Annotated in this window: 102 protein-coding genes and 2 pseudogenes; 41 read left to right on the plus strand and 63 right to left on the minus strand. The window is 60.7% G+C overall.

The window, feature by feature from the left end:
* The 3 genes from PMI11_RS16130 to PMI11_RS16140 all read right to left on the minus strand — a co-directional run.
* Positions 1 to 1,007 (minus strand): adenylate/guanylate cyclase domain-containing protein (locus PMI11_RS16130; RefSeq protein WP_007818913.1); only part of this gene is annotated, 1,007 nt, incomplete at its 3' end.
* A 136-nt stretch (positions 1,008 to 1,143) separates the two neighbouring features.
* A complete protein-coding gene (locus tag PMI11_RS16135) occupies positions 1,144 to 1,524 on the minus strand; it encodes a helix-turn-helix domain-containing protein (RefSeq protein ID WP_007818914.1) in 381 nt (126 codons plus the stop codon).
* A gap of 17 nt (positions 1,525 to 1,541) precedes the next feature.
* On the minus strand, positions 1,542 to 1,853 hold the full coding sequence (locus PMI11_RS16140) for a type II toxin-antitoxin system HigB family toxin (RefSeq protein ID WP_007818915.1): 312 nt from the start codon (positions 1,851 to 1,853) through the stop codon (positions 1,542 to 1,544).
* A gap of 436 nt (positions 1,854 to 2,289) precedes the next feature.
* Between PMI11_RS16140 and PMI11_RS16145 the strand changes: the two genes are divergently transcribed.
* Positions 2,290 to 2,673 carry a VOC family protein gene (locus tag PMI11_RS16145; protein ID WP_007818916.1) on the plus strand — a complete coding sequence of 128 codons (384 nt, stop codon included), beginning with the start codon at positions 2,290 to 2,292 and terminating at the stop codon, positions 2,671 to 2,673.
* Positions 2,674 to 2,772: 99 nt separating this feature from the next.
* Here the strand turns inward: PMI11_RS16145 and PMI11_RS16150 are convergent, their stop codons facing one another.
* Both PMI11_RS16150 and PMI11_RS16155 read right to left on the minus strand, forming a co-directional pair.
* Entirely contained in the window at positions 2,773 to 3,270 is a 498-nt protein-coding gene (locus PMI11_RS16150) for an SRPBCC family protein (protein ID WP_007818917.1), read from the minus strand.
* Complete coding sequence (locus PMI11_RS16155) at positions 3,260 to 3,613, minus strand: ArsR/SmtB family transcription factor (protein ID WP_007818918.1); 354 nt, start codon at positions 3,611 to 3,613, stop codon at positions 3,260 to 3,262. Before PMI11_RS16155 ends, PMI11_RS16150 begins: the two co-directional genes overlap by 11 nt.
* A 290-nt stretch (positions 3,614 to 3,903) precedes the next feature.
* On the opposite strand from PMI11_RS16155, the gene PMI11_RS16160 reads away from it, so the two are divergent.
* Positions 3,904 to 4,650 carry an SDR family oxidoreductase gene (locus PMI11_RS16160; RefSeq protein ID WP_007818919.1) on the plus strand — a complete coding sequence of 249 codons (747 nt, stop codon included), beginning with the start codon at positions 3,904 to 3,906 and terminating at the stop codon, positions 4,648 to 4,650.
* Between the two features lie 72 nt (positions 4,651 to 4,722).
* Here the strand turns inward: PMI11_RS16160 and PMI11_RS38390 are convergent, their stop codons facing one another.
* The gene (locus PMI11_RS38390) at positions 4,723 to 4,851 is read right to left on the minus strand and encodes a hypothetical protein (protein WP_280110102.1); all 129 of its coding nucleotides are present in this window, start codon (positions 4,849 to 4,851) and stop codon (positions 4,723 to 4,725) included.
* Here PMI11_RS38390 and PMI11_RS16165 point away from each other — a divergent pair.
* The 3 genes from PMI11_RS16165 to PMI11_RS16175 all read left to right on the plus strand — a co-directional run bounded on the left by PMI11_RS16165 (position 4,808) and on the right by PMI11_RS16175 (position 6,828).
* The gene (locus tag PMI11_RS16165; RefSeq protein ID WP_348257843.1) at positions 4,808 to 5,155 is read left to right on the plus strand and encodes a cupin domain-containing protein; all 348 of its coding nucleotides are present in this window, start codon (positions 4,808 to 4,810) and stop codon (positions 5,153 to 5,155) included. The two genes, PMI11_RS38390 and PMI11_RS16165, sit on opposite strands and share 44 nt — an antisense overlap.
* Positions 5,156 to 5,290: 135 nt before the next feature.
* Positions 5,291 to 6,043 (plus strand): SDR family oxidoreductase, encoded by a 753-nt coding sequence (locus PMI11_RS16170; RefSeq protein WP_007818921.1) that lies wholly within the window; start codon positions 5,291 to 5,293, stop codon positions 6,041 to 6,043.
* Positions 6,044 to 6,144: 101 nt separating this feature from the next.
* A complete protein-coding gene (locus tag PMI11_RS16175; protein WP_007818925.1) occupies positions 6,145 to 6,828 on the plus strand; it encodes an HAD family hydrolase in 684 nt (227 codons plus the stop codon).
* Positions 6,829 to 6,922: 94 nt separating this feature from the next.
* Here PMI11_RS16175 and PMI11_RS16180 read toward each other — a convergent pair whose 3' ends face one another.
* The 5 genes from PMI11_RS16180 to PMI11_RS16200 all read right to left on the minus strand — a co-directional run bounded on the left by PMI11_RS16180 (position 6,923) and on the right by PMI11_RS16200 (position 11,292).
* The gene (locus PMI11_RS16180; protein WP_007818927.1) at positions 6,923 to 8,152 is read right to left on the minus strand and encodes an MFS transporter; all 1,230 of its coding nucleotides are present in this window, start codon (positions 8,150 to 8,152) and stop codon (positions 6,923 to 6,925) included.
* Between the two features lie 123 nt (positions 8,153 to 8,275).
* On the minus strand, positions 8,276 to 9,331 hold the full coding sequence (locus tag PMI11_RS16185) for an NAD(P)-dependent alcohol dehydrogenase (RefSeq protein WP_007818929.1): 1,056 nt from the start codon (positions 9,329 to 9,331) through the stop codon (positions 8,276 to 8,278).
* Positions 9,332 to 9,451: 120 nt separating this feature from the next.
* Positions 9,452 to 10,177 (minus strand): alpha/beta hydrolase, encoded by a 726-nt coding sequence (locus PMI11_RS16190; protein ID WP_037071541.1) that lies wholly within the window; start codon positions 10,175 to 10,177, stop codon positions 9,452 to 9,454.
* A gap of 51 nt (positions 10,178 to 10,228) precedes the next feature.
* Positions 10,229 to 10,525 carry a putative quinol monooxygenase gene (locus PMI11_RS16195; RefSeq protein WP_007818933.1) on the minus strand — a complete coding sequence of 99 codons (297 nt, stop codon included), beginning with the start codon at positions 10,523 to 10,525 and terminating at the stop codon, positions 10,229 to 10,231.
* 92 nt (positions 10,526 to 10,617) lie between these two features.
* A complete protein-coding gene (locus PMI11_RS16200; RefSeq protein WP_007818936.1) occupies positions 10,618 to 11,292 on the minus strand; it encodes a type 1 glutamine amidotransferase domain-containing protein in 675 nt (224 codons plus the stop codon).
* An 868-nt stretch (positions 11,293 to 12,160) separates the two neighbouring features.
* On the opposite strand from PMI11_RS16200, the gene PMI11_RS16205 reads away from it, so the two are divergent.
* Positions 12,161 to 15,022 (plus strand): ATP-binding protein, encoded by a 2,862-nt coding sequence (locus PMI11_RS16205; protein WP_007818937.1) that lies wholly within the window; start codon positions 12,161 to 12,163, stop codon positions 15,020 to 15,022.
* A gap of 200 nt (positions 15,023 to 15,222) precedes the next feature.
* Here PMI11_RS16205 and PMI11_RS16210 read toward each other — a convergent pair whose 3' ends face one another.
* The gene (locus PMI11_RS16210) at positions 15,223 to 15,567 is read right to left on the minus strand and encodes a winged helix-turn-helix domain-containing protein (protein ID WP_007818939.1); all 345 of its coding nucleotides are present in this window, start codon (positions 15,565 to 15,567) and stop codon (positions 15,223 to 15,225) included.
* 106 nt (positions 15,568 to 15,673) lie between these two features.
* Between PMI11_RS16210 and PMI11_RS16215 the strand changes: the two genes are divergently transcribed.
* Positions 15,674 to 16,420 (plus strand): glucose 1-dehydrogenase, encoded by a 747-nt coding sequence (locus tag PMI11_RS16215; RefSeq protein WP_007818941.1) that lies wholly within the window; start codon positions 15,674 to 15,676, stop codon positions 16,418 to 16,420.
* 85 nt (positions 16,421 to 16,505) lie between these two features.
* Here the strand turns inward: PMI11_RS16215 and PMI11_RS16220 are convergent, their stop codons facing one another.
* Positions 16,506 to 17,006: a GNAT family N-acetyltransferase gene (locus PMI11_RS16220; protein ID WP_007818944.1), complete on the minus strand. Its 501-nt coding sequence runs from the start codon at positions 17,004 to 17,006 to the stop codon at positions 16,506 to 16,508.
* Between the two features lie 45 nt (positions 17,007 to 17,051).
* Between PMI11_RS16220 and PMI11_RS16225 the strand changes: the two genes are divergently transcribed.
* Entirely contained in the window at positions 17,052 to 17,999 is a 948-nt protein-coding gene (locus PMI11_RS16225) for an alpha/beta hydrolase family protein (RefSeq protein WP_244430584.1), read from the plus strand.
* Between the two features lie 62 nt (positions 18,000 to 18,061).
* Here PMI11_RS16225 and PMI11_RS16230 read toward each other — a convergent pair whose 3' ends face one another.
* Positions 18,062 to 18,616, minus strand: coding sequence for an NUDIX hydrolase (locus tag PMI11_RS16230; protein WP_007818948.1), 555 nt, complete (start codon positions 18,614 to 18,616; stop codon positions 18,062 to 18,064).
* 197 nt (positions 18,617 to 18,813) lie between these two features.
* Here PMI11_RS16230 and PMI11_RS16235 point away from each other — a divergent pair, with 197 nt between their 5' ends.
* Complete coding sequence (locus PMI11_RS16235; protein WP_007818950.1) at positions 18,814 to 19,596, plus strand: GNAT family N-acetyltransferase; 783 nt, start codon at positions 18,814 to 18,816, stop codon at positions 19,594 to 19,596.
* Positions 19,597 to 19,880: 284 nt separating this feature from the next.
* Here the strand turns inward: PMI11_RS16235 and PMI11_RS16240 are convergent, their stop codons facing one another.
* Positions 19,881 to 20,327 carry a DUF4168 domain-containing protein gene (locus tag PMI11_RS16240; protein WP_007818952.1) on the minus strand — a complete coding sequence of 149 codons (447 nt, stop codon included), beginning with the start codon at positions 20,325 to 20,327 and terminating at the stop codon, positions 19,881 to 19,883.
* Between the two features lie 199 nt (positions 20,328 to 20,526).
* Positions 20,527 to 21,675 carry a helix-turn-helix domain-containing protein gene (locus tag PMI11_RS16245; RefSeq protein ID WP_007818954.1) on the minus strand — a complete coding sequence of 383 codons (1,149 nt, stop codon included), beginning with the start codon at positions 21,673 to 21,675 and terminating at the stop codon, positions 20,527 to 20,529.
* A 664-nt stretch (positions 21,676 to 22,339) separates the two neighbouring features.
* Here PMI11_RS16245 and PMI11_RS16250 point away from each other — a divergent pair.
* Positions 22,340 to 22,540, plus strand: coding sequence for a hypothetical protein (locus PMI11_RS16250; RefSeq protein ID WP_037071528.1), 201 nt, complete (start codon positions 22,340 to 22,342; stop codon positions 22,538 to 22,540).
* 18 nt (positions 22,541 to 22,558) lie between these two features.
* Here the strand turns inward: PMI11_RS16250 and PMI11_RS36510 are convergent.
* Positions 22,559 to 22,687, minus strand: a pseudogene (locus PMI11_RS36510) (IS5/IS1182 family transposase); the annotation flags it as partial.
* A 43-nt stretch (positions 22,688 to 22,730) separates the two neighbouring features.
* Complete coding sequence (locus PMI11_RS16255) at positions 22,731 to 23,207, minus strand: Lrp/AsnC family transcriptional regulator (RefSeq protein ID WP_007818958.1); 477 nt, start codon at positions 23,205 to 23,207, stop codon at positions 22,731 to 22,733.
* Between the two features lie 103 nt (positions 23,208 to 23,310).
* On the opposite strand from PMI11_RS16255, the gene PMI11_RS16260 reads away from it, so the two are divergent.
* Entirely contained in the window at positions 23,311 to 23,844 is a 534-nt protein-coding gene (locus tag PMI11_RS16260) for an RBBP9/YdeN family alpha/beta hydrolase (protein ID WP_007818960.1), read from the plus strand.
* Between the two features lie 183 nt (positions 23,845 to 24,027).
* On the opposite strand, the gene PMI11_RS16265 is transcribed toward PMI11_RS16260, so the two are convergent.
* Positions 24,028 to 24,999 carry a quinone oxidoreductase family protein gene (locus PMI11_RS16265; RefSeq protein WP_007818961.1) on the minus strand — a complete coding sequence of 324 codons (972 nt, stop codon included), beginning with the start codon at positions 24,997 to 24,999 and terminating at the stop codon, positions 24,028 to 24,030.
* Positions 25,000 to 25,082: 83 nt separating this feature from the next.
* On the opposite strand from PMI11_RS16265, the gene PMI11_RS16270 reads away from it, so the two are divergent.
* Entirely contained in the window at positions 25,083 to 25,943 is an 861-nt protein-coding gene (locus PMI11_RS16270) for a LysR family transcriptional regulator (protein ID WP_007818962.1), read from the plus strand.
* A gap of 110 nt (positions 25,944 to 26,053) precedes the next feature.
* A complete protein-coding gene (locus PMI11_RS16275) occupies positions 26,054 to 26,590 on the plus strand; it encodes a DUF2721 domain-containing protein (protein WP_051034591.1) in 537 nt (178 codons plus the stop codon).
* A gap of 104 nt (positions 26,591 to 26,694) precedes the next feature.
* Here the strand turns inward: PMI11_RS16275 and PMI11_RS38095 are convergent, their stop codons facing one another.
* From PMI11_RS38095 to PMI11_RS16285, 3 genes are all read right to left on the minus strand, one after another.
* Positions 26,695 to 26,907 carry a hypothetical protein gene (locus PMI11_RS38095; protein ID WP_007818964.1) on the minus strand — a complete coding sequence of 71 codons (213 nt, stop codon included), beginning with the start codon at positions 26,905 to 26,907 and terminating at the stop codon, positions 26,695 to 26,697.
* Positions 26,904 to 27,707, minus strand: a complete 804-nt coding sequence (locus tag PMI11_RS16280) for a DUF2092 domain-containing protein (protein WP_007818965.1) — start codon at positions 27,705 to 27,707, stop codon at positions 26,904 to 26,906. The genes PMI11_RS38095 and PMI11_RS16280 overlap by 4 nt, the downstream gene beginning before the upstream one ends.
* A 348-nt stretch (positions 27,708 to 28,055) precedes the next feature.
* On the minus strand, positions 28,056 to 28,706 hold the full coding sequence (locus PMI11_RS16285) for a TetR/AcrR family transcriptional regulator (protein WP_007818966.1): 651 nt from the start codon (positions 28,704 to 28,706) through the stop codon (positions 28,056 to 28,058).
* 108 nt (positions 28,707 to 28,814) lie between these two features.
* Between PMI11_RS16285 and PMI11_RS16290 the strand changes: the two genes are divergently transcribed.
* Positions 28,815 to 29,564: an SDR family oxidoreductase gene (locus tag PMI11_RS16290; protein ID WP_037071530.1), complete on the plus strand. Its 750-nt coding sequence runs from the start codon at positions 28,815 to 28,817 to the stop codon at positions 29,562 to 29,564.
* A 32-nt stretch (positions 29,565 to 29,596) separates the two neighbouring features.
* On the opposite strand, the gene PMI11_RS36010 is transcribed toward PMI11_RS16290, so the two are convergent.
* Positions 29,597 to 29,905 carry an MliC family protein gene (locus tag PMI11_RS36010; protein WP_007818968.1) on the minus strand — a complete coding sequence of 103 codons (309 nt, stop codon included), beginning with the start codon at positions 29,903 to 29,905 and terminating at the stop codon, positions 29,597 to 29,599.
* A gap of 164 nt (positions 29,906 to 30,069) precedes the next feature.
* Between PMI11_RS36010 and PMI11_RS16300 the strand changes: the two genes are divergently transcribed.
* Complete coding sequence (locus PMI11_RS16300; RefSeq protein WP_157179643.1) at positions 30,070 to 30,648, plus strand: hypothetical protein; 579 nt, start codon at positions 30,070 to 30,072, stop codon at positions 30,646 to 30,648.
* Positions 30,649 to 31,008: 360 nt separating this feature from the next.
* Positions 31,009 to 31,209: a hypothetical protein gene (locus PMI11_RS16305; protein ID WP_007818970.1), complete on the plus strand. Its 201-nt coding sequence runs from the start codon at positions 31,009 to 31,011 to the stop codon at positions 31,207 to 31,209.
* Positions 31,210 to 31,283: 74 nt separating this feature from the next.
* Here PMI11_RS16305 and PMI11_RS16310 read toward each other — a convergent pair whose 3' ends face one another.
* The 7 genes from PMI11_RS16310 to napE all read right to left on the minus strand — a co-directional run bounded on the left by PMI11_RS16310 (position 31,284) and on the right by napE (position 37,003).
* On the minus strand, positions 31,284 to 32,225 hold the full coding sequence (locus tag PMI11_RS16310) for an alpha/beta fold hydrolase (protein WP_348257842.1): 942 nt from the start codon (positions 32,223 to 32,225) through the stop codon (positions 31,284 to 31,286).
* A gap of 136 nt (positions 32,226 to 32,361) precedes the next feature.
* Positions 32,362 to 33,066 (minus strand): cytochrome c3 family protein, encoded by a 705-nt coding sequence (locus PMI11_RS16315; protein WP_085990546.1) that lies wholly within the window; start codon positions 33,064 to 33,066, stop codon positions 32,362 to 32,364.
* Complete coding sequence (locus PMI11_RS16320; RefSeq protein WP_007818973.1) at positions 33,066 to 33,560, minus strand: nitrate reductase cytochrome c-type subunit; 495 nt, start codon at positions 33,558 to 33,560, stop codon at positions 33,066 to 33,068. The genes PMI11_RS16315 and PMI11_RS16320 overlap by 1 nt, the downstream gene beginning before the upstream one ends.
* Entirely contained in the window at positions 33,530 to 36,034 is a 2,505-nt protein-coding gene (gene napA, locus PMI11_RS16325) for a periplasmic nitrate reductase subunit alpha (RefSeq protein ID WP_007818974.1), read from the minus strand. Before napA ends, PMI11_RS16320 begins: the two co-directional genes overlap by 31 nt.
* On the minus strand, positions 36,009 to 36,290 hold the full coding sequence (locus tag PMI11_RS16330; RefSeq protein WP_007818976.1) for a chaperone NapD: 282 nt from the start codon (positions 36,288 to 36,290) through the stop codon (positions 36,009 to 36,011). The genes napA and PMI11_RS16330 overlap by 26 nt, the downstream gene beginning before the upstream one ends.
* Positions 36,283 to 36,783, minus strand: a complete 501-nt coding sequence (locus PMI11_RS16335; protein WP_007818978.1) for a ferredoxin-type protein NapF — start codon at positions 36,781 to 36,783, stop codon at positions 36,283 to 36,285. The genes PMI11_RS16330 and PMI11_RS16335 overlap by 8 nt, the downstream gene beginning before the upstream one ends.
* A gap of 10 nt (positions 36,784 to 36,793) precedes the next feature.
* Positions 36,794 to 37,003 (minus strand): periplasmic nitrate reductase, NapE protein, encoded by a 210-nt coding sequence (gene napE, locus PMI11_RS16340; RefSeq protein WP_007818980.1) that lies wholly within the window; start codon positions 37,001 to 37,003, stop codon positions 36,794 to 36,796.
* A gap of 393 nt (positions 37,004 to 37,396) precedes the next feature.
* Here napE and PMI11_RS16345 point away from each other — a divergent pair, with 393 nt between their 5' ends.
* Entirely contained in the window at positions 37,397 to 38,053 is a 657-nt protein-coding gene (locus tag PMI11_RS16345; protein ID WP_007818982.1) for a glutathione S-transferase family protein, read from the plus strand.
* Positions 38,054 to 38,102: 49 nt separating this feature from the next.
* On the opposite strand, the gene PMI11_RS16350 is transcribed toward PMI11_RS16345, so the two are convergent.
* Complete coding sequence (locus tag PMI11_RS16350) at positions 38,103 to 38,576, minus strand: hypothetical protein (RefSeq protein ID WP_007818989.1); 474 nt, start codon at positions 38,574 to 38,576, stop codon at positions 38,103 to 38,105.
* A 287-nt stretch (positions 38,577 to 38,863) separates the two neighbouring features.
* Between PMI11_RS16350 and PMI11_RS16355 the strand changes: the two genes are divergently transcribed.
* Together PMI11_RS16355 and gltS are read left to right on the plus strand one after the other, a co-directional pair.
* Positions 38,864 to 39,544: an LssY C-terminal domain-containing protein gene (locus PMI11_RS16355; RefSeq protein ID WP_157179644.1), complete on the plus strand. Its 681-nt coding sequence runs from the start codon at positions 38,864 to 38,866 to the stop codon at positions 39,542 to 39,544.
* Positions 39,545 to 39,680: 136 nt separating this feature from the next.
* Positions 39,681 to 40,886 carry a sodium/glutamate symporter gene (gene gltS / locus PMI11_RS16360; RefSeq protein WP_007818993.1) on the plus strand — a complete coding sequence of 402 codons (1,206 nt, stop codon included), beginning with the start codon at positions 39,681 to 39,683 and terminating at the stop codon, positions 40,884 to 40,886.
* Positions 40,887 to 40,998: 112 nt separating this feature from the next.
* On the opposite strand, the gene PMI11_RS16365 is transcribed toward gltS, so the two are convergent.
* On the minus strand, positions 40,999 to 41,769 hold the full coding sequence (locus tag PMI11_RS16365; RefSeq protein WP_007818994.1) for an alpha/beta fold hydrolase: 771 nt from the start codon (positions 41,767 to 41,769) through the stop codon (positions 40,999 to 41,001).
* A gap of 204 nt (positions 41,770 to 41,973) precedes the next feature.
* Between PMI11_RS16365 and PMI11_RS16370 the strand changes: the two genes are divergently transcribed.
* Positions 41,974 to 42,954: an AraC family transcriptional regulator gene (locus PMI11_RS16370; RefSeq protein ID WP_007818996.1), complete on the plus strand. Its 981-nt coding sequence runs from the start codon at positions 41,974 to 41,976 to the stop codon at positions 42,952 to 42,954.
* Here PMI11_RS16370 and PMI11_RS16375 read toward each other — a convergent pair.
* The 3 genes from PMI11_RS16375 to PMI11_RS16385 form a co-directional block, all read right to left on the minus strand.
* Positions 42,941 to 43,426 (minus strand): RidA family protein, encoded by a 486-nt coding sequence (locus PMI11_RS16375; protein ID WP_007818998.1) that lies wholly within the window; start codon positions 43,424 to 43,426, stop codon positions 42,941 to 42,943. The genes PMI11_RS16370 and PMI11_RS16375 overlap by 14 nt on opposite strands.
* Before the next feature lie 320 nt (positions 43,427 to 43,746).
* Positions 43,747 to 44,145, minus strand: coding sequence for a hypothetical protein (locus PMI11_RS16380; protein WP_244430585.1), 399 nt, complete (start codon positions 44,143 to 44,145; stop codon positions 43,747 to 43,749).
* Positions 44,146 to 44,167: 22 nt separating this feature from the next.
* Positions 44,168 to 46,609 (minus strand): arylsulfatase, encoded by a 2,442-nt coding sequence (locus PMI11_RS16385; protein ID WP_007819002.1) that lies wholly within the window; start codon positions 46,607 to 46,609, stop codon positions 44,168 to 44,170.
* A gap of 189 nt (positions 46,610 to 46,798) precedes the next feature.
* On the opposite strand from PMI11_RS16385, the pseudogene PMI11_RS36520 reads away from it, so the two are divergent.
* A pseudogene (locus tag PMI11_RS36520) lies at positions 46,799 to 47,015 on the plus strand (transposase); the annotation flags it as partial.
* A 55-nt stretch (positions 47,016 to 47,070) separates the two neighbouring features.
* On the opposite strand, the gene PMI11_RS38395 reads toward PMI11_RS36520, so the two are convergent.
* Both PMI11_RS38395 and PMI11_RS16390 read right to left on the minus strand, forming a co-directional pair.
* Complete coding sequence (locus PMI11_RS38395; RefSeq protein ID WP_280110101.1) at positions 47,071 to 47,202, minus strand: hypothetical protein; 132 nt, start codon at positions 47,200 to 47,202, stop codon at positions 47,071 to 47,073.
* Between the two features lie 75 nt (positions 47,203 to 47,277).
* Positions 47,278 to 47,649 (minus strand): VOC family protein, encoded by a 372-nt coding sequence (locus PMI11_RS16390; protein WP_007819004.1) that lies wholly within the window; start codon positions 47,647 to 47,649, stop codon positions 47,278 to 47,280.
* 68 nt (positions 47,650 to 47,717) lie between these two features.
* Here PMI11_RS16390 and PMI11_RS16395 point away from each other — a divergent pair, with 68 nt between their 5' ends.
* The 3 genes from PMI11_RS16395 (at position 47,718) to PMI11_RS16405 (ending at position 49,589) form a co-directional block, all read left to right on the plus strand.
* A complete protein-coding gene (locus PMI11_RS16395) occupies positions 47,718 to 48,164 on the plus strand; it encodes a MarR family winged helix-turn-helix transcriptional regulator (RefSeq protein ID WP_007819006.1) in 447 nt (148 codons plus the stop codon).
* Positions 48,165 to 48,213: 49 nt separating this feature from the next.
* Positions 48,214 to 48,705 carry a GNAT family N-acetyltransferase gene (locus PMI11_RS16400; protein WP_007819008.1) on the plus strand — a complete coding sequence of 164 codons (492 nt, stop codon included), beginning with the start codon at positions 48,214 to 48,216 and terminating at the stop codon, positions 48,703 to 48,705.
* A 149-nt stretch (positions 48,706 to 48,854) separates the two neighbouring features.
* Positions 48,855 to 49,589, plus strand: a complete 735-nt coding sequence (locus PMI11_RS16405; RefSeq protein WP_007819010.1) for a phosphotransferase enzyme family protein — start codon at positions 48,855 to 48,857, stop codon at positions 49,587 to 49,589.
* 157 nt (positions 49,590 to 49,746) lie between these two features.
* On the opposite strand, the gene PMI11_RS16410 is transcribed toward PMI11_RS16405, so the two are convergent.
* The gene (locus PMI11_RS16410; protein WP_007819012.1) at positions 49,747 to 50,640 is read right to left on the minus strand and encodes a LysR family transcriptional regulator; all 894 of its coding nucleotides are present in this window, start codon (positions 50,638 to 50,640) and stop codon (positions 49,747 to 49,749) included.
* 175 nt (positions 50,641 to 50,815) lie between these two features.
* Here PMI11_RS16410 and PMI11_RS16415 point away from each other — a divergent pair, with 175 nt between their 5' ends.
* Positions 50,816 to 51,469: a hydrolase gene (locus PMI11_RS16415; RefSeq protein ID WP_007819014.1), complete on the plus strand. Its 654-nt coding sequence runs from the start codon at positions 50,816 to 50,818 to the stop codon at positions 51,467 to 51,469.
* Between the two features lie 106 nt (positions 51,470 to 51,575).
* Here PMI11_RS16415 and PMI11_RS16420 read toward each other — a convergent pair whose 3' ends face one another.
* From PMI11_RS16420 to PMI11_RS16430, 4 genes are all read right to left on the minus strand, one after another.
* On the minus strand, positions 51,576 to 52,370 hold the full coding sequence (locus PMI11_RS16420; protein WP_007819015.1) for a transglutaminase domain-containing protein: 795 nt from the start codon (positions 52,368 to 52,370) through the stop codon (positions 51,576 to 51,578).
* Positions 52,371 to 52,540: 170 nt separating this feature from the next.
* Positions 52,541 to 52,945, minus strand: coding sequence for a PAS domain-containing protein (locus PMI11_RS16425; RefSeq protein ID WP_007819016.1), 405 nt, complete (start codon positions 52,943 to 52,945; stop codon positions 52,541 to 52,543).
* A complete protein-coding gene (locus PMI11_RS38100; protein ID WP_244430586.1) occupies positions 52,942 to 53,340 on the minus strand; it encodes a WYL domain-containing protein in 399 nt (132 codons plus the stop codon). The genes PMI11_RS16425 and PMI11_RS38100 overlap by 4 nt, the downstream gene beginning before the upstream one ends.
* A gap of 13 nt (positions 53,341 to 53,353) precedes the next feature.
* A complete protein-coding gene (locus tag PMI11_RS16430; RefSeq protein WP_007819017.1) occupies positions 53,354 to 54,163 on the minus strand; it encodes an AraC family transcriptional regulator in 810 nt (269 codons plus the stop codon).
* Between PMI11_RS16430 and PMI11_RS16435 the strand changes: the two genes are divergently transcribed.
* Positions 54,114 to 55,193 carry an NmrA family NAD(P)-binding protein gene (locus PMI11_RS16435; RefSeq protein WP_244430587.1) on the plus strand — a complete coding sequence of 360 codons (1,080 nt, stop codon included), beginning with the start codon at positions 54,114 to 54,116 and terminating at the stop codon, positions 55,191 to 55,193. The two genes, PMI11_RS16430 and PMI11_RS16435, sit on opposite strands and share 50 nt — an antisense overlap.
* Positions 55,194 to 55,329: 136 nt before the next feature.
* On the opposite strand, the gene PMI11_RS16440 is transcribed toward PMI11_RS16435, so the two are convergent.
* Entirely contained in the window at positions 55,330 to 55,977 is a 648-nt protein-coding gene (locus PMI11_RS16440) for a glutathione binding-like protein (RefSeq protein WP_007819019.1), read from the minus strand.
* Between the two features lie 51 nt (positions 55,978 to 56,028).
* On the opposite strand from PMI11_RS16440, the gene PMI11_RS16445 reads away from it, so the two are divergent.
* Together PMI11_RS16445 and PMI11_RS37885 are read left to right on the plus strand one after the other, a co-directional pair.
* Entirely contained in the window at positions 56,029 to 56,442 is a 414-nt protein-coding gene (locus PMI11_RS16445) for a winged helix-turn-helix transcriptional regulator (RefSeq protein WP_007819021.1), read from the plus strand.
* 272 nt (positions 56,443 to 56,714) lie between these two features.
* Positions 56,715 to 57,245, plus strand: a complete 531-nt coding sequence (locus PMI11_RS37885; RefSeq protein ID WP_007819023.1) for a hypothetical protein — start codon at positions 56,715 to 56,717, stop codon at positions 57,243 to 57,245.
* Between the two features lie 164 nt (positions 57,246 to 57,409).
* On the opposite strand, the gene PMI11_RS16455 is transcribed toward PMI11_RS37885, so the two are convergent.
* Positions 57,410 to 58,615 (minus strand): MFS transporter, encoded by a 1,206-nt coding sequence (locus PMI11_RS16455; RefSeq protein ID WP_007819025.1) that lies wholly within the window; start codon positions 58,613 to 58,615, stop codon positions 57,410 to 57,412.
* A 189-nt stretch (positions 58,616 to 58,804) separates the two neighbouring features.
* On the opposite strand from PMI11_RS16455, the gene PMI11_RS16460 reads away from it, so the two are divergent.
* On the plus strand, positions 58,805 to 59,191 hold the full coding sequence (locus PMI11_RS16460; RefSeq protein ID WP_007819028.1) for a hypothetical protein: 387 nt from the start codon (positions 58,805 to 58,807) through the stop codon (positions 59,189 to 59,191).
* Positions 59,192 to 59,335: 144 nt separating this feature from the next.
* Positions 59,336 to 59,527, plus strand: a complete 192-nt coding sequence (locus PMI11_RS16465; protein ID WP_007819030.1) for a DUF6494 family protein — start codon at positions 59,336 to 59,338, stop codon at positions 59,525 to 59,527.
* Between the two features lie 165 nt (positions 59,528 to 59,692).
* On the opposite strand, the gene PMI11_RS16470 is transcribed toward PMI11_RS16465, so the two are convergent.
* The gene (locus tag PMI11_RS16470) at positions 59,693 to 60,181 is read right to left on the minus strand and encodes a BA14K family protein (RefSeq protein ID WP_007819032.1); all 489 of its coding nucleotides are present in this window, start codon (positions 60,179 to 60,181) and stop codon (positions 59,693 to 59,695) included.
* On the opposite strand from PMI11_RS16470, the gene PMI11_RS16475 reads away from it, so the two are divergent.
* Together PMI11_RS16475 and PMI11_RS16480 are read left to right on the plus strand one after the other, a co-directional pair.
* A complete protein-coding gene (locus tag PMI11_RS16475; RefSeq protein WP_244430588.1) occupies positions 60,162 to 61,139 on the plus strand; it encodes an IMP cyclohydrolase in 978 nt (325 codons plus the stop codon). The two genes, PMI11_RS16470 and PMI11_RS16475, sit on opposite strands and share 20 nt — an antisense overlap.
* A 609-nt stretch (positions 61,140 to 61,748) precedes the next feature.
* Entirely contained in the window at positions 61,749 to 62,810 is a 1,062-nt protein-coding gene (locus PMI11_RS16480; protein WP_037071557.1) for a class I SAM-dependent methyltransferase, read from the plus strand.
* Between the two features lie 398 nt (positions 62,811 to 63,208).
* Here PMI11_RS16480 and PMI11_RS16485 read toward each other — a convergent pair whose 3' ends face one another.
* From PMI11_RS16485 to PMI11_RS16500, 4 genes are all read right to left on the minus strand, one after another.
* The gene (locus PMI11_RS16485; RefSeq protein WP_007819038.1) at positions 63,209 to 63,415 is read right to left on the minus strand and encodes a hypothetical protein; all 207 of its coding nucleotides are present in this window, start codon (positions 63,413 to 63,415) and stop codon (positions 63,209 to 63,211) included.
* A 39-nt stretch (positions 63,416 to 63,454) separates the two neighbouring features.
* Positions 63,455 to 63,703 carry a 30S ribosomal protein S21 gene (rpsU, locus tag PMI11_RS16490; RefSeq protein ID WP_007819039.1) on the minus strand — a complete coding sequence of 83 codons (249 nt, stop codon included), beginning with the start codon at positions 63,701 to 63,703 and terminating at the stop codon, positions 63,455 to 63,457.
* Positions 63,704 to 63,731: 28 nt separating this feature from the next.
* Positions 63,732 to 64,022 carry a hypothetical protein gene (locus PMI11_RS16495; RefSeq protein ID WP_007819040.1) on the minus strand — a complete coding sequence of 97 codons (291 nt, stop codon included), beginning with the start codon at positions 64,020 to 64,022 and terminating at the stop codon, positions 63,732 to 63,734.
* A gap of 128 nt (positions 64,023 to 64,150) precedes the next feature.
* A complete protein-coding gene (locus tag PMI11_RS16500) occupies positions 64,151 to 64,360 on the minus strand; it encodes a cold-shock protein (RefSeq protein ID WP_007819041.1) in 210 nt (69 codons plus the stop codon).
* 570 nt (positions 64,361 to 64,930) lie between these two features.
* On the opposite strand from PMI11_RS16500, the gene PMI11_RS16505 reads away from it, so the two are divergent.
* Entirely contained in the window at positions 64,931 to 65,416 is a 486-nt protein-coding gene (locus PMI11_RS16505) for a GNAT family N-acetyltransferase (protein ID WP_007819042.1), read from the plus strand.
* Positions 65,417 to 65,539: 123 nt separating this feature from the next.
* Positions 65,540 to 66,049, plus strand: a complete 510-nt coding sequence (locus PMI11_RS16510) for a GNAT family N-acetyltransferase (protein WP_007819043.1) — start codon at positions 65,540 to 65,542, stop codon at positions 66,047 to 66,049.
* A gap of 36 nt (positions 66,050 to 66,085) precedes the next feature.
* Here PMI11_RS16510 and PMI11_RS16515 read toward each other — a convergent pair whose 3' ends face one another.
* The gene (locus PMI11_RS16515) at positions 66,086 to 66,658 is read right to left on the minus strand and encodes a PH domain-containing protein (protein WP_037071532.1); all 573 of its coding nucleotides are present in this window, start codon (positions 66,656 to 66,658) and stop codon (positions 66,086 to 66,088) included.
* Between the two features lie 363 nt (positions 66,659 to 67,021).
* On the opposite strand from PMI11_RS16515, the gene PMI11_RS16520 reads away from it, so the two are divergent.
* Both PMI11_RS16520 and PMI11_RS16525 read left to right on the plus strand, forming a co-directional pair.
* The gene (locus tag PMI11_RS16520; protein ID WP_007819048.1) at positions 67,022 to 67,480 is read left to right on the plus strand and encodes a hypothetical protein; all 459 of its coding nucleotides are present in this window, start codon (positions 67,022 to 67,024) and stop codon (positions 67,478 to 67,480) included.
* 207 nt (positions 67,481 to 67,687) lie between these two features.
* Positions 67,688 to 68,062: a hypothetical protein gene (locus PMI11_RS16525; RefSeq protein WP_007819050.1), complete on the plus strand. Its 375-nt coding sequence runs from the start codon at positions 67,688 to 67,690 to the stop codon at positions 68,060 to 68,062.
* Between the two features lie 24 nt (positions 68,063 to 68,086).
* Here PMI11_RS16525 and PMI11_RS16530 read toward each other — a convergent pair whose 3' ends face one another.
* Together PMI11_RS16530 and PMI11_RS16535 are read right to left on the minus strand one after the other, a co-directional pair.
* Positions 68,087 to 68,626: a GrpB family protein gene (locus PMI11_RS16530; RefSeq protein WP_007819051.1), complete on the minus strand. Its 540-nt coding sequence runs from the start codon at positions 68,624 to 68,626 to the stop codon at positions 68,087 to 68,089.
* A 422-nt stretch (positions 68,627 to 69,048) separates the two neighbouring features.
* Positions 69,049 to 69,666 (minus strand): TetR/AcrR family transcriptional regulator, encoded by a 618-nt coding sequence (locus PMI11_RS16535; RefSeq protein WP_007819052.1) that lies wholly within the window; start codon positions 69,664 to 69,666, stop codon positions 69,049 to 69,051.
* Between the two features lie 62 nt (positions 69,667 to 69,728).
* Here PMI11_RS16535 and PMI11_RS16540 point away from each other — a divergent pair, with 62 nt between their 5' ends.
* Complete coding sequence (locus PMI11_RS16540) at positions 69,729 to 70,913, plus strand: serine hydrolase domain-containing protein (protein ID WP_007819053.1); 1,185 nt, start codon at positions 69,729 to 69,731, stop codon at positions 70,911 to 70,913.
* Between the two features lie 107 nt (positions 70,914 to 71,020).
* Here the strand turns inward: PMI11_RS16540 and PMI11_RS16545 are convergent, their stop codons facing one another.
* Positions 71,021 to 71,443: a cupin domain-containing protein gene (locus PMI11_RS16545; RefSeq protein WP_007819055.1), complete on the minus strand. Its 423-nt coding sequence runs from the start codon at positions 71,441 to 71,443 to the stop codon at positions 71,021 to 71,023.
* Between the two features lie 284 nt (positions 71,444 to 71,727).
* Between PMI11_RS16545 and PMI11_RS16550 the strand changes: the two genes are divergently transcribed.
* Positions 71,728 to 72,531: a phosphodiester glycosidase family protein gene (locus PMI11_RS16550; protein WP_007819057.1), complete on the plus strand. Its 804-nt coding sequence runs from the start codon at positions 71,728 to 71,730 to the stop codon at positions 72,529 to 72,531.
* A gap of 9 nt (positions 72,532 to 72,540) precedes the next feature.
* Here the strand turns inward: PMI11_RS16550 and PMI11_RS16555 are convergent, their stop codons facing one another.
* Entirely contained in the window at positions 72,541 to 73,089 is a 549-nt protein-coding gene (locus tag PMI11_RS16555) for an isochorismatase family protein (RefSeq protein ID WP_007819059.1), read from the minus strand.
* A 671-nt stretch (positions 73,090 to 73,760) separates the two neighbouring features.
* Between PMI11_RS16555 and PMI11_RS16560 the strand changes: the two genes are divergently transcribed.
* Positions 73,761 to 75,374 (plus strand): GMC oxidoreductase, encoded by a 1,614-nt coding sequence (locus tag PMI11_RS16560; RefSeq protein WP_007819063.1) that lies wholly within the window; start codon positions 73,761 to 73,763, stop codon positions 75,372 to 75,374.
* Between the two features lie 34 nt (positions 75,375 to 75,408).
* Here PMI11_RS16560 and PMI11_RS16565 read toward each other — a convergent pair whose 3' ends face one another.
* Positions 75,409 to 76,020, minus strand: coding sequence for a TetR/AcrR family transcriptional regulator (locus PMI11_RS16565; protein WP_007819065.1), 612 nt, complete (start codon positions 76,018 to 76,020; stop codon positions 75,409 to 75,411).
* Positions 76,021 to 76,138: 118 nt separating this feature from the next.
* On the opposite strand from PMI11_RS16565, the gene PMI11_RS16570 reads away from it, so the two are divergent.
* Both PMI11_RS16570 and PMI11_RS16575 read left to right on the plus strand, forming a co-directional pair.
* A complete protein-coding gene (locus PMI11_RS16570; RefSeq protein ID WP_007819074.1) occupies positions 76,139 to 76,519 on the plus strand; it encodes a DUF4267 domain-containing protein in 381 nt (126 codons plus the stop codon).
* A gap of 1 nt (position 76,520) precedes the next feature.
* Entirely contained in the window at positions 76,521 to 76,841 is a 321-nt protein-coding gene (locus tag PMI11_RS16575) for a DoxX family protein (RefSeq protein WP_007819075.1), read from the plus strand.
* A 51-nt stretch (positions 76,842 to 76,892) separates the two neighbouring features.
* On the opposite strand, the gene PMI11_RS16580 is transcribed toward PMI11_RS16575, so the two are convergent.
* From PMI11_RS16580 to PMI11_RS16615, 8 genes are all read right to left on the minus strand, one after another.
* Entirely contained in the window at positions 76,893 to 77,810 is a 918-nt protein-coding gene (locus PMI11_RS16580) for a DUF1003 domain-containing protein (RefSeq protein ID WP_007819077.1), read from the minus strand.
* A gap of 39 nt (positions 77,811 to 77,849) precedes the next feature.
* Positions 77,850 to 78,092 carry a hypothetical protein gene (locus tag PMI11_RS16585; protein WP_007819079.1) on the minus strand — a complete coding sequence of 81 codons (243 nt, stop codon included), beginning with the start codon at positions 78,090 to 78,092 and terminating at the stop codon, positions 77,850 to 77,852.
* Positions 78,085 to 78,882, minus strand: coding sequence for a sulfite exporter TauE/SafE family protein (locus tag PMI11_RS16590; RefSeq protein WP_037071534.1), 798 nt, complete (start codon positions 78,880 to 78,882; stop codon positions 78,085 to 78,087). Before PMI11_RS16590 ends, PMI11_RS16585 begins: the two co-directional genes overlap by 8 nt.
* Positions 78,864 to 79,295, minus strand: a complete 432-nt coding sequence (locus PMI11_RS16595; RefSeq protein ID WP_007819082.1) for a YeeE/YedE family protein — start codon at positions 79,293 to 79,295, stop codon at positions 78,864 to 78,866. The genes PMI11_RS16590 and PMI11_RS16595 overlap by 19 nt, the downstream gene beginning before the upstream one ends.
* Entirely contained in the window at positions 79,292 to 79,702 is a 411-nt protein-coding gene (locus tag PMI11_RS16600; protein ID WP_007819084.1) for a YeeE/YedE family protein, read from the minus strand. Before PMI11_RS16600 ends, PMI11_RS16595 begins: the two co-directional genes overlap by 4 nt.
* A complete protein-coding gene (gene bigR, locus PMI11_RS16605) occupies positions 79,699 to 80,046 on the minus strand; it encodes a sulfite-sensing transcriptional repressor BigR (RefSeq protein WP_085990544.1) in 348 nt (115 codons plus the stop codon). Before bigR ends, PMI11_RS16600 begins: the two co-directional genes overlap by 4 nt.
* A complete protein-coding gene (gene blh, locus PMI11_RS16610; protein WP_007819088.1) occupies positions 80,037 to 81,335 on the minus strand; it encodes a bifunctional sulfur transferase/dioxygenase Blh in 1,299 nt (432 codons plus the stop codon). Before blh ends, bigR begins: the two co-directional genes overlap by 10 nt.
* A gap of 487 nt (positions 81,336 to 81,822) precedes the next feature.
* Entirely contained in the window at positions 81,823 to 82,263 is a 441-nt protein-coding gene (locus PMI11_RS16615; protein ID WP_007819089.1) for a hypothetical protein, read from the minus strand.
* Positions 82,264 to 82,738: the final 475 nt, after the last annotated feature.

The following is an 82,738-nucleotide window of genomic DNA, read 5'->3' on the forward strand; positions in this document are numbered from 1 at the left end:
GGCAGGTGTCGCTCCGAGCCGCTGATATTATATTCCCGGGCCAGGAGGAAAAGCTTGTAGGCCTCGGGATCGGTCGGCCCCGTGCGCTCCAGCGCCTGGCGCTCCGAAGGCAAGAGGCGGAGCCTGAGTGCCTCGACGACGGATTTGGCAAGGTCCGCCTGCAGCACCAGCACATCCTTGATGTCCCGGTCGAAGCGCTCAGCCCAGACCGTCGTTTCATTCGCTCCGTCGATCAGCTGGGCGGAGAGGCGGATTCGTTCACCTGCCTTGCGCACGTTACCTTCGAGCACATAGGCCACATTGAGCTGCTGGGCGATTGCACGCGCGCTCTGAGCCTTGATGCTGAACGACGTCGCGCGGGAAACGACCGTCAGGGACGAGAGCTTGCTCAGGTCGATGATGATGTCCTCGGTAACGCCTGCGCTGAAATAATCCTGCTCCGGGTCACCGCCGATATTGGCGAAAGGCAGGACGCAGATGCCGATCCGCTCGCGGCTGGCGGAAGTCTGTGCCGGCGCCTCCCCCTGGATGGCAAAGGCACGGATGGGGCGCTCGATGTTCTTGAGCGAGATCGTCCCGAGGTCTTCAAGCGCGACATTCAATTTTCCCGCCACGTGTTCGCGCACCGTTTCGGAGAGCACAATACCGCCCGGCTGGGCGAGCGCCTGCAGCCGCGCTGCGATATTGACCCCCTCCCCGAAGAGATCGCCATCATCGACGATCACATCTCCCAGATTGAGCCCCATGCGAAAGCGAAGCGCCGGATCGGTTGCCGAAGCAACGCCTTGAAGCGCAATGGCGCACACTGCCGCATCGACTGCGCTCGCGAACTCGATGAGAGCACCGTCGCCCATCAGCTTGACGATGCGGCCATGGTAACGCGCTAATGCAGGATCAAATGCCGCAAACGTCGCCTTGACGCGGGAGAGCGTGCCAGCCTCATCGCGTCCCATCAGCTTGCTGTAGCCGGCGACATCGATACAGAGAACGGCAGCCAGTTTGCGCATACAACCGCACCTGTGAGTTGGGTGCTCGCGGCGAAAGCCCGGATTTCACCCTGTTCAATCCATCACATTCCGGCATTGGAGACAAGCGAGCGAAGGTGATGGACCTCGTTCACAGCCTGGATCGAAGAACCGTCCTTCAAGCAGCAACGTCGCCAATCAGTGAACCAGCGGGAATATTCCATTCCTTACTGAGCTTCCGAATCTGATCCAGATTGATTTCCCGTCTGCCGTTCAGAAGATCAGCCGCTCGCGCTTTGGAGCCGATGACTGCCACCAGGTCGGCGCGACTGTAATTGTTCGCAGCCATCACCGACTTGATCACCTCAACCGGGCTCGCAGTCGGGATTGGGTAGTGTCTGGCTTCATACTGTTCGATCAAAAGGACGAGCGCGTCAAAATGAGCAGCTTCATCGGAGCCTTCGTCGGGTTCGTCCTCGAAATACGGCCGGACTTCCTTCAACGCGGCATTATATTCGTCTTCACTCTGAAGCGTTCGAAAAGCTTTCAAATTCAACATATCGATCTCCTTTCGCGTCAGAGTTCTTTCACGTCGATCGCATCGTATTCGGCATGTGTCCCGACAAACAGGACGAAAATCCGTTTTGATCGAAACGCAACCAGCCCCACGATGCGATACTTGTTGCCGCCAACGTCGAAAATAACCTTGTTGCCTGCGACAATATCGGCCGAGTTGAAGGTCTTCTTCAACTCACTGAAATTGCTCCAATTCGCTTTGGACGCGGTGGCATACCATTCCGTCATCGCAGCTTCAGCAGTCTCTCTGGGCGCCCCTTTCGGCAAGGAATTCCAAAAATTGACCAAGGCGGACTTGGCGATAACATTCATTCTCACTCCTATCTAATGTGTTCCCAATCTGGAAACAAGTCCAAGATTCCCAATTTGGAAACTTTATCGCTACATCGCTCCCAACGACCACCAGCGCATCGCCGACGAAATGATGGTTTAAACCACAGATAATCGGAAATGGGATTGGCGGCACGACGCACCTGGTCGGGCACCTGCTCCATGATACCGGTTAATTGCCACCCCCGGCAGCGCCATGTGCGCTCACCAACCTGGTGGTATTTGCCACATAATTCGGGAGCTTCCTTGGTCCCCTGTAGAATGCAGGAAGATCGCCCGTGGTCCCACCGCACGAGTGCACTATTTCCAGAACGCCAGACCCTATCGCAAAGCAAACCTGAAAATAGCCAGGCAGCCGTTTCGTCAGCTCGCAGGCGCAAGCAATTCAGGAAGGCCGCTATCCGAAGGAGGAACTGATATGGCCACTGTCAGCGTTCGTTATATCGTCGACGACGTCGATGCGGCGATTGCGTTCTATACGCAGTCGCTCGGCTTCGCGCTCACCATGCATCCGGCTCCGAGCTTCGCCATGCTCACCAGAGGCGATCTTCGCCTGCTCGTGAACGGCACGACGGGGCCAGGCGGCGCCTCTCAGCCCATGCCGGATGGACGCCGGCCTGAGCCCGGCGGATGGAACCGCATCCAGATAGAGGTAGAAAATATCGAAGACGAGGTCGAACGCCTGCGGACATCAGGTGCCAGATTTCGCAACGACATCGTCACCGGATTTGGCGGCAAGCAGATCCTTGTAGACGACCCCTCGGGCAATGCCATCGAATTGTTCGAGCCGCCGAAAAAGTAGCTGCGCAGCGGCGGCCCTGAAATTTACAAGGCGTCGGTCGTCAGGCTGGACTGCACAGTCTCAGCCTTCGCCGCGCCGTCCGCGAGATCGGCGACGACGTCATGCCCCTCCCACCCCGAGGGCAACGAGAAGCTCGTCCAGTTGCTCGAACTGCTCGGGCAACCCGCCCTCCGCCCCGGAATTGGCGTCGAACGCTTCCTTCGAGGGATAGAGTTCGTGCAGGACCAGCAGTGTCTTGCCGTCTTTTTCCTCGAAGGTCACCGTGGTGATGGCAGCGTCGTCACTCTCCTCATTCGTCCAGACCAGGCGCGCGTTCGGTATCACTTCGAGATACTTGCCGAAGAATTCCATGGCGCTCGAGGCATCGTGGCCAAACGCAACACGGTAGCCACCTCCGACGCGAACATCCATGTCGCAGGAAAGCAGCGGCACTCCCATCGACTTCGGCGCCCACCACCGCATGAACAGCTCGGGCCTGGTCCACGCTTGAAACACGATATGTGCCGGGCCGTTGAAGGTTCTGGTAACGACGAGCTCACGCTCGGACGTCCGTTCCACCGTCGTGGGGTTCTTCATGGGGGTAGGCTTACTCTCCATCGTCCTTCTCCTTCCGTTTCAGTTCCTCGATAACCTTGTCCAGTTCGTCGAAGCGTGCGTCCCAGAGCTGACGGTACGCCTGGATCCATGCCGCCTCTTCCTCAAGTCGGCGCACACCGAGCTTGCAGGTGCGCACGCGCCCGACCTTCTCCGTGGTGACGAGCCCCGCCTGCTCCAAGACGCCGACGTGCTTCTTCATGCCCGTCAGCGTCATCTGGAACTTCTCGGCAAGGTCCGTGATCGACGCGTCCGCACGTCCGAGCTGCTCCAGAACGCCGCGTCGTGTGGCGTCCGAGAGCGCGGCAAACGAGGCATCGAGGCGGGCTTTCGAATACTGAACCATATGGTTCAGTGTATAGCGCAGGGATGAGCGGCATGCAAGGGGACCGGACGCTGCGTTAGCGATGTTGCTGGCAGAGCGCCTTTGCGTTTTGCCAATTATGGTTGCCCCTGATCGCATATGGGAACAATATACCCCCGCGATGCGAGATCGCCCCTCGGCCGAAGCCGACCGTGGCGACGACAGTCGATGTGTTTCACTTAATCCAAGCATGGAATTTCTCGCGGCTGTGTCGGCTTTCGCGATCGTAGCCTGGAACTCCGGCCCAAGAGGGTCGCGGGAGGAGAACCGTTATGAAAATCGTCCTTATCGGAGGCACCGGCCTCATCGGAACGAAGACTGCAGCGCGTCTGCGCGACAAGGGCCACGAGGTGCTGGCCGCATCCCCGAAAACCGGCGTCAACACCATTACCGGGGAAGGACTGGCGAGCGCGCTGGCCGGGGCGGAAGTGGTCGTCGATCTTGCAAACTCACCTTCCTGGGAAGACCAGGCGGTCCTGGACTTCTTCAAAACATCGGGCCGCAATCTGCTCGCCGCAGAACGCGACGCCGGCGTAAAACACCATATCGCGCTCTCCATCGTCGGATCGGAACGGCTGCCGGAGAACGGCTATTTCAGGGCCAAACTTGCCCAGGAGAGGCTCATCAAGGGATCGCCGATCCCGTACACGATCATTCATTCGACCCAGTTCATGGAGTTCTTGAAGGGCATCGCCGATGAAGCGACCGTCGGGACTGTCGCCCGGCTCTCTCCTGCAGCCTTCCAACCCATAGCGTCAGACGACGTTGCCGACATCGTGGCGGACGTTGCCCTTGCGAGGCCGGTCAACGGGATGATCGAAATTGCAGGTCCGGAGCGCTTTCCCATGAATGAGATCATCGGCCGTTATCTGAAGGCGATCAACGATCCTCGCACCGTCGAGGCCGATGTTCACGCGCGCTATTTCGGGTCTGAGCTGGATGATCGCTCGCTCGTGCCCGGCGAGGGTGCGCGGCTCGGCAAGATCGGCTTTGCGGACTGGTTTCGCCTGTCCCAATAGCCGAGGCGGCTTGAGCCCCTTGGCAACCGGGCAACGTGATCTTTCAATGGTTTGCAGGCTCGAAACGCATTTTCACACGGCAACGAAGAGGGTTACGACAATGAATTCTGCCCTATCCGCATTGCTGGTGTCAGCCAGCCTCTGTCTCTCCGGCACTTTGGCTGCTGCCGCCGAGGACACTGCAAAAGTAACATCGCTCATGAGCAAGGACCTTCCGGATTATCCGGGCAAGGAGGGGCTCATGATCTCGGTCGATTACGGGCCGGGAGGCTCCTCCCCGATTCACAAGCACGAGGCGGACGCCTTCGTCTACGTTCTGGAGGGCTCGATCGTGATGCAGGTCAAAGGAGAAAAGGAAGTGACCTTGTCTCCAGGCGATACGTTCTACGAGGGCCCTTCCGACATTCACCTGATCAGCCGTAACGCGAGCAAGACGAAACCGGCGAAGTTCATCGTCGTGCTGGTCAAGAAAAAGGGCGCTCCGGTGGTGATGCCGGTAAAATGACATCAGGCCCCAAGCGCCGATGATGAACCAGCGTGCTCGTCTCGAATTTTGCGGTGCCGGCCGAACCTGTGCCGGCATCGTCCCGGCTTTTGATCGTTGCGATTGAGGCTCGGGGCGAAAACACGGAGCGGATCGATGAAAGTAACGGTCATGGGAGCGAGCGGGCGCATCGGAACGCGCCTCGTTGAAAGCCTCAGGCAGGCAGGCGCCGAAGTCGTCCTTGCATCCCCCACTTTCGGGGTGAACAGCGTGACGAGGGAGGGCCTGAGAACCTCGCTCACGGGCGCGGACGCCGTCATCGACGTCACGAACGCGGCATCCTTCGGAGACAATTCCGCATTGGAGTTCTTCAGGACCTCCACCCGAAATCTGCTGGCCGCCTCCGCAGATGCGGGGGTCGGCCACTATCTCGCCCTGTCGATCGTCGGGACCCCTCGCCTCGTCGAGAGCGACTACTTCCGCGCAAAGATGGTGCAGGAGAACCTGATCAAGGCGGCCCGGCGGCCCTATACGCTTGTCCACTCGACGCAATTCTTCGAGTTCATCAGCGGCGTGATCGACATGGCGGCAGGCGATGACGGTATCCGGCTTCCCTCCGCCTCCGTGCGGCCCATAGCTGCCGACGACGTCGCTGACGTGCTCACCCGGCTGGCGTTGGAACCTCCGGTGAACGATACGGTGGAAATAGCAGGCCCGGAGCAGTTCCCCCTCGATGAAATCGCCCGCATGCTTGTCGCAGCCAACGAAGACATGCGCCCGGTGATCACCGACGAGACCGCGCGCTACTATGGCGTCGAACTGAACGACGACACATTGCTGCCGCTTCACCTCGCCCATGTTGGTCCTGTCAGGTTCGCAGACTGGCTGAACCGGTCCATGGCCAGTTAGGTGTCAATCCTGGCCCGAAGCTGACATCGCCGTCGTGTTTTCATGGCCGTCGTGGCAATACGGATGCGGCCAAGGAAGCCTCGCTCTTGTCAGGTCCATAGATGAAGCGCCTGCCCCGTATCCCCCAAGCCGTCCTGTTCGACATGGACGGGGTGATTTTCGACACCGAAGCTCTGTATCGCGACGCGACGATAGCGGCTGCGCGGCACGCCGGTTTTCAATTGCCTCAGTCGGTCTATCTTGAAACAATTGGTTTGCCGGCTCCTGCTGTTCGCGAACTTTTGTTGGCCCGGTTCGGAAAGGACGCTCCTCTGGAGGATTTCTGGAAGCATGCTTCGGAGCTGTTTGAACAGATGGCTCAAACGGATTTGCGAACGAAGCCGGGCTTGCCGGAAATTCTCTCTCTCCTCGAAACAGAACAGATACGTTCGGCTATTGTCACCTCTTCAAATCGGGTTCTGGTAGAGGCACACCTCTCTGTAGCCGGCCTGCAAGGTCGTTTTGAAACCATCGTTGCACATGGCGATTATATCGCGGGAAAACCGCATCCCGCCCCATATCTGCTGGCCGCCGAGCGATTAGGCTTGCCCATTGGTGATTGCGTTGCACTTGAAGACTCCCGCAACGGGGTTCTTTCTGCGTCAAGTGCGGGAGCTATGACCATCATGGTACCGGACCTCGTTCAGCCTGGTCGAGATATTTCCGGCCTGTGCGAATGCATAGCGACCGACCTTCACGCTGTACGGGAACTGATCTCGAACAGTTTGGTTGACCTCGTCGTCTAGGAGCCGGGCGGTCCCACACTTCGAAAACCGATTTCTGCTGCTCTCGACAGCCACGCTTCGATCTCCATCGATTCCTGAACTGTACGTTGCCGCCTCACGCAGCAGCGAGTTGAGGCGCGCGCGGCAGCGTGATTGCAAAGACGACTAGGCCAAGAAGCGTCAAGAGGAACCCGGCCCAGACCGCCGAGAGAAGACCGAATCCGGCCGCGATCGCCGCTCCGCCGGCCCAGGCGCCGATGGCGTTGGCGACGTTGAGGGCTGCCAGGTTCATGGCGCCCATCAAAGTTGGCGCTTCCGGCGCAAAGCTTGTCAATCTTACTTGGATCGTAGGGATAGCAATCATCATCGTAGTGCCGACACCGAAGAGGCCGATCATCAGCAGCGCGACATTTCCTCCTGATGATGCGAGGACCGCCAGTACGATGAGCGCACTGCCGAAGCCGACGACGAGCCCCCGCGAAGGATGGCTGTCGGCGATACGTCCGCCGATAAGGTTCCCTGCCGTCATGCCGATACCGAAGAGAGCCAGCGCCAGCGGGATCCATGCCCTGTCTATGACTGCGACATCGGTCACGAACGGTCCGATGAACGTGTAGACGGCGAAGATGCTCGCCACGCCCAAGGCGGCGACAAGCATCATGATCCAGACAGAGCCTCGGCGGAGCGAACTCAGTTCCTGTGCGATCGGCCCGCCGTCCAGCGCCTCGGTCCGCGGCACCCATGCCCAAAGGGCCAGAAGCGCCAACACACCCGTGCCGGCAACGGCGAAATAGGTGTTCCGCCAGCCGAGGTTCTGGCCGAGGAAGGTGGCGATCGGCGAACCGATAATTGTGGCAACGGTCAGTCCGGTCATCACGAGCGCAAAGGCCTTGCCGCCATGTCCGGGCCCCACGATATAGGAGGCGACGACGGCGCCGGCACCGAAATAAGCGCCTTGGGGCATACCGCTAATGAAACGGGCGAGCGCGAACATGCCGAGATTGGCGGCAAGCGCGGAAAGCACATTGCCGACGATGAAAAGGCCGAGCAATGCCAGAAGCAGGCTCTTCCGGTTAAGTCGGGCGGCAGCGAGCGTGACAAGAGGGGCACCGATCACCACCCCGAACGCATAGGCCGTGATCGCATTTGTTGCCACCGGTATGCTGATATCGAGGCTTTCGGCAAAGAGCTGCAGAACGCCCATGCTGGCGAATTCGGACGTCCCGATGCAGAAGCTCCCAAGCGCCAGCGCAAACAGCGTCAAACCGCGACGCCGGTGTTGCGCCGCATCCGTGCAATGGATTGCCACCGCCTTGCATTGCGGTTCGAAGGCCTTTTGGAACATGTTCAAACTCCTGTGCTGCACCGCTCGGCGGCTGCATTGATAAGTGCCAGCCTCGATCCGCGTCGTACACTCGCCAATTCACAGGTTCCGGCGCGACCGCGATGCCGTCGGGACTTGACGGCATCAGAACTTCACGACTGCCCGCCCGACAACTTTATTGTCCCGCTGGAGATCGAGATATTCGTTGATCTCATCGAAACTGATTGTCTTGATAGTGTGTTGGATCTTGCCTGCGGCGGCGAGCGCCATCACCTCGCTGAGGTCGGCGTTATTGCCCCAGAAAGACCCATGAAATGTCTGCTCGCCGGAGACTCGTGGGAACAACGGAATGTCGATGCGATCGGCGATGAAGCCGACATCTGCATAGTGGCCACTGATCGCCAACAAGGCGAAACCCAGTTGCATCATCTCCCGCGCGCCGGCGCAATCGATGATCGCATCGAGCTTGTCCTGCCCGGTGGCCTTCTTGAGCTCCTTGCCGATATCGCCGGTGGACCTGCCCTTGATATCGATGATGTGGTCGGCTCCATAGCTCTTTGCGATGGCCAGCTTGTCCGGATTGCGGGCGAATGCAACGACGGCCGCACCAGCGCCAAGCAGCTTGGCATATTGGACCGCATAGGCACCGAGGCCGCCGATGCCGAACACGCCGATCACCCGATCAGGTCCGAGGCCGCCGGCATCGCGGATCTTCTTGATGCCGCGATAGGGCGTCAATCCGGCATCGGTGAGTGGAGCAAGCTCTTCAAATTTCAAATGCTTCGCGACCTTGATCACATAGCGTGCCGGAACGGGAATATATTCCGCAAAGCCGCCATAGGTGCCGAAGCCGGGCCAACGCACGTTGGCGCAGATATGCGTGTTGCCGACCTGACAATGGCGACATACGCCATCGCCCCATCCGGGCGCGACCACGACATGATCACCTTCTTCGAGCCCCGCGGATTTTGAAACGACGCCGCCAATCTTCTCGATCGTGCCGGTGATCTCATGGCCCGGGATGACCGGCGGGGGAATATCGCCGTAGTTCTGGAAAAATCCGTCGACCAGAAGAACGTCGGAGCGGCACATCCCGCATGCCGCAACCTTGACCAGAACTTCGTCCGCGTTGATATCGGGAACCGCTATGTCTTCCAGGACGAGCGGCTTGTGATATTGGAGTATGCGCGCGGCTCTCATGGGTTTCTCCTCTCCTCGATAATCTTGGCTTCGTCGACGGCTGCCTCTGCAACCGCAATATTCTGCTCAATCCTTCCGGCACTCTTCGTAAGGGCGTTAAGACGGTATGGGCGCGTTGTCTCAGTTCGACGGCACGGCCGCGCTGGCGATAAAATCCACCACGTCCTGGGGATGCGAAAGCATAACGGCGTGGCTGGAGTTGATTTCAATGACCTTGGCGCCGGCACGCGCTGCCATAGAACGCTGCTGGCTGGGCGGGATCATGTGGTCGTTCTTTGTGACCATGAAGTAGGTGGGCTTGTCCTTCCACGCCGGCGCGGTGACTTTGGCCTCTACAGCACCGAGCCCCCAGGGAACCTGAGACTCGGCCATGAACCTGGTCTTGACGGGATCGACGTCGGCTGCGAAGGACGTCGGGAACTTCGCCGAGTCTACCAATAGGAACCCGTCGCTTGGCGGAAGCAGCGGCGCCTTGTCTTCGCCCGGCGTCGGCGCCGTGGCGATGTCGTAGACCGACTCGCCTGCTTCAGGTGCGAATGCCGCCAGGTAAACCAGGCTCTTGACCTTGGGCAGGCTGCCGGCCTCGGTAATAACGGCCCCGCCATAAGAATGGCCTACCAGGACGACCGGTTTGCTGGCTCGGGCGATGACCCGCCTGGTGGCGTCGACGTCACCCTGCAGGGTAATCGTCGGATTCTGGACGGCCAGTACCTCGTAGCCGTCGGCAGAAAGGACATCGTGGACCTCCTGCCACCCCGAGGCATCGACGAACGCGCCGTGCACCAGCACGATGGACACAGGCTTGTCGGCTGCGTGGCCGACGACGGCGGAAGCGGCGGTGATCATGACAGTGAGCAATCCCGTTATCGCGCTTTTCATCGCAGTCTCTCCCGTGGGTTAATCGACCTCGACCGGGTCGAGAGTGATCGGTGTTCGGTCGGCGAGATCGCCGATCCCTGCAGCATAGTCCTTGAAGTGCGCAGTATCGCGATGCGCGGCGACAGCCGCTTCGTCGACATAAAGTTCATCGAGCACGAAGCGGTCAGGATTGGCCTTGTCTCGCCAGATATCCCACCGCAGATTTCCGGACTCGGCCCGGCTGCGTACTCGCATTGCCGAGAGAAACGCTCCGAGTTCGGATGCCTTGCCAGGGCGCGCAGTCAGGATACCTACGATCTTCACGTGAGCGGACATGGTTCGTACCTATCTGAGGCGCGAGCCGCGCAATGTCGGCCCCTGCCTGCAAGAGGGCGGGTCGCGACGACATGCCCGGGTTGCTCAAAGACTTACGCCAGCTCGTTCAGAGCGGCGAGCAGCTGTTTTGCGAGCGGTCCCGCCGACGCGGGATTCTGGCCGGTGATGAGGCGGCCATCAACGACAACGTGAGGTTCCCAGTTGGACGCAGACGAGTACTCGGCGCCTTCCGCCCTCAACGCGTCCTCGAGTTCGTAGGGTACGTCGTCTCGTGCATAGTCATATTCCTCTTTCTTCGAGAAGGATGTGAGCCTCTTGCCACGCACGAACGGAGTGCCGTCACCGAGGTCCACGCCAAGCAATGAGCACGGGCCGTGACAAACAGCGCTCACGAGCTTGCCCGTGCTCCAGGCGCGCACGACAGCCTTCTGGACATCGGAATTGCGCTGGATGTCGACCATCGGCCCGAGGCCGCCGGGGATCAGGATGGCATCGTAATCCGCGGCGTCCACCTCAGATAACTTGCGGCTGTGATTGAGGCGACGAAAGGCCTTGCTCTCGATAAATCCCTTCTGAGCAGGGTCCTTCTCGTCGTAGGCGTCGTACGGCGTCCATCCCCCGGCGGGTGAGGCAAACTCGACTGCGATCCCGGCCTTGTCGAGCACATCGAAAGGATGAGCGACCTCGGCGAAAAAGAAGCCGGTCTTGCGATTTTGCGGGCCGATCACGGGTGCGTTGGTGACGATGAACAAGACGTGTTTTGTCATGGCTTTCCCCTTGAAAATGATTCAGTCGAGGATGCGGCTTGAAGGCGGCGTCCGCCGTCTCGATGGAGGTGGTCACCTCGCACCAATGCGACAGCATCACTGCCTGGCCGCTAACTAATTCCGTGGCCTGGCGCTTTTGCGCTTCGCTATCATTCGCCGCATGCTCGGCGATCCTGTACCGATCCACGCCTCATGCGACCGCAACCTCACCATCGCCGCCTGGTGCCACTAGACCCATAGCCGCTCCCTGAGGTGCTGAATTCCTTAAATGACTTCTTCAAATGCTCGGCCGCCTGGGCTGCCGCACGTTGTAAGCGGCCATCCGCCACCAGAGACGATCCATGCGTCGGGCACCTGGATCTTTACTCACGCAGCGAGTTTACATGGAATGCCGCGTGCCGCCGGTTAATCATGGTAAAATTTGGTAATGAACTCCGACGACGACCTTCTTACCAGCTTGTCCCACTCCAACAGGCGCCGGCGCGGCTGATATCTCGCCTGATGTCCCGGCCGAAAGCCTTGGGCCTTCGTCGCTAACTGAATCAGTTCTGCCCGAACCGGCGCGGGATTGCCTGGGGTGCTCGCAATACTGGCCGAGAACGATTATCATAGATTGATTATTCGCAATTTATTTATGATCGTCCGAGTGCGCCGGGTTTCGCGTTCGACAAGATTCATCTGAGTACCGCGCCGCGATCCGTTTGAGCGGCTCGCGGGTGTCCGCTGCTTTGTGCCAACATTCCAGCGGGCGCGCAGATAGCCTCATAAGCAGCCCCGTAATTGGACGCTGCCCTTTTCGCTTCGGTGGCTGGTCAGCAGACTGCTATCAAAGTTTGTTCGGTAAGAAGGAATCTTGAGGGAAAAGATTGTGACGAGCGACGTTGCCGAGCGGCTTTCCCGGTCCTTCTCCTTTGGGCCTTTCGTGCTCATTCCCGAGCGCCAGTTGCTCTTGCAAGGCGATGCCCCTGTTCGGATAGGAGGCCGCGCCCTGGACATCCTGACGACACTGGTCGAGCGCCCAGGGGAACTCGTGAACAAGCGCGAATTGATCACGCGCGTCTGGCCGGACGTCGTTGTCGATGATGGAAACCTTAAGGTCAACATGGCTGCCTTGAGGCGAGCCCTCGGCGATGGCGCTGGGACGGCGCAATATATAGCGACGGTTACCGGGCGGGGCTATCGGTTTATTGCGCCAGTCGAGGTCGTCAGATTGTTTGGCTTCGCGCCACCGTTAACGGCCGCGAGAATGCGCAGCCACAATTTACCGATCGCGACAACGACGGTCTTCGGGAGGGCCGATGCGATTGAAACCGTTCGACGCGAGTTGAATTCATCCCGGTTGGTGTCGGTTGTCGGTGCCGGTGGCATCGGAAAGACGACGGTTGCGCTGGCCGTCGCCGAGCAGACGATCGGGGTGTTTAGAGACGGTGTCTGGCTGATCGATCTGGCGCCGTTGAAGGATTCGTCGCTCGTGCCCTATGCCGTCGCGGCTGCAATCGGTCTGGCAACGCACTCTGCGAATATGCTCGCTGCATTAGGCAGCTATCTCCGCGATTGCGAGATGCTCCTCGTGTTCGATAACTGCGAGCACATCATTGAAGCGGCGGCCTTCTGTGCGGATCGGATCCTGGCCGAAGCGCCGGGCATCAGGATTCTCGCCACCAGCCGAGAGCCGCTCGGTGTGAGAGGCGAACGCGTCCGCAGGCTGTCGGGGTTGGACGCGCCACCCGCGTCGTCTGACCTGAAAGCTGCGGAAGCGCTCAGGTATCCCGCCATTCAACTCTTTGTAGATCGCGCAACGGACAGGCTTGAGTCGTTCCAGCTCAGCGACACCAACGCGCTGACGATCACGGAAATTTGCCGGCGGCTCGATGGTCTCGCTTTGGCGATTGAACTTGCGGCGACGCGGGTCGATTCCTTCGGCACGGACGGATTGCTCGCGCATCTGGACGGTCGATTTCGCTTGTTGAGTGGGCATCGCGTCAGCCCCGAGCGCCATCGAACGCTGACGGCAATGATCGACTGGAGCTACGATATTCTCTCGCAGAGCGAATGCGCAGTCATGCGCCGACTGTCGGTCTTTTCCGGTTCGTTCAGTCTCGAAGCAGCCTGCGCCGTCGCCGGTGACGGTCTCGAACGAGTGCGGGTAATCGATGCCGTGGCCAACCTGGTCGCAAAATCTCTGCTTTCAGTGGATGTCGTTGCCGACAAGCTTGCCTATCGCCTCTTGGAGACGACGCGCGGATACTGTCTCGAACGGCTGCAGCTGAGCGGCGAGGAAGAGGTAGTCCGCCGTCGGCACGCGGTGCATATTTGTGCGGTTCTGGAGCACGCAGCGAGCGAATGGACCCAAATGCCGGCCCCGGATTGGGCACATGCCTATGGAGGCGCGCTCGACGACCTGCGCTCGGCGCTGGACTGGACCGGAAGGGCTGCCGCGGATAGATCGCTGTGCATCCGGCTCTCTGTCGCGGGATGCCTGCTCTGGAACCACTTCTCTCTTACCGAAGAATGCCGCGTTCGCGTAGCGCGGGCGCTCGAGGAACTGGATGCAGCGGGACTTGTCGGAACGGCGGCCGAGATGCAGCTTCAGGTGTCGTTCGCAGGCGCGACGATGTTCATGCGTGGCGCCATACCCGAGGCAATGGACGCTATGCGACGGGCGTTGAAAATTGCCGTTCGGATCGGCGACGTCGACCATCAACTCCGTTGTCTGCGGATGATCGCTACATATCAGTTGTTCGGCGGCGAACACGATGCCGGGATAGGAACGCTTGAGACCTTCGTTTCAATCGCCGCCGCTGCGGACCCTTCCGCGTTGCCGGCGGGCGAAACGCACTTGGCCGTAGCCGACTTATTCATCGGCCGACTTGAAGACGCTCGGCAACGGATTGAGCGTTTTTACGGCAACTATTTGAAAGACTCCAACGATCCGCGGTTCGCACGTTTCCTGTACGACAGGAATGTCGACGTCGGGAATATCCTGTCGCACATCCAGTGGCTCACGGGTCTACCCGACACAGCCGCGCGTACTGCGGAGGTGACAATCGCGCTCGGGCGAAAGACCGGGCATGAGCTTTCGCTGAGTAATGCACTCGCATGGGCCAGCTTAACCTTCCTCATGAGCAGGCGTTACCAAGAATGCGGCCGCTTTGCCGCGATGCTCGACGAGCAAATCATACGGCATGGCATCGTCATCTGGCGGCCGGTTGCAATCTTCTGTCGCGGTGCAGTGGCATGCGCTCAGGACCACACGGCGGCCGAAGGACTGGGTCTGCTCGAGCAAGTTGTCGGGGAGTTTCGCGCCATAAGGCACCTGGCGCGGTTCCCCTTCTATCTCGGCGGTTTTGCGGACGCATTAGCCAAGTGCGGCCGCCTGGTGGATGCCGCCACCACTATCCAGGAAGCGCTCGATTGCGCCCATGCGCAGAACGAGCAGTGGTGCGTCCCCGAGCTTCTACGCATCCGGGCCTCAATTCTAATGGCCGAGGTCCGGCCTGATGAGGCGGAGACGCTCCTCATCGAGTCGATCGCGCTGGCCCAGGAAATCGGCGCGTTGTCGTGGCGATTGCGATCGGCCTGCGATCTCGCAAAGCTCTGGCGTGCCTCGTCGCGAACGCATGATGCACGCAAGATGTTGCAACCTACTTATAACGAATTCACCGAAGGGTTCGAAACGCCCGACCTTGCCGCCGCAGCCGACCTGCTCGCCTCACTCGGACACCTTTAGACATGGCAGGCGGTCTAAACCCCAATCTCGGCAATGTCCAAGCGCCGCAGATTGCCTGATCGAGCTCCGCACCGCAGCGCCTCGAGGTGTTTGGCAAAGTAGTAATCAGTGACGAAGGCCAGGAGGTGGACCTTGAGACTTTCGCAGGCGCGCACGTCACACCTTGACCGTCTGGCGACCGCCGCAACCTCCCGTCGCGCTCACCTTGCGTTCGTTTCCTCCGGAGGCCGCCCATAAGCACCGAGAATGGCCGCGATAAGACCGGGGAATCGTGCGTCCACTTCCTGGCAGCGCGAGTGGTTCCGCATCTCCACGCCATGACGCTCGCCGCGGATAAGGCCGGCCTCACGCAGCACTTTCATATGCTGCGACAGCGATGATTTGGGAATGACGCGCCCGCCCAGATTGGAAAGCGCGGTGCATGTGCCGCTGGAGCCGAGGCCCGCGATCTGCGCGAAGATCGCCACGCGCTCGCGATCGGAGAGCGCATACAGGATCGCCTCCGGCTTCAAGTCCTCCACGGCTGGGTGAAAAAGCGGTCTCATGAATTTTATATAGGGCTACTTGAAATCGAGATCAACAGTTCCGAATTTCTGAACTATGGAACAATGCCGTCAACCCCGGCGGCAATCCAGGTCGAAAGGAATTGATATGTCTAAGCTTGCTGGAAAAGTCGCCGTCGTGACGGGAGCCTCCAAGGGGATCGGCGCTGCGATTGCCAAGTCACTCGCCGCAGAGGGTGCAAAAGTGGTGGTGAACTACGCCTCGAGCAAGGCGGGTGCAGATGCCGTCGTCGAGGCGATCACTGCCGCCGGCGGCAAGGCAGTCGCGGTACAGGGCGATGTTTCGAAGGCGCAACAGGCGCAAGGGTTGATCGACGCCGCAGTCAGGGAATTCGGCCGTCTCGACGTGCTGGTCAATAATTCCGGCGTCTACGAATTCGGCGCGATCGAAGAGATCACCGAGGAACACTATCACCGCCAGTTCAACGTGAACGTGCTCGGCCTGCTGCTGACCACCCAGGCCGCGGTCAAGCACATTGGCGAGGGCGGCAGCGTCATCAACATCTCGTCCGTGGTAACGAGCCTCACTCCCCCTGCCTCGGCCGTCTATAGCGGCACCAAGGGAGCCGTGGACGCCATCACCGGCGTGCTCGCCAAGGAGCTTGGCCCGCGCAAGATCCGCGTCAACGCCATCCTCCCTGGCATTGTCGAGACCGAAGGCACGCACACCGCAGGCGTCATGGGATCGGATTTCGAGCACAACGCGGTCGCCCAGACCCCGCTCGGGCGCATCGGCCAGCCGAAGGACATCGGCACGATCGCGACCTTCCTCGCTTCTGACGATGCCGGTTGGCTGACTGGCGAACGACTGGTCGCCGCCGGCGGTTTCCGCTGATTGACGATTGATGCTGTGCGTGCTCTTCCATGGAGCACGCACCCTGCCCCGGTTGCCGGTGCATGCGATGGCTTGCGACGCGGGATCAGTCCGCAAACTCTTCCCAGACTTCGGCATAGGCCTTGAAGCCGATGCGCTTGTAGGTGGCTTTGGCCTTCGGATGATCCCAGGTATCCGTGTGGAGCCACACGCGCTCAGGCCGATGGCTCCATATCGCTCGCAGCGACCAATCCAAGAGATAGGGTCCGAGACGACGGCCCTGGACCTCGGGGATCAGGCCGAAGTGCTTTAGCTCTACATCCCTTTCGCCGACGCCCTCGAATTCGCACAGCCCAACCGATCGTCCGCCGTGCCGCAAAATGTAGAGCGCTGTGGAACCGTTGCCCAGGAACGCCAGAAGCCCTTCCCGCGTCATCCGCAGACGCTCGTCCCATTGCAGGGGCATGCCGACGGATCGATAGAGGCTGAGATAATCGTCCGCATCGGGACACTCCCTAGCGATGCCGGCGGCCGCAAGCGGAGACGACAGCGCAGGCCCAGGCGGAGGCGCAAGCTGTTCCATATATGTGACGAGAAGACGGACCATGGATGCGGGGACTCAACAACCGCCGATCGATAGCAGACCCGGCTCATGAAATCGACGTCTCACATGGCCTGCAGCAAAGAAGCTTCTGCTCCCGCAGACCGTCGGAAAACTCGAGCTTCAGCTTCTATCTTGCGAAATTCATTTGGAGTTTTCGAACGGCTTGTGGGAGTTTTGCGACACCGGAAATCGGGCGCGAATCCAATGGCGGCAGATCTCACCAAGTTTGAGAAATTCTTCATACCCTCCAGCGAGGCAGATGCCCGATTGGAAATTGTCGCAGCCAAGCCTCGGCACGAAGGACCGTATCCAACGATTGTTTTCAACCATGGTTCTACCGGACGAGGCCACAATAAGTCCCTCTACACGAGGACGGTGTCTCCGGCAGTCGTGGCAAACTATTTCGTCGAACGGGGCTGGATGATCCTGTTTCCGCAACGCCGGGGGAGAGGCAAATCAGGCGGACATTATGGCGAGGGACTTGCTCCCGATTGCTCCGGTTATTCCTGCAATATCGACATTGCGATTGCGGGCTTCGAGCGAGCCGTCGAGGATGTGGATGCTGTCGTGCGTCATCTGCGCGCGCGGTCCGATGTGGATCAGAGCCGGCTTGTCATCGCAGGAGTCTCCCGCGGCGGCATCCTGTCGATCGCCTATGCGGGCATGCGCCCGGCCACATTCCGCGGCGCCGTCAATTTCAACGGCGGCTGGCTCGGCAGAGGGTGCGCCAGTCATGAAATCGTCAACCCGGCCATCTTCGAACGTGGAGCGCCAGCCGGAATTTCGACGCTTTGGTTGCACGGCAGTCACGACCAGTATTATCGGATAGAGCACTGCCGGGGAAATTTCGAAAGGTTCCTGTCGGCGGGCGGACAGGGGAAATTCGTTGCCGCCGCCGCGGGCCATGCCTTAATGTTCAAGCCGGCGCTGTGGAAGAACCATCTCGATCATTACATCGATAGTGTTGCGAAGGGGACCAGTCCGCAAAGCCTCTGACTGGCGACCATCGCAAGACCCGTTCTCCGAGCTTACCATCTCGTACTACCGCGCCTCGACTATTATCCCAACCGCCCGGCAACCCGGAGCGCCAGGAGGATGGAGGACACGTGAAGAGCCTGCCCGATCAAGCCGGCTTGTAATCCATCCAGCACCTCCGCAATGGGAAGGGCATGAACGGTCAGGCCCTCCTCGCCGGCATCGAGGCGTTGCTGATATTTTTGCTCGGCGCCGGTTGCGAGATAGGTGTGAAGACGGTTCGTGTGGGAGGACGGGTTTGGATAAAGAGTGCTGATCAATTGCCAGTTTTGGGCAATGTAGCCGGTTTCCTCTTCCAGTTCGCGACGGGCTGCCTTTTCGCTATCCGCGTCCCGCTCATCAAGGCCACCTCCCGGTATTTCCAGGAAGAACTTGCCCGCCGCATGTCGATATTGGCGAACAAGCAAAAGGCGATCGTCCGGGGTGATCGCAACAATGTTGATCCAGTCGGGATAGGACATCACGTAATAGGGAGAAATCGTCACACCGCCTGGAGTCAGGCAGTCATCGGCTCGCAAATTCAGCCACCGATCCTGCAGGATCGTCCTGGATTCAACCACCTTCCAGCCATCGTCCATTCGAAAATTCTCCCGTTTCGAACTCTTGATTCCGAACACTAGTTCAATGCTCCGGTTTGGACCATGGCACCTCTGAACCCTATGCGCCCCGACGACCCTTTACGGATAAGCCTACGGCCCACGAAATTCACTTGACCGCCCGGACGGTCGTGCTGAATTCGGCAGTTATGTTTGAACCGGCCTCGGGAGCCAGCTGGATGTTCGATATGATGGATCGAGGGAATCTTGTTGCTGCATTGGGGCAACAAGCGCTCCGCAACGTCGTTCTCTTGAAATATCTGCTGATGTACCCCGAGCGAACCGTTGCATACGGGATTTCCCACGGCCAGGATAAAGCCTTCATCGTCATTCTGGACGCGAGCGCCAGCGCCTACGACCGGGAAATGTATCCTTCCTCCAAGCATGTCGTTCTCGTCAGCAGCGACAGCGAGGCTTTGACCCGGCGCCTGCTTGATTTCGTGCCGTGCGACGGGAGCGTCGTATTCAAACTTTCAAGCGAGGAAGATCGCGCCGCCGTCGCGACACGCTTTTCACTCAGGCAAACAGCCGCTTTCCATTCTTATACTGCTCACTCACCTTTCGAGCGCGACCCGGAAGCGACAATCGACCGCGCACCGACGGAAGCGCTGATGGCGCTCGCCGAAAGCCAGGGCCAGGAGCGGGTATGGATAGAGAAACTTCTGGCCACAGACAGGGCCTTCTTCTGTTCGATCAGCCGCGCCGATGCGCCCGTTTCCTTCTGCCTGGCCTTCCAAAACTTCGAGCATGTCTGGGAAGTGGGAAGCGTCCTGACATTAGAACAACATCGCGGCCACGGTTACGCCGCGCGAGTCGTCAGAACCGCCCATGCTGTACTTGCAGAACGGCAGCTCATGTCACGCTACCAGGTGCAGAGGGACAATATTGCCTCTATCTCACTCGCCAGGAAAATCGGCTTGAAACAGTTTCTCACCTTGCGGCACTACATGACCGTTTCCTGATTGATATAAGACGCGGCGCGCGTGAACATCCGCCCGGCAACCATATCGATCACGACCTGGATAGTCTGTAACCGCTGTTCTTAGGCCGCCAGGCAGGAATGTAGCTCCTCCCTTTGTTTGACGCGATGTAGGCCGCGGATCATGACAACCAAAGGCGCAAAGCGCGCCCCTCACCGGCGATCGGGGGAACCAGGCCAGGATGGCGCTGACCTTGACCCAGTGACCGAGCTGTACTCCTCAACCTAATCCTCTCCGATTTAAGGATTATGCAGAAGCGCGCAGCCCTATTGCTGCTGCTGCGCCGGCGGGGTGCCGATCTTTTCCAGAACCTTCTTGGCGAGAGCCGGGTCGCTCTGTGCGGCCGTCAGGATCGACGAGTATTCCTCGACAGAGATGTCGTTGGAGGCTTCGACGGTGTCGACCATCTGCTTCTTGGCTTCTTCCTGGAGCTTTTGCTTCGCAGCCTCGTCCTTCGTCGCGCCGATTTTGGCCGAATATTCCTTCCTGACCTTGTCGACCTGCAGATAGGCGACGGCAAAGGCCTCGATTTTCTGATCGCTGACGGGGGCGGCTGCACCATTGTCGCCGGCCTGCCCCTGCATCGGCGCCTGGCTCTGCGCCGGCGGCTGCTGTTGCGCCTGGGCCATGTCCACGGCGGATGCCGGGCTGAAAGCAAGCAGGCTGAAGACCGCAGCGGTCATCGTTGCGACGGGTGTGTAACGAGTGATCATAGTCATTCCTTTTCACGTGCATGATTTGATCGGCAGCAGGACCGCCTCGGTCGATCGCTCAGCCGCTGGAGGCTGGCGAGGTCGCAACGATGGACCGTCAAGAGGGCACGATGCGGCGGTGGCGGGGCAATTTGCTGACGATTGAGCGGCAGCTTTGTGTCAGGCATGGCTGAGGCAAAGCTGCCGCCATGAGACCGGATCAGCCTGCAAGCGTCAGCCAATCGCCGATTGTTGTCCCATGATGCCGCGTGGAGCGCTGAGCCGGGACGGCCGGGCGCTCAGTTGCCACGGTTCTTCGGATTTCACGTGGACTCAGTCCGAATTCGTGGCTGAAGGCGCGTGTAAAATTGGCGGCGACGGCGAAACCGGCGGCCTCCGCAATCTCGGAGATCGGCCTGTTGTCGGCCGGGTTGCTGAGATCCGCATAGGCCTGCAGCAGCCGCCGCTTGCGGATATAGTTCAGCACCCCGCCGCTTGCTTCGAACAGCTGGTAGAGCCGCGTGCGCGAGATGCCCAGGGCGCGGCAGATGGCGTCGGGCGTCAGATTGTCTGTTTGCAGGTTGAGGTGAATGTAGCGATGCGCCCGTTCCATCACTCCCATGCCGGTCTGCGTTTGTCCCGTATCCGACCTCATGGACGAGGCAGCACATGCAACGACCATATCGGCGATCGTTTGTATGATCCGCGGCACCTCCCCAGCGGTCAGACTGCCCAGCTTCGTTTCCAGGCCGGCGATATAGCTGACGAGCAATTCAGCCAGGCTACCGGACAGAAGCGTATTGTTGGCACCCTGGAGGATGCTTGCATCCACGGCCAGCAATTCATAGGGCAGGAAGACGAGCACGGTGACGCAATCGGTCATGCGCCCGCGATAGGGATAGCTGAGAGATCTGAAGAATACCTCGCCGGCACCGGTTTCCGTGACGTGACGGCTGACCTCGGTCCAGATCCGGCCGCTGCGAAGCAGGCCGACGTTCCAATGGTCTATCGGGCTCGAACGGAGCATGGATTGATCGCGGATATAGCTATGCGCCTGCGTGTGCTGCTGGACGATGAGCATGCTGCCGAGATGCCAGCCGATCTGTTCGGCAAGAAACCCGTCTTCGGGTGATTTTCCATCCGGCAGATGCACATCCACGAGCGGCGCCATATGCGCACGCCAGGCCTGGAACTGGTCTTTCGCCGGCAAATCCCCAGTCGAGAAACGCAGGGGCACCAGCGCAGGCGCAACATCCTGGCGTCGCTCCTTCTCCGTGGCTGGTTCGCGCGGCCAGCGTCGCCGCTCCAGGTGGGCCGGCCATGCCTGCCCCGCAGCGGGGTCATCTCCAGATCCAGAACCCGTAGCCATCCAATCCCTCCAGCGTGCCAACCGATCCGACCGGGCCGTTGAAATTGAGAGCGAACAATCGCTTTTGCGGCAAAATCGCCGCCGGAAACCGCCCTAGCCGGGAATCGGCGAGCAGACACCTCCATAAGTTGTTTATCATAATCCCTTTGGATCAGAAATGTACGGAACGATAATTTTCAGGACGCGCGGATAACGACAATTGCGTCCCATGGCTGTATTTAAATAAGCACGGTCAATTCCCACTGAGGACGGAATAGACCAGAATATTTCACCTGCCAGCGCCCCGTAGAAACGGAGAAATTCCAGGTGAAGCGGCAAGAACTCAAGAAAAAACATGAGAATACACGGGGACAGTCGTGAACTGTCCGGGAAATATTCGTGCGCACTCTGCATAGGCTTCGGCCTGTTGCAGAGACCCTTCGTCACACAACCCGCAGCCGCCAAAAAGAATACTTATAACCGGCTATGGAGGCTTCCTTGATCACTCAACTGGGGGAGGATTGAGGCGAACTTGGCAAGGCCAGGTGAGACGAAGTGAGGGGTTGCGCGCAAGCTCAGGCGCTTGAGTCTATGCGTATGAGCCTGATGCTGACGCGCAACCCCATTTTATCGAACCTGGAGAATTTTGATGCGAGTGGCCCTCATGGGGCAAACGGAGGCTAAGATGATCACGACGGAAGACCAGAACCACATCGAACTGAAACAGACTTCGAACTGCAGAAGGGACGTCGAAATCGCAATGATGGGAATGCTCACCAATCTGCAGAAACACGGATGGTCAGCAGCGGAACTGGCACTGGCGCTTGCCGATGCCTCCGAAGAGCTCGTGATGCTGATCGCGAGCAAGACGGTCAAATCCAATTAGGCTGTCCTGACGAATTCATCATGCAAGCCGGATCATCATGCTTGCAAGCTTGATGAGACCCACGAAGCTAACGGCGAGTTTGTCGTATCGCGTTGCGATACGACGCCGCTGTTTGAGCCTGGCAACGAAGCTCTCGTCGCGCCATCGCCCCAGCTTCCGCCACGGCACCTCTATCGCGATGACCGCGAAATCAGCCCTTCACGATGAGCTCCCGTCCGATAGGTTTGGAGGGCTCGCTGCGTAAAACGATCGCAGTGTTGACCGAGCCGTAGCGGGCAACGGCATCGACGATGCTTTCCAGCTCTGCCGGCGACGGCACGATGACTTTCAGGTGGAAGCAGTCTTCTCCCGTCAACCTGAGAACCTCAATGACTTCAGGCATTTCCGAAAACTGCTTCAAGCAGGTCTTGATATATTCATGCGTGGTCCGCAGGCGGATAATCGCCATCATTCCAAGCCCTATCGAAGCAGGATCGATGACAGCTTTATAGCCGCTGATGATGCCGCGTTCTTCAAGCCGCTTCAGGCGTTCCGACGCTGCCGGCTGCGAGAGGCCAACTCTTCTTCCAAGTTCGGAAACGCTGATGCGCCCGTCGCCCTGCAAGATTTCGATCATGGAAATGTCGGTTGGATCGAGTTCGGCGCGACTATCGAAATGTTTCACCATTGACTTTGAATCCATCGGTTTGCGGTGAACTTCTCCGATGAATGCCAATTTATCCTCGCTGAGTAAACGGTCATGTTGATGCCATAACCACGAGAGGCGAAGCATGACCGAATTCATTCATCTGCCGGGTATCGGCAATTCCGGCGAGTTCCATTGGCAAAGCCGCTGGGAGAGCGCCGATCCCTCCATCCGCCGTTTCGCCCCTGCAAGCTGGGACGAGCCAGATCTTTCCGACTGGATCGCGGCGCTGGAGCAAGCCGTGCGTGCCGCGCAAACGCCACCCGTTCTCGTGGCTCATAGCCTCGCCTGCCTGCTCGTCGCACATTGGCATGAGGTTTCCGATCTGCCGATCAAGGGGGCAATGCTGGTGGCCGTGCCGGATCCGGCATCTGCGGCTTTTCCCGTGCAGGCGGCAAGCTTCGCAGAGGTACCCCGGAAGCGCTTTCGATTTCCCTCTCTCATCGTGGCAAGCACCGATGATCCCTATGGTTCGTTGCCCTATGTCGAGACGCAGGCAGAGCAATGGGGAAGCGAATTAAAGGTGATCGGTGCGGCGGGCCACATCAACGGCCAAAGCGAACTCGGCGATTGGTCGGAAGGTCTGGCGCTCCTGAGAAACTTCGCAAGCCGCCTATAGCCCGCGTTGCCGGCAAAAAAGACCCCTCCCCAACCCCTCCCCACAGGTGGGAGGGGCTAACCCGGAGGCACCGCCTCGCACCTTCCGCGCCGTCGAATATGGGGAAGCGGCGCGGCAGGTTAAGCCCCCCACCTGTGGGGAGGGGTCTTCACCCTGCCCGCCGAGCACCGCGCCGCCAGTCGATCACGGTAGCAGCAGGATACTCCCGGCCGACCGCCCCGTCTCCATCTCCTCATGCGCTTTTGCCACGTCCGCCAGCCTGTATTCGCCGGCGATCTCGCAGACGATGCCCCGCTCCATGGCGGCGATCGCAGCCTCTGCGGCCTCGCGGTACCGGCCGATATCGGCGCACCAGGCCATGATGCTCGGATGCGAGAGCGACTTGCCGGGCCGAAGCTCTTCCACGGCAACGGGCGGGATGGGGCCGGCCGCCTGGCCGATGGTGATGGCGGTACCGAAGGGGCGCACGGCGCGGATGCTCTTCAACAGCATGTCGCCGCCAATACCGTCATAGGCGACATCGGCGCCGTTCCCGCCGGTCAGCCGCTTGACCTCGGCCACGATATCGGCCCCTCGCCCGACGATCAGGTGATCGGCGCCGTAGGAGGTCGCAAGCGCCGCCTTTTCGGGCGAGCCGACCGTGCCGATGACGGTGGCGCCGAGCGATTTCGCTGAGCGCACGAGAATGCTGCCGAGCCCGCCGGCGGCGGCATGGATCAGCACCGTACTGCCCTGCCCGACATTGGTGACCTTTTTCAGGAGCATATAGGCCGTCATGCCCTTGAGCAGCGAGCTTGCGGCCACTTTTGCCGAGACCGCATCGGGAAGCGCAATCACCCGCTCAGCCGCAATGATGCGGGTCGAGGCATAGGCGCCGGCCGGCGGGCCGGCATAGACGACACGATCCCCCGGTTTGAAGCCGGAGACATCGGCGCCGATCGCTTCGATTACGCCCGCGGCCTCCACGCCGATGACGGCGGGATAGGATGGCAGCGCGTAGATCCCCTTGCGGTGATAGATATCGAGGAAATTGGTGCCGACGGCCTGATGGCGGATCTTGATTTCGTCGGCGCCGGGGGACTCTGACGGCTGATCCTGCAGTCGGAACTGGGTGACGTCGCCGGGGGCATTCAGCAGGACGATCTGGTCGGGCATCGGTCGATTTCCTCGATGGAGCAACTTTGATGCGAGCAAATTAGCCGGTAGCCTCATGTGTGAAAATTCCCTATTGTCGCCCAATGATTGGGAAGGAATTCACACAATTAGACTGGGACGACCTGAGGCATTTCCTGGCGCTGGCCCAGGCGGGAACCTTTCTCGGCGCGGCAAGGCAGATCGGCGTCGAGCACGCGACGATCAGCCGGCGCGTCAGCGCCCTTGAGAAAGGCCTCGGCCGCAAGCTTATCGATCGCCGCGGGCGGCGCATCGTCCTGACCGCCGATGGCGAACAGGTTGCCGGACACGCCGCCCTTGCAGCCCAACAGATGGCTGTTATCGAGCAGCTCGGCCGGGCGAGCGCCACGGAGACGCGCGGCCACGTGCGCATCAGCGCCCCGCCAGCGCTCTCGAGCGTGCTTCTCGCAAAACCCGTCGCCGCCGTCAGGCGAGAATATCCTGGCATAGAGATCACGCTTGTGGGCGAAAAGCGCCTCGCCTCGCTGAACCGCCGGGAGGCGGATATCGCCGTGCGCATGTCACGACCCGAAGATGGCGATTATGCCATCACCAAGGTCGCGGAAATGGCCTTCCACCTCTATGCATCGAAGACCTATCTCGAAAGCGTGCCGGAGGCGCAATGGACCTTCATCGGCTATGACGAGGGCATGAACGCCTCGCCGCAGCAACTGCGCCTTTTCGAACTCGCCGCCGGCCGGCCGATCGCGATCCGCTCCTCCGTTCTGGAGTTTCAGGCAGCCGCCGCAAGGCTCGGCGGCGGCGTCGTGCTGTTGCCGGATTTCGCGGCGCAGGGCATCACAGGGCTGGAGCGTATCGAGGATGAAGATCCTCTGACGCGGGAGGTGTGGCTGGTGGTCCACGCCGAGATCAGGGACGTGCCCGCCATCAGGGTGGTGATGGAGGCTCTGAAGGGCGCCTTTTGAGTGTTGCGATGCCGATGGATTTGCCAGGGCACCCGGGTGATCCTCACAGCGCTCCACACGCGACCGAAAAAATGATAGTACCTTGGCTTGGAGGAGCCGAATGAAACGCGGTGATCGACATCCGCACCGCCCCAAACCTCTTCCGACTTAGGCAATCGCCAGCCTGGCAAATCATCGCATCAGCAGCGCATCAAGGCCCACAGAAGGACTTGCAAATGCTAGATTTTGTCCCTGACACGGAACGGTTGTCCAAAATCTTTTCGCAAGCGATCGCTCCTGCATTTTTCCTTGGCTCGGTTGCCGGCTTTGTTTCGTTGATGGCTTCGCGGTTGTCGGCTGTCATGGAACGTGCACGAAATCTGAACGCAATAGCCGACGATGACGCGCGCGCGCCCCTGAAAACGGATCTCGATCGCTTGAGGCGTCGTGCTCGCCTCTTGAACAGTGGCATCCTCGCGGCTCTGCGCGGGGGCCTCTGTGCCACTCTGCTTCTGGTAATATTGTTTGTGACCGAGTTCGTGGGTCTAAAATACGCTTATGGCGCTGGCCTGGTTTTCGTCATAGCTACATTCTTCCTTGGATTTGCGCTGTTCCGCTTTGCCCAGGAAGCGCGCATCGGTCTATCTGAGTTTGATGAGCACCAATAATCGATAGAGCCCCGGCTTGCCTCCACGCACCGGATGAGCATGCCAATGAGAGCTGCAACACCACCGGGCGTGCCTTGCGACGCGCTACACCGCTGCGCAAGGCGCTAACAGTAGTAGACTCCAGCCGCGCAGCGCCGCACCGAGCGCCGCGCCACTCCGGCTACGCTGACCGGTGTAGCCGGGCGCCCGATTCTCGCCTCGGCCGGCGAGATGAGGCCGTACGAACTCGGGGGTGAGAATTGCTCGGCCGCTTCCAATCCCAGAAATCCGACGCTGCAAACAAGCAGCGCAATTTTCAGTTTCCTCGATACGGTCATTGCGCGCCTCCTTTGGCAAGGTGATCAGGCAACTCATCGGTATCGGTAAGCGCCCTCACATCGACTTTCTTCGCACCGCCTTCGTTCTTGAAGCCGAAATCGTCTGCCGCAACTTCGCTGCCGGCCTTCCAGTCCCTGACCTGGACGCTGTACTGCGGCGCCTGATCGACCTCCTTGGAGGTGATAACATATCGACACGGATAGGGGCGATCGCCTTGCGCGATCCATATCTGCCAGTCGACGTCTTTGTTGCGAAACGCCAGATGGTCGCATTCGGCGCCACCGATTACTCCGCTGCCAAGATCCTTCACGTCGACCACGTCAGCCATCAGAGCGTCGTAGACAGTCGACGAGAGCAAATCGGCGCCGGGGACCGGTCTGCGGTACTTGTTCCGCAGCTCGTCGATGAGATTATCCAGCGTACCGGGCGCTTCGACCTCCGTGAAAAGGTTGGTATCCTTGCGAACCACCGTCAGCGTTTTTCCGTTGAAGATCATTTCGATGCTCGCGAACCCACCTTCCCGCGTCGCGCGAAGCTTGTCGGGCCGCTTGAGTGCGACGGTCCCGGTGCTGGCAAGCAGTAGCTTCTGATGGTCGGCGGTAACGAATTCGAGGTTCGTATCGTAGCCGAACGAGATGGACTGCTGCGCCGTCAAGTAATCAGACATCGCCTTGAGCAACTGCCTGGCGTCCGCTTCGTCGGCGCTCGCGCCGGTGGGTGTTGCGAGACCGACCATCAAGCCCACTGCTGCGGCACGCAGCGCAGCAACCGAGCCACGGGTCACATCCGTAGATTTCATCTTGGGAACCCTCCATTCCTCCTTGCTGTGCCCGCCTCACACCCTGACGCAAAGGTCGCGGGGGCACACAAGGCAACAGCGTAACAAGTGTAAATGCGGTGGGCTCTGATGACACGTAAATAACAGTATTTTACAACGTGGTTTAGCGCAGTCCTTTACGGCGAGGTCTGCCAGGTTGCCTATGCCCAATCGAATCCGGCAGAGCCAAGCCGCATCAGACCTCTAGGGGCGGAAGGCCGGCATCCGTACCGGGCGCAGCGTCAACGCTCATCTCCACTCTTGGGGTCTCGGGAACGTCGGAACTAGCATCCGCTTCTGGCGGTTTGCCGGCGACGACTGTGCTCGCCTCTATCCAGCGTCTTTTCCGCTACCCCGCTCCGCTGCGAGGAGATAGGAGCGAAACATGACCGTGACCTGCCTTTCGGCTTCGATACCGTCGGCCGGGCTCAACACCTTGTGGCAGAAGGCCGGCACCGTTCCGTAGAGCGCGGCGGTCAATGTGTGGGCGACCAGGCCCGGATCGGCGAGATGGCCGTCGCTCGCGGCGGAAAGTGCTGCCGCGATTGCCTGTGCATTTCGCCTGACTGCAGCCTCGATCAGCGCACGAGCATCGAGTTCCATGGCGATGCGGTAAAGAGCGGGAGAGATTTCTGCCTGCGCCATCTTCGCGTGAAGATAGGCCTTCACCACCGCCTCGGCTATAGTTTCCAGCGCAGCGCCCCGGACCTTGTCGCATGCTTCCTCGATGACATCGGCCAGGATTGCGAGATGCTGCTCCATCACCGCAAAGAGCAAGGCCTGCTTGTTCGGGAAATACTGGTAGAGCGTCCCGACCGAAACGCCTGCCCGGCGCGCCACCCGCGTGGTCGTCAGGCGCAGCAGCCCGTCGCTCGACAAAACCTGAACAGTTGCCTCGAAAATCGCGTCCACGGTGGCGACGGATCGGCCCTGACGCGGTGATCTCCGGGGGGTTAGCGGTGGCAGAGAGCCGTTTCCCATAAGCGAATCCAAGATCTGAGCGATGCTTCATATATAATTTCCGGCCCCGCAACTCCAGCAATCATGCATGTCAAGTCGGGGTCGTTCAGAGACGAATTGGAGACGAATGTGGGTAAATTGGACGGAAAGATCGCTGTCATCACCGGCGGCAACTCCGGAATGGGGCTGGCGACAGCCAGGCTCTTCGCACGCGAAGGCGCAAAGGTCGTCATTACCGGCCGCGATCAGGCGACGCTCGAAGCTGCGGCGCAAAGCATCGGAAACGGCGTCGACGCCATCCGCAGCGATATTTCCAGGATGGCGGACATCGAAGCGCTTCACGACCATGTCGGAAGAAAACATGGCCGCGTCGATATCGTCTTTGCGAATGCCGGCGGCGCGCGGCCTGGCATGTTCGAACATATGTCGGAAGAAGAATTCGATTTCACGGTCGCCAACACCTTCAAGGGGACCTACTTCACCGTGCAGAAGCTCTTGCCGCTCATGCGTTCCGGCGGCTCTATAATCCTCAATACCTCGACCCTGACGACACAGGGCCGTCCCTATGTCAGCGTCTATTCGGCCGGCAAAGCGGCCATTCGCTCGCTGGCGCGTTCGCTCACTGCGGAACTGACCGACAGAGGAATTCGCGTGAATGCCATGGCTCCCGGCTACATCGATACCGATCAGGCACGCAAATCGGGCGTGAGCGAGGAGATGATCGAGCAGACGAAGGCGCAGGTGCACGCACAGATTCCGATGCACCGCAGCGGCACGGTCGACGAGATCGCGAAAGCCGTCCTGTTTCTCGCTTCCGATGACTCCGCCTACATCACCGGCAGCGAATTATGTGTCGATGGTGGCTGGGCCCAGATCTGACAGCCGGTGCCGGCGCTCTTTGCGAGCGCCGGTTACTGCACATGGCAGCTTGTCGACCGGCCCGGCGCTTCCAGTTGCGCATCGTTGCCCTTGATCCAGAACAGCACGCTCCCATCGGTGTAACGCGCGCCCGAACCGGACAGGCCCTGCGGCAGGCGGAAGCTTTGCCCGTCCGTGGTGAGCAGCACCTCGTTGCTCGCAGTCAGAAAACTTGCAGTGACACCCTTGCCGTCGTCGCAGCGATAGATCACGCCCGTCTTGTCCTCCGCGAATGCCGGAGTGAGGCTCATCAAGAACACCGCACCTGCCAATGCCGGCATACCATTCTTCGTTCTGCTCATGCCCGTCTCCCTCGGTTGGAACGTGTGTGACGCTACCAGCAGATGACGGCCGTGGCTTTGCCGTCCGTTCCAGCAAGCCCTGCCGACCCAATGGCGCATTGCCACCTCATTGCAGATTTCATACGCTGAGCGGATGTTTTAGTCGCGGGTTCACGTTAAGGCATGTGTCGATCAATGTTTTACAGGCAGCGTTTGACATTAAGAGAAAGCGTTTGAGCGTGCGACCCTATACCCTGATCTCGTGGTCCGTCGTTTCCTTCCTTATGATTGTCATTCTGGCCTCGCTGCCCAAGACCATCGGACGTCAATGGACCTCGCTATTGCCGTCAGAATACAAGATCAATCAGCGGCAGGCCTACGGTTCGAAGCAACTGCCGAATGGTGCCGGAACGTGCGGAGCAGTGATCTATCAATTGTCTCGGGCGCAAACCCAGGACATCCGACGCAATGGCGTCGCAGCACTTCCGGCTGGTTTGCAGGGGCCTGATGGATTGAAGTATGGGGATTGGGCAAATACGCCAGTGCCCGAAGACATTTTCGAGCGATATGTCTTGAATACCGCCCATCCTCCGGTTGGACTGAATTGCAGCCATGGCTCCTGGGAAAAGGAGTGGCGCGCCAGCGCGCAGAAGGCGGGCAACTACTATTCGACCAATGGCAAGGCCCTGATCCTGTTGCAGGCCTCGGAATTGCAAGACAATCCGGACTATCTGGCAGCGGTGGGATATTTCTATAATCCCTAGAGCCATCGCCTGGCATGCGAGCTGAACTGGCATCCTGTGGCGATATCGATGCACCGCCGGAAGGCCTCCGCATCGCGACAGGCTCGTCGCCGTCAAAGCTCCGATGCCGCGCTATCAGGCCCTGCGACCTGGCCCGGAGGCCGGGATCGACGGTTATTCTGCGTGAGCGATGACGAAAAATCACATCGGCTGTCGAATTCCCGCCTGCCCGCGCGTCATCAAGGCAGACAGGCCAAGGAGAACAGCCATGACGATGACCGCCTTTGAACGGTTTCGACCCTTACCTTGTTTTTGCCACCACCTTGACATGTGTTCTTTACAAATAACGCCTACCATAGGTTCGGATATGGAGGACAGGCGATGAATGAGATGACCGCATCGGATATGCTGAGGGACCCGCTGATCCGTCAGATACTGCGCGCCGACAGGATCAGCCTTGCCTCTTTCGCCACCCTGCTCGATGCTGCCAGCCGGCAGCAGGCCCGCCGTGGCGGCGAAAGCGTTCCTCCCCAGCCTGTGGCTCAGGAGGCCTGGGGCAGCGAGGCTCTTTCCTCCCCTTGACATCCCCATGCCCGATCAGGGCAGACAGTTTGGGCTCGCCTTAGCCAGGCGGCTCTTTTTTGCGCCCCTCTGAGCTAGGCCACCGCAATTATCGGCTGGCCACCCTCCCCGGTTTCGGCCGGTGCTAGGACCGGAATGACTTTGCCTGAAAGCTCGCCCGGCGTCTTCTTCACAAGATCGCCCAGCATCGTAAGCGCCAGATCCGGCGCAACGTGGTGCGGCATGTGGCCGACGCCATCAAGCAGTTCGACGGTGAGGGCCGGATGCCTCTCATGGAGCCAGTCAAGATGCCAGCCGGGCTCAATGATCCGGTCTTCGCGCCCGAAGAGAACGGAGACCGGCAGATCGGCCGGCAGGCTTTCGGGCGGCTGCATGTCGCCGTTGAAGGCCCAGAGTTCCTCGGCCATGGTGGCGATCGACGCGGCATTGACCACATGCATGGCCGGCAGGGTGAGAAGCTCTGCCGTCACGGGATTGGGATAGGACGAGGCGCGCAGGCCGCGCCCGAGGAAATAGGACGACCAGCGGGCAATCACATGCTGGCGGATGACGGGGCCGACGAATGGCGCAACGGCGCTGCGCAGCACGATGAACGGCTTGAACGGAACGGGCCGGCAGCAGGGCGAGATGAGAAACAGCCCCTTCAGGAGATCCGGCCGGCGGACGGCCAGACGCAATGCTGGCGCACAACCGATCGAATGGGCGGCCAGCACGACCTTGTCCAGCTCCAGCGCCCCGAAGAAGCGCTCCAGCCAGAAGGACTGGCCACGCGGGCCGCGCTCACCGGCAGGCAGTGCCTGGCTGAACCCGTAACCCGGCCTGTCGGGCGCGATGATGTGGAGCCCGCTGCCTGCAAACGGCATCATCACCTCCTCGGCGATACTGCCGCAGCCGTGCAGCATCACGACGGGATCTCCACCCGCGCTTCCGCTCTCGAGCATGTGGATCTGCTCGCGGCCGGTTTCGATGATTTTGCCAGGCTGCGGGGAAACGGCCTGCGGAGGGAGAGGCTGCACGTGCATCATGATCGCCCAAACGCGAAGATGCGGAAAACGTTCCCCTCGCGCTCCGAAAATCGGTCCGCTTTCAGACGGTTAGGGCAGCGGACCGCGCATGCCCTGCCCTCAGGAATTCCGGCGAATGCGCCAGCCGTCAGTCCGGGACGGCCGACACACCGGTCGTGCCGAGATATGCCGCGAGCATGGCCCGGTCATGCCATCCAAGATCGGCCGTCTTGCCCATCAGCTCCGCCGGCACCTTCCAGCCCGGATCGACGCCTTCCATATTGGGAAGCTCATGGGCGATGCCCTTGTGGCAATCGATGCAGGTCGCCTTGCCCGGCAGCAGGTATCGCGTGTGGATCTCGGCGGCGCGCACGGTCTGTTTCGTCAGGTCCATGGCGCCCATCGAGTGGCAGTTACGGCATTCCAGGCTGTCATTGGCCTTCAGCCGCGCCCATTCGTGCTGGGCGAGTTCCAGCCGCTTGTCGAGGAATTTCTCGCGCGTATTGATCGTCCCGAATATCTTGCCCCAGACTTCCTTCGACGCCTGCATCTTGCGGGCGATCTTGTCTGTCCATTTGTGCGGTACATGGCAGTCCGGGCATGTGGCGCGAACGCCCGAGCGGTTGGAGAAGTGAACCGTGCGGCTCAGCTCCTCGTAAACGTTCGTTTTCATTTCATGGCAGCCGGTGCAGAAGGCCTCGGTATTGGTCACCTCGAGCGCGGTGTTGAACGCGCCCCAGAACATGACGCCGCCGACGAAGCCGCCAAGCGTCAGGAAACCCAGGCTAAGTGTAACGGCCGGCGTGCTCAGCAAGCGCCAGCACCAGAGAATTATCGCCTTTATCCAGCCGATCATTGCTCGCTTCCCGCAGGCTTGAAGCCCAGCTCGCTCATATCCTTGAAGGTGTTCGGCACCAGAGGCTTCGCATCCGCCTGCGGCACGTGGCAGGCGGTGCAGAAATATCGCCGCGGCGAAACGTCGGCCAGCATCTGCCCCTCGCGGGTCATGAAGTGCGTCACGCTGATCATCGGCGCACCGGAGCCTTCCGTCAGCTCGCGCCGATGGCAGGAAAGACAGCGATTGGCATTCACCGTCAGCTGGTAGCCCTCGATCGAATGCGGAATGATCGGAGGCTGATCCGGATAATTCCGCATCTTTCTCATGTCATCGACGACCCATTTGGGAACCGGCTTCGCCTCCTTGCTCTCCATCGGGTTGTCGTTGCCCGACAACGAGGGCACCATCTGCGCCAGGGTGACGGTGCCGGTGAGCATCAGAAGGGCGACGGCCGCGATCGCCCAGACGCGCCTTGATATTAGGCGACGGGAAGAATCTTGACTGCGCATTTTTTGAAATCCGCTTGCTTGGAGATGGGGTCGGTGGCGTCGAGCGTGACCTTGTTGATCAACTGGCTGGCGTCGAACCACGGGACGAAGATCACGCCATGCGGCATTCGATTGCGCCCGCGAATTTCCACGCGGCTGATGATCTCGCCGCGCCGCGACTGGATGCGCACCTCCGCACCCTGGTTGATGCCCATTTTCCTGGCGTCGTCGCCGTTCATGAAACAGCGCGCGCCGGGAAACGCCCTGTAAAGTTCGGGAACACGCATCGTCATCGAGCCCGAATGCCAGTGTTCGAGAACACGGCCCGTCACGAGCCAGAAATTGAACTCGTCATCAGGCGACTCGGCGGGCGGCTCGTAAGGCACAGCCAGGATGACCGCGCGGCCGTCCTTCTGCCCGTAGAATTTCAGCCCCTCACCCGGCTTGACGTAGGGGTCGTAGCCTTCGCGGTAGCGCCAGCGCGTCTCCTTGCCGTCGACGACGGGCCAGCGCATGCCGCGAACCTGATGATACATGTCGTAGGGCGCGAGATCGTGTCCATGCCCGCGGCCGAACTCCGCATATTCCTCAAACAGCCCCTTCTGGATGTAAAAGCCAAAGGCCTTGGCCTCCCGGTTTTCGTATTCGGGCGACACTTCCGACAGGGGAAATTCGTCCACCTTTCCGTTCTGGTAGAGCACCTGGTAGAGCGTCTTCCCCTTGTAATCAGGGTTCTTGTCGAGGATCTCGGCGGGCCAGACCTCGTCGGTGGTGAAGCGCTTGGAGAATTCCACCAGCTGCCAGAGGTCGGAGCGAGCCTCGCCGGGCGCGTTGACCAGCTGGTGCCAGACATGCGTGCGCCGTTCGGCATTGCCGTAGGCGCCCTCCTTCTCCACCCACATTGCCGCCGGCAGCACCAGATCGGCGCTCATGGCAGTGACGGTCGGATAGGCGTCCGAGACGACGATGAAATTGTCCGGGTTGCGATATCCCTTGTAGGTCTCGTTGCTGGTATTCGGGGCGGCCTGGACGTTGTTGTTGACCTGCACCCAGTAGAAATTCAGCTTCCCGTCATGCAGCATGCGGTCCTGCTCGACGGCGTGATAACCGGGCTTCTCCGGAATCAGCCCGTCCGGCACCTTCCATATTTCCTCGGCATGCTTGCGATGCTCCGGATTGGTGACGACCATGTCGGCCGGCAGCCGGTGGGCGAAAGTGCCGACCTCGCGGGCCGTACCGCAGGCGGACGGCTGTCCCGTCAGCGAAAACGGACTGTTCCCCGGCTCGGAAATCTTGCCCGTCAGCAGATGCAGGTTATAGACCATCTGGTTGGCCCACACGCCGCGCACATGCTGGTTGAAGCCCATGGTCCACAGCGACATGACCTTGGTCTTGGGATCGGCGTAGAGTTCCGCAAGCTGTTCCAGGAAGGCGCTGTCGACGCCCGAAAGTTCGACCGCCTTCTCGAGCGTATATTCGGAGACCATCTCCTTGAAGGCCTCGAAGTCGATCGGCTCCATCTTGGCGGCGTCGGCCACGCCCTTGGCCTTCAATTCGAGCGGGTTGTCGGGACGCAGGCCGTAGCCGATGTCGGTCGTGCCCTTCATGAACTTCGTATGCTTGTCGACGAAGTCCTGGTTGACGCGGCCGGTCTTGATGATGTGGTTGGCGATGTAATTCAGGATCGCGAGGTCCGAACCCGGCTTGAAGATCAGCGGTATGTCGGCAAGGTCCATGCTGCGATGCGTGAAGGTAGAGAGCACCGCGACCTTCACATGCTCATGCCCGAGCCGCCTGTCGGCGACGCGCGTCCAGAGGATCGGATGCATCTCGGCCATGTTCGAACCCCAGAGCACGAAAGCGTCCGCGTTCTCGAAATCGTCATAGCATCCCATCGGCTCGTCCATGCCGAAGGTGCGCATGAAGGCCACCGCCGCCGAAGCCATGCAGTGGCGCGCATTGGGATCGAGATTGTTGGAGCGGAAGCCCGCCCGCATCAGCTTGGTCGCGGCGTAGCCTTCGAAGATGGTCCACTGGCCGGAGCCGAACATGCCGAGCGCCGTCGGCCCCTTTTCCTTCAGCACGCGCTTGGCCTGCGCCGCCATCACGTCGAAGGCCTCCTCCCAGGTGACGGGTTCGAACTCGCCGTCCTTGGCGTAAACGCCGTCCCGCTTGCGCAGGAGCGGGCTCGTCAGCCTGTCCTTGCCGTACATGATCTTGGAGAGGAAGTAGCCCTTGACGCAGTTGAGGCCGCGATTGACCTCGGCCTCCATGTCGCCATGGGTCGCGACGACCTGGTTCTCCTTCACGCCCACCATGACGCCGCAGCCGGTGCCGCAGAAGCGGCAAGGCGCTTTCGACCATTTGATCTCCAGTGCCGCCACTCCGCCAGGCACCGACTGTGCCGAGGCGGGCGCGGCAAGGCCTGCGGTCGCAGCGGCGATTGCCGCCGCCTGCGCCTTCAGGAGATCACGCCGCGTGAGTTCGGTCGTCATCGATCGTCTCCTCTATTTCCAATGCCTGTTCGAAAACCATGTGGGCGGCGAGCACGCCGTCCATCCCCGAGATGCCGATGAGCGTTTCCCCGAGCACGCCGGAATGCGGCCCCTCGATCACGACGACGATCTTGCCCGGTCCCATCGCGTGAACCTCGACCCCTTCGATCACAGCGAGACGCGCCGCGACATCTTCGGTCAGTTCCGGGCGCGTGATGACGACGGCACTGGAGACGTGATGCCGGCTGTTAGACATGAGCAGCCTCCGGATGATGGGGCTTCATCGTGATTGCATCGGCCGGGCAGACCGAAATGCAGGCGCCGCATCCCGTACATGCCGCCGCATCGAGTTCGGGAACGAACGGTCCGCCGAGCCGCGGCCGAAACCGGATCGCGCCGGCCGGACAACAATCGCGGCAGGCCTGACAGTCGACGTAATTATTGGCCAGGCACCCGTCGCCAATTGCCGCATAATGGGCAAAGCCGCCTGCGGCACCGGCCGGAAAGACGCTCTCGGGACATCGCTCCGCGCACTTGCCGCAAAAGGTGCATTCTCCCTGCCGAAAATCCACGGCCGGAATGCCCGAACGGATCGAAATGATCTTCGTGGGACAGGAATCGACGCAGGCGCCGCAGCCCGAACAGTTTTGAACGGATGTCTCACTCGCTCCGGGAGGCAAGATCCTATCCAGATCCTCCGGGGACCTGCCGGTCAGAAAGCCACGTCGGGTGCGCGTTGCGAGAACCATGAACCGATCCTCACTCTACCGAGGCCGAAGGCGCGGGCTTGATCTCATGAGGTCCCGGCGGCCCATTGACGATCTGGTACATCCAGACCAGGAAGCCGTAGCCGCCGACGACCCCGACAGCGACAACGGGCCAGATCCCGAAAGCGAGCACGGCGAAGGTCAACAGCTCCCGCCGGCGCTTCTTCCTGAACTCTCCGCCAGTATCCGTGATTTGAGCCACAACGCCTCCCCAGAGTTGCCGACGCTACTGGTATAACCCCTTAAGCGTGTCCAGCCAATCTCCATCTGTTATCGCGACTTGCGCCAGCGCTTCGCGATCGGGAAATCGGCTATGCGAGAGCGGTGTATCGCACGCCTGCCCGGCAGTCCTTGACAGAGATCAAAGCAGTCAGTCGACGGATTGAATCCACCGCGCGGCCGACCCGGCCTTGCCGGACCAACGCACCCTGCCAGGCCTCGTTCTTTGTGACCGGCACGCTATCGTTCCAAGGGTGAGCGATGGCGCACGGCCGGGCTACGCTTGGCCCGCGCGCGGGGATTATATCCATCATCCCGCTGTCGGATTCCCGTCCGCCCGCTCGTCTTCTGGAGAGGCAGGTCAAGGAGAACAGCCATGACGATTACCATTACCGCCTTTGAACGCTCGCCCGATCGCGGCAAGGGTCTGGCGCGTGACATGCGCGTTCGCTGGGCGCTCGAAGAAGTCGGGCAGCCCTACGAAGTTCGCCTTGTCTCGTTCAAGGCGATGAAGCAGGCGGCCCATCTTGCCCTTCAGCCTTTCGGGCAGATTCCGACCTATGAGGAAGGCGATCTCGCCCTCTTCGAATCCGGCGCTATCGTCCTTCATATCGCCAAGCATCATGCCGGCCTGCTGCCGAAGGATGAAAATGGCCGCGCCCGCGCCATCGCCTGGATCTTCGCCGCCGTCTCCACGATGGAACCCGTCATCGTCGACCGCGAAACCGCTAGATATCTGGAGGGCAAGGAGAGCTGGTACGAAGAGCGTCTGGCCTACGTCAACGACCGCATCCGCAAGCGGCTCGGCGAACTCTCCGCCCGGCTTGGCGACGCCGACTGGCTGGACGGAAACTTCACCGCCGGCGACCTGCAGATGATCTCGGTGCTGCTGAGGCTGGAGGGGTCGACCCTGCTGGATGAATATCCAAACCTCTGCGCCTATATCACACGCGGGCAGTCGCGGCCGGCATATAAGCGCGCCTTCGAGGCGCAGAAGGCGGTATTCCTGGCTGTATCGGCTGGCGGGCAATAGTCCTGATAGGGTCGATGGGCGGCGAAGCCGTTGCAGAGCGCGGCGAAATCTACAGGAAAAATCGCCCCTCGGCTTCGTAGCCTTCCGGTTTTGGATCGGGAATAGCATGAAGCTTTTCCTTCATGTCAGCCCGAAGATAGGTGTCGAATACATAGTGTTTGCCATTTCCCTGAAGATGCTTCCCGGTTTTCCGTTCAAGCCAGGCGCTTGCGGTCGCGCCTACAAATTTCGGGTAATGGACTTTCTCGGCTAAGGGCCTGCTGTGACCGAACCGCTCGCGTGCGTTTCCTGAGCATTCGGCTTGAGGGTGTTTCGAGTGGTCGTAGTTCCACCAAACCGAAACACGCAGCTCGCCGAAGCTGATGCTTTCCCAGAGTACCACGGACGGATGTCCGGCAATACCGGCAAACAGGTGACCATCCTCGTCGCTTGGACCATCATCGGGCGGGGCAGCAAGGGATATCCTGCCCTGCTTAATTGCCTCGTTCATCCCTAAGACCAGCAATTTCCGGTAGCTTTCCATGAGCCCCTCGCCTGATTATCTGGCAATACCTTGTTCATAGACTCGGTTGAGGTGGTGGCAAACGAACGACCGACCTGGGAGCACAAAGCCGTCCTAAAAAATCCGGGCTTCTATGTTCGCTTCGGGCCGAAAGCTAGCGAAAGCCTTGACCGCTTTGCGCCACAAGCGGTCGGTGGCAGTTGCTGCCGAAGCCAACTGCAAAATATGAATGTCGCCGCCGCATGTTCGGCGTATGATCCTCCCTGGCAATCGGGGGATTTCCAATGCTTCATCGCACGAAAATCCGCATGGCGACGAGCACCGTGGCTGCCCTGCTGTTCACATATTTGCTGCTTGCCTATTTCGTCATTCCCGAAATATGGATTTTTCACGATGCCGACCGCGTTGCCAAGGTTGGCAACATGGTCACGACCACCGAGCAGGGTATTCCCGGCGACCCCATCAATGTCGGTCTTGTCGGTTCGAAGGAAGAGGTCATCCGGGCGTTCGCGGCTGCCGGATGGGATCCTGCCGATAAGATTACCTTGCGCACATCGATCGATATCGGACTGAGCGTGGTGCTTGATCGGCCTGATCTCGATGCGCCGGTCAGCCCACTGCTTTTTGAGGGCAGAAAACAGGATCTGGCTTTCGAAAAGCCCGTGGGCAAAAGCGCCGACGAACGCAACCATGTTCGTTTTTGGCTGACCGAACAAACCGGCCCAAATGATCGCCCGCACTGGTTGGGCTCGGCAAGTTTTGATCGGGGCGTCGGCTTCAGCCACGATACCGGTCAAATCACGCATCATATCGGCCCTGATGTCGACGCAGAGCGAGACCTTGTCATCAGCGATCTTCTCAAGGCCGGGCAACTTTTGTCGAGCTATGAGATCAATGGCATCGGACCGACCAAAGACGGCCGCAACGGAGGCGGCGATCCCTATTTCACCGACGGAAAGGCTCTCGTCGGCGTCCTTCGAAACCAGTAGCAGGCCGGAGAAGCCAAGTGTGAGATGGTGTCTGGGGAGCAGCGAGGGGGCGAAACAATATTTTCACTGGTTCAGTCAAAGCGCGTGTGTCAGTGTTTTGCAACCGGCAAGGCGCGTCTGGCGGTGAAGGTGGCACATGTCGACAATACAGGTCCCGGGACTGCTGTCGTTCACCATAGCGATCCTCGTGTTCTTCGCTGGCGCGAACCTCAATCGGCTCATCCCCGCCCTCACCCGCTGGAGCATCCCGGAGGCGGTCACGGGCGGGCTCCTGGCAGCACTCGTGACGCTCGTCGCCTATGAGTTCTTCGACATCGAGATCAGCTTCGAGCTTGCTGCACGTGACATGCTGCTGCTTTACTTTTTCACCGGCGTTGGCCTGAATGCGCGGCTCTCCGATCTTCTTGCCGGAGGCAAGCCGTTTCTCATCCTGCTGGGCGTCACGCTTGCGTTTCTCGTGATCCAGAACCTCATTTCCATGGGGGCCAGCGAAGTGCTCGGTCTTCCACAAGGCATGGCAATCCTTCTCGGTTCGACCTCGCTGATCGGCGGACACGGCACGACGATTGCCTGGGCTCCGATTGTGTCGAGCCGTTTCGGTCTCACAAACGCTCTCGAAATCGGCATTGCCAGCGCAACGCTCGGCCTGGTCATCGCCAGCCTCATCGGGGGGCCAATCGCACAGTATCTGATCACCCGGAATGGCCTGAGCGGCCCCAGGGACGAGGAGTTGACAATCGGCGTGTCACGGGATGCCGTTGCCGGCCACGAAGACGATGTCAGTTACATCAGCCTGTTACGCACATTGCTGGTGACAAATGTTGCAATCATCATCGGCTACGCCCTGCACGAGATTATCCTTGAAGCCGGGATCAATCTTCCGCTCTTCGTCGTCTGTCTGCTGACCGCCATCGTGATGACGAACAGCATTCCGATCCTGGCGCCGCGTTTGCCATGGCCGACGCATACCCGCGGTCTGGCGCTTATCTCCGATCTCTCGCTGAACATATTCCTGGCGATGTCCTTGATGAGCATGCAGTTGTGGGGCCTGAGCGGACTGGGTCTTTCGCTCGCGATCGTGCTGGCGGTGCAGACGTTTGCGGCCATCGTCTACATCATCCTGGTCGTGTTCCCGGCCATGGGGCGCAACTATAATGCGGCGGTCATCTCCGCCGGCTTTTGCGGGATTTCGCTCGGCGCTACCCCGACGGCAATAGCCAACATGACGGCAGTCACCAAAATCCACGGAGCAGCGACCGTTGCATTCATCATCCTGCCGCTCGTCTCCGCATTCTTCATCGATCTGGCAAACGCAGCAGTGCTTGGGTTCCTTGTTCGGTGATTGGTCCTGTGCCCTCTGTCCCGTGATCCCATACGCGCCGTGTCCCGCTTGCCTGCGCGTGCTTTCAGCGGGGAGAGGTACTCCCGGCGCGGTGGCGCCGGGAGCAGTATCGTCAGTTCGTGAGCGCGGCCTTTTCAATGACCGCGGCGACCTCGTCCGCATGGACGACGAGGGAGGCATGGCTGCCGGCCACCTCTGTGGTCCTGGCCTTGATCCTGGCCGCGAACAGTTTCTGGGCCTCCGGTGCGATCACCTTGTCCTTCGTGCTGATCACATAGAACGTCGGCTTGTCGTGCCACGCCGCAATATCGACCGGAGTCTCGAAGGCTGTGTGGTTCAGCGGAAGCTGCGAGTTTGCCAGGGATTCGGCGATCTTCAGCGGAAGGTCGGCCGCAACGGCCGAGGGAAACACCTTGGGATCGATATAGAGGTTACCCTTGTCGTCGGGATGAATTGCGTTGCCGCCTTCGGTTGCCGGGCCGTTCTTGGCCAGGATCGCCACAGATTCTCCAACGTCAGGCGCGAAGGCGGAGACGTAGACGAGCGCGGAGACCTTGGGATCGTCACCGGCTTGCGTGATGACCATGCCGCCCCAGGAGTGGCCAACGAGAACGGTCCTGCCATCCTGCTTCGCCAGTGCCTGCTTGGTGGCATCGACATCCGCAGCCAGCGACGTGAGCGGATTTTCGACCAGCGTTACGTTGTAGCCCTTCTTCGTGAGAATGTCGGCAACGGGCTTCCAGCTTGTCTGGTCGACGAAAGCGCCATGGACGAGCACGATATTGTGCGCCGCCCCCTCGGGTAGATCAGCCGATCGGGCGGGTGCGGCAAACGCTGCCCCGGCGACGAGAACGGTGGTGGCTAAGACTAGTATATTTCGCATTGCTTGCTCCTGTTGGGATGCCGGCAACCCCGACCCAAAGGCCAGGCGCTTGAGTAAATTCGCGCTTCCTGTTGCGGCAGTTTGCATTGCTTGCTGGGTCACCTGTCGGCTCGCCGTGACACGAAATAATACGAAGGGTTCTCGGACGTTAGGCCCCAATCGTCCGGATATTGTGTCTGATCGTCCGGAGGACTAACATCGGGCATGGACATCCTCGCCGAAGTGCTCGATCGCGTTCGCCTTGGCGGAACCCTGCTCTTTCACTTCGAGCTCGGTCATCCCTGGAACCTGGCCCTGCCGGAGCGCCCCTACGCCCTGTTCCATTATCTCAGTCGTGGCTCAGCCACCCTCGCCCTCGAACATGGCCAAGAGCTCCGCATGGCGGAGGGCGATCTCGTCGTCATCACACGCGGCGAGCCCCATTTGATTTACTCGGATAGCGGGACGAAGCCGTTCCTGGTTACCGACCTCGATCGACCCTCACATCTTGGCGTCATGCGTCACGGAGGCAGCGCGCAGCCGCTCTCGACGATGATCTGTGGCAATTTCATTCTCTCGTGGCCCGCGCGTGGTAGCGTGATGGAACTGCTTCCGCCCGTACTTCTCCTGAAGCCGACGATGGACGGTCAGTGGCTCGAGGCAATTCTGCGACGCATGGTGAGCGAGTCGGCGCTTGAACGTCCCGGCCAACGCGTCGCGCTCTCGCGAATGACAGAGGTGCTCTTCGTCGAGGTGTTGCGAAGCTGGATCAAATCTCTCCGGCCAGGAGAAGGCGGATGGCTTGGGGCGATGGCCGACCCCTATATTGGACGAGCGCTTGAGCTGATCCACGAACGACCGGATCTGCCCTGGACACTTCGCGACCTCGCACACCGCGTGGGGCTCGGCCGCTCGGTGTTTTCGGCTCGCTTCACCAAGCTCGTCGGCCAGTCCATGCAGCGCTATCTGATCGCACGCCGGATGTCGGAGGCTGCGTTTCTACTGGAAACAAGCGATGAGGGAATTGCCCGGATCGCAAGCCGCGTTGGCTACGAAACCGCCGCGGCGTTCTCGAAGGTGTTCCATCGGCACCACGGCCTGTCACCCGGCCGTTATCGAGCAGCTAGACGCACTGACGGCCGCCCAAGGCCGTCGCTGACCGATCTTGACCAAGCTGACGTCCAAGCCGTCGCTAAGGCCGTATAAGAACCTCAGCTTCAATCTCGACGGGAAGATCAAATGGCAGGCCTGCCACGCCTATCGCGGAGCGGGCGTGGGATCCGCGTTCGCCGCCGTAAACCTCTGCGATAATGTCACTGAAGCCATTGATAACGAGTGGATATGAGTTGAAGGAGGAATCTGTATTCACCATGCCAAAGACACGAAGCCAGCTGTCCACCCGGTCCAGATCGCCCAACGCAACTTTCAGGCTGGCTAACATTGCCAGTGCGGTCAGGCGAGCAGCATGGTAGCCCTCTTCCAGCGACAGATCTTTCCCGACCTTTCCGAGCGGTCGAGCAATCGACCCGTCTGAATTGAGCGGCCCGTGTCCGGAAATATAAACCCTTGACCCTGAAATGCGGACCCAGGGAAAGGAGAGTTTCACGCCAGGCGGAAGCAGGATCGGCGCTGGAAGTTCTAGCCCCAACCGTTGTAGCTGGCTTTCGATATGCGACATTGGTGATCGACTCCTGTTATTGCTGAGGTTCTAACGAGACGCGGCCAGTGGCGCCGCACCCGCTAATGCTAGACAAGTTAGACGCTGTCGCCCGACAGGTGCAGCGCACTCGGCTGCCATAGTCGAGGAAATACAGGGTCCCCGCCGCCGCAACGAAAAGAGGTCGGCTCGAACCCAGCAATCCCCGATCAGGTGTAGCGATAACTTCATCTAGTGAGAGGCCGCTATGGGCCGAAAGCGACCGTTGGTCGCATTTGCCGCAGAATTCCGGATATCTGCGAGAGACGCGCCAATTGCTGACGTCGCGCCGGACGATATCGCTAACGGTCCGAAATGCGGGTGGGCGCCAAGCAGCATACCGCACACCAGACACCCAGCGCGAGGTGGGCCGCGACGACAGGCCACAAAGCGATGCCGGCGATGCCGTGGCGAAGCCACCCAAGAATGAATATTGCGACCACGGCGAAGTTGTAGATCAGCATCGCTGTCACCAATCCCTTGGCAGCGCCTGCCATATCATCTCGCGCAAGCCAGCAAGCGACGGCCAGGCTCAGGACTGCCGCTCCGGCGACACGGGCGACCGTCATACCGGCAGGTGTGTCTGGTTCGGCCCCAAGGAGCACTTCGATCAAGAGCGCGGGGGCCAGCAGCAATGCCACCCCCGTGATCGCTTCGACCACACCCGTTATCGATAGCAGCAGCCTGGCATTTGTACTCATCGTTCCAAACATGCCGCCCCCACTACTGCCCGAGCTTGAAGGTCAGCTTGTCGATCTTGCCGGAGAACTTGAAAGGAGCTTCGTAGCGATATTCGACCATGGCGACCCCTGTGCGGGTGTCCTGTCCGACATCGAAGCTCTCGTCCTCAGGAAAGGTAACCGGGATCGTATGGTCCAGCGTGTTCGTCGCCACGTCCTTGCCGTCCACCGACAGGACGCCGCTACCGCCCTTGCCGAGGCCCGGACCATCGGACTTGAACGCGAAGACGATTTGATGCTTGCCCGGTTCCAGTTCCGGCCCCTCCCACATCGTGCGCTTCAGGTCGAGAAGGTTGTAGAGAAACACGACCTTGCCGCGCCCGACGCCGAAGTCGCCTTTGCTGAGGAACAGGCCGTAGCCGCCGAACCGTCCGCCCTCGGTGACGATCATGCCGTCCGCGCCGCCTTCGGGTATCTCGACCTCAGCCGTGATCGTATAGGACTTGTTTAGAATGCTTGGCGCGGCACTGGGCGGCACACCGCTCAGTTCCCCCGAATAGGCAAACTCGGTTCGCCCGGCCGTCAGGTTGGGGCGTGGCGTGTTCCAACGGGAAAGCGTCGAATTGTCGAGCGGCAGCACGTCGTACTTCTTCGCCTCGGAATAGAAGAGGTCCTGCATCTGCTTGAGCTTGTCGGGCATCTTGGCGGCCAGGTCGCTGAACTGGGTCGGGTCATCGTTGACGTTGTAGAGTTCCCAGTTATAGCCGGTGATGACGTCGGGCGGCGTGGCGGTGCTCAGCTCCCACGGCCGGGTTGCCGGCGTCGTCGCTGCCACCCAGCCGTTGTCGTAGATGGCGCGATTGCCGAGCATCTCGAAATATTGCGTCGTATGCCGGGTGGGGACATCGGCATTTGCCTTGTCCCATGTGTAGGCCATGCTCACCCCTTCGACCGGCTTCTGAGCGATGCCGTTGATCGTCTCGGGTGCCGGGATGCCGGTGGCTTCGAGGATGGTCGGCACGATGTCGATCACGTGCGAGAACTGGCGGCGGATGCCGCCCACATCAGTGATGTGGCCGGGCCAGGACATCGCCACCCCTTGCGACGTGCCGCCGAAATGCGACGGCACCTGCTTCACCCACTTGAACGGCGTGTCCATCGCCCAGGCCCAGGCCGCGGCGAAGTGCGGGAATGTCCGTTCCGATCCCCAGAACGGATACCAGAGCAACTGGTCCTTCACCGGCACCGGGATGCCGTTGAAGGTGGTGAACTCGTTCGGCGTGCCGTTGAGCATGCCTTCGGCACTCGCGCCATTGTCGCCGCCGATGTAAATGATCAGCGTGTTGTCAAGTTCGCCGAGATCGTCGACCGCCTGAATGACCCGGCCGATCTCATTGTCGGCATAGGCAAGGTAAGCGCCGTAGACATCCGCCTGCTTGATGAAGAGCTTTTTCTCTTCCAGGCTCAGGGTATCCCATTGCGGCAGCTCCTTGGGCCACGGCGTCAAGTGAGCGTTCTCGGGCATGATGCCCAGCCGTTTCTGGTTGGCGAAGATCGTCTCGCGCAGCTTGTTCCAGCCGTCGTCGAAGAGATGCATGTCGCTGATCTTCTTGATCCATTCCGGCGTCGGATGATGCGGCGCGTGCGTAGCACCCGGTACGTAGTAGACGAGCCAGGGCTTGCCGGGTGCGATCTCCTTCAATTGCTTCATGTACTGGATGGCTTCGTCGGCCATCGCGGTTTCCATATTCCAGCTTGGATTGCCCTCGAAGGGGTAGATCGCCGTCGTGTTGCGATAAAGGTTCGGTTGCCATTGGCTGGCATCGCCACCGACGAAGCCATAGAAATAGTCAAAGCCCATGCCGTTCGGCCATTGGTTGAACGGCCCTGCCTGGCTCGACTGATAGGAGGGTGTGTTGTGGTTCTTGCCGAACCACGATGTCGCGTAGCCATTCTCCTTGAGGATTGTGCCGATGGTGCCTTTCTCGATCGGTATGATCGAGTCATAACCCGGAAATCCGGTGGCGATCTCGCCCACCACTCCGGCGCCGACCGAATGATGGTTTCGTCCCGTGATCAAAGCTGCCCGTGTCGGAGAACAGAGCGAGGTCGAGTGGAAATTGGTAAAGCGCAGCCCCTGGTTCGCGATGCGATCCATCGCGGGCGTGGGAATGACGCCACCGAAGGTACTCGGCGCGCCAAATCCCTGGTCATCGGTCATGATCAGCAGCACGTTCGGCGCACCCTTTGGCGGCACGATGCGCGGAGCCCACCAGGGCTGAGACTCCGAGGCCTTCTCCTTGATCACACCGCCGAAATTCGGTGTGGGCGGCGGAAGCTGTTTGCCGTCGAGGGTAATCGTGGCCCCCGGCGCGCCGATCGCGGTTTGCGCGAATGCAACTGGGCAGCCAAATCCGGTCAATGCCGTAAAACCCAGCGCGGCAAGGATGCTACGAGAGATGTGCAAAACACTATGGCGACGCATGGAATCCCTCCTCTTGGCTAAGCGGAGCAGCGTCTACCAAGAAGTAGAGAACCAATATTCGCTCGTGAGAGCACAGAGGTCTGAACCCGGATCGTTCTGGCCAGAATGAACAGGAGCAATAGTTGGCAGCGCTTCCCTCCCAAGACGCATGCAACCGTAGACAAGAATACATGATAGCACGACGGCCTGTGCCGCCCAATCGCTTTCCTCTTGACCCGTGGCTAGGTCGCCGATCGCACGGCTGGCGAGCTGCTTCTCGCCGTTCCTCTACCGTGACCGAAACGCCATCGAGCGCATGTTCGCACAGTTCAAAGACTTCCGCCGCATAGCCACACGGTAGGATCGATCTGCGACGAACGTCCTTGCAGCCGTCTGCCTCGCCGCCACTGTCACCTGCTGGTCATGAGTCAGCGCATGAATTCACGGCAAACAGCCAGACGAGAGTAGCATTTCCTTCGTTCTCACTTGGCAGCGCCAAGCAGGTAGCCCCCGTCCCAGTGATAGATCTGCTTGTCGTCGACCGTGACCTTGACGACTGCCTGGAATCCGGCAAGCGTTCCGCTGCCGGCATAGAAGGCGCAGGTTCCTTGCATCGGGCTGGCGGTGTCGTAGGTGAGCCATGCCGCTCTGCGGGCCCATTCAACATCGCTCGACGGACGCCGTTTCGGTTACTTTGTCGAGAGCGTATGCGCAGTTATCGTATAGCCGAATGGATCGACGAAGGCGAAATAGCGTCCGAACGGGCCGTCCTTCGGCGGGAAAGCTATCCGCACGTCGCGCTCGCGCAGATGAGCGTGCAATTCGTCTGCGTCGTCGCAGCCAAACCAGATCGCGATGCCAACCCCCAGCTTCTGCGTGTCGTCAAAGTTCTCGATCGGCGTGCGGACGGCGAATGGGATGGGGTGCGTTTCGAAAACAACCGCGCCCGGAGGGGCTTTTGCCGCGGGCGTAAGCCCGACAATGTCCCGATAGAAGGTCCGTGCGGCGTCCAGATCCTTCGTCTGTATCCCGATGAAATCCGGTCCAATGAGGCGAGGCATGGGCAATCTTTCCTTTTTCTACCTGACGCAGTATCGTCAGGGCCCTGATATAATATAAGGGTACTGATATGTCCAGCCTGATTGATCCGCCTGTTGATGACACCTACCGCTCGCTCGGATATGCGCTGAAGCGGGCGCAGCAGGCGCTGCGGGGCCATCTCGACACCGAGCTTAGAAACATTGGATTGACGACCCCGCAATATTCGGTCCTGGCGGGGCTCGAGGTCAGCGCGGGCTTGTCAAGTGCGGAGCTTGCGCGGCGGGCCTTCGTAACACCGCAGACGATGCAGTCCATCATCGCGACACTCGAACGGGACGGTCTCATCAAGCGAATGGCACACCCGGTACATGGGCGGGTCCTCACCACCGAGCTTACGCCGGATGGGCGCTCAGCACTTCGTGCGGCCCACGAGATTGTCGCCAACGCCGAAGGCCTGGTCCGAAACGCCGTTGCGCCCGATGATCCCGAGATCATATATTCAGCCTTGCTGCGCATAGCAGAGGCCATGCCGTGAGCTTCTCCGAGGGCTTTGCGCAAGCGAACCGACAGATAAAGGGGCCTTCATGTCTCGGCAGATCAAGACCAACAAGCGCGACGACGCCTTTGCGGTGCGGCGCACGGTCTTTATGGACGAGCAGGGCTATGAGAATGAGTTCGACGGCATCGACGACAACCCTGCCTGCGTGCACGTGACGCTCTATATCGATGGCGAGCTGGCGGGGTGCTCACGCTTGTTCCCCGAGCCACTGGAGCGCGCACTTTCGCCCGAGAGCCCGCAGTCACCCACATGCGCGTTCGACGAGGGCGTGACGTCAGGGGAAACCTACCTGCTGGGCCGTGTAGCCGTAATGCCGGCGTTTCGCCGCCGGGGTTTGGCGAGTGTGATCATCGCCGCGAGCGACGAGGCCGCGCGCGAGGCCGGCGCCAAACTGGTGAAGCTGCATGCCCAGGAATACGCGCACGATCTGTATGCCAAGCAGGGCTATATGCAGATCAGCGATGTCGATTACGAGGACGAGGGCCAGCCGCACCTTTGGATGGCTAAGCGGCTGTGATCGCGGATAGTTCCCTCAGCAGCAGATAAGACACTACGTGTCCCCCACCCCTCCGCGTCCACCGGAGGGTAACGCCGAAGACATCGTGGCGTCGCAAACTTTCCCTATTTCTTCCGTCAATTTAAGCATGGCCGCCAAGGACACCGCCAATGGGATGGGAAGCGCTCGGGCAATGGGGTGAAGATGCGGTTCGCATCGAACCGCTCACTGGTGGGGTTGCCAACGACGTGTGGCGTGTCCGCGTCCGCGGGCAGATTGCAGTCGGCCGTCTCGGCTCCCGGACCGACGCCGATCTCGCATGGGAAACCGAACTGTTCCGACACCTCGACCGTGAAGGCATGACCGTTCCAGTGCCGATCCCGACGGTTGACGGCCGGCTGTTCGTGGATGGTCTGGTGGTGATGAAATACATGGAGGGCGGACCGCCCGAGACGGAGTCCGACTGGCGTCGCGTCGCCGACACGCTTCGCGAGCTGCATCGGCTGACGCAGGGGTGGCCGCAGCGTCCGGGCTGGCGGTCGTCGACTGATCTCCTGCATGCCGAAACCGGAACGAGGATCAACCTTTCCGCGATGCCGCCTGAGAGCGTTATTCGATGTCGGGCAGCGTGGGCGCGACTAATCGGGCGTCGGACATGCGTCGTCCACGGCAACCCGAACAACCCTGGCAACATCCGCATGACCGCAGATCGGGTCGCCTTGATCGACTGGGACGAGTCACATGTCGACGTCCCCGACCTCGACCTGGTACTGCCCGACAACGCTGCCGATCTCGACGACGGCGCGCATGACATCGCCGCGCAAGCGTCAGCCGCATGGGAAGCCGCCGTCTGCTGGCAGGACGAGTACGCAGTCAGGCGGCTTGCCGAAGTTCGAGCAGTCTGAGCAGTTTCGACGCATCGACGGGCCGTAAGCGCGCTTCGAGGCGCAGAAGGCGGTGTTCCTGGCCGTATCGGCAGGCGAAAGCCCGCTTTGCGCCAAAAGCGCTCACCCCTACCCTGACATAAAATGAGACAAGCCCGAACCTCGCGCCATCAGTGCCTCAGCGACCGAGGCCCAAAGGCGCCGGAGCCTCTTCGAAACACGCGATCAGCATGTCCGTGAGGACACGTATCTTCCTTGCGGGATGCTGCCCCGCCGGGCGGACAAGATATATGCCCGCCGGAGGTGGCGGATAGCGTGTCATAACCGGAACCAGCGCGCCGGAAGCCAGATGTTCATGGGTAACGCCATCGGGGATCCAGGCTATGCCGAGCCCGGCCAATGCGGCGGCGGCAAGAGCGAGCGCGTTGTCGGCCTTGAAGCGTCCCCGCGGATGAACCGTGATGACCTCGTCTCCATCAGTGAATTGCCAGGCTTCCGTTCCCTGCATGAGGGCCTCATGGCCGGCGAGTTCCTCCGGCGTCTCGGGGGCGCCATGCGTTCTGATATAATCAGGGCTTGCGACCAGCTTCCCGTAGAGCGGACCGATGCGTCTTGCGACCAGGTTGGAGTCCTGCAGATAGCCAATCCGGATCGCGCAATCGAAGCCCTCCGCGATGAGATCGACAAAGCGATCGCTGTAGGACGTGTGGATGTGCAGCTGCGGGTGGCGTTGGGCCATGTCCGCGAGCACGTGCGCGAAGTGGCTGGGGCCGAAAGAAAGCGGCACGGCAATTCGCAAGCGGCCGCGAAGGTCACCGGAAGGCAGGATCGTTTCCCTGGCCGCGTCGATCTCGGCACAGACCCTGGCTGCATGGTCCCGAAACGTGATCCCCTCTTCCGTGAGAGCCGCGCCGCGTGTCGTCCGTGCAAGAAGCTGGACGCCGAGTTCCGCTTCAAGCCGGATGAGCCGGCGACTGACCATCGATTTGGAGATGCCGAGCCGCCGCGCGGCGGGCGAAACTCCTCCGGCATCGGCAACTTCCACGAATGTCCTGAGATCTTCGATTTCCACGTTGGCGTTCCCCATTCCGCGACACAGCTTCACACAAAAGCAGGCTACCGTATCGCAAATAGGAATGACAGTGTCCGTCTCGCAGGCGGCGCCGCTGTCAGCGCATGTCTGCCTTCGTTTCGAGAAATAAATTTAAACCGAACTCACACACAAAACGGCAGCAGAGGATCCCTTCATGACCTTTCGTAATGGCCTTGCCTCGCTTCTTCGCCCTGATGATTCCGTACTCGTTCTGATCGACCACCAGCCCTACCAGCTCGCGAACCTGAACAGCCACGATCCGCAGATGGTGGTCAACAATTCGACGGCTCTGGCAAAGGCCGCCAAGGCTTTCGGCGTGCCGACCATCCTGACCAGCGTGATCGCGGCCCGGGGCGGTCTCATCTTCCCGCAGATCACTGACGTGTTCCCCGACCAGGAGGTGATCGACCGGACGTTCATCAACACCTGGGAGGACAAGAAGGTTGTGGATGCGGTCAAGGCGACAGGCCGCAAGCAACTGATCATCGCTGGTCTATGGACCGAGATCTGCGTCGCGATGCCGGTGATCCAGGCCCTCGGCGAAGGCTGGGATGTGACTGTCATCACCGATGCCTCGGGCGGCACGTCGATCGAGGCCCACGCGGTCGCCATCCAGCGCATGATCGCGGCCGGCGCGAACATGATGACCTGGCTGGCGCTGGCCGCCGAATGGCAGCGCGACTGGGCCCGCCTCGAAACTGCGGGCAAGATAACGGAAGTGCTCGTGCAGCACGCGGCCGGCAGTGGCATCGCCTATCTGTGGGAGCAGCAGCTGCTCAACACGCCAGTGCCTGCTAACGCAGGCTGATTTGAGCGGGGATGACGAGAACCTTGGACGCTTGCCTCGGCTCGTCATCCCCACTAGCTGGACGCGAAGGTTCGATGTCTCTTTTGGGCCGAGCCACGCAATCAGCCTAGACCAGCCAGTCCGGTCTGCGCGCCACCAGCGGCTGATCCGGGCGGGCGGCGAGATCATCCAGCCATGCCAGCGCATCGGGTGGCAGCTGCCGGCTTGCCTGCGGCGCCTCGCGCCAGCGATCCCATTCGGAGGTCTCGCGATTGTTCAAGACGTGGTGGTCACGCAGGACGTTGACCTTCAGGAACCAGAGGCCGGTTGTGCTTCCATGCCCGAAGCTCTCGGGCTCGGCCTCTCCGCGGCGGCACTTCAGCCAGGCCTCCCCAGCCATGAGAAAAGCGTAGCGGGGCATGTCGGCGGCGTCGAACTCGATGTGGTTTCGGCGTCTCAGCATCGCGTCTATCTGCGCGTCGCCGAGCCGCCACTCGCCCGTCCCACTATCCCGATATTCGCAGATCCAGTGATCCTCCCATCCTGTCGAAAAATAGGATGCGAAGCCGCATCGCACACGGGCAGGAACGCCTTTGCTGCGGAGAAACGCACAGAGCATGAGCGCGAAATCCCGGCATGTTCCGATGGATCGCCTGTCGGCCGGCCGCGCCTCGGCAAGAGGACGGTCGTCCAGCTGCATGATGTCGGCGAGCCGCTCGGCGACGGGCAAGGTCTGCCGCGCCCCCGGCCCGAGCTTCGACTGGTCGAGGCCGTATTCCCCGAGCCAGCTGGAATGCACCAGGAGGCCCTGGGCAATGCCGGCGAGATGCCCGACCTCATCAGGGAAAGTTGCGATGGCTTTGGCCTGTTGGCCGGGGTCGGACATCGGCGTGTGCGCTGTCCATCGGTCAAGGCTGGTCATGCTGGCGCTCCCGTTGGTGGATATGATCGCCAGCCAAATCCATCATCGGGCCGCCGGCAAGGTCGGGAAACGGGCAATTCGACCACATTGCCGCATGAAATGATCTGCGTCGTCTCCGATCCGTGACAAAGACGCAAGATCGGTCGAGTGCGGATGAATGGCAAAGCCGCCTAATGCGCCGCCGATCCCTCATCCTCGCGCTCGGCCACCGGCACGACGATGCCGGAATAGAGCACGGGTGATCCGCTCTGATCGCGAAAGGCCCGGCCGAAGGCCGCGACCAGCCGATAGCGCCCATCCCTGCCCTGGACGCGATAGGTGTTCTGCTGCGCGATATCGGCAACGATTACCTCAGAGATCTTCTTTGCCAGATCCGGCCGGTCATCGGGGTGGACGCGCGCAAGATAGTCTTCCAGCGGCAGGCCATGCACCGTGGCTTCAGGGTCGAGGCCGAAAAGCCCGGCAAGCGCGCTGTCTGCGAAGACGAGGTTCCTGACGATATCCCAAGTATAGATCCCAGCATCGCAGGCTGCCTCTTCGAAAGTCTCGAACAAATGAACGACTTCGCCAGTCATTTCCTGCATATCCCCGCGACTGCTTTAGTAGAAACTAAAGGTTTGCCGGACAACTTCAAGGTAGGGTTGACCGCAATACGATGCAGGCCGCCGGCGCATTCAGGCCGGCGACCTTGAGATGATGCCCGTGCCGCCGAGGCTGCACGGATCGTGACTGCTGGATGAATGTTTCGACCGCGCTGATACTCAGCGCGCCATTTCGCTGAAAGGCAAACATCATCTTCGAAAGGTACGTGCCTTCGACGAAACTGCGTGCCCTCCACAATCTCCGGCTTGCTGATCCGGTCCATGCGAAAGTGGCGGAAATCCGCGCGGGCGGCATCCCAGGCGACGAGATACCAAAGTGGTGGCAGGATGAGCATGGCCTGCGGTTCGACCTCGCGCAGTGTTTCCATGTGGGGGCGCCGGTCACGCTGCGAAGTAGCGCGTCGGTGTCGTCCCGAGCGCCTTCTTGAACATCACGATGAAGGCGGTGACGGACTCGTAGCCCAGGTCGCTCGACACCCTCTGGACCGTCGCGCCGCCGGCGAGTTCGCGCAGCGCGATGACCAGGTGCAGCTGCCGCCGCCACCGCCCGAAGGTCAGCCCCGTTTCCTGAACCATCAGCCGCTTCAGGGATCGCTCGCTCATCGCAACGTGGTCTGCCCATTCCGCCAGGGTGCGGCGGTCGCCCGGCTCCGCCGTCAGGGCTGCGGCGATCATGGCGATCTTGGGGTGGCTGGACACCGGCAGTTCCAGCCCCTCTTTCGGCATCAGCGCCAGTTCGTCCAGCAAGACCCGCACGAGCCGGCCGACATGATCATCGGGCGCATAGCCGCCCGGCACATCCGCCAGGCGCAGGATCATCTCGCGCAGCATCGGCGATACGGACAGCGTGCAGCATTCCTGCGGCAGCGCCGCAGCACCCGGTTCGATGAACAGGTAGGACAGGCGGGCATTGGACGTGACCTGGTTGCTGTGCGGCACGCCGCCGGGAATCCAGACCCCGCAGTCCGGCGGGACGATCCACAGGCCGTTTGCGGCCGTGCAGGTCACCGCCCCGTGCAAGGCAAGGATGAGCTGTCCCTGCCGGTGCTGGTGCTGCGGCACCTCGGCTTCGTAGTCGCTGAAGTCGACATGCAGGGCGACCGCCGGGCGACCCAACCGGTCGGGGTCGGGATCGAAGTCCGTGCTGCAGGGGCGCAGCGTCCTGGCGGATTGGCCTGATTTGGAGATCATATGGCATTATCTCCAAATTCGCCTGCACTGCAATCCGCTACAAGCGGACATCAACAACCCGATGGAGACTATCATGCGAATTGCTGTCGTCGGCGCAACCGGCAGGATCGGCGCCCAACTCACCCGAAACCTGCTGAGCGCGGGGCATCAGGTAAAGGCCCTGTCGAGAGGCGGCCCAGCCCTCGACGCCCTGGTCGAAATCGGAGCGGAGCCGTTCCTCGGAAGCTTCGACACGGGCGCCGGAGCGCTCGACACGTTCTTTCAGGATGCCGATGCCGCGTTCCTGATGGTCAAGACCGACTGGAACAACCTGCAAGGCCACTATCCCGCGGTTGCCCAGCGCTTCGTCGATGCGCTCAGCAATTCCCCGGTCAAACTGGCTGTGAGCCTGTCGGCCATGGGATCGGACGTGAAAGGCAAGACCGGCCATTTTGAATGTTTCTACCATCTGGACCAGAAGCTGAACGAACTTACCAATATCGACCTGGTCCATCTGCGCGCCGCCTGGTTCATGGATGATGTGCTGGCGTGGACGGCGCCGGTCGCCAGATATGGTCGCATTGCCTGGTCCTGTAAGCCCGATCTGAAAATGCCCTGGGTGGCGACGGATGACATCGCATTGCTTGCGGCCAGGGAGCTGATCAATCCGACGGGCAGGCACCGGGTGATCCGCGAGGTCGGCTCGGAAGATATCTCGATGAATGAATTGGCCGCGATCATCGGTAAGGAGATCGGCCGGCCGGTGGAGTACCGGTACATCGAAAGAACGCGCAAGGATGTGGAAGCCGAATTCCTGAAGCGCTTCGGGACATCGGAGAGATGGCACGATGACACCCTGACCGCCGACGCCTTGAACAATGGCCTGGTGCGGTTCCAGGGTGAGCGTGAGGTTCGCCCGTCGCTGCCCACCACGATGGAAACGTTTATCAGAGAGGTTTGGAAGCCGCGTTACCTGGAGTCGGTTGCGGCCGAAAACGAACCCGAGACATTTCACATGTGGAGCGCAAAGGAACAGTTGGATTTCCACTGAAAGCTGAGAACCTCCCTCCCGGAGAAGGAGAAGCTCGGCATCGGCCCATCCGTAACTTTTCCCCGGCCAGGCGGCCCGCCTGTCGAGCGACGCGCGGCCGGGGAACGTATGCGGTCAGTTTACGCTGGCCGCCTCATCAGCCCAGCCCCTCCTCGGCAAACGCCCGGATCACGGAAGGCCGCGCCCGCATGTGCTCGAAGGACCGGCCGAGCGCCTCCGGCAGTTCGACGCCGCTCCTGGGGGCGACCATCAGCACCCAGAACAGGTAGCAATCGGCAATCGTCATCTCGTCGCTGACAAGGAATGTCTTGTCGCCCATCTGCTCGGCAAGGATTGCGAAGGCCTGCGCGAGCTTTTCGCGGGCACGCTCCTTCTCCGGCTCCGGGAAATCCTTGAAGAACGGCTGGTAGCGGGAATGGATCTCCGATGACATGAAGGCCAGCGCTTCGAGCACTCGCCATCGAAGCAGACGATCCCCAGGCAGCAGCTTGCCGCTCGCCTCGGCAATATAGTTGAGGATGACCTGGTTCTCGGTCAGGATCGCTCCGTCTTCCAGCTCGAGGGTGGGAATATAGCCCTTCGGATTGATCGACAGGAAATCGCGGCCATCCTGCATCTTCCTGTCATGGTTGATGCTGATGAGCCGGTAGGAAAGCCCGGCCTCGATAAGCGCGATATGATCGGCAAGGCTGCAGGCGCCCGGATAATAGATGAGGTTCATGGTGGTCTCCGCATGGTGACCCGTCTCGATGGAGACAAGGTCTGGATTGTTGACCACAGCCATTTATGTGACCTAAAAATGCCCGTCAAAAGCATATCTTTGGGAGCAGGTCAGATGGATGTGACTGCCAGGCCGACAGCCGCCGACTGCAGGGGCGTCAGCGAAATTCTGAGCCGGGTCGGCGACAAGTGGACCATCCAGGTCGTCGTCGTACTTCGCCGGGATGCCCAGAGGTTCAATGGGCTGAAGCGTCAGGTGAGCGGCATTTCGCAGCAGATGCTGACGCGCACACTGAAGACGCTCGAACGCGACGGCATGATCGCGAGAACCGTTCGCCCCAGCACCCCGCCGCAGGTGGAATACACGCTGACGCCACTCGGGCACTCCCTGTCGGAAACCGTGCGCCATCTCGCCGACTGGGCGGCTGAAAACAGGCAAAACATCGAGGACAACCGTCTGCGCTACGACACCGGTCGGGAGGAGGAAGTCCAGAGAGATGCGAGCCTAGGCCGCCCACCGCGCCACTGACGAGATCATGGCAATTTCGGCCAGCGCACCATCTTCATACGCGCTGGCCAGACAGAAAGCCGGGAATTATAGCTTCACGCCGCCGGCGGTCAGCAAACAGCTCACTGCACTAGAAGCGCGGCTCGGGACGTACTCCTCGCGAGAAGTTCGCGTGCCCTCGCCGTGACGCCCGCAGGACAGGACTATTACGAAGGGAGGAAGGTGTTGATGCGCAAGCGCCGCCTTGTTTTCTTCGGCATCCAAGCTAGTGTGAAGACAGGGGGAACAGTCGCGTGCGATTCTTTGCCGCTTTGATGATTGCTGGCGTATTCAGTCAGGGGGAAGCGGCTGCATGCCCTCTCAATGATATGTTGAAGCTCTGCGTGATGAACGGCGACAGCGTGGCCGCTCTGCACAGAGGTGTTGAGCGAGGCGATTGGACAGTCGAAGCGATTTCCGATAGCCCTGCTTCTGAGCCACGAACCGGCAGCGAACAATACACCATGCCGAGCGGACTACCGTTCCACGTTTTCTATGCGGACTTTAAAGGCCTCTTTTCCGCAGTTTGCGAACTCAATTTTCCCTTGGCCCTTGGCACGAAAGGCAAGGAAGGCCTGAGTTGTTCGAATGCTCAAAGTGCAGCCTTCGAAACTGCGCTCACTGAGGCATCTTTGGGCACAGTAACGAAAGAAAGCCGAGAATCCGGTACTGCTTATCTGATTGAGGGACCGGCCAAGTGGATGAAGGTGGTAGTCGCAAGTGGCAGCGGGCCGCAAGATGCATTGAATGCATGGGTTGAAACTTCTGTCCTGAAGAAGCAATAGAGTCACGACCCCATTAATCGACATCATGAAATGGGAAACCGCTTCGAGCCCGAAAGCGGACGGCGGTCACTACGGTGCCACTACGCCGCTACCGGGACCGCCCCCTTCATCGATCTCCTCGCTGCGATTTGCGCCGAGGAGCCGGAATTGAAGGTCGGCGACGGCTAAGATGCGCCGGCGACCGCCTCGCTCATCGGGCGGCGGCTCCTCAGCAGAAGCAGGACGAAGATAGCGCTGCAGGAGCAGACCAGACACAGGATCAACACAGCCCTGCTCCCGAGATTGGTCATCAGGGAAATCAACAGGGGTGGAGAGATGGCGGAGATCCAGTTCAATGGCAGGGCGATCCGCGAGAGTGCCTTTGCAAACTCACCCTTGTCATAGAAAACGAGCGGAATGGTCGACCTTGCGACGGCAAGCGCCCCGCTGCCCATTCCATAGAGCACAAGGAAAACGCCAATGGCCGCCGGCGAGCCCTGAGCGATCGAAAGGATGACCAGCGATACGCACAGAATTGCCGACGAAGCGACACCCATCGTCACGCCGTCCCACCGTTTTTCGCCGATGATATTAAGCCCCCGGGCACAGATCTGCACGATGCCGAGCGCAGAGCCATAGCCAAGCGCCTGCGCGGGGCTCAGTCCCTCGGCCTTCAGGAGTTCGATCAGAATCGAGCTGAAGCCGAACGTGATGAACGCATTGAGCGCGATGGCAGCGACGATGAGATAGAATGTCCTGTCATAAGATCCTGCCGAACCCTGAGATCTCGTCGCCTTGATATCAGCTGCGGCTTTGCTCCGGCGCGGCAGGCCGAAAATGTAGAGCGGCAGGCAGACCATGATCATGACTGCGGCATAGATTTCGCACGTGCCGCGCCATCCGATCTCCGCCGACAGGAACGACGTGAGAGGCCAGAAAACCGTGCCGGACAAGCCGGAAACCAGCGCCATGCTCGCAATCGCCCGCGCGGCATTCCGGCCCGCGATCTCGTTGAGCAGGATATGTGCCGGCGTGGTGAGGCTGGCGCTGCCGGCAGCGCCGAGAACCAGCCAGCCGAGGAAATAGGTGATGGGCGAATGCGACAATGACACGAGCGCCAGGCCGAAGGCTGACATGATCGTTCCGCCGATCATGACCGGACGCGCGCCGACGCTTGTAAAAAGGCGCGAGAGGAAAGGAGCGCAGGCACCCATCGTGACATAGAAAACGGTGGTCCCGGCAAAGACCGTCGACATATCGACATTGAGATCCGCCGCCATGTCCCGGCTGACGACCGCCGGGAAACTGACCGCGCCCCACCCTATCAGCTGGGCGATCGACAGCACGATCAAGGGCAGCAGCATCTTCGTCTCCGATCCGGACTCGGTCATACATCATTCCTGATTTGCAATTGCAAATCACTAGCAACTGAACTGCTTCAGTTTTATGACAGCGGTTCCCTCGTGCGGTGATCGGTATCGGTTCTGGGAGGTTTGTTCTGCGCCGCCAGGATCAAAATTGCCGGTTGCAGAAACAGAAGAGGACCATATGATCGGGTCAACTATTGGGGGCAAATTGCAATGAATCGCAGATATTTAAAACCTTTTGCACTGTTGGGATTTCTGGTCATCGTAGCAGGACCGGCGGCTTCCGCCGGCGCCGCAGATCGCGGAACGAAAGAGATCAGCGGCTCACAATTCGATTATTCGGTCACTGCCCGCGGTTCCAATGACCGACGGATCGAAGTCACCCATCGCGGGGAAAAATATGATGGCCCGCTGGCGAAGATGTCGTTTCGGGACCGGCACCTGCAGGTGTTCGAAATGGTCGCGAGATTGATCAAGAACAGCTGCCAGAACGGCGTTTCTGCACTCGGGGATATATATCTGAGCAAAGATCCTGAACAGGACCAGGATCCCGAGGCCGCGCATCCCCAATACTTCATCTGGGATTATACCTGTAAATAGACATTTCCGATTTGTTTGGCTGGAAAGCCGGAGGGTCGCCTGAGGCGGCTCCCGGCTCGGATTGATTATTGCACCGCACCTCCCCCAGCTTTCCTGATCGCTCGCCTTCGCTTACAATCCCTTCCGGACATAGAGGATTCCATCATGAGCGAAGACGCCTTCAACATGTCGATCCGCAAGTTCCTGAAAGAAGTCGGCGTGACCTCACAGCGCAAGATCGAGGAGACGGTGCGTGACGGGCAGATCGGCGGCAAAAAGCTGAAGGTCCGCATGACGCTGACGGCGGAAGGCACTGCCCTCAACCACGTCGTGGACGGCGAAATCGAACTTCCCTAAATCGTGTCGCGATCTCCAGGATTCGCTTGCCACGCTTTAGGTCTTTGTTTTCCGCATGTCGTTATCGCAAAACCGCTGCACACTTTTGCGCGACATGCTTTAGGCAGGCGAACGACGCGATCAAGGCAAGGCGATGAGTGTGACGCCGGCCACTCTGCGCGCCCATCAATAGTAAGGCGAGACGCACGCCTGTCGTGGACCGTGATAGGGCTGGAACGTATCGTCGTAAGCCCTGTAGGACCGGTAACGCGCATAGCACCAGCGCACATGTCCATTGCCGCCATAATAGGTCCGGGGATAATAATAGCGTCGCGCGTAATATCGCGTCGAGCCGTAGTAGTACGGACCGTCATAGGTCGAGCCGTAGTAGCCCGGATCATAATAGCCGGAGCCATAATATCTGGGCTGCGCCAGCAGTCCGCCGATGATCACGCCCGTGGCCAGGCCCCCGAGCGCCCAGCCCCAGCCGTTGCCGCCACCATGGTGGTGATAGTATCCGCCGTGATAGCCGCCATAGTAGCCGCCACGGTAGCGCACCGGCTGCGCCTGCAGTGCCTCGACATCAGGGGTGGCAATGGTGGGAAACGCCTCGGCCGGCAGGGCGCTCGTCAGCGCCGTCGCCAGCGACAGGGCAATGATTGCGAGCCTCTTCATTGGCTTCACCTCCGTCTACATCGCCGCGCATAATTATAACGCGGAAAGGACGGCGTGGCACTTAATTTCCAAGCCGGCGATGGTGTTCCGGGAGGGGCTGGCTTTAAAGCGTGCGACGATCTTTCAGATGCGCTTGCCAAGCTTCAGGCTTTTGTTTTCGCATGTCGCTATCGCAAAACCACTGCACACTTTTGCTCAATTCGGTAGCAACTGCCACCAGTCTGGAAAGGCTGCTTCGCGCCGACTGCGGGCATTGAGATCACGGCCGTCGCGCGTACTATGGCTAGCGTTCATATTGGTTCGGAGAGTCATAGAAATGTATGTTGGTCGCATTGTTGGGGTAGGTCGGGATCGAAAAGGGGACTTGGTCGCGGCGTATCGGGTTTCGAGCAGATCGTTTCCCAACAGAAATGCGGAAAAGCTCGGCGATACCATACGGATTGTCGCACAGGCCGGAAGTACAGATGCAACATCTGACAGTCCTTACATCGCCTACGAATGCCTCATTTGGAATTCTCGTTTTGCCGTTGTTGGGAACGGCACCCAGACACGCCCGATTTACGAGCGTTTAAAGGCGGGCAACACCCCACGAGATGCGATCGTGAGCGTTCTCGTCGGTCTGGACCGCGAGTTCGATCAACACGATACGCCTCGAATTTGTGGTCTGGTAGACTTGGACGAAAACAGGCTTTGGCTTGGCAGCGTAACCGCCGACAGCTTATCGGTCATGCCGGTCGAAGTTCAGCCTGGCCAGCTCGCGTATATTGCGACCTATGAGTTTGCTCTTCCTCGGGCTGATCAAATCGATCAGTTTTTCGATGCTGGTAATGCAAATGCGGTCTGCCACCATATCACCCATGTATCGGTCTTCTCTGAGTTTGAGAAGCCTGTTTGCGCTGCTTCCTGGATCGGGTCAGCATCAGGACAAGAGGCTGCAACGTTCAACTGTCTCAGTTGATCGCACGTAGCGGGATCACCGCAAAGGGCTGAAAGCGGTCGTCGGTGGCAATTGCTACCCAATACCGCACTTTTGCGCGGCATGCTGTAGGTTTTACGCATGCTGTCGTCGCCCTTTCTCCCGCGGCGGTCGACCTGTCTTGCGCCGGTTGCCGCAACCCTCCAACCTGTGACCGCTGGCCCGATCCGATCGTCTCCAAGCTCATCACCCCGCCCTCACCCGGATGGAAACCCCTCCCCAACCCCTCTCCACAAGGGGGAGGGACTCCTCTTGGCACCCACCTCGCCCACATCAAAACGTCGAAGATGTGGAACGCGGGCACGGCAAATTAAGCCCCTCCCCCTTGTGGGGGTCCGAAGGACGGGTCGAGACGCGTGGCTCGACCCCGACTGTTTGGGGCGGGGTCTTTGCCCCGGTCTGGCCCCCGTCACCCGCCCCCGTCACCCAAATGCAGCATTGACTGCCCCGCGCCTCGGCCTAGAATCCCCACAAGGTCGATCCATCGGGCTGGGGTTAACGCATCTTGAGGAGGGTGCCATGCCTAATACTGATCTGCCGAAAGCTGGAAAATCAAAACAGGCCAAGCCAAAAGCCGATATGCCGAACGGCATGCAGCAACCTGACATGCAGAAAGTCGACGCCCTCGTCGGTCGCCTCGTGGGCGATCTCGGGGCTGGTGTGTCAGGCGTTCTCGTCGTGCTCGGCGATCATCTTGGCCTGTTCAAGGCGATGATGGATGGGCGGCCGCGCTCCTCGATGGAGCTTGCGGAAACGACCAGCCTCACGGAGCGCAATGTGCGCGAATGGCTGGCCGCCATGGCGGCCTCCGATTACATCACCTGGCACGAAGCCTCCAACAAGTTTGCCATGACGCCCGAACAGGCGCTGGTCTTTGCCAATGAGGAGAGCCCCGCCTTCTTCGGCGGCGCCTTCGAGATCGTGCAATCCATGTGGATGGACGAGCCGAAGGTGGAAGAAGCCTTCAAAACGGGGCGCGGTCTCGGCTGGCATGAACACAGCACCTGCCTCTTCCGCGGCACCGAGCGTTTCTTCCGGCCCGGCTACAACAGCCATCTGGTGACGGAGTGGATTCCGGCGCTGAAGGGCATGAAGGAAAAGCTGGAACGCGGGGCGGAAGTCGCCGATGTCGGCTGCGGCCACGGTGCCTCGACGATCCTGATGGCCCAGGCCTTCCCGAAATCGCATTTCCACGGCTTCGATTATCACGGTCCGTCGATCGAACGGGCAAAGCGCGCCGCAAAGGAAGCGGGCGTGGCCGACCGGGTGACCTTCAGCAAGGCATCGGCCAAGGATTTTCCGGCCGGCGACTATGATCTGGTGGCCATGTTCGACTGCCTGCACGACATGGGCGACCCAGTCGGCGCCGGCCGCCATATCCGCGAGACGATGAAAAAGGACGGCACCTGGATGATCGTCGAACCCTTCGCCCATGACGGGCTGAAGGACAATCTCAACCCCGTCGGCCGCGTCTATTACGGCGCCTCGACGATGATCTGCACACCAGCCTCCATGGCCCAGGAAGTCGGCCTCGGGCTTGGCGCACAGGCGGGCGAGATGAAGCTGCGCAAGGTGGCGCTGGATGCGGGATATCACCACTTCCGCCGCTCGAGCGAGACGCCGTTCAATATGATCTTCGAGGTGCGGAATTGAACGGATTTGGGTGAGGTGCGGAGATGCAGCTGATTGGTGCATCAAAACCCTCCCCATGAACGGGCGGTCCATGTGGCACCCCCCTCTGTCCTGCCGGACATCTCCCCCACAAGGGGGAGATTGGCTGGGCGCACCGGCTTGTCCAAGCAATCAACGTTGCAACTCGGCGTGACGACAGAGTGACTCGAAGGTCACGCCACTTGTCGATCTCCCTCCTTGTGGGGGAGATGTCCGGCAGGACAGAGGGGGGTGGCCGCACGGCACAACGCAAAAGTGGCAGCGCTTAGACCGGCTCATAGCGCCAAGCCAACAGCCAAACACAAAAAGCGGCGCCCAAAGAGCACCGCTTCAAAATCATCAACCTACCAAAGCCATAGCAAGGCGAGGCTCGAAAGCCTCTACCCTTTCTTCGGCGCCCTGGTCTTCTTCGCCGGCGCCTCAGGCGCCGGCTGGGCGAGCCTCAGCGCGCGCAGCTTTTCCGTTTTCTTCTGCCGGGCGGCAGCTTCGCTTTCAAGGATGTCCCTGGCGGCAGACGTCGTCTGCTCGGCCTTCGCCTGCGGCGAAAGCTTTTCGGGCTTGAAGAACGTGTCCTTCGTCTCGGTCATGTTTCCTCCTTCTCGATGGATTCGGAAACCGGGAAAACGTCAGCGTCCGCCGCGGGCGGGCATCACCTTCTTCTTCGGTGCCGGCAGCAGGCCTTCGCGCTGCGCCTGCTTGCGGGCGAGCTTGCGGGCGCGGCGGATCGCTTCACCCTTTTCGCGGGCGCGCTTTTCCGACGGCTTTTCATAGGCGCTGCGTTCCTTCATTTCGCGGAACACACCTTCGCGCTGCAGCTTCTTCTTGAGCACGCGGAGGGCCTGATCGACATTGTTGTCTCGGACGAGTACCTGCAAGATTTCTCCTTAATCAGCTTTGCTGCTGTTATTTCCTGATGCGGATCGAATTCGAATTGATCCAGCTCGATTTAGAACTTTCGGAAGCCGCCCGCACTTCGGTAGGTAAAGGCGACGAGGGCGATGCGCCGACGTCTATATCATCCTGGCGAATGCTGCGCTCGAAATTCTCGTTCTGGAACCGGACGCGATAATGAACGAAGCCCTGCGCGGCCGGCAGGACGGATAGAATATTGCCCGAGCCCGAGGGCTGGACGCTGCCGAGAACGCCATGCTTGAGCATGATGGTGTCACCCGGCCGGTAACGACGGCTTACCATATCGTTCTCCACATGAAATCAAAATAAAAGGCCGGGACTGCTCCCGACCTTCCCCGGCCAGTTTCTGGCCTCAGTCATCGTCTTTGCGCGCCAGTACATCCGTGGTCGCGCAAAGTCGTGACAATGTCTTAGGCAGCGCGGAGGTTGTCGGCAGAGCTCTTGCCCGAGCGACGGTCCTGCACGATGTCATAGGTGACCTTCTGTCCATCTGCGAGCGAGCGCAGGCCTGCGCGTTCAACTGCAGAAATATGGACGAAAACGTCGGTGCCGCCGTTATCCGGCTGGATAAAACCGAAACCCTTGGTGGCGTTGAACCACTTGACTGTACCTGTATTCATAACGATCTCCTTTCAAAGCAACCGTTGAAGTTCCCCGCGATACCCTGCGGGATTGGGTCGATTATTTGGAAGGAAATCTGACGAGAGCGCATAGGCTCTTCAACGACGTCACAAGCAATGGTCGATGAGCGTAATATACGGTCAATTTTAAATTTGGCAACCGACATACGCGGAAAAACTTCGAATCGCCTGCAAGTTCCTGCTGTAAGCGGCTGATTTGCGGTCCAAATATTTATTCGCACAAGCGAGTGGTGCAGGCCCCGCGGAACGCCCGGAGGTTGGCGGTGTACCGTATGGCACCCCCCTCTGCCCTGCCGGGCATCTCCCCCACAAGTGGGGAGATTCGCTGGGGCACCGGTTTCCCCAAAGAATGAACGTTGCAAACTGCGCGACGTCAAAGATGTGCGAAGGTCACGCCTCTGGCCAATCTCCACCCTTGTGGGGGAGATGTCCGGCAGGACAGAGGGGGGTGCCCCACGGCGCAACCATAAAGGCAAGCCCCACTGAGCTCCGCTCTGGACGACGACACCGATCGGATGCAGTCTGACGACAGTGACAAGGGGGCGTGTCATGTCCGGGGACATCATCATCCGCGAGCTTTTTGGCATGGATGAAATCGCGACGATCTTTCCGCTCAACAGCCAGGTCGGCCACTTGAGCGAGGCCGTCTTCCGCGAGCGTATGTCGGCGATGATCGCGCAGGGCAATTACCGCTGCATCGCAGCCTATATGGGCGAGCGCATGGTGGGCATTTCCGGCTTCTGGACCGGCACGCAGCTCTGGTGCGGCAAATATATGGAAGTGGACAATCTGTCTGTCGACGAGGAACTGCGCAGCCGCGGCATCGGTGCGGCGTTGATGGCCTGGATGGAGGCGGAAGCCGAGCGCACGGAGTGCGCCGTTATCCGCATCGCCATGATCCTCGGCCGCGAGCGCACGCATCAGTTCTATCAGAGAAACGGATATTTCGATGACGGGCTGCTGATGGTGAAGGCGCTGAGCCGGGGCGCAGCCGAGTTTCCGGAATATGTGCCCGGCCCACCCATCGCCGGATAGCTGGCGTCTGGCAGCCGGAGGCGTCATCCCTTCGTGGAAGATATGGCCTTGGAACCGACCGCGATGTAGGAAGGATCTCGGCGTACCCTGAGCGCCTCGACCCAAAGCCCACTGGAATCACATATGGCGACGAAGCCGGTTGAACATGCAGTAAAGATCCGCCCCGCCACATCAGGCGACATGGACATTCTCGGCGGCTTCGGCGCCCTGCTCGTCGCGCTGCATCACGAACTGGACGCCAGACGCTTCATCGAAGCGGCCAAAAGCACCCCGCTGCGATACGGGCAGTTCCTCAAAAGCCAGCTCGCGCAACCCGAGGTCATCGTGATCGTCGCCGAAGAGGACGGCGCGCTGCTCGGCTATGCCTATGCGGCATCGGAAGGCTTCGACTACATGTCCCTGCGCGGGCCGGCGGGCGTCATCCACGATCTCTTCGTCGATCCCTCTCGGCGGCGCGAAGGTGTCGGCCGGATGCTCCTGGAAGCGGCGATGGCCGGCTTGAAATCCCTCGGCGCCGAACGTTTCGTACTCTCCACCGCCTACCGCAACGAGACCGCCCGCAGCCTGTTCGCCGCCATGGGATTCCGCCCGACGATGGTCGAGATGACGCGCGAAGCGAATGAGGACGGCTAAAGAGGCAGCCGACAAGCTGTTTCAACTGGTTTACCACTACGATGCGAAGGTTCGCCCGGCCGCAGCCGCCCCAAGCCGCAGCTTCTCTATCTCCGCAGCGGCCTCGCCGACGTTCTGTACGCCCAGAAATGCCAGCTTTACGACCTTGTCGTCATCGACAGTTTCCCGGCGGAATGTGATCGATCCCATTCCGTCAGGTCCCTGCGTGAGCTCCACAGCATTGATGGCCGAGGGAGCGATGGTCGTCACCTGTTTGCGCCTGAGGTCCTTGACGATCAGCAGCCTGCGATCAGTGACCGCATAAACCGTGCGACACGTCGCCAGTATCGCGCGAATTCCACGTAGGACGGCCAAAAGACCAAATACGAAGAACACGAGGCCGAAAAACACACCCGTAGGACCCTTGGGTACATCCGACAGCATGTAATCGTTAAGAGAGGGGAATAAAATTCCCGACCCAATGCCGGCAGTCAACAGTCCCACCCAGAATTGCCCCTGCTCGCGGGCTGCAGTTGCCCACATGTTGGGCCGCCCTTTCCAAAGGACGATCTCTCCTGGGCGAAGCTCTTTCCTGAGCGCGCCATCTGCATCCCAAAATCTGGAAGCCATTTTGCCTGTGCCCTGCTCCTAGCGGCCGAGAGCTTCAATTCCGCGCTTCCTTAAAAGCCCGCTTCAGCAGAGGTCCGGAGTGGCAACAAATCCATTCGCGACATCCCTCTTGCGTGTAGCTATTGGTTATCCGACTCTGGCATAGAGTCAATTCTGAATTGAAGAATAGTGCCTGCCCGAACGCCCCGAAATTCGCAGCAGCAAAACAGGACAAGCAGCTGTTACCGCGACGTATAGCCTTGCACCACAGACCCTTCAGAAAGATCGGACGGGCGGCCTTCTCCGCCATCGACCCGCCATTTTCTGCAATCATGCCTAGAAGCGGCCGGGGTGGATGATGCGCTCTTTCAAATGGGGATTTCGATGAAGTCATGTCGTGTCGTGGCCGCAGTCTTTGCGTCGCTTTTTCTGGGGCTGACGGCCTCAGAGGCTGCCGCCTGCAGTTGCGGGAAGATGTCCGAAAAGCAGCAATATTCCGGTGCCGACCTCGTGGTCCGAGGGCGCATGAAGCTTGTGACCTACGGCGTCCCGCTGCCGGCTCCTCCGGGCGATACGCCGCCGCTACGGATCACACGCGGCGATTTCGAGATCGACAAGGTGTTGAAGGGCAAGTTCAAAGACAAGACCCTGTCCATCTATACGGGCACCGGCATGGGCGATTGCGGCCGGCTCGACGCTTTCCTGGGTGCCGCCGTCTATTACGATGACGATAAATTCGCCGTCTGGGAATTTGGCCTGTCGAAAGCCGAACAGGGCGGGCAGACCGTCTATTTCACGAGCATCTGCGACTACATGAAAGCCCCGACCCCGCGGCAGGAATAGGCCTTCGGCGCCTTCACCGGTATCCGGCTACCGGCCTGCGGCATCCGGACCCCTCGCCTATATGCGCCATTGCGAATAAAATTGTGCAATGGCGCTGTCCTGTCTTGCCCTTGCCTCCGGTTGGCGATTTCTGGGAACTTCCGGCTGCATGGAGAATTCACAGAATGACGCACCCTTCGCCCCTTCCTCACATGGCAGGAGTGAACCATGGCAAAGGCAACTGAGTTCAAGACCATCAGGGCGCTCGCGATTGCGCTGAGCGCGGCCCTGCTTTTCAGCGGCGCCGCCAAATGGCCGGCCTTGCCGAACTCGGGCTTTTTGATCGGCCGGGGTGCCGCACCCGAAGATGTCGATAACGGAACGGCGATCTTCGCCGCCGGGCAGGATGACCGCAGCTATGGAAAGCCGATCGATATCGAAATCCCGCAATACGGCTATTTCCGGCAGGAAGACAAATACGTCATCATCCTGCAGGCCGAGAAATATGATGGGAAAAGCATCATCGGCGCCGAGACATTCGACGGCGAAAAGGTGGTCGGCCTGATCGACGAGTTCGAACTGCTGGGCGTTCACGCCCGGTAACGTCCTGCATCCCGCAACCTGCCGCTAAGCATCCGGCTGCGCCGGCGCCCAACCGGTCTCGGCCGCCCAGCGGTCCGCCCGGCGTATCACCGCCCAGAGATGATCGGACTTGCCTTCCGTGTAGGCCCGCCGATCGTCGCCATGGGCAGCGGCAAGCCTGTGCTTGAGCGCGATATAGGCCGGATGTTCCGCCTCGTGAGCGCGCATGTAGTCGCGAAACAGCAGCGCCCATTGCTCATGCCAGTTGCCGGAGCGCCTGATATGGATATGCGTGCGCTCCTGATCGGGACCTTCGCGGAAATAGCGTTTGGCGAGATCCGGATTGTCCCGCCGCCACACATAGCCGATTGCGTTGAGCGGCTTTACGAGCTGTTCGAAGGGCTCGAAACCGGCGACCGAAATCTGCATATCGATGATGGGCTTGGCAGCCATGCCTGCTATTGCAGTGGAGCCGATATGATCGATCCGCAACGCGGTGTTTCCAAGCACCCGGCGAATATCTGAGGCTTTCGACCAAAATTTTTCCGCCCAGAGCGGCGACCAATCGGCAATCTCGATCGTCATGGCTGATGTCTCGCCTGTTGCGGAAGGGGATGTCGGCTGAGGCTTTTGAGCGCCTGCGAACGGATTGGCGCAGCATAGGCAGTTTCGGCTTTTGTGCAATGACAGGTGAGCTACGACGGCCGGAGCAGTGGCGCATAAAAAAAGAGGCTCGTCGGGAGAGACGGCCTCGAAATTTGCGTCAAGTCGGCCCAGCTCCACAAGGCCGTCTCCACCCTAGCCGGTAGCCGGACAATCGCCACCCCCAATCGGGTGATGTTTTGGCGGGTTTATGACAATTTTTGAGAAAACTGAGAGATTTCAAAGGTGTATTCCGTAACGTGAGGCTCGCCTGGGTGGAGTTCCCCTACCGCTTACCTAGGGTAAGCTGCGGTCGACGACAGCGGAAAGGCGGCACCACCACGCGTCATGCCCCTCCTCCACCATCACACCCGCCAGCGCTCCAGCTGCGCAATCGCCATGCCGGCAATATCCCGCAAGGTTGCCGTATCCGCGCCATCCCGCGCCTGCACCGCCATGCCCTGGATGATCGCGCCGAGGAAGCGGGCGAGCGCGGTCACATCGGCATCCGGGCGCAATTGCCCGGCACTGATGGCGCGCCTCAAACGCTCCACGAAGCGGCCGACATTGGCCTCGCGCAGCTGGCTCATATGGGCGGCGACATCGATATTCTCGACGGCGGCCGTCAGCACCGCAGTCGAGATCATGCAGCCCGGCGGATAGCCGGGTCGGGTGAAATTGACGGCCGTGTCCTCGAGCAGCGTGCGGAAGGCATCGACCACGTCTTCGGCTTCCTGCCAGCCGCCTTCGCCGACATTGTGCAGATACCAGCCCACCGCATCGCGGTAGAGCTCAGCCTTGGAGCCGAAGGCGGCATAGAGGCTTTGCGGCGTGATGCCCATGGCCTCCGTCAGATCCGAAATCGAGGCGCCCTCATAGCCGCGCTGCCAGAAGAGGATTGCCGCCCTGCCCAGCACCTCGGCGCGGTCGAAAGCCGGTGGACGGCCGCGGCGACGCTTTTCCTCATTTATCACAGTGGTCACTCTTGAAATCCTTCGGCGCTCCGTTATTCTGGAGTGGTCATTGTGATAATAGGAGGATCGTGATGTCTATTCCAGAGCAAAGATCGGGGCCGGAAAAAACATCGAGGCCAGAAAAAGCATCGCCGGCGCTTGACCGGGCGATCGACAGCGCCATCGCCGAGCGGCGCATCGTCGGCGCCGTCGTGACCGTGCTGAAGGACGGCGAGATGGTCTATCGCCGCGCCGCCGGCCTTGCCGATCGCGAAGCGGGCCGGCCGATGGAAGCCTCGCTGGTCTTCCGGCTCGCCTCGCTCACCAAACCGGTCGTCACCGCTGCCGCCATGCATTTCGTCGAGACTGGCGCGATCAGGCTCTCCGATCCCGTCACCGCCACCCTGCCGGATTTCCGCCCGGCGCTTGCCGATGGCAGCCGGCCAGTCATCACGCTGGAACATCTGCTGACCCACACATCCGGCCTCGGCTACGGCTTCATCGAGGGGCCGGAGGGCGCCTATCGCCGGCTCGGCATTTCCGATGGGCTCGACCTCGTGGATTTCGACCTGTACGAGAATATCCGCCGGCTGGGTGAAGCCCCGCTCGCCTTTGCGCCCGGCAGCGCCTGGCGCTATTCGCTCGGCATCGATGTGATCGGCGCGGTTCTGGAGCGCGTGGCGGGTGCGCCGCTGCAGGAGATCGTCGCAAAGCATGTCACCGGCCCGCTCGGCATGGCCGACACCGGCTTTCTGGCCCGCGCGCCGGAACGTCTGGTCAAACCCTATCTGGACGGCACGCCTGAGCCGGAGGCCATGCGCGATGGCAGCACCACGGGCAACGCCATCTTCTCGCCGTCACGCGCGCTTTCCCCTTCCGCCTATCCCTCCGGTGGTGCGGGCATGATCGGCACGGCAGACGACATGCTGCGCTTCTTCGAGGCGATGCGCACCGATGGCGGCGGCATCCTGAAACCGGAGACACTTGCCGACATGCGGCGCGACCGCATCGGCGCATCCGCCCAGTCCGACGGCCCCGGCTGGGGTTTCGGCCTCGGCTGGGCAGTGCTCGCAGATCCGGCCGCCGATGCCTCGCCGCAGGCGCCGGGCACGCTGCAATGGGGCGGCGCCTATGGCCACAACTGGTTCATCGACCCCGCCAACGGGCTGACCGTGCTGACGCTGACCAACACGGCGCTGGAGGGCATGTGGGGCCAGTTCAAGACCGATATCCGCAAGGCAGCCTATGCGGATTTCGTGGGAACGCTCGCGGCATGACGGACTGCGGTGGCCATCCTCGCTGGAGGACGCTCTGACTTTTGAACCGACGCATCAGGCTTTGCGAAAATCGATTCCGATTTTCGGGCCGATGCTGTGGCCGCCGCCTACCCCGCTGCCGGCACCAGCCCGTAACGGCTCATGATCGCCTTCACCTTCTCCAGATCGGGCGGCCCGCCGGCGGCCATGACATCGGCAACTTCACGGAAATAGGCCGGGCCGAGCACACCGGGGGTCAGCACGTTCAAGACGGTTGCCGGCTCTTCGCTGTCATTGCGGAAGGAATGCACCACGCCGCGGCGAATGAAGGCCGACCCGCCCGGCCCGATCATATGATCGGCGCCGTCGATGCGAAAGGTGAGCGTGCCCGAGAGACCATAGACCACCTCATCCCAGCTCTCATGATAATGCGGCGCCGGTACTTTGGCCTGCGGCGCGACCGTCATGCGGAAGAGATCGAGGCTGCCTGCCGTATCATCCTTGCTGTGCAGGAATTCCAGCGCCAAACCGCCGATCCTGATCGTCTCCATGAGCGCTTCCTTTGCGGTTATGTCACTGGCTGGTGGGCAGCATATACCGCGAGTGCGGCTGGTCAAATGGGACTTGGGCCTTCCGAACAATCAGCTTTGGTTTGGCGAAAAGGCAGATCGGATAGAAGCGGCAACTACGCATCCGGCTGCGCTCCGGCCACGGCAACAGATCGATCAGGGCTGGCATGCGGCAAGCTTCGCAGGCAGACGTTAATTTGATCCTCGCTCTCGCCTTCTTTCCCCGTCATCGGCTACGAGTCACGGGTTACGAGTCGGGAGATGCCATGCTTCGCACCATGTTCGCCTTTGCCCTGCTTCTTGCCGGCGCGCTTGCCGCCAAGGCTCAGGCTCCCGATGCAGATGGCACGCCGGCGCCGGCAGACCCTTGCACGCGCCGGAACTTCGAGGGTACCGCCTACATCGTCTGCGGCGTCGATCCCGCAAATGCGGATCTGCGCCTGTTCTGGAAGGATGCCGGCGGCAAACCCTATCGCCGCTTTTCGGGTGTTGCAGATGCCGTCACCAGGCAAGGACATCGGCTCCTCTTTGCCATGAATGCCGGCATGTACCGCGAGGATTTCACGCCGATGGGGCTTTATGTCGAGGATGGTAGGGAGCTGATACCGGTCAACAGGGAGGCGCCGCCCAAGGTTTCCGGCCCGGTGCCGAATTTCTTCAAGCAGTCGAACGGCATCTTCTATCTCGATGAGACCGGCGCCCACATCATTCCCACCGCGGATTTCCTGAAGCAGCAGCCGAAAACGCGCCTCGCCACGCAATCCGGCCCGATGCTCGTCATCGCGGGCAAGATCAATCCGATCTTCATACCAGGCTCGAGCGACCGTACGCGCCGCAACGGCGTCGGGCTCTCAGCCGACGGCACGCTCCGCTTCGTCATCAGCGAGGGCGACGTGAATTTCCACGATTTCGCAAGCTTCTTCCGCGACGAACTCAAATGCCCCGACGCGCTCTTCCTCGACGGCGGAAACGGCACCGGCCTCTACAATCCGGCACTCGGCCGCAACGACACATCCTGGCACGGCGGCTACGGGCCGATCCTCGGGCTGGTGGGCGGAAAGCAGGATTAGGCGTCGAACTCAGGCCGGCTGCATGGCCAGCAGCTGCCGTGTGTCGATGATCTCGGCGAAATCGGATTTGAGATGCGCCATCGTCACGTCGAAGATCTGGCGGGCCGAGAGATCGGCATCCGGCAGGTCGAAGCCGAGCACGGCGTCGCTGACGACACTCATCTTGAAGCCGAGGTCCGAGCCGGCGCGAACGGTGGTATTGACGCAGAAACCGGCGACCGCGCCCACCACCACCAGATCGGTGATGCCGACCTCGTGCAGATAGCCTTCGAGCTCGGTGGAGGCAAAGGCCGACGACGTGGATTTGATGAAGACCGGTTCGTTCTCCCGCGCCTTCGCGCACGGCATCGGCTGATATCCCGGCGCATCTTCATGCAGCGCCGAGCTCTCGTCAGCCTCGCGATGGCGGATATGGATGACCGGCCTGCGGGCGGCGCGGAAGGCGGCGGCAAGGGCCGCGATCTTCTCTCCCGCCTCGCCGTTCACACGCTCGCGCCCGGCATTAAGCCGCTCCTGCATGACCATCTGCATATCGATGATGAGGAGTGCACTTGTCATGGTTCCCTGGTCCTTTTCCGCGCTTAAAGGGCTCTGGGAAAGCTCTAGCATCTGCCGCTGGCCAAGTCGCTTGCAAAACAGGGGATTGGGCTCGACAGGTCATCACTTCTGCGCCAGTGAGTTGCCATACGGGCTGGAGCCTCGCCCTTTGCCCGGCACCATTCTTGGGCTTGAGGGGGAACGGTGGGTGGCAGCCTTGTGCCCGAGGACTTAGCTGCGAGTGCGACTGACTGCGTGCCGTGGGGCACCCCCCTCTGTCCTGCCGGACATCTCCCCCACAGGTGGGGAGATCGGCAAGTGGCCTGGCCTTCGCACATCTTTGACGTCGCGCAGTTTGCAACGCTGATTGTTTGGGGAAACCGGCGCCTCCAGCCAATCTCCCCCCTTGTGGGGGAGATGTCCGACAGGACAGAGGGGGGTGCCACACGGCACACCATAAGATCAACGCTCCACGGAGACGATCTCCAACCGCCATGATCCAGCACACGCGCCGTCACTCGCTGCATCGTCCGCCCAATTATGCCGCTCGCGCCAGAGGCAGCGTATAACCTGCAAGTGCGAAAAACTTCCAGGCAGCACCCCAACAACCAAAAGCTGAACCCTCCAAAAATACATTACACCACACCGCAAAATGCCGCTATGATCCCGCCATCATAGCCAGGGGTGGTGAAATGATTTCGTCGCTTCAAAACCTGCTCGCGGGGCGCGTCGACGTCTGCGTCGTCGGTTCCGGACCTGTCGGTCTGGCGCTGGGCATCGCGCTTGCCCGGTCGGGGCTTTCGGTCGCGCTTCTGGAATCCGGCGGCAAGGCGATCTCGGAAAAGACCAACCGGCTGGCGGCGGCGGCCTCCATCAGCACCAGCCACCATGCCGAAGCGAGCCTGACGATCCGCCGCGCGGTCGGCGGCACTTCGAAAGCCTGGGGCGGCCGGTGCGTGGAGTTCGACGACAGTGACTTCGATGGCCGGCCGGCGCGCGGCGATGCCCGCTGGCCGATCGAGCACAGCGCCCTCAGGGCCTATTATGACGATGCCCGCACCTTTCTCGGCGCCGAGCTGCCAGATGTCGGCAAGCCCGGCGTCGAGATGCCTGATATGGACGGCGATTTCGAACCCTCGATCGAGAGCTGGGCCCGCGAGCCGGATATGGCCAAGGCGCATGGTGCGCTGATCGAAAGCCTGCCGAACCTGCACCTCGTCACCCAGGCAACCGTGATCGGCCTCGATCTAGATCGCGAAGGCGCCCGTACGAAACGGCTCATGGTGTGGCATCGCGGCAAGCTGCATTCGCTGGGCGCCACGATCTTCGTGCTGGCCTGCGGCGGGCGCGAAAATGCGCGGCTGCTGCTCGCAGCACAGGAGATCGCGCCGCGACTCTTCGGCGGCGTCGATGGCCCGCTCGGGCGCTATTACATGGGGCATCTGGCCGGCGAGCTCGCCCGCATCCGCTTCACCGACCGCAGCTTCATGGAAAAGATGTTCTTCCGGCGCAACGGCACCGGCGCCTGGTTCCGCTCACGGCTGATACCGAGTATCGCCCTGCAGAACGAGCGCGATCTTCTAAACAGCGTCTTCTGGCTGCGCAGCCCGCCGCTGGAAGAGGTCTATGCGGCGCCGGGTGCGCGCGCGACGCTGAACCTGTTCAAAGCGCTCACCGGCAGGCGCAAGATGCGCCGGATGTCCTTCAAGGCAAGGGTTTCCGACACCGCCTCGCTCTCCGACATGGTCGCAAACCCGGTGCAGAGCTTCAACGCCGCCCTGCAGCTGACGACGTCAGCGCTCAAATCCGAACGGCAGCCGAATTTCTTCGTCAAGAACGGCGAGCATCTCTATTGGCTCGCCTATCACGGCGAACAGCGGCCGGTCGCTTCCAACCGCGTGCGGCTGAGCTCCGAGGTCGATGAAACCGGCCTGAAGCGACTGGCCGTCAGTTTCGACTTCGACGAGGAGGATCTCGCCTCGCTGATCCGGTGCCACCATGCCCTGGCGGAATGGATCGGCAAACGGCGGATCGGCACCTTCGAATGGCTCCACCCCGAAGACGGCCTGCAAACCGCCGTCCGCCGCCAGGCGCTCGACGGCTACCACCAGATCGGGCTGACCAGAATGGGCGCCTCGCCCCGCTCGAGCGTGGTGGACGGCAACTGCCGCTGCCACGACCTCGCAAACCTCTATGTCGCCGGCAGCTCGGTCTTTCCGGTGTCCGGCCAGGCCAACCCGACATTGCCGGCCGTGGCACTGGCGCTGAGGCTGGCGGATCATCTGAAGGGGGAGTTGCGGGGGTAGTTCAAGCTTCCTCCGCCCTGTCCGGCACCAGCAGTCATTCGCCCTGATGAAGTGGACCACGGCTCGGCGGGTTGCCTCCCGCATCCACGACCGCCCGGACGACGAGCGCGATACGTTCGTCACGCATGCCGGGCCGGATGCGGCCCGACCGTTCGAGCTCGGCAAGCCCGTGCAGGGCCGCCCAGAAGGTTTCGGTGACGATCTCGGCATCGGCGCAGAACGGAGATACCGCTGCTGCCAGCACCTCAAAACCGGCCCGAAGTTCCGCTCGCGTGTCGGCTTGCGCGAACCGCAATTGGGTCGGGAGGATAAACATGGCCTCGTAGAGCGACGGGCGGCTATGCGCGAAGGCGAAATAGGCCATGGCGACATCCATGAGGGCATCTCGTCGGCTGTTCGCCCCGTCCACTGCTATCAGAAGAACGGCCGCGAGCTCCCTGAAGCCCTCGACTGCGACTGCCGCGACGATCGCGTCCCTGTTCTCGAAATGTGAATAGAGGACCGGCTGGCTGTATTCGATCTCCTTGGCCAGACGGCGGATGGTAACGGCATCCCATCCCTCGCTCTCCGCAATTGCACGGGCCGCCGCAACGATACGTTCTTCACGATCGGCGCGTTCCCGGCTTTTTCGCTCTGCGATACCCATTTCCAACCTCCATGCCCTGCCCGCTGACATCAGGATCATATCACGGCTTGAATATCTAGCAACGCTAGGATAAATCTAGCGACGCTAGATTATTTCAAACCGCTAGAAGGATGGCGTGATGGATTGGCTTCTGAATGGGATCGGACTGCTTGTGGCCCTCGCAATTATCGCGATCGGCACCGGCTATATTGCGACCCCAACGACCATGGTGCGCAGTTTCGGCCTGCCGCTTCCTGGAAATGACCCCGATATCCCCTCATGGCTTCGCCTCAAGGGCGTTCGCGACATCGTGGCGGGATTGCTCGTGCTTGCCTTCATGCTGTGGGGTGTCCAACGCGAGATCGGCATCGTCCTGCTGATCGAAGCAATGATCCCTGTCGGCGACATGCTGGTCATTCTCGCGGCGAAAGGCTCCACGAAAAGCGCCTTCGGCATTCATGGCCTCACGGCCGCGATCATGGTCCTGGCTGCTATTCCCATGATCACAGGGGCGCACTGAGATGGTTCACATCCTTTCACTCTGGTTCCTGTGTGTCGCATTCTCAGGCGCGGGCATCGTCAATGCGATCGGCACATCGGGCACGCGAAGCGATTTCGCCCGGTGGGGCTATCCGCGCTGGTGGGGTATTGTGACGGGCGGACTTGAAATATCGAGCGCCGCCCTGATTGCGCTTCCCGCCAGCCGCATTCCCGGCCTGGCGCTCGGGGCGGTCGTCATCGCAGCCGCGATCTTCACTGTTCAGCGCCACCGCGACTATCAGCACCTTCCGCCGCTGAGTGTCTTCGTGACCCTGATCGCTCTTGCGACGATTTCATACTGAGTGCGGTAAGCCGGAAGGAAAATGGAGCTGCGCCGGAGTCGCGTGGACCGGCTATTCCCCCTTTTCCTCAGTCTCGTCCGCCGCAGGCTTGGTGCTGAAGAGGCTCTTGAGCGCGTTGGTCTTGGATTTTTGCGCCTTGCTGAGCTTCAGCGCCCGATTGGCGGCCTTGGCCTGTTCCAGCATCATTTCGATCTGGATCTGCTGGATCTCCGTCAGCCGTTCCCACTGCCGGTTCAGGAGGTGATCGACCTTTTCATGCAGGTGGCGGATTTCCAGCTCGGCCTTGAGATTGACCTTGTAGTCGTTAAGCGCCCGCAACCGGTCCTTCGCTTCCTGGCGGCGCTGGCTCATCATGATGATCGGCGCCTGCAGGGCGGCAATGGTCGAAAGGATGAGGTTCAGCAGGATGAAGGGATAGACGTCGAAGGCAGCCTTCTCGCCAAGCACCAGGTTGATCCCCATCCAGACGGCGAGGAAGAAGCAGAAGGAGATGATGAAGGTCCAGCTTCCGCCGAAGGTCGCGACGACATCGGCGACACGATCGCCGAGCGAACGGTGTTCCTCGTAATCCTCTTCGATGTTTTCGGCGAGCGTGTCGTGGGTCTTCAGGCTCTCGACAACCTCGTCCTCGAGGTTGGAGAGCTCGCCGCGTTCGTCCCGCAGCAATTCGGCAATGTACTGGCCGCGATAGTCATCGACCAGCTTGCGGCTGATATAATCGTCCGAGCGGATGCCGGGGTGTTTCTGCCGCACGAAATCGGCGAGCGCGGGACGCAGATCGTCAAAATGGAAGGCGTCCTTCTTCTTCAGTGTGTGGCCTGTGATCGCGTCCACCAGCTTGACGGACTTTGCCTTGGCCTGCGCCAGGCTCTTGGAATAGTCGTCCATCTCGACGGTGGCCGCCTCCCCATGCCCGGCATCGAAGTCGACGATTTCGCCCGTCAAATCCAGGGGCTTCTCTTCTGCCATCTGCTCATCCTCGCTGCCGATTTTTCGCCCGTCTAGCCATCAATTCCAACAGGATTGTGACATGGATTTCGCCGGAAAATGAGAGGCCTGATGGGTGCGGCGGAATGCCGCCTCGCGCCGCAAGAGGGTATGCACCGCCTCAAGGGCGTCCGCGAGATCGCGGCCGGTTTGCTCGTGCTTGTCATGCTGTGGGGTACGCAGCGTGAGACCGGCCTCGTCCGGCTTGTTGCGGCAATAATATCCGTCGGCGCCCTTAGCCATGATCAGTGCGCGCTCAGTCAATCATCAACGCTCCCCAGTTCCGATACAGAATGTAACTCGCGACCACGAATACGAGCGCTGCGAACAGGCGGTTGAGGATGTTCTTATAGGCGCTGAGCCGTACGGCGAGCAGCATGCCAAGCACGCCTCCGACGATGCCGCCGCCGATGAACTCGGCGGCGAGCCACCAGTCCACCAGGCCTGAACTGGCATAGTTCAGTGCAGTCGTCAGTCCGAACGCACCGACGGCGAAGAGCGAGGTGCCGATCGCGTTGATCATCGGCATCCCCGTTGCCAGCATCAGGCCGGGAACGATCAGGAAGCCACCGCCGATGCCGAAGAACCCGGAGGCAGCGCCGACGGCAAGTGCCACGGCCGATGTTGCGAGGCACATCCGCAGGTCGACGGGACGGCACTCGACCGCCAACGCCTTCCTGGGCTTAAGCATCAGGGCCCCGACGACCACCATCAGGACGCCGAACAGGAAGATCAGTCGGTCCCCGTCCATCGCCTTGCCGAGGCTGGAGCCGGCAAGCGCGCCGATGACGCCAAGCGCGGAGAAGACGGCTGCACACCGCCACCAGACGTGCCCCCTGATGGCGTGGCTTGCGAAGTTTGCAAAGGCGTTCACGGAGACCGCAAGCGCACCCGTGCCGATCGCGATATGCGGCTGGGTCACGCCAACGACGTAGAGGAGCAGTGGAGTGGCCAGAATGGAGCCGCCGCCGCCGAGCAGGCCGAGCATGAAGCCCACGATTCCGCCGGAGCCGACCGCCGCGAGGATCGAAGTGCTCACGTCCGTCTGCTCCACACCCTGTCATGCAAGGTCATCCCGACCAGCATGGCGATGACGAATAAAAAAGTTTGAGAAAGGCCCACCGACAGTGACGCGATCGCAGGGCCAGGACAGAAGCCACCGATCCCCCAGCCCAAACCGAACAAGGCCGAGCCGATGACCAGCGGGGTGTCAATCCGCCGGCTCGTCGGCACATGGAAGCTGTCGTCGAAGGCTGGATGCCGCATCCGCTTCATCACCTGCACGCCGATGAAGGCGACGACGACGGCGCCGCCCAGAACAAAGGCAAGGCTCGGATCCCACGCGCCGAAGACGTCGAGGAAGCCCTGCACGCGAGCCGGGTTAAGCATGCCGGAGAGGGACAGGCCGAAACCGAAGACGATGCCAGAGGCGAGAGCGGCCCCGAACTGGGAGATTTTCCGGGTCATAGTCCTGCACCTCGCAGGATTGTGACGGCGGCGATGCCGGCCGCCAGGAATGTGGCGACCGCCGCAATGGAACGCGGCGACAGGCGGGCGAGCCCGAGCACGCCGTGCCCGCTGGTGCAGCCCGATCCCATGCGCGAGCCGAAGCCGACGAGCAGCCCGGCGAGGATGATCAGCGGCCAGCCGGCGGTGATCTGCACGGTTGGCCAGCCGCCCATCACGAGCAGGTAGGCGACTGGCCCGAGCAGCAGCCCGAGGACGAAGGCAAGATTGTTGGTCAGGCCGACGCCTTGGATGAGACGCCCGACGATACCGCTGATCCCGGCGATCCGGCCATTGAGAAGCAGAAGCATGACAGCCGATGCGCCGATCAGTATGCCGCCGAGCAGAGATGGGAGATACACGCTCATTCGCCTTGCCCCGCGCAGAAGATGTCATAGAGGGCAGCAACCAGTTGCGCGGCCTTCTCTTCCGTCAGGCGGTAGAAGATCTGCTTGCCGTCCCGCCGTGTTTCGACGATACCCGAGCCGCGCAACACCGTCAGATGCTGCGATAGGTGCGGCTGGTGGACATCGAGCTTTTCTTCAAGTTCGCCGACGGAAGCCTCGCCCTCCACGAGCGTGCAGACGATCATGAGGCGCGCCGGATGGGACAGGGTTTTCAAGAGGTTTGCGACCTCTCCAGCCCGGTTGGCCATCTCGGCGGGGGAGAGCCTCGCCTTCATCATTGCGTTGAGATCGCTGGTCATTCCCACGCAGCTCCTTGAAGGACATTGAGCGGAAACTTGAGGTAACGCTTGCCGTTAGCTTCCGGCTCCGGCAGGCGACCGCCGCGAATGTTTACCTGCAGGGCATGAAGAATGAGCTTCGGCATCGGCAGCGTCTGGTCACGCTTCGTCCGCAACGCCACGAACTCTTCCTCGCTCACACCGGCAAGATGCGGGTTGGACTTCTTCTGATCAGCCACCGTGCTTTCCCAGCGAGGTGCCCGACCGTCAGGCTGGTAGTCGTGACCCGTGAAGATCCGCGTCTCGTCCGGGAGCGCGAGGATCTCCTGAATCGACCTCCACAAGACCCGTGGATCGCCGCCGGGGAAGTCGGCGCGCGCCGTGCCGCTGTCGGGCATGAAGAGCGTATCGTGCACGAAGGCAGCGTCGCCGATCACGTAGGTGATGGAGGCGAGCGTGTGTCCAGGTGAGAACAGTACCTTCGCATCGATCGAGCCGACCTTGAACGTCTCACGATGGGCGAACAGCCGGTCCCATTGGGAGCCGTCGGTGGCAAGCTCGGGCCAGTTGTAGATACCCTTCCACAGCTTCTGTACGTCCACGACGCGCTCGCCGATCGCAGTCGGCGCGCCCGTCTTTTCCTTCAGATACTGAGCCGCCGAAAAGTGATCGGCATGAGGATGGGTGTCGAGGATCCACTCGACGGTCAACCCGTTGTCGCTGATGTAGTCGAGGATCGCATCGGCATTGATGGTCGCCGTCGCCCCTGCCTTCTCGTCGAAGTCGAGCACGGGGTCGATGATGGCGCATTTGCCGGTCGCGGGATCAGACACCACGTACTGGACGCTCCAGGTGCGCTTGTCGAAAAAGCCCTTCACCTGCGGCCGGCGCGCGGCATGCTGCTTGAGCCAGCTTGCGGTCATGCTGGTATCGAGGCCGCGGCTGCGTCCGAATTCGATGACCTGGTCGGCAGACATGCGACCATCGAGAACCTCCCCGATCAAGTAGAGGTTCAGCGAGCGTGTCCCGGTCTTGCAGTGTGCTAACACGGGACCTTCCGATTCGTTGACTGCGCGCTGGAACGCACGTACGTCCGCCTCGGTGATCGTGCTGGCCGCGACCGGGATGAAGGCATAGGACAGGTCGCGGTGCTTCGCTTCCTGACGTTCGGCTTGCGTTCCCGGCTGGAAGGTATCTTCCTTGTCCGGTCGGTTATTGATGAGTGTCTTGAATCCCCTGTCGCGCAATGACTGGATGTCTTCGACACTAGGCTGCGGCGAGACCGACAGTTTCTCGGATATTGCGGTGATGGGCATGACTGGCTCCGTATCATATATCATTATACATTATAATATATTATATAATGAAATGAGTTCAAGATCGGGGCCGAAACTTTAGATTGGTATGTGTTCGCCGCACGGAAAAACAATCAAGGCTACGATGGCTAATCGGATCGGCACGCGGCAGATCGATCGACGCCAGCATTGTCAGGTATAACAGGAGCTGACCTACCGATGATGATGGCTTTCAAGTGGATTCGTGTTCGCTGAAAGGCTGCGCGGATCTCTATAGGGAGCTGTTGGTCCCGAGGATTGACGGTTCGCGGTAAGTCGTATGCCGCAAAACGGACCACCGCCTCACGAACGACCGCGATGTCCGCATGCGGGACACCGTTAGCTAGCCCCATGTATGGGATTGGGGGCCGATAGTGGAACGGGCCCCTTCCTGGAGGCAGCGCTGAAAGCCGACCTTGTATTCAGTGTAGTGGGCCGACTGCAGGGACGACGAAAGGAGCGACGGCCCTTACTTCATCGTGATGGCAAAGCCGCTGAGATCGGCGTTGACTTGCAGGCCTACCTGCTTGCCTGAGAGCTCGAGTTGGGCGCCCTTGTCATTGGTCATGACGATCATCTGGGCCCCTTTGCCGACCGCGCCGCCACCGCCCGCCGCACCGTAGACCCCCGTCACATCCCGGGCGCGGCGAATGTTGCGAACGGCACCATGGAAATAGGTCTTAGAAGCCCCGAAAGCGAGGCCGCCCGAGATGCCGCCGACGGAGATGGGATAGCTGCGACCATGGAAGGTCAGCGTGCCCTCGCCTCCAGAACCACCCACGAAGAAGGCAGCCTTGTAGATTGAGAAGCTGATCGTACCGCTGTCGGCATGCGCGGAGCCGGCAAAGCTGATTCCTGCTGCAGCGATAACCGCAGCCGCGACCGAACGAAATCTGGACGAAATCTTCATGATGCGAGTCTCCTCAAAATCGAGGCTTACCCAGCCAGGTAAGCGTCATGCCAAAGTCACTGCTGAAACAGTCTCGCCCGTCATTAGTTCCAAGCGCGCGAGAAGGCAGCCACAAAACGAGGCGGATGGCAAACATAATCTCGGTGGCAGGGCCGGTGGCAGCCAATGCCCGGCTGTCTCAGGATTGACTGGACGAACGAGCCACGAAAGCGAGGGGATGCGCAAAGGTACAAACATTTAACAACCGGGAGAGTTCGACGGCGATCTCCAAGGCAGGTTCCTCGCGCGACACGGGGTGCCCAGCCCCGACCAAGGCAAGCTACAATTCCACCTGATGCTGGACGAGCTTTTTGAACCGGGATGGCGGCTTTCTCGCAAGTCGCTCTGAGAGCTGGCGTCGGCATGCCCGTGGCATCAAACAGGTTTGGGGGCGGCCGCCGCGAACCTCGGCGCCGCCCCCATCCCATGGCGTGTG

Origin of the sequence: Rhizobium sp. CF142, from assembly GCF_000281145.1 — a bacterium.
GTDB lineage: Bacteria > Pseudomonadota > Alphaproteobacteria > Rhizobiales > Rhizobiaceae > Rhizobium.

Coding starts and splice junctions, on each gene's coding strand:
- PMI11_RS16135 (WP_007818914.1), bottom strand. CDS start 1,524: ATGTTGAATTTGAAAGCTTTTCGAACGCTTCAGAGTGAAGACGAATAT.
- PMI11_RS16140 (WP_007818915.1), bottom strand. CDS start 1,853: ATGAATGTTATCGCCAAGTCCGCCTTGGTCAATTTTTGGAATTCCTTG.
- PMI11_RS16145 (WP_007818916.1), top strand. CDS start 2,290: ATGGCCACTGTCAGCGTTCGTTATATCGTCGACGACGTCGATGCGGCG.
- PMI11_RS16150 (WP_007818917.1), bottom strand. CDS start 3,270: ATGGAGAGTAAGCCTACCCCCATGAAGAACCCCACGACGGTGGAACGG.
- PMI11_RS16155 (WP_007818918.1), bottom strand. CDS start 3,613: ATGGTTCAGTATTCGAAAGCCCGCCTCGATGCCTCGTTTGCCGCGCTC.
- PMI11_RS16160 (WP_007818919.1), top strand. CDS start 3,904: ATGAAAATCGTCCTTATCGGAGGCACCGGCCTCATCGGAACGAAGACT.
- PMI11_RS38390 (WP_280110102.1), bottom strand. CDS start 4,851: ATGAGCGATGTTACTTTTGCAGTGTCCTCGGCGGCAGCAGCCAAAGTG.
- PMI11_RS16170 (WP_007818921.1), top strand. CDS start 5,291: ATGAAAGTAACGGTCATGGGAGCGAGCGGGCGCATCGGAACGCGCCTC.
- PMI11_RS16175 (WP_007818925.1), top strand. CDS start 6,145: ATGAAGCGCCTGCCCCGTATCCCCCAAGCCGTCCTGTTCGACATGGAC.
- PMI11_RS16180 (WP_007818927.1), bottom strand. CDS start 8,152: ATGTTCCAAAAGGCCTTCGAACCGCAATGCAAGGCGGTGGCAATCCAT.
- PMI11_RS16185 (WP_007818929.1), bottom strand. CDS start 9,331: ATGAGAGCCGCGCGCATACTCCAATATCACAAGCCGCTCGTCCTGGAA.
- PMI11_RS16190 (WP_037071541.1), bottom strand. CDS start 10,177: ATGATCACCGCCGCTTCCGCCGTCGTCGGCCACGCAGCCGACAAGCCT.
- PMI11_RS16195 (WP_007818933.1), bottom strand. CDS start 10,525: ATGTCCGCTCACGTGAAGATCGTAGGTATCCTGACTGCGCGCCCTGGC.
- PMI11_RS16200 (WP_007818936.1), bottom strand. CDS start 11,292: ATGACAAAACACGTCTTGTTCATCGTCACCAACGCACCCGTGATCGGC.
- PMI11_RS16210 (WP_007818939.1), bottom strand. CDS start 15,567: ATGAGACCGCTTTTTCACCCAGCCGTGGAGGACTTGAAGCCGGAGGCG.
- PMI11_RS16215 (WP_007818941.1), top strand. CDS start 15,674: ATGTCTAAGCTTGCTGGAAAAGTCGCCGTCGTGACGGGAGCCTCCAAG.
- PMI11_RS16220 (WP_007818944.1), bottom strand. CDS start 17,006: ATGGTCCGTCTTCTCGTCACATATATGGAACAGCTTGCGCCTCCGCCT.
- PMI11_RS16225 (WP_244430584.1), top strand. CDS start 17,052: ATGAAATCGACGTCTCACATGGCCTGCAGCAAAGAAGCTTCTGCTCCC.
- PMI11_RS16230 (WP_007818948.1), bottom strand. CDS start 18,616: ATGGACGATGGCTGGAAGGTGGTTGAATCCAGGACGATCCTGCAGGAT.
- PMI11_RS16235 (WP_007818950.1), top strand. CDS start 18,814: ATGTTCGATATGATGGATCGAGGGAATCTTGTTGCTGCATTGGGGCAA.
- PMI11_RS16240 (WP_007818952.1), bottom strand. CDS start 20,327: ATGATCACTCGTTACACACCCGTCGCAACGATGACCGCTGCGGTCTTC.
- PMI11_RS16245 (WP_007818954.1), bottom strand. CDS start 21,675: ATGGCTACGGGTTCTGGATCTGGAGATGACCCCGCTGCGGGGCAGGCA.
- PMI11_RS16250 (WP_037071528.1), top strand. CDS start 22,340: ATGATCACGACGGAAGACCAGAACCACATCGAACTGAAACAGACTTCG.
- PMI11_RS16255 (WP_007818958.1), bottom strand. CDS start 23,207: ATGGTGAAACATTTCGATAGTCGCGCCGAACTCGATCCAACCGACATT.
- PMI11_RS16260 (WP_007818960.1), top strand. CDS start 23,311: ATGACCGAATTCATTCATCTGCCGGGTATCGGCAATTCCGGCGAGTTC.
- PMI11_RS16265 (WP_007818961.1), bottom strand. CDS start 24,999: ATGCCCGACCAGATCGTCCTGCTGAATGCCCCCGGCGACGTCACCCAG.
- PMI11_RS16270 (WP_007818962.1), top strand. CDS start 25,083: ATGATTGGGAAGGAATTCACACAATTAGACTGGGACGACCTGAGGCAT.
- PMI11_RS38095 (WP_007818964.1), bottom strand. CDS start 26,907: ATGACCGTATCGAGGAAACTGAAAATTGCGCTGCTTGTTTGCAGCGTC.
- PMI11_RS16280 (WP_007818965.1), bottom strand. CDS start 27,707: ATGAAATCTACGGATGTGACCCGTGGCTCGGTTGCTGCGCTGCGTGCC.
- PMI11_RS16285 (WP_007818966.1), bottom strand. CDS start 28,706: ATGGGAAACGGCTCTCTGCCACCGCTAACCCCCCGGAGATCACCGCGT.
- PMI11_RS36010 (WP_007818968.1), bottom strand. CDS start 29,905: ATGAGCAGAACGAAGAATGGTATGCCGGCATTGGCAGGTGCGGTGTTC.
- PMI11_RS16305 (WP_007818970.1), top strand. CDS start 31,009: ATGAATGAGATGACCGCATCGGATATGCTGAGGGACCCGCTGATCCGT.
- PMI11_RS16320 (WP_007818973.1), bottom strand. CDS start 33,560: ATGCGCAGTCAAGATTCTTCCCGTCGCCTAATATCAAGGCGCGTCTGG.
- napA (WP_007818974.1), bottom strand. CDS start 36,034: ATGACGACCGAACTCACGCGGCGTGATCTCCTGAAGGCGCAGGCGGCG.
- PMI11_RS16330 (WP_007818976.1), bottom strand. CDS start 36,290: ATGTCTAACAGCCGGCATCACGTCTCCAGTGCCGTCGTCATCACGCGC.
- PMI11_RS16335 (WP_007818978.1), bottom strand. CDS start 36,783: ATGGTTCTCGCAACGCGCACCCGACGTGGCTTTCTGACCGGCAGGTCC.
- PMI11_RS16345 (WP_007818982.1), top strand. CDS start 37,397: ATGACGATTACCATTACCGCCTTTGAACGCTCGCCCGATCGCGGCAAG.
- PMI11_RS16350 (WP_007818989.1), bottom strand. CDS start 38,576: ATGGAAAGCTACCGGAAATTGCTGGTCTTAGGGATGAACGAGGCAATT.
- PMI11_RS16355 (WP_157179644.1), top strand. CDS start 38,864: ATGGCGACGAGCACCGTGGCTGCCCTGCTGTTCACATATTTGCTGCTT.
- gltS (WP_007818993.1), top strand. CDS start 39,681: ATGTCGACAATACAGGTCCCGGGACTGCTGTCGTTCACCATAGCGATC.
- PMI11_RS16365 (WP_007818994.1), bottom strand. CDS start 41,769: ATGCGAAATATACTAGTCTTAGCCACCACCGTTCTCGTCGCCGGGGCA.
- PMI11_RS16370 (WP_007818996.1), top strand. CDS start 41,974: ATGGACATCCTCGCCGAAGTGCTCGATCGCGTTCGCCTTGGCGGAACC.
- PMI11_RS16375 (WP_007818998.1), bottom strand. CDS start 43,426: ATGTCGCATATCGAAAGCCAGCTACAACGGTTGGGGCTAGAACTTCCA.
- PMI11_RS16380 (WP_244430585.1), bottom strand. CDS start 44,145: ATGAGTACAAATGCCAGGCTGCTGCTATCGATAACGGGTGTGGTCGAA.
- PMI11_RS16385 (WP_007819002.1), bottom strand. CDS start 46,609: ATGCGTCGCCATAGTGTTTTGCACATCTCTCGTAGCATCCTTGCCGCG.
- PMI11_RS38395 (WP_280110101.1), bottom strand. CDS start 47,202: ATGCAAGGAACCTGCGCCTTCTATGCCGGCAGCGGAACGCTTGCCGGA.
- PMI11_RS16390 (WP_007819004.1), bottom strand. CDS start 47,649: ATGCCTCGCCTCATTGGACCGGATTTCATCGGGATACAGACGAAGGAT.
- PMI11_RS16395 (WP_007819006.1), top strand. CDS start 47,718: ATGTCCAGCCTGATTGATCCGCCTGTTGATGACACCTACCGCTCGCTC.
- PMI11_RS16400 (WP_007819008.1), top strand. CDS start 48,214: ATGTCTCGGCAGATCAAGACCAACAAGCGCGACGACGCCTTTGCGGTG.
- PMI11_RS16405 (WP_007819010.1), top strand. CDS start 48,855: ATGGGATGGGAAGCGCTCGGGCAATGGGGTGAAGATGCGGTTCGCATC.
- PMI11_RS16415 (WP_007819014.1), top strand. CDS start 50,816: ATGACCTTTCGTAATGGCCTTGCCTCGCTTCTTCGCCCTGATGATTCC.
- PMI11_RS16420 (WP_007819015.1), bottom strand. CDS start 52,370: ATGACCAGCCTTGACCGATGGACAGCGCACACGCCGATGTCCGACCCC.
- PMI11_RS16425 (WP_007819016.1), bottom strand. CDS start 52,945: ATGACTGGCGAAGTCGTTCATTTGTTCGAGACTTTCGAAGAGGCAGCC.
- PMI11_RS38100 (WP_244430586.1), bottom strand. CDS start 53,340: ATGGAAACACTGCGCGAGGTCGAACCGCAGGCCATGCTCATCCTGCCA.
- PMI11_RS16430 (WP_007819017.1), bottom strand. CDS start 54,163: ATGATCTCCAAATCAGGCCAATCCGCCAGGACGCTGCGCCCCTGCAGC.
- PMI11_RS16440 (WP_007819019.1), bottom strand. CDS start 55,977: ATGGCTGTGGTCAACAATCCAGACCTTGTCTCCATCGAGACGGGTCAC.
- PMI11_RS16445 (WP_007819021.1), top strand. CDS start 56,029: ATGGATGTGACTGCCAGGCCGACAGCCGCCGACTGCAGGGGCGTCAGC.
- PMI11_RS16455 (WP_007819025.1), bottom strand. CDS start 58,615: ATGACCGAGTCCGGATCGGAGACGAAGATGCTGCTGCCCTTGATCGTG.
- PMI11_RS16460 (WP_007819028.1), top strand. CDS start 58,805: ATGAATCGCAGATATTTAAAACCTTTTGCACTGTTGGGATTTCTGGTC.
- PMI11_RS16465 (WP_007819030.1), top strand. CDS start 59,336: ATGAGCGAAGACGCCTTCAACATGTCGATCCGCAAGTTCCTGAAAGAA.
- PMI11_RS16475 (WP_244430588.1), top strand. CDS start 60,162: ATGATTGCGAGCCTCTTCATTGGCTTCACCTCCGTCTACATCGCCGCG.
- PMI11_RS16470 (WP_007819032.1), bottom strand. CDS start 60,181: ATGAAGAGGCTCGCAATCATTGCCCTGTCGCTGGCGACGGCGCTGACG.
- PMI11_RS16480 (WP_037071557.1), top strand. CDS start 61,749: ATGCAGCAACCTGACATGCAGAAAGTCGACGCCCTCGTCGGTCGCCTC.
- PMI11_RS16485 (WP_007819038.1), bottom strand. CDS start 63,415: ATGACCGAGACGAAGGACACGTTCTTCAAGCCCGAAAAGCTTTCGCCG.
- PMI11_RS16495 (WP_007819040.1), bottom strand. CDS start 64,022: ATGGTAAGCCGTCGTTACCGGCCGGGTGACACCATCATGCTCAAGCAT.
- PMI11_RS16500 (WP_007819041.1), bottom strand. CDS start 64,360: ATGAATACAGGTACAGTCAAGTGGTTCAACGCCACCAAGGGTTTCGGT.
- PMI11_RS16505 (WP_007819042.1), top strand. CDS start 64,931: ATGTCCGGGGACATCATCATCCGCGAGCTTTTTGGCATGGATGAAATC.
- PMI11_RS16510 (WP_007819043.1), top strand. CDS start 65,540: ATGGCGACGAAGCCGGTTGAACATGCAGTAAAGATCCGCCCCGCCACA.
- PMI11_RS16515 (WP_037071532.1), bottom strand. CDS start 66,658: ATGGCTTCCAGATTTTGGGATGCAGATGGCGCGCTCAGGAAAGAGCTT.
- PMI11_RS16520 (WP_007819048.1), top strand. CDS start 67,022: ATGAAGTCATGTCGTGTCGTGGCCGCAGTCTTTGCGTCGCTTTTTCTG.
- PMI11_RS16525 (WP_007819050.1), top strand. CDS start 67,688: ATGGCAAAGGCAACTGAGTTCAAGACCATCAGGGCGCTCGCGATTGCG.
- PMI11_RS16530 (WP_007819051.1), bottom strand. CDS start 68,626: ATGACGATCGAGATTGCCGATTGGTCGCCGCTCTGGGCGGAAAAATTT.
- PMI11_RS16540 (WP_007819053.1), top strand. CDS start 69,729: ATGTCTATTCCAGAGCAAAGATCGGGGCCGGAAAAAACATCGAGGCCA.
- PMI11_RS16545 (WP_007819055.1), bottom strand. CDS start 71,443: ATGGAGACGATCAGGATCGGCGGTTTGGCGCTGGAATTCCTGCACAGC.
- PMI11_RS16550 (WP_007819057.1), top strand. CDS start 71,728: ATGCTTCGCACCATGTTCGCCTTTGCCCTGCTTCTTGCCGGCGCGCTT.
- PMI11_RS16555 (WP_007819059.1), bottom strand. CDS start 73,089: ATGACAAGTGCACTCCTCATCATCGATATGCAGATGGTCATGCAGGAG.
- PMI11_RS16560 (WP_007819063.1), top strand. CDS start 73,761: ATGATTTCGTCGCTTCAAAACCTGCTCGCGGGGCGCGTCGACGTCTGC.
- PMI11_RS16565 (WP_007819065.1), bottom strand. CDS start 76,020: ATGGGTATCGCAGAGCGAAAAAGCCGGGAACGCGCCGATCGTGAAGAA.
- PMI11_RS16570 (WP_007819074.1), top strand. CDS start 76,139: ATGGATTGGCTTCTGAATGGGATCGGACTGCTTGTGGCCCTCGCAATT.
- PMI11_RS16575 (WP_007819075.1), top strand. CDS start 76,521: ATGGTTCACATCCTTTCACTCTGGTTCCTGTGTGTCGCATTCTCAGGC.
- PMI11_RS16580 (WP_007819077.1), bottom strand. CDS start 77,810: ATGGCAGAAGAGAAGCCCCTGGATTTGACGGGCGAAATCGTCGACTTC.
- PMI11_RS16595 (WP_007819082.1), bottom strand. CDS start 79,295: ATGACCCGGAAAATCTCCCAGTTCGGGGCCGCTCTCGCCTCTGGCATC.
- PMI11_RS16600 (WP_007819084.1), bottom strand. CDS start 79,702: ATGAGCGTGTATCTCCCATCTCTGCTCGGCGGCATACTGATCGGCGCA.
- blh (WP_007819088.1), bottom strand. CDS start 81,335: ATGCCCATCACCGCAATATCCGAGAAACTGTCGGTCTCGCCGCAGCCT.
- PMI11_RS16615 (WP_007819089.1), bottom strand. CDS start 82,263: ATGAAGATTTCGTCCAGATTTCGTTCGGTCGCGGCTGCGGTTATCGCT.